We start from the raw sequence: 115343 nt of genomic DNA on the forward strand, positions 1-115343 counted from the left end.
GCGGTGGGCGGGTTAGTCGAGTCACCGGGCCAGCCGCACTAAAAATGGAACCAGGTTCCACCGATTGTCATGCGCACGTCTTACAGTCGGCAACGCATTCCCCGATCACAAGGAGCTGTCGATGAGGTTGCCGTCCCGTGCCCGTGTTTCCCCCTTGCGCTGGTCCCTGCGCTGCGCGCTTCCCCTGGCCTGTGCCTTCGCGCTGACCGCCCCTGCCGCCCACGCGGCGGTGTTCATCAACGAACTGCATTACGACGACGCGGGCGCCTCCGGCGACAGCGGCGAAGGCGTGGAGGTGGTGGCCACCGCCGGCGAATCGCTGAGCGGCTACCGCATCTATCTGTACAACGGCAGCACGCCGGGTGCGGCGACGGTCTACGCCAACACCGCGGTGCCGGCCGGCAGCCTGGTCAGCTGCGGCAGCCAGGTGCGCGTGGCCACGGTCGGCTACGCCAGCAACGGCGTGCAGAACGGGCCCAACGACGGGGTGGCGTTGGTCGATCCCAACGGGCAGCTGGTGCAGTTCCTCAGCTACGAGGGCACCATCACCGGCAGTGGCGGCCCCGCCGCGGGCGTGAGCAGCCAGACCCTGCCGGTCAGCGAGAGCAACAGCAGCGCGGTCGGCAGCTCGCTGCAACTGACCGGCACCGGCAGCAGCGCGGCCAACTTCAGCTGGGCCGGCTCGTCGGCGCAGACCTTCGGCGCGTGCAACCGCGGCCAGAGCTTCAACGGCAGCGGCGGTGGCGGCGAGACCGGCGCCGCACCGACGATCACCAGCACCACCCCGACCCAGGGCGCGACCGGCTTCCCCGCCGCGGGCGACCTGAGCGTGGGCTTCAGCGAGGCGGTGACGCTGGGCAGCGGCGCCTTCGCGCTCAGCTGCGCCAGTTCCGGCACGGTGGCGCTGAGCTACCCGACCAGCGGCACCCGCTTCAGCCTGTCCACCAACACCGCGCTGGTGGGTGGCGAGCGCTGCACCCTGGCGATCACCGCCAGCGCCATCCGCGATGCCAGCGGGCTGAGCCCGGCCGCCAACCAGTCCATCGCCTTCACCGTGGCCACCGCCAGCGGCGGCGGTACCGGCTATTACGGGCAGGTCAACACCGCCAATGCCAGCCAGTTGCGCTGCTCGCTGCACACCGTGATCAAGGGCCACACGGTCTATCCGTACAGCGGCTCGGGCACCAGCACCTGGACCATCCTGGAAATGGCCGACGAGGATCCCAACAACAGCGGCCGGATCCTGGACGCCTACCGCAACCGCAGCTACGCCAAGGGCAGCGACCGCGCCGGCACCGGCAGCGGGCTGACCTACAACCGCGAGCACACCTGGCCCAACTCGCTGGGCTTTGGCAGTGCCAGCGGCGACAAGGGCCTGCCGTATGCGCCCTACACCGATACCCACATGCTGTATCTGACCGACACCGCCTTCAACGCCGACCGCGGCAACAAGCCCTATGCGGCCTGCACCAGCAGCTGCGGCGAGCGGGTCACCGAGGTCAACGACGGCAGTGGCGGCGGCAGCGGTCGCTATCCGGGCAATTCCAACTGGGTGCGCACCCCCGACGGCAACGGCGGCACCTTCGAGGTGTGGGGCAAGCGCAAGGGCGACATGGCGCGTGCGGTGATGTACATGGCGATCCGCTATGAAGGTGGCACCGACGCAGCCACCGGGCAGTCCGAGCCGGACCTGGAGCTCACCGACGACCGCAGCAAGATCGTGCAGACCTCGGCCTCGCCGGCCTACATGGGCCTGCTGTCCACGCTGCTGGCCTGGCACCAGGCCGACCCGCCGGACGATGCCGAGCGCGCCCGCAACCAGGTGATCTTCAGCTTCCAGGGCAACCGCAATCCGTTCGTGGACCACCCCGAATGGGCGACGTCGAGCCTGTTCACCTCGGCCAAGCCGGCCAGCTGCCAGCTGGCCGAATGATCCAGCCCGGCCCGGCGCGCAAGGCGTCGGGCCGGTCGTCGGCCTGCGGCGGCAACCCACACCATCGCCCGCGCGGCGAACGTGCGCGGCCGCCGGCCCGCGACGTCCGACGTTGTGCCCTTCATCCGGCACATCGCCATCGCGTCCTTGCATGCGCGAGCCGCCGGCGCGCGGGCACCGCCACCCGGCCGCCAGGCCGCCAGGCCTGGCGAAGTTGACGCCCTGTTCCGGAATCTGCGGTCGATCCCCTGCGGACAGGGGATTACACTGCGCGGTCACATGAGCGCCGCTTCCCTCCATCTATTGTTCAGCACCTGCCCGGACGCCGACAGCGCCGAGCGCATTGCGCGCGCGCTGCTGGACGAACGCCTGGCCGCCTGCGTCACCCAGTTGCCCGGCGTGCAGTCGCTGTATCGCTGGGACGGGGCGATCGAGCGCAGCCAGGAAGTGCAGCTGTTGATCAAGACCTGGGAAGACCGCGTGCCGGACGCCATCGCGCGGCTGCGGGCGCTGCATCCGTATGAACTGCCGGAGGCGATCGCGGTCCAAGCCAGCGCCGGGCTGCCGGCGTATCTCGATTGGGTCCGGGCCGAAACCCGCAAGGAATCCTGACGTCCATGAAGTCTCTGTCCCGCTGGATCGCCCGCTGCGCACTGCTGGCCGTACCGTTGCTCGCCGCGCCGCTGGCGCTGGTGGCGCCCCTGCCCGCGCAGGCCGCGGTCAGCGAGGCCGACTTGCTGCCGGTGGACCAGGCCTTCACGCTCAGCGCCACCGCCGACAGCCGCGACAGCATCGCGCTGCGCTGGAAGATCGCGCCGGGCTACTACCTGTATCGCCACCGCATCAGCGTCAAATCCGGGCAAGGCTTTGCCGCCGGCGAGCTGGCGCTGCCGGAAGGCCAGAGCAAGCACGACGAGTTCTTTGGCCAGGTGCAGACCTACCGCAAGCAACTGCAGGCCAGGCTGGCCGGCAAGGCCGATGCCGGGCTGCGGACCGCGGTGCTGCAGGTGCAATACCAGGGCTGCGCCGATGCCGGCGTGTGCTACCCGCCGCAACGTCGCGAACTGCGCGTGAGCTTGCCCGAGGCCGCGACGGCCTCGGCGCCCGCCGCCACCGCCACCACCCAGCGCGAGAACCTGGGCGCACTGGTGCCGCGCGCACCGGCGGGCCCGCGCCTGTTCGGCAGCACCGGCCAGGCGGCCGGCGTGGACGCACTGCCGCTGCCGGCCGAGCAGGCCTTCCGCTTCGAGGCGATCGTTGGCGACGGCAACAGCCTGCTGCTGCGCTTCACCCCGGCGCCCGGCTACTACATCTATCGCGACCGCACCTCGCTGGCGCTGGAAGGCGCCGGCGGGGTGCGTCCCGGGCTGCCGCGCTGGCCGCAGGGCAGCGCGCACCGCGACGAGCATTTCGGCGACGTGGTGGTGTATTTCGACCAGGCCGAAGTCACCTTGCCGCTGCTGCGCGAGCACGCCGAACCGGTCAGGACGACGCTGGTGGCGACCTTCCAGGGCTGCCAGACCGACGGCATCTGCTACCCGCCGATGACCCGCCGCGTGGCGCTGGAGCTGCCCGCCGGCACCGTGTCGCCGCAGAACCAGGCGCAGGCGGCACCGCTGATGATTTCGCCGCTGCCCGCCGGGCAACTGCCTGCCGAGCCGGCGCCGGCACCGACGCCCGCGGCGACTGCGGCACCGGCCGCAGATGCCTCGGCCGACAATCCGCAACGCACCCAGCCGCCGCATACCGACAAGGGCCTGCTGGCGATGCTGGTGCTGGCCCTGCTCGGCGGGCTGGTGCTGAACCTGATGCCCTGCGTGCTGCCGATCCTGTCGCTGAAGGTGCTGGGCCTGGCCCACAGCGGCGAGAGCCGCAGCCACGCGCGCAGCCATGCGATCTGGTACTCGCTGGGCGTGCTGGTGTCGTTCGCGGCGATCGGCGCGCTGGTGATCGGCCTGCGTGCGGCCGGGCAGGCGGCCGGCTGGGGCTTCCAGCTGCAGCAGCCGTGGTTCGTCGCGGCGCTGGCGTATCTGATGTTTGCGGTGGGCCTGAGCCTGTCGGGCGTGTTCACGCTGGGCGGCAACCTGGGCGGCATCGGCCAGTCGCTGGCGTCGCGCAATGGTCCGCTGGGCGACTTCTTCACCGGCGTGCTGGCCTGCGTGGTGGCCAGCCCGTGCATCGCCCCGTTCATGGGCACCGCACTGGCATATGCGTTCACCGCCCCGGCGCTGCTGGCGATGCTGGTGTTCCTGGCGCTGGGCCTGGGCCTGGCGCTGCCGTTCCTGCTGATCGGCTTCATCCCCTCGCTGGCGCGGCGCCTGCCCACGCCCGGCGCGTGGATGGAGACCCTCAAGCAGGTGCTGGCGTTCCCGATGTATCTCACTGCGATCTGGCTGCTGTGGGTGCTGGGCAAGCAGCGCGGCGTGGACGCGCTGGCGCTGATGCTGGTCGGTGCCACCCTGCTGGCGCTGGGCCTGTTCTGCTTCGAGCGCAGCCGCTGGAAAAGCCACCGCATCGGCATGGGCCTGGCGGCGGTGATGCTGGTGCTGGCGATCGTGCCGGTGGTCGGGGTCACCCGCCTGCGCCTGCCGGCGGCCACCGCCGCCGAGGGTGTGGTGGCGTACTCACCGCAGCTGCTGGACCGCCTGCGCGCCGACAACCGCGTGGTGTTCGTCAACATGACCGCGGACTGGTGCGTGACCTGCAAGGCCAACGAAAAGAACGTGCTGAGCAGCGCCGACTTCCGCGACGCGCTGCGCCGCGTCGACGCGGTCTACATGAAAGGCGACTGGACCAACGTCGATCCCAGGATCAGCGCCTTCCTGGACCAGCATCAGGCCGTCGGCGTGCCGCTGTACGTGGTCTATGGCCCCGGTGCCCCGCCGGCGGTGCTGCCGACCGTGCTGACCAGTGCCATCACCGAGGATGCGTTGCTGCGCGCGGCGCGCTGAACCGGCCGGCCTGCCACGTCGGCCGTCGCCCCGGCGAGCATCGCGGCCTGATCCGGCAACGGCGCGGGCTGATGACATGGCAGCGCCAGCGCTGACACCGCTGGATATCGGTATTCAAGGGCAGGACGTCGCTGCCGGCCATGTTGATCGGCAGCGTGGCGAACACCAGGCGTGGATCGACATAACGCCCTCATCGTTGCGCCGGCAATCAGCCCCACTGCCGCGCGAGCGGACACGGCAAACGCCCCGGCGGCAATTCAGCGCGTGGTCGGCCTGCGATCGACCGACCGGCCGCGCCAGGGGCCGGCCGCGAAACGGCGGCCCCGCAAGGCTCCACGCAACAGCACGACTGCCCGCCACGCCCAAATTTAAAACAAACGTTTAAAACAAGCCTAACTTCGCCTATCTGGACAGCATCGGCCACATCGCGCAGACTTCCGGCCTTTCCGCTTTCCCGGATGTCATGGCCCACCTGCTGCTGTTGCATGGCCCCAACCTCAACCTGCTCGGTACCCGCGAGCCGGATGTCTACGGGCGCACCACGCTGGCGCAGATCGATGCGGCCCTGGTGGACCGCGCGCAGGCGGCCGGGCATACGCTGGCCTGCCTGCAGTCCAATGCCGAGCACGTGCTGGTGGAGCGCATCCACGCCGCGCGCGAGGACGGCACCGTCTACATCCTGATCAACCCGGCCGCCTTCACCCACACCTCGGTGGCGCTGCGCGACGCGCTGCTGGGCGTGGGGTTGCCGTTCGTGGAAATCCATCTGTCCAATCCGCATGCGCGCGAGCCGTTTCGCCACCACAGCCATCTCAGCGACAAGGCCGATGGCGTGATCTGCGGCTTTGGCGCCGACAGCTACCGGCTGGCGCTGGAAGCGGTGATCGCGCGGCTGGAGCGCGACGCATGACACCCGTATCGCCGGCGCCTGCGCCGGCCGCCTGACCCCATTCCGCCGGCAGCCGCCGGCAACCTCCACCGATTCACCTCATGAGGCCCGTATGGATCTCCGCAAAATCAAGAAACTGATCGACCTGCTCGAAGAATCCAATCTCGCCGAAATCGAGATCAAGGAAGGCGAGGAAAGCGTGCGTCTGGCGCGCGTGCCCAAGGGCACGACCGTGATGAGCGCGCCGGTGCAGCAGTACGCACCCGCCCCGCTCGCGCAGGCCCCGGCGGCGGCGCCCAGCATGCCGATGCAGTCGCCCACCGAGGCCTCCACCGGCGGTGCCAAGCAGGCTGCCGCCTTGCCGGACGGCCACGTGCTGCGCGCACCGATGGTCGGCACGTTCTACACCTCGCCCTCGCCGGACAAGCCGGCCTTCGTCACCGTCGGCCAGCAGGTCAAGGCCGGCGAAACGCTGGCGATCATCGAGGCGATGAAGATGTTCAACCCGATCGAAGCCGACGTCTCCGGCACCATCGTGGCCATCCTAGGCGAAACCGGCCAGCCAGTGGAATTCGATCAGCCGCTGTTTGTGATTGGCTGAAGCGCCGGGGAATCGGAAGTGGAGAATTGGGAATCGGCAAAGCGGCCTCATGAACGCCTGGAGGCGTGGCGCGATTCCATGGAGCTTGTGGAAATGATCTATCGGTTCACCGAACTCTTTCCCGAGCAGGAACGCTACGGCCTGACGGCGCAATTGCGCCGTGCAGCCGTCAGCGTCCCGTCGAACATCGCCGAAGGTGCGGCGCGGCGCTCAACTCCCGATTACGCGCGGTTTCTCTCGATTGCGCGCGGATCGCTCTCCGAACTGGATACACAGGTCCAGATCGCCGTCCGACTGGGCTACAGCAACACCGAAGACGAAGACATCGTCAGCCAGCAGGTCGACCAGGTCTTCGCCAAGCTCACCGCATTGATGAATGCCTTACGCAGACGTGGAGCCGCACCATGATGCCCGCATCTACCCATTCCCCATTCCCGACTCCCTATTCCCATGCTCGATAAAGTCGTCATCGCCAACCGAGGTGAAATCGCGCTGCGCATCCTGCGCGCGTGCCACACGCTCGGCATCCGCACGGTCGCGGTGCATTCCACGGTCGACCGCAACCTCAAGCACGTGGCCATGGCCGACGAGTCGGTGTGTATCGGCCCGGCCGCCTCCAGCGACAGTTACCTCAACATCCCTGCGTTGATCGCCGCGGCCGAGGTGACCGATGCGCAGGCCATCCATCCCGGCTACGGCTTTTTGTCGGAAAACGCCGACTTTGCCGAGCGCGTGGAGGAATCGGGCTTCATCTTCATCGGCCCCAGGGCCGACACCATCCGCCTGATGGGCGACAAGGTCGAGGCGATCCGCGCGATGAAGGCCGCCGGCGTGCCGTGCGTGCCCGGTTCGGGCGGCCCGCTGGGCGATGACATCGTCGCCAACACCAAGGTGGCGCGCGAAATCGGCTACCCGGTGATCATCAAGGCCGCCGGCGGCGGCGGTGGACGCGGCATGCGTGTGGTGCATTCGGAGGCGGCGCTGAAGGCCGCCATCGAAACCACCAAATCCGAAGCCAAGGCCGCTTTCAGCAACGACCAGGTCTACATGGAGAAGTTCCTGGAGAATCCGCGCCATGTGGAGATCCAGGTGCTGGCCGACGGCCAGGGTGGTGCGATCCATCTGGGCGAACGCGATTGCTCGATGCAGCGCCGCCACCAGAAGGTGGTGGAAGAAGCGCCGGCGCCGGGCATCACCGAAGAGCTGCGCAACGAGATCGGCAAGGTCTGCGTGGATGCCTGCATCCGCATCGGCTACCGCGGTGCCGGCACCTTCGAGTTCCTGTTCGAAAACGGGCGCTTCTACTTCATCGAAATGAACACGCGCATCCAGGTGGAGCATCCGGTCACCGAGCGCATCACCGGCATCGACCTGGTCTGCGAGCAGCTACGCATCGCCGCCGGCCGCAAGCTGACCATCAAGCAGAGCGACATCGTGCTGCGCGGGCATGCGATCGAGTGCCGCATCAATGCCGAGGACCCGGAAACCTTCATGCCCAATCCGGGCCTGATCACCGCCTTCCATCCGCCCGGCGGCCCGGGCGTGCGGGTGGATACGCACATCTATGCCGGCTACAAGGTGCCGCCGAACTACGACTCGATGATCGGCAAGCTGATCGTGCACGGCCCCGATCGCGAGACCGCGATCGCGCGCATGCGCGTGGCGCTGAGCGAGATGGTGGTGGACGGCATAAAGACCAACATCCCGCTGCAGCAGCGCATCATGCGCGACAAGGGCTTCCAGGCCGGTGGGCAGAACATCCACTACCTGGAAAAGCGCCTGGCCGAGCGCAAGAACAAGTCGATCGCGCTGACCTGATCGCAGCAGGCAGAACACAAAAAAGCCCGGGAAACCGGGCTTTTTTGCATTGTTCCCCGGTGCATCGCGCCGGCAGTGCCTCACGCAGGCCAGGCACGCAGGCCAGCCGACCCATGCGTAGGAGCGCACCCGGGCGCGACCGCGCCTTATCGGTGGAACCTCGTCGCGCCCGGGTGCGCTCCTACGGGATCCTGGGTGCGACCGGATCCGCTGCGCAGATCTTGTCGTCCGCGCGGATGCGCATCGCACCCGCATCGGAGCGCGATGCGCTGCATCGCTCAGCGCCGCGGCGCAGGCTGCTGGCTGCCCGGCACCGGCACGATGCCGCTGGAGGAGGCCGGGTCGACCACGGTCATGGTTTCGGTGGAGCCATCCGGCCATACCACCTGGAACGTGGAGCCGGCCGGCAAGGTCGAAAACGGCATCGCGCTGCTGGCGCGGTACACCGCGGCCACCTGGCTGGCGCCATGCCGTCGCTGCTGCTCGTCGGCGGTGACCGTGGTGGACTTGACCGACAGCGGCTGGTAGCGGTGATCGGCGGTGTCGATCATCACGATGCCCACGGCCGCGGCCGAATACGCCACGAACAACGCGACCCAGAACCAGAACTTGGCGCCGTGCGCCAGGCGACGGTAATTCATGACTGCGCTCCCGGCTCGGAGACCAAGGCATCGACCATCTCATCCACTCTGTCTGCTCCCTGCCGCGGCACCGCGGCATCGAATACGAACGACACGAAATCCTGTGCGCTGTCGCGCGAGCAGATGCCCGCGTTGGCGCAATAACTGGTGACCAGGGTGCTGTCTGCGCTGCAGTCCAGCCCCAGCCGGCACGCGGCCACCTGCCAGGCCAGCTCGGCGAACTGATCGCCGGCCACATAGCCGGCCAGGCTGTCATCGCCACTGGCGCGCGCGCCCATCGCCGGCGCCAGCGCCAGGTAGGCCTCCGGATCACGCGAGGCCAGCACGCGCTGCACCAGCGCGCGCCTGTAGCTGGGCGCGCGCTGCAGCGGCTCGCCCAGCGCCAGCAATGCCGCCTCGGCCGCCAGGTTGCCCGCACGCGCGGCTGCCTGGCGTTGCTGCGCCACCAGCCGTGGGCTCAGGCCATCGCTGGGCGCAAAGCCGGCGCAGCGTTGCGCCACGCGGGTGCGCGCGGCGTGCATCGCCACCACCCCCGGCGTGTGTTGGGCGGCGATCCATGCGCTGTCGGCGGCATAGCCGGCCGGGCTGGACGCATACGGCGCGCAGTAATCGTAGACGCGGCTCAGGCGCCACCCCGCCTGCGCATCACCGGCGCGCACCTGCTGCTGCAATTGCTGTGCATAGCGGTACAGGTCCGGCTGCGCGTCCACCGCATCGCGGTAGGGCAGCTGCAGGGCAGTGCCGCGTTCGGCAGGCGCGTGCGCCGTCGATACAAGCGCGCCTGCGCGGGCCGTGACTGCCGCCGCTGACGGCGCCGCAGCTGGCAGATCGTCCGGTTGCGCGCGCACATGCCACCACGCCGCCGCGAGCGCGACGGGAGCCAGCAACAGCCACAGATGGCGGGAACGAGCAAACGGCATGGACGGCGGCGACCCTGCTGCGGAAAGCCCCGCAGCGACGGCGCGGAGTCTAGCACCCGCATTCGCACGCGCTGGCGCGCAAGCGGACGCTGCCGGTGAAGGTTGCGAAAGAGGGAATGCATGGGGAGGCAGATCTGCGGGTGTGTGGTGTAAGTGGCGCGCAGCGGCAGTTTGGTTGCCGGCGCGTTCGCCTCAGCCGCCGGCAGCTGCCGGCCGCACTGCGCTGCGGCCGCAGTGCGGCGTCCGGCGTCCGGGCGTCGGCGTGATCGTGCGCTCGACGCATGCAGGCACCCAGGCACCGTTGCGCAAGGGTCGGCCCGCACGAAGGTCGGCCCGCACGAATGGTCTACGATGCACGCTTTCGAATTGCCCGACCGCCACGATGCCGTTTCTTGAACTGACCCTGCCCTGCTCCGATGCCACCCAGCCCCGTTACCAGAATGCGCTGGACGATATCGGCGCACTGGCGGTGACGCTGCTCGACGCCAATGCCGACACCAGCAACGAGCGCGCCATTCTCGAACCCGGCGTCGGCGAAACGCCGCTGTGGAACACGATGGTGCTGAATGCGCTGTTCGACGGCGACAGCGATGCGCTGGTGCTGCTCGCCGCGCTGGAGGCGTTCGATCCCGGGCTGGACTGGAGCCAGGTCGCGTTCCGCACGGTCGACGACAGCGACTGGGAACGCGCCTGGATGGATCAGTTCAAGCCGATGCAGTTCGGGGCGCGCACCTTCATCGTGCCGTGGAATCACGCGCTGCCCGAGGCCGCGCAAGCGCCCGACGCGGCGGTGATCCGCCTGGATCCGGGCCTGGCGTTCGGCTCGGGCACGCATCAGACCACCGCGCTGTGCCTGCGCTGGCTGGACAGCCTGGCCGGCAGCGGCGAGCTGCAGGGCCGCAGCGTGCTGGATTTCGGCTGCGGCTCGGGCATTCTCGCCGTCGCCGCGTTGAAGCTGGGCGCCGCCAGCGCGGTGGGCGTGGACAACGACCCGCAGGCGCTGCTGGCCACCGCCGACAATGCCGAGCGCAACGCCCTGCAGGCGCAGCTGGCGGTGTACCTGCCGCAGGACGAGCCGGTGCAGACCTATCCGGTGGTGGTTGCCAACATCCTGGCGTCGGCACTGGATGCGCTGGCCGACACCTTGTCCGCACGCGTGGCGCCGGGCGGGCGGATCGCCTTGTCGGGCATCCTGCACGGCCAGGAAGAGGAGTTGCTGCAACGCTACGCGCCCTGGTTCGAGCAACTGCGCTGCGAACGCGACGAAGACTGGATGCGCATCGACGGCGTGCGCCGCCACTGACGCCGCCTCGCGTCAGCGCGGCGGCCGGCCGGCGCGGATCTGCGCGGTGGTCACTGCATCGGCCACGCTGATGGCGCGCAGCCGGGTCACCGCCTGCCAGCCGGCGCGCTGCAGCGCCGCGCTGCGCCACGGCCCGGCCTGCCGGGCCACATGGACACGCAAGCCCAGCTCGGCCAGCAGCAACGCCGCCCAAGCCGGGAGCGACCACGCCTGCAGGCCCAGGCTCGCCACGCCGCCGGCCAGCGCCAGCAAGCCCATCCCCGTCGCCAGCAGCCGCCAGTGCCGCTGGCGCAGCGCCCACCACCGTGGCGCCAGCCCGGCCGACCACTGCGTGCCGTCGGCGACGGCGGTCCACGCGTCATGGCGCCGCCAGACCTGGTAGCACGGTGCGCCACGAAAGTGGTTGATCGCCGGATCCAGTGGCGAATGTGCCGGCCATGCGGCAGTTGGCGGAGCGGCTGGCGGCCTGGCTGGCGGCGTTGCCGGCATGCTGGGGCGGGCGGTGTCGGGAGCGGCTGGCTCGACCATGGACATCCTCCTTGAGTTCGCTGTGATCCCGTCATCATTGACGTGACGACAGTATCGCAAACATATCGGCATATGAAAGTTATACGAACTATCCCTGTTTGCTGCTAGGGCTATATCTCCCGGCCCGTTCCCACTCACGGTGCCGTGTGAGCAAGTTGTACGAACGCGTCCGCGAAGCCCGCGCGCTGACCAAGCTGACCCAGGAAGCGCTGGCCGGCGAACTGGGCGTGACCCGCAGCGCGGTGGCGCAGTGGGAGATGGCCGAAGGCACCGCGCCCTCGGTGGAAAACCTGATCGGCCTGGCCAGGCGCAGCGGCATGGCCTTCGAATATCTGGCCACCGGCCGCGGCGAGCGGACCTTCGGCCCGCCGGTGCCGGCGATCGCCGAAGAGCCGGCGCAGTACCGCCACCTGGACGACCAGCAACGCGTGCTGCTGAACCGCTTCGACACGCTGGCCCCGCGCCAGCGCAGCGGCCTGCTCGATCTGCTGCTGGCCGAGGGCAAGACGCGGCGCAGGCGTTGATTCGGGAATCGGGAATCGGGAATCGGGAATCGGGAATCGGGGGCAGGCTGCTCGGGGCGTCGTTCGGAAGGCAAGCTCGGAGTTGGCAGCTAGCCCAATCGGATGCGGATGATGTGGCGCCGGGACTTCCGCTTGTGGGCTGGAATACGGCCTTTGGCCGCAACTGCGTGGACACGCTCCGAGTTGGCAGCTAGCCCAATCGGATGCGGATGATGTGGCGCCGGCAATTCGGTTTGCATATTGGCTGGAATGCGGGCGTTGCTGGAATGCGGCCCTTGGCCGGGACAGGGCGGCAACAGCGGCGCGACGGTTGGCCACCGGGTGGATGCATCCCCGCTGTCGATTGGAGGCGGTATCGGTGCCTGTGGTGCGTGTCGCACGCACGCATGACGCACCCGGGTTCGCCCGCTGGCGTGCGCGTGGTTGAATAGAGCCCTTCCCGCTGCACGCCTGCCGATGTCCGAGACTCCGCCACCGCGCCGCCCCCTGGCCACGTTCCTGCGTGCGACGCCGGCGGCTCCATCGCTGCTGCCGACCCCGGTGGTGCCTGCTGCCGAACCGCCGCTGCCCGCGCCGCCGGTGCCGGCCAGCGAACTGGCGCCGGCGCCGTCAACCGAGCCGGTGGCCGCACCGGCGGCGCCGGGCGTGTCGCCGCCCTTCGAGCCGCTGGTGACCGCGCCGCGCAGCGAGCCCGCGCCGGTGGGCATCCCCCTGCCAGGCGGCGATGCCGGCCAGGCCGCAGCGGACGCCACCGCGCCGGACCGGCCTGCCTGGACCACGGCAACTGCGCACCCGCTGCCCGGCGATCCTGCCGAAGGCTCAGCGGCCGGCGCCAGCGACACCCGCACCGCGATCGCCGGCACTTCCGCTGCACAGCAGACCGCCGCACATCCGGGCGGCGTGGCGGCCGGCAGCATTGCCGGCGCAGACCAGCAGCGCGCGCACTCCGCTGCGTCCGGCGTTGCATCCGTGCCGGACGCCACGCCAGCGCCCGGCATCGACCCGGATATGGACGCCGAGCCAGGCGGCAGCGCCGCAGGCCCTGCCGGCGCAGCGGCACCTGACCGGTTCCAGCCCCTCGCGGCCCAGGCCGCGCCCGCCTTCGCTCGCCGCGGGCTGGCCCGGCCACGGCTGCGCGCCAGCGGCCGCCAGTGGGCCTTGCTGGTCGGGCTGGTCGGCCTGCTGGCGTTGCAGATCGTCATCGCCGACCGCGCGCAGCTGGCCGCCGATGCGCGCTGGCGTCCGCTTGCCAGCGCGGCCTGCGCGGTGGCGCGCTGCACGCTGCCGGCCTGGCGCGAGCCGGCCGCGCTGACCTTGCTCCATCGCGATGTGCGCCCGCTGCCCGGGGTGCCGGGCGTGCTGCAGGTCCAGGCCAGCTTCCGCAACGAGGCGCGCTGGGCGCAGGCCTGGCCGTGGCTGCAGCTGTCGTTGTCCGACGCCGACGGGCGGGTGATCGGCACGCGCGTGCTGGCGCCGCAGGAGTATCTGGGCCAGCCACCGGCCGCGCAGGACACGCTCGCGCCGGGCCAGGCGGTGCAGGTGGCGTTTGCCGTACGCGAGCCGGCCGCGAGCACCGCCGCCTTCAGTTTCGACTTCCGCTGAGCGGACGCGACCTGCGCCGATGGCCACACGGGCGTGGCGAGCGGTGAGGTCACGCGCTAGACTCACTCCCCCTCGCCGGCCACGCGTCCCGGCTTCGTGACACTGGGAACCCTCCTTTGAACGCAGCCCCCTCTCGCCCTGACCCCGGTCGTGGCGCCCCGAAGTCGCCGCTGCGCGAACACGTGGCCCAGTCCGTCCGCCGTTACCTGCGTGACCTGGACGGCAGCGACGCCGACGATGTGTACGAAATCGTATTGCGCGAGATGGAGATCCCGTTGTTCGTGGAAGTGCTCAACCACTGCGAAGGCAACCAGAGCCGCGCGGCGGCGATGCTGGGCATTCACCGTGCCACGCTGCGCAAGAAGCTCAAAGAGTACGGGCTGACGTAGGACGGGAATCGGGAATCGGGAATCAGGAGTGGGGAATCGTTGGCGCGTTGGTGTGCTGCAGGCTGGCAGTGCGCTGGCTGGCACGCTTGGCGGGGTGGCGCGGCCGTTGGTCGATCTTCGCAGCGTGTTGTGGAATGTTCTGAGTGTTGATGCCCGATAGGGCTGCCTGATTCGTCCCCCCTGCCACGCCTTGAGGCAGGACCTGCTGAGTCCCCGGCGTGGCCCCGCGTCGCGCGCCCTCTTCATCTGACTGGGCCAACCGCCGCGTCTTCGGCGGTTGGCCGCAGTGCTGGATCGGCAACGCCGATCGCCTGGTCGAAGGGATTGCTCAGTTCGGCAAGTGCGTCACCGCTGCATGGTCGCCTGCGGACGCCGGCCCGCTGCCCTGTTCCAGCACGATGGTGGCGATGGTATCGAACGGATCGTCGAACTTCTCGACCACGTTCTTGTCTTCGTCCACCTGGTAGGCGGTGTCGGCCTCGACGCCCTCTTCTCCGGTCTTGGCGATGATGTTGGTATAGCGCTTGCCGTCCCAGCAACGGAAGATCAGCACCGAGTCTTCGCCACCGGTCAGGGTGGAGCCCAGGCTGCCGATCAATCTGCTGTTGGCGCCGGCCGTCAGGATGCTGTTCTTTCCCGCGGTCAACTTGCTGCGGTCGCCCGCCATCAGCGTGCAGTCGTCGCCTGCGGTGAGCCTGCTGCGGTCCCCGGCGGTGAGGAAGCTGTTGCTGCCGGCCAGCAACTTGCTGCGGTCGCCGGCGATCTGGGTGCTGTCGGCGCCAGCGATCAGCTTGCTGCGGTCGCCCGCCGTCTGCACGCTGCCCATGCCGGCGATCAGCGTGCTGCGCGAACCGGCCGTCTGCGAGCTCAGCTTGCCGGCGATCAGCATGCTGCGATGGCCGGCAATCTGGGTGCTTTCGTGCCCTGCGATCAACGAGCTGCCATAGCTGGCGATCTGGTTGCTGCCGTAGCCGGCAGTCAGATAGCTGCGCACGCCGCTGGTCAAGCTGCTGCCATAGCCGGCAATCAGCGAACTGTCCTGCCCGGCGGTCTCGGTGCTGCCGTAGCCCGCGGTCAACGAGCTGTTGTCCTGCGCGATCAACGTGCTGCCGTAGCCAGCGGTCAGGGTACTGTCGCCACCGGCGGTCTGGCTGCTGCCGTAACCGGCGATCAGCGTGCTGGAAAACCCGGCGATTTCGGTGCTGCCGTAGCCGGCAGTGAGCGAGCTGTTTTCCAGCGCGGTCAGCGTGCTGCCATAACCGGCGGTCAGGGTGCTTTCGTAACCCGCGGTCTGGGTGCTGCCGTAGCCCGCGATCAGGGTACTTTCGTAACCTGCCGTGGAATTGCTGCCGTAACCGGCGGTCAGGATGCTGCCATGGCCGGCGGTTTGCGTGCTGCCGTAGCCGGTGGTGAGCCAGCTGATTTCCTGCGCGGTCTGGGTGCTGCCGTAGCCGGCGGTCAAGGTACTTTCGTAGCCGGCCGTCTGGGTGCTGCCATAGCCGGCAATCAACGAGCTCTGGAAGCTGGCGGTGGACGTGCTTCCGTAACCGGTGATCAACCAGCTGCTGCTCTGCGCGGTCTGGGTACTGCCGTAACCGGCCGTCAGGAAGCTGTCGTAACCGGCGGTCTGGGTGCTGCCATAGCCGGCGATCAGCGAGCTGTCCGGGCCGGCCATGGAGGAACTGCCGTAGCCGGCAATCAGCGAACTGCTTTCCTGCGCGGTCTGGGTACTGCCATAGCCAGTGGTGAGAATGCTCTTGTAACCGGCGGTCTGCGTACTGCCATAGCCGGCAATCAGCGTACTGTCATGCCCTGCCGTCGATGTGCTGCCGTAACCGGTGGTGAGCGAGCTGCGCTCCTGCGCGGTTTGCGTGCTGCCGTAGCCGGCAGTGAGGATGCTCTTGAAACCGGCGGTCTGCGTGCTGCCGTAGCCGGCAATCAGCGAGCTGTCCGAGCCGGCGGTGGAAGAACTGCCATAGCCGGCAGTGAGCATGCTGCCCTCTTGCGCGGTCTGGGTGCTGCCGTAACCGGTGGTCAGGATGCTTTTGAAGCCGGCGGTCTGCGTGCTGCCATAGCCGGCGATCAGTGAACTGTCCGAACCGGCAGTGGAAGTGCTCCCGTAACCGGCGGTGAGGTCACTGCCCTTGCGTGCGGTTTGCGTACTGCCATAGCCCGCAGTGAGCGAGCTGTCGCCACCGGAGGTCTGCGTGCTGCCATAACCGGCGATCAGCGTGCTGTCGGCACCGGCGGTGGACGTGCTGCCGTAGCCGGTGGTCAGGTCGCTGCCTTTGCGCGCGGTCTGCGTGCTGCCATAGCCGGCAGTGAGTGAACTGTCGCCGCCCGACGTCTGCGTGCTGCCATACCCGGCGATCAAGGTGCTGTCGGCACCGGCGGTGGAGGTACTGCCGTAGCCGGTGGTCAGGTCGCTGCCTTTGCGCGCGGTCTGCGTGCTGCCATAGCCGGCAGTGAGTGAACTGTCGCCGCCCGACGTCTGCGTGCTGCCATACCCGGCGATCAAGGTGCTGTCGGCACCGGCGGTGGAGGTACTGCCGTAGCCGGTGGTCAGGTCGCTGCCGCTGCGTGCGGTCTGCGTGCTGCCATAGCCGGCGGTCAGCGAGCTATCGCCGCCGGACGTTTGCGTGCTGCCATAGCCTGCAATCAGCGTGCTGTCGCCACCGGCGGTGGAGGTGCTGCCATAGCCGGTGGTCAGGTCGCTGCCTTTGCGGGCGGTTTGCGTGCTGCCGTAGCCGGCGGTCAGCGAGCTGTCGCCGCCCGACGTCTGGGTACTTCCGTAACCGGCGATCAAGGTGCTGTCGGCACCGGCGGTGGAGGTACTGCCGTAGCCGGTGGTCAGGTCGCTGCCGCTGCGTGCAGTCTGCGTACTGCCGTAGCCGGCAGTGAGTGAACTGTCGCCGCCGGACGTTTGCGTGCTGCCGTAGCCTGCAATCAGCGTGCTGTCGGCACCGGCGGTGGAGGTGCTGCCATAGCCGGTGGTGAGGTCGCTGCCTTTGCGTGCGGTCTGCGTGCTGCCGTAGCCGGCAGTGAGCGAACTTTCCCCACCGGACGTTTGCGTGCTGCCGTACCCGGCGATCAAGGTGCTGTCCGCGCCCGCGGTGGAAGTACTGCCATAACCGGTGGTGAGATCGCTACCCTTGCGCGCGGTCTGCGTGCTGCCATAGCCGGCAGTGAGCGAACTGTCCCCGCCCGAGGTCTGGGTGCTGCCATACCCGGCGATCAAGGTGCTGTCTGCACCGGCGGTTGCGGTGCTGCCATAGCCGGCAGTCAGGTCGCTGCCCTTGCGCGCGGTCTGGGTACTTCCGTAGCCGGCAGTGAGCGAGCTGTCGCCGCCGGAGGTTTGCGTGCTGCCGTAACCGGCGATCAAGGTGCTGTCCGCGCCGGCCGTGGAGGTACTGCCGTAACCGGCCGTGAGGTCGCTGCCGGTGCGGGCGGTCTGCGTGCTGCCGTAGCCCGCGGTCAGCGAGCTGTCGTTGCCGGAGGTCTGCGTACTGCCATAACCGGCAATCAGCGAGCTGTCGGCACCGGCGGTACCGGTGCTGCCATAGCCGGCGGTGAGGTCACTGCCGTCCTGCGCTGTCTGCGTGCTGCCGTAGCCGGCCGTCAGCGAGCTTTCCCCGCCGGAGGTCTGGGTGCTGCCGTAGCCGGCGATCAGCGAGCTGTCGGTGCCCGCCGTGCTGGTGCTGCCGTAGCCTGCAGTGAGATCGCTGCCGTTCTGCGCGGTCTGGGTGCTGCCGTAACCGGCCGTCAACGAGCTGTCGCCGCCGGAGGTTTGCGTACTGCCATAGCCTGCGATCAGCGAGCTGTCTGCCCCTGCGGTTTCCGTGCTGCCGTAACCGGCGGTCAGGTCGCTGCCATGCCGCGCGGTCTGGGTGCTGCCATAGCCGGCCGTCAGCGTGCTGCCCCCGCCTGCGGTCTGGGAACTGCCGTAGCCGGCAACGATGGTGCTGTCGGATCCGGCCACGCCGGTGCTGCCGTAGCCGGCGATCAACTCGCTGCCGTTACCGGCAGTCTCGGTACTTCCATAGCCGGCGATCAGCTGGCTCTGATCGGCGCCCGTGAGCGTGCTGCCATAGGTGGCGATTTCGCGGGTGCGCAAGATCGCATTCGAAGGCTGTGCGGCCTGTGGGTCGATGCCGCTGGCCGCCACTGGATGTGGCGCGGTGGAAGGCGCGCCGCTGTCGACGGCCGGCGCAGTGAACTGCGCCTGCGCTGCCTTGGGAATGAAGTCCGCGGCAACGACTGCAGGCGGCTCCGGCTGGGGCGGGGTGTGCTGCGCAATGCCCGCGGCAATGCACTGCATCGCGCCGGCACGGTTGCCGGCGTAGACCACCTCGGCGCGGGGGAACTTGATCATTCCCTCCTCGCCCAACCAGATGATGTCGGCGGTATCCACCATGCAGACCACCCAATGCGCATCGGCATGCATGTTCAGATGCGCATTGGTGCCCTGCCCCCACAACAGGCCGGTCAAACCGTTTTCCTGCTTGATGGTGGGTTGCCAATGCCGGCACTCGACACTGCCGGACTGCGGCCAGATCAGTCCGCAATGATCGGACATGTTGTTCGTGCAGGTGCGTAAGGCCAGGACTTTTTCGCGATTCATAGGCTTGCTCTCATGAGGATGTTCCGGGCAGCTGCGCAAACCGGCGTGCATGCCCTGGCCAATCGAGGGATGCGGGTCATCCCGCCGTCATGGCGAGACGGATCCGCCCATTGGCGAGGGCAGTCGCGGTACTGCGGCGGTTGGTCATCGACGAGCGCCACCAGGCGCACGCGCGCTGCGGTGTCTTGCTTGAATCGCAGGGTCATGGACGGCCGTGACGGCAAGACGCAGCGGGGAGTGACGGCAAGGCTGGCTCCTGCGCGACAGCCGTTGCAGCAATTAGCGACGGGACGCCTCGCCGAGAGCGTCGTTGCTGGTGAACCGGTTGAGCGAATCGGTCAGCGAGCACAGATCGTCGGTCAGCCCGGCGTGGCCACTGTCGCCGCAGCGGAAGACAGGTGCGCATTCCCGAAGAACAGCTGGGTGCGCCACGCACGGGGACCGGTTTTTTTGATCAATCTGCGACCGGCTCCGGATTGTGTTCGTCAGTGCACAAGCCGAATCAAGGAACGTGTCGCGCACTCACCGCATCGCGTCGCGAACGCATGCCGGCATCAGATGAAGCGCCATCGCCCGCGAAAACAGGCGTCCCCGCGTCACGCGGCAATGCCGTGCGGGGCTGCAACTGAGATGCAGTGTATTCAAGGTGCGTGATCCATTCGCGCCTGCAGGCGATGCACGGTTGGCAGTTTCATCGTGGCGATGACTGCCCGCAGCGGTGACGGGCGTCAGGCAACGCGTCAGCAACGCGCGCAGCAGGCACTGTTGCAACCGTCTACCTGGCCGATGCAACGTTCGCGCAGCGTCGAACGTATCGCCCGTTGCGACGCATCACCTGATGATCGAAGCCTGGCACGCCTGTGGCCGGAGCGCGTCGTCTGCGTCATCGGGTGCCCGGCATCGCTGCAAGCCGGGCACCGAGGTGCGCCACGCACTCGCGCCCCGCTGTCGCAGATCACAGGGAACGCCACCTTTGGCAGCGACGCAGACCGAGGCCAGCTGGTCGCGCACGCCGCCATGGCCTGCGCGACCGACCAGCGCGGCCACCAGCAACGACGCTGCAGCCGCAGCGGGCATCACCTGGCTGGCGCCGATGCCGCCGCGAGACAGCGTGCCCGGCATCGGCCGCAGCAGCGCCCGGAAGTGTCCTGCCAGCGCATGGATCGACGCCATCACGGGCGGTCGAGCCCATTCAAGCGCCGGTGCGGCCTACAATATCGGCTGCCCCGCCTTGATAGCCCCCACCAATGGCCTCTGATTTCCTGCCCGTGCGCCGGGCCCTGCTCTCCGTTTCCGACAAGACCGGCCTGGTCGATCTGGCCCGCGCGCTGGCAGCGCGCAACGTCGCGCTGCTGTCCACCGGCGGCACCGCCAAGGCGCTGCGCGAGGCGGGCCTGCCGGTCACCGACGTTGCCGAGCTGACCGGGTTTCCGGAGATGATGGACGGCCGCGTCAAGACCCTGCACCCGCTGGTGCACGGCGGCCTGCTCGGCCGCGCCGGCGTCGATGAAGCAGTGATGGCCGAACACGGCATCGTGCCGATCGACCTGCTGGTGCTGAACCTGTATCCGTTCGAGTCGGTGACCGCCAGGGCGGACTGCACGCTGGCCGATGCGGTGGAGAACATCGACATCGGCGGCCCGGCGATGCTGCGCAGCGCGGCGAAGAACTTCGCCCGCGTGGCGGTGGCCACCGACCCGGCGCAGTACGCCGAGCTGCTGGCCGAACTCGATGCCAACGACGGCCAGCTGTCGGCGGCCAAGCGCTTTGCGCTGTCGGTGGCCGCGTTCAACCGCGTGGCGCAGTACGACGCGGCGATCAGCAACTACTTGTCGGCCGTGGCCGACAGCGCCGAAGCGGTGCCCACGCGCAGCCCGTTCCCGGCGCAGATCAATTCCAACTTCGTCAAGGTGATGGACCTGCGCTACGGCGAGAACCCGCACCAGGCCGGCGCGTTCTACCGCGACCTGTATCCGGTGCCGGGCACGCTGGCCACCTTCCAGCAGTTGCAGGGCAAGGAGCTGAGCTACAACAACCTGGCCGATGCGGATGCGGCATGGGAATGCGTGCGCCAGTTCGATGCGCCCGCCTGCGTGATCGTCAAGCATGCCAACCCCTGCGGCGTGGCGGTGGGCGCGGCCTGCGGCGATGCCTACGAGCTGGCCTATGCGACCGACCCGACCAGCGCCTTCGGCGGCATCCTGGCCTTCAACAAGACCCTCGATGCGGCGACCGCGAAAGCCATCCTGGACCGCCAGTTCGTCGAGGTGTTGATCGCCCCGGACTACGAGCCCGGCGCGCTCGACTACGCGACCAAGAAGGCCAACGTGCGCGTGCTCAAGATCCCGCACGGCAACGGCCTCAACAACTACGACACCAAGCGGATCGGCTCGGGCCTGCTGATGCAGTCGTCCGACAACCGCGGCATGTCGCCGGGCGAGCTGAGCGTGGTCACCCAGCGCGCGCCCAGCGAGGCCGAACTGGGCGATCTGCTGTTCGCCTGGCGCGTGGCCAAGTACGTCAAATCCAACGCAATCGTCTACGCCAAGGACAGCCGCACGATTGGTGTCGGCGCCGGGCAGATGAGCCGCGTGGTCAGCGCCAAGATCGCCGCGCTCAAGGCCGAGGAAGCCAGGCTCACGGTGGCCGGCTCGGTGATGGCGTCGGACGCGTTCTTCCCGTTCCGCGACGGCATCGATGCCGCCGCCGCTGCCGGCATCCAGGCAGTGATCCAGCCTGGCGGGTCGATGCGCGACGGCGAAGTGATCGCCGCCGCCGACGAACACGGCATCGCAATGGTGTTCACCGGCGTACGGCATTTCAGGCACTGATAGAGCCGGGATTCGGGATTCGGGATTCGGGAGTGGCAACGTCGCTCTGGTCTCTCCTGTTCCGGTCTCCGCCTTGCTTCAACCAATCCCCAATCACGACTCCCCAATCTCGGCATTAAAATGAAAATCCTCGTCATCGGCTCCGGCGGCCGTGAACATGCCCTGGCCTGGAAGATCGCGCAGTCCGCACGCGTGAGCGAAGTGCTGGTGGCACCCGGCAATGCCGGCACCGCGACCGAAACCAAATGCCGCAATGTGGCGATCAAGGTCGATGACCTGGATGGCCTGCTCGCCCTGGCCCAGCGCGAAGCCGTGGCGCTGACCGTGGTCGGCCCGGAAGTGCCGCTGGTGCTGGGCGTGGTCGACCGCTTCCACGCCGCCGGCCTGCGCATCTTCGGGCCCACTGCCAAGGCCGCGCAGCTGGAGGGCAGCAAGGCCTTCGCCAAGGATTTTCTCGCCCGTCATGGCATCCCCACCGCGTACTACGCCGTGCACACTGACGTCGACGCGGCGCTGGCCTATGTGCGCGAGAAAGGCGCGCCGATCGTGGTCAAGGCCGATGGCCTGGCTGCCGGCAAGGGCGTGATCGTGGCGATGACGCTGGCCGAGGCCGAAGACGCGGTGCGCGACATGCTCTCGGGCAACGCGTTCGGCGATGCCGGCGCGCGCGTGGTGGTCGAGGAGTTTCTCGATGGCGAAGAAGCCAGCTTCATCTCCATGGTCGACGGCACCCACGCCTTGCCGATGGCCACCAGCCAGGACCACAAGCGCGTCGGCGACGGCGACACCGGCCCCAATACCGGCGGCATGGGCGCGTATTCGCCGGCCCCGGTGGTCACGCCCGAGGTGCATGCACGCGTCATGCGCGAGGTGGTCGAGCCGACTGTGCAGGGCATGATCGCCGACGGCGTGCCGTTCACCGGGTTCCTGTACGCCGGGCTGATGATCGATGCGCACGGCGCGCCCAAGGTGATCGAGTTCAACGTGCGCTTCGGCGACCCGGAGACCCAGCCGGTGATGCTGCGCCTGCAATCGGACCTGGTGGACCTGCTAGACGCGGCCATCGACGGCAAGCTCGACCAGGCGCAGGCGCACTGGGACCCGCGCCCATCGCTGGGCGTGGTCATCGCGGCCAAGCCCTATCCGGAAACCCCGGTCACCGGCGAGGTCATCAGCGGCCTGGACGCCGTGCCGGCCACCGCCAAGGTGTTTCATGCCGGCACTGCACTAAATGCCAACGGTGAGGTCGTCAGTGCCGGTGGCCGCGTGCTGTGCGTTGCCGCCCTGGGGGACAGCGTGCAGGAGGCGCAGCGCAACGCGCATGCCGGCCTGCAGCCGATCCACTGGACCAACGCCTTTCATCGCAGCGACATCGGCTGGCGTGCGATCGCCCGCGAGCGCGACGCACAGGGCTGAGCACTCGCAACCACACGTTGCAAGGTCGTCAAGCGCGATACATGCCCGTGCAGTTGGCCGGACGCGCAGCTCACGCGGCTGCGCGCAGGCACGTGCAACTGGGCTGCAGTGCAGGCACCGTCATCGCGCAATCGGCTCCAATCCGCACAAACGCTGCCCTACTGACAAAGAATTAGCCGCCCTCCACCCCGGCGGCGCGTGCCTGCGGCAATAATGCCCGGGCACCTTGCCTTGCAGAGACCGTGGCCACTCCCTCCTTCGAAACCCGCCTGAGCCGCCTGTGGGCCCATGAAAAGGCCAGCTATGGCCTGCGCGTGTTCATCGCGCTGGCAGTGGCGATGGGCGTGTGCTGGCACTGGCAGCAGCTCACCGCGGTGCCGGCGCTATTCCTGGGCGCCATCGCCAGCGCCATCGCCGAGACCGACGACAACTGGCTGGGCCGCATCAAGTCGGTGCTGCTGTCGCTGTTGTGTTTCGCCGCCGCCGCCGCGTCGGTGGTGCTGCTGTTTCCGTATCCGCTGGCGTTCGTGACCGGCATGGCGGTGGCGACGTTTTCGCTAACCCTGCTCGGCGCGCTGGGCGAGCGCTACGCCTCGATCGCGCAGGCCACCGTGGCCTTGTCGATCTACGCCATGATCGGCATGGACCAGCACGGCAGCCACGATCCGTCGATCGCCTGGCACGGCGCGGCCCTGCTGCTGATCGGCGCCACCTGGTACGGCGTGCTGTCGATCCTGTGGACGCTGCTGTTTGCCAACCGCCCGGTGCGCGAGCGACTGTCACGGCTGTTCTTCGAGCTGGGCCGTTATCTCAGGCTCAAGGCCGACCTGTTCGAACCGGTGCGGCAGAGCGACCTGCATGCACGCCGGCTGGCGCTGGCCGAGCAGAACGCCAAGGTGGTCGGCGCGCTCAACGCCGCCAAGACCGCGATCATGAGCCGCTTCGGCCGCTCGGGGCGGCCGGGCGTGCAGTCGGGCCTGTATTTCCGCCTGTACTACATGGCGCAGGAATTTCACGAGCGCGCCAGTTCCTCGCACTATCCCTACGAAGCGCTGACCGACGCGTTCTTCCACAGCGACGTGCTGTACCGCTGCCAGCGCCTGCTCGCGCTGCAGGGCAAGGCCTGCGCGGCCCTGGGCGAAGCGATCCGCCTGCGCCAGCCATTCGACTACGGCGACAACAGCCGCCTGGCCACCGAAGACCTGCGCCAGTCGCTGGACTACCTGCACGCGCGTGCCGACCCCGCCCTCGCACGTCTGCTCGGCGCGCTGGAATTGCTGGTGACCAACCTGCAGAGCATCGAACGCAAGCTGTCGGAAGCGGCGCAATCCGATTCCACCAGCGACAACCTCGACACCCGCCTGCGCGATTCCTCGCCGCATACCTTGCGCGAAATGGGCGCGCGCCTGATGCAGCAACTCACGCCCGGTTCGGTGCTGTTCCGCCACGGCCTGCGCATGGCCATCGCGCTGGTGGTCGGCTACGCCATCATGCAGTCCATCCATGCCGACAACGGCTACTGGATCCTGCTCACCACCGCCTTCGTGTGCCGGCCCAATTACGGCGCCACCCGCCTGCGGCTGGTGCAGCGCATCGCCGGCACCCTGATCGGCCTGGTCGCCACCTGGGCGTTGATGCAGCTGTTTCCCGGCACCGAAGTGCAACTGCTGCTGGCACTGGCCGCCGCACTGGTCTTCTTCATCACCCGCACCGATCGCTACATGCTGGCCACCGCCGGCATCACCGTGATGGCGCTGTTCTGCTTCAACCTGCTCGGCGATGGCTTCGTGCTGATCTGGCCGCGCCTGATCGATACGCTGATCGGTTGCGCGATCGCCGCGGCCGCCTCGTTCCTGATCCTGCCGGACTGGCAGGGCCGCCGCCTCAACCAGGTGATGGCCACGGTGCTGGCCAGCTGCGCGCGCTACCTGGCCCAGGTGCTGGAGCAATACGCCAGCGGCATGCGCGACGACCTGCCCTACCGCATCGCCCGGCGCGACATGCACAACGCCGATGCCGCGTTGTCGGTGGCCTTGTCCAACATGCTGCGCGAACCGGGCCGCTATCGGCGCAACCTGGACGCCGGCTTCCGCTTCCTGGCGCTGTCCAACACCCTGCTCGGCTATCTGTCCGCGCTTGGCGCCCATCGCGCCGCGCTCGATGGCGAACACGATCCCGCCATCGCGCAGGCCGGCGACTACCTGCAGCGCGCGCTGGGCGAAATCGCCACCGCCCTGCGCGAACGCCAGCCGCTGCCGGTGCACGACGAAAGCCAGGAAATCGCCACCGCCGAAGCGCTGGAACAGCACGCCGTGCAATTGCCGCCCAAGCAGCGCCTGGTACGCGACCAGCTGGCACTGACCCTGCGGCTGTTGCCCAAGCTGCGTGCCGCGGCCCTGGCGGTCACGACGGCACCCACAGAGACGCCAACGCGGCTGGCGGCCACCAAGGCCTAGCGCACCGTTGTCGGTGCGCCTGGACACCGCAGCAGGCACGCCTGCGTCCGCACGCAAGCGCGATGCCGGGCCATGCGATGCACGTCCGGGCCACGCCCGTCCAACGCCTGCGGCGTCGCTCCGTCCGCTGCGCCTACTTCCACTGCTTGCGCGCCACGCTCAGTCCCACCCAGCCCAGCGCGGCCACCGCCAGCACCGCCCCACCGATCACCACACCGTTCCAGCCGGCCTGCGCATAGGCCGCCGTGCCCAGCGTGGAGCCCACCGCACCGCCGATGAAGTAGCAGGTGATGTAGGCCGAGGTGATGCGATTGCGTGCGTTCGGATTGCGCTGGTAGATCACGCTCTGGTTGGCGATATGCACGCCTTGCACCGCGATATCCAGCAGCAGCACGCCGACGATCAGCAGCGCGATCGACTGCGGCGCAAACGCCAGCAATCCCCATGACAGCAGCAGCATCACCAGCCCGCCCCAGCTGACGCGGTCGCCATGGCCGTGGTCGGACCAGTGACCGGAACGGTTGGCCGCCAGTGCGCCGGCCGCACCGATCAGGCCGAACAGCCCGATCACCGCCGTGCCATAGCCATAGGCGGGCCCGGACAACAGGAACGCCAGCGTGGTCCAGAACATGCTGAAGCCGGCAAAGATCAACCCGCCCAGCACCGCGCGCGCGCGCAGCACCGCATCGTCGCGCAGCAGCGTCAGCACCGAGCCCACCAGCTGCGGATACGACAGCTGCGCATTGCCCGGGTGCCGCGGCAGCCCGCGCCACAGCAGCCAGGCGGTGACCAGCAACAGGCCGGAGGCGATCCAGTACACCGTATGCCAGCCACCAACACCGGCCAGCACCCCGGCCGCGGTGCGCGCCAGCAGGATGCCCAGCAACAGGCCGCTCATCACCGTGCCGATCACCCGCCCGCGCTCGTGCGGGGCGGCCAGGGTCGCGGCAAACGGCACCAGGATCTGCGCCGCCACCGAACTGGCACCGGTGACGATCGTGCCGGCCAGCAACATGCCGAAGCTGTGCGAGACGGCGCTCACCAGCAGGCCCAGCGCACTGAGCACGAACAGGCCGACGATCAGCCCGCGCCGCTCCAGCCGGTCGCCCAGCGGCACCAGCAACAGCAGCCCCGCCGCGTAGGCCAGCTGCGCGGCAGTCACCACCGCGCCGGCACTGCGCACCTGGATCCCGAACGCCTGCGCCAGCGTCTCCAGCAAGGGCTGCGCGTAGTAATTGCTCGCCACCGCCAGCCCGGTGGCGGCGGCCATCAGCAACACCAGCCGGCGCGGCAATGGCGGGTGGGCAATCGGTTCGACGGTCATGGCAGGTGCCTGCTGAAGGAGTGGGCGCAGTGTGGGCAGCGACGCGGCATCTTTCCAATGTATTGTTTTCACTGTGTCCATCGCGTTTTGAGATCGCATGCTGACCCTGCGCCAACTGGAGTTCGCCGTGGCCGTGGCCGAGGAAGGCGGCTTCACCGCCGCCGCGCGCCGTTGCAACACCGTGCAATCGGCGCTCAGCCACCAGGTCGCCAAGATCGAGCAGACCCTTGGCGCACGCCTGTTCGAGCGCGGCACCCGTCAGGTGCGGCCCACCGCCGCCGGCGAGGTATTCCTGCACAACGCCCGCGCCACCTTGCGCGCGGCCGAGCGCCTGCACGAGGAAATGGCCCAGGCCCTGGGCACGGTGCGTGGCCAGCTCACGCTGGGGCAGATTTCCTCGCTCACCACCGTGCAGCTGCCGGCGCTGCTGCGCGCGTTTCGCAACGCGCATGCGCGGGTGGACGTGCACCTGCGCACCGCCATGAGCGAGGCCCTGCTGCACGACCTGGGCGAAGGCCGGCTGGACGTGGCGCTGGTCGGCGTCGGCCCGCAGGTCGCAGTGCCCGACCAGCGGCTGCTGCTGCACGAGGAGGCCCTGGCCCTGATCGTGGCGCCCGGCCATCGCTTTGCCACGCGCAAGCGGGTGGCGCTGGCCGAGCTGGACGACGAACCGATGGCCGGGCTGATCGCCGGCGCCGGCGTGCGCGGCATCGTCGATGCGGCCTTCGCGCAGGCCGGTTTGCGGCAACGCCAGCAATACGAGGTCACCCACGCCGATCTGATGCGCGAACTGGTCGCCGCCGACCTGGGCGTGGGTATCGTGCCGCAGACCATGGCCGCGGCCATGCGCGGGGTGGTGACGGTTGCACTGAAGGAGCGCTTCGGCTTTTCGACCTATGCGGTGTGGCGGCCCGACCCCACCCCGGCCGCACGCGCCTTCGTGGCGCTGCTGCGCGCCCAGGCCGCGCGGCCCGCGCCATCGGCACGCACGCCGCGCCGCGCGTAGCGGCATGCACCAGCCCGCCGTGGAAGCCTGCTAGGCTGCGCGCGTTCGCAAAGGAAACTGCATGTCCGGTCACAGTCAGTTCGCCCTGCTCAGGCAGCGCCGCTTCTTGCCGTTCTTCGCCGTGCAGGCGTTGGGCGCCTTCAACGACAACGTCTACCGGCAGGCCATCATCGGCCTGTTGTTCTACCTGGGCATCGATGCGGCGCAGCGCACGCTGTACACCAATCTGGCGCCGGCACTGTTCATCCTGCCGTACTTCCTGTTCTCCGCGCTGGCCGGGCAGATCGCCGAGAAGCTGGAGAAGCAGAAGCTCATCGTGATCACCACCACGATGGAGATCGCGATCATGTCGCTGGCGGCGGTGGGCTTTCTCACCGAGAACATGGTGATCCTGCTGATTGCGCTGTTCTGCACCGGCCTGCAGTCCACGCTGTTCGGGCCGGTGAAGTATTCGATCCTGCCTTCGGTGCTCAAGCCCGAGGAACTCACCGGCGGCAACGGCCTGGTCGAGATGGGCACCTCGATCTCGATCCTGTGCGGCATGATCTTCGGCGGGCTGATCTTCCAGATCGCCGGCAGCCACGGCCCGGAGGCCGCAGCCACCGCGGTGATTGCCATTGCCGTCACCGGCAACCTGGTCGCGCGGCTGGTGCCCAAGGTCGACGCCGGCGCGCCCGAGCTGAAGATCAACTGGAACCCGATCCCCGAATCGCGCGCCATCATGCGCCTGACCCGGCGCACGCCGGCGGTACGCAACGCCGTGCTCGGGGTGTCGTGGTTCTGGTTCGTCGGCACCGTGCTGACCGCGCAGCTGCCCACCTATGCGCAGGTCAATCTTGGTGGGCAGCAGGATCTGTACGTGTTCGCGCTGGCGCTGTTTTCGATCGGCACCGGTGTCGGTTCGCTGCTGTGCGAGCGGCTGTCCGGGCGCACCGTCGAAATCGGCCTGGTACCGCTGGGCGCGTTCGGCATCAGCGCCTTCCTGCTGGACCTGTATTTCGCACGCCCGGGCGCTGCGCCCGCCACCGATCTGTCGATCGGCCAGTTCGTGCAGCAGGCCGGCAGCGTGCGCTTGATCGTGGATCTGGTCGGCATCGGCCTGTTCACCGGTCTGTTCGTGGTGCCGTTATTCGCGTTGATCCAGAGCCGCACGCCCAAGGCCGAACTCTCGCGCGTGATCGCCGGGCTCAACATCCAGAATTCGCTGTTCATCGTCACCGCCGCCATCATCGGCATCGCGCTGCAGTTGCCGCAGCTGGTGCTGTTGGGCGTGCGCATTCCGCTGCCGGGCCTGAGCATTCCGCAGGTTTTCCTGGCGTTGGCGCTGGCCAATACGCTGGTGGCGCTGTGGATCTTCACCCTGGTGCCCGAGTTCCTGATGCGCTTTCTCAGCTGGGTGCTGGTGAGCGTGCTGTACCGGCTGCGCGCACGCGAGATCGACCGCCATGTGCCCGAGGAAGGCGCCGCGCTGCTGGTGTGCAACCACGTCAGCTACATGGACGCGCTGATCCTGTCGGCGGTGATCCCGCGCCCGGTGCGCTTTGTCATGTACTACAAGATCTTCCGCATCCCGGTGATGCGCTGGATATTCCGCACCGCCAAGGCGATCCCGATCGCCGGCGCGCGTGAAGATCCCGCGCTGATGCAGCAGGCCTTCGACCGTATCGACGCGGCGCTGGCCGACGGCGAACTGGTGTGCATCTTCCCCGAAGGCGCCTTGACCCGGGATGGCGAGATCGCAGCGTTCAAATCGGGCGTGGAAAAGATCCTGCAGCGCCGCCAGGTGCCGGTGATTCCGATGGCACTGCGCGGCATGTGGTCGAGCATGTGGAGCCGCCGCGACACCCGCCTGGGCCGCATGCGCGTGCCGCGCCGGATCCGCGCGCATATCGAAGTGGCCGCCGGCCCAGCGGTTCCCGGCGACGCGGCGACCGCCGCGCTGCTCGAGCAGCAGGTCCGTGCACTGCGCCAGGATCAGCCATGAGTGCGGCCGGCGTGGGCTTTGCGTCCGTCGCGCGCCGCGAGTAGCCTGTGCGCCATTGCACGTATTGCCGCCGCGCTCGCCTAGCGGGCGCGACAAGAAGGACCGGGGGAAGTCGCCGTACGCCACATCACCGTGTCAGACGCGTTCGCCGTGACCGGCGGACGCTGCCTGCGCGGCCCATCGCTGCCTTCCCCACGCGCTGCAACATCTCGCTGTTGTTTACCACCCAAGGAGCTTCACCATGAGTGCCATCCCACCGCCGATCCATCCCTCGTCCAGCGCCGCACCCGGCCCGGTCCCCAATCACCTGATCTGGGCGATCGTCTCCACCGTGCTCGGTTTCTGCCTGTGCTGCCCGGCCCTGATCACCGGCATCGTGGCGATCGTGTTCTCCAGCAAGGTCAACGGCCTGCTCAACCAGGGCGACATCGACGGCGCACGGCGTGCCTCCAACACCGCCAAGACCTGGTGCATCGTGACCAGCGTGCTGGCCGTGATCGGCCTGCTGATCAACATCGGCGTGGTCGCCACCGGCGGCATGCAGGGCTACATGGACTACATGCAGCAGTTGCAGCACATGCAGTAATGGAATTGCGTCCACGCCATTGGCTTGGACTCGGGGCGGCCACCAGCGTGGCCGCTCTCGGCGTGTCGTTGCTGTATCGCTTTGATCCGAACGCGAGCAACAGCCCGTTCCCGCCCTGCGTGTTCCGTGCCGTGACCGGCTGCTATTGCCCCGGTTGCGGCATGACCCGCGCGCTGTATGCGCTGGTGCACTTCGATCTGCCCGGCGCCTTCGCCATGAACCCGGCCGCCGTACTCGGCCTGTGCACCCTGCCCGGCCTGATCGCCTGGAAGGCCGGTTGGCGCGCGCGCTGGTTCGCACCGGTGGTTGCCGTCATGTCCGAGCCGAAGTTCTGGTTATGGGCATTGCCGATGTATTGGATTGCCAGAAACTTGCCGTGGTACCCGTTTACCTTGCTGGCGCCGGGTTAGACCGCAAGGATCAAATCTGTGAACTTAGAGCAAGAATCCGAGCACGCCACTGAGCTACTAGTCGGAAAGATTGTTAAGTCTGTTAGACGTCACCGACCTGGCGAAGTCGTCATCCAGTTCGAAGATGGAAGCCGGCTCTTCGTGGACGTCAATGGCGATGCTCTTGAGCTTTCTATCACCGATTGCACAGGTGATTAACTGCCTCTAATCGGGCCTGGTGTTAACGCACCCACCCGGCGATCACCAGCAACGCCAGCACCACCATCCACAGCAGCAGCACGCGCCAGACCAGACTCATCGCATCGCGCACTTCCGGCAGGCGGCGCCACACCGGCACCAGCCCTGCATCGGTGTAGTCGTGCGCTTCTTCGCGCAGTTCGGCACTAACGCTGGCACGCGCCACCGCACCGAGAAAATGCGGCTCCAGCGACCACCGATTGCCATGCGCTTCACGCCAGGCACGGAACACCGTGTCGAAATTGCCCACCAGCGCCATCGACACGGTGATCAACTGCGCCACCGGCCATTCCAGCGCGGCCAGCAGCCAGCGCGCGCCGGCCAGGTTGCGCGGCGGCAGCAGCACCGACAGCGGGCTTTCCACCGCCAGTGCCGTCAGCCGGTACAGCACCGCACCGAACGGCCCCAGCAGCAAGAACCACCACAGCACTGCGAACCAGCGCCGCAGCCCGTTGACCACCACCGCTTCCACCAGCGACGGCGCATCTTCGTGCACGCTGCCGCCGGCGGCCTGCAGGTGCGAGATGGCCTCACGCCGCAACGCCGGCGCGTCGGCATCGATCACCGCTTCCACATCGCGGTCCAGATCGCGCGGTCCCCAGGTCCAGGCCAGCACCGCCACGCCGAACAGCAAGGCCCAGAACCCGCGCCACACATCGTCCAGCAGCCATTGCAGCAGCACCACTACCAGCAGGGCCGGCAACAGTGCCAGCAGCACGCCATAACGCCCCTGCCAGGCACCGCGCCCGGCCGCATGGCTGTCCAGCCGGCGTAGCCACTGGCCGAACCATTCGAAACGCCGCAGCCGCGCCACCTGGGCGGGCGCCAGGTGGCCCAGCGCAAGTGCGACGACGACAGCAACCAGGGTGGTGAACATGGGTGGGCCTCCTCAGCCGAGTCTAGCCGAGCCGCTGCACGCGCACCCGATCTGCGTGCGCTGCGCCGCTCGCCCCGGCTCAGCCATGGACGCGATGCCAATGCTCGATCAGCGCGCGCGCGATGGAAATACGCGGCGGCAACCCGATCTCGCCGTCGCCGGCCAGTGCCGCGGTGACCTCGGCATGGCTGACCCAGCGCGCGTCTTCCAGTTCGCCGGTGACCTGCGGCACTTCGCTTGCCGCAGCGCGCGCGCTGAAGCCCAGCATCAACGCGCCCGGGAACGGCCACGGCTGCGCGCCCAGGTAGCGGCAGTCCTGCACCTGCACACGGGTTTCCTCGAACACCTCGCGCGCCACGGTCTGCTCCAGCGACTCGCCGGGTTCGACAAAGCCGGCAATCACCGAGTAGCGCCCCGGCGCCCAACTCGCCTGTCGCCCCAGCAGCAAGCGCGCGCCATCGCTGACCGCCACGATGATGGCCGGATCCACGCGCGGGTAATGCTCGGTCTGGCATTGCGTGCAATGGGCGATGAAGCCGGCCCGCCGGAATGCAATCGCCCCGCCGCAGACACCGCAAAAGCGCGTGCGCGACTGCCAGTGCAGCATCGCGCGCGCGTAGGCGAACGCGGTGGAGACGTCTGCCGGCCAGTCGGCGGCGGCCTGGCGCAGGTCGATGCGCTGCGGCGCTTCCACACCCGGCACATCGGACGGCAGGCAGAACCAGCCGACCTCATCGCGCAGCCCCAGAAAGATCGCTCCGTCCGGCGCTTCGCCAAGCGCGGCGCCGTCCATCAGCAGCGGCTGGCCATCGGCATCGGCCAGCGCGGTGCCCTTGGCATCGAGCAGAAGCACGCGGCCTTGCGGCCACAGACGCGCCAGCGCAGCAGCATCGTCACGCAGCAGATCGCCGCGATCCAGCGGCGCGTGGGTGAAGGCAAAACCGGAGGCGGAAAAGGAAGGCTCTGACATCGGCGCAAGCCTGCCGATAATCGGCATCGCCTGCAACCGGCGCGCCACGGATGCAGGCCCGGCTGGCGGCGCGCGTTCAGACGTTGCCACGGGCCCGCGCTCGCCGACGGTGCTGACTGCGTCACATTGCGCGCTGCGCCGCACGGCAGGGCACGCGCGATCGGCACGGCGTTGCGGCAACCAGGTCGAATCCGGGCATGCTCAGCCTTGTCGCCTGCAACAGCGACAAGGCCTCGATCGGAGCGTGACGCGTCCAGGCGGACCCGGGACGCGACCGATCATCGGCGCTGGCAGCGCCTCACCATCCAGGCCTCAGCGCTGCTTGTCCAGCAGCTGATGCCGTACGGCGACGATGCACGGCTCATTGGTGGTCAGATGCACGAAAGCCGAGTTGTCGTTGGGGTCGCCACTGCCGATGTCCACCAGCGCTGCCTGGGTGCTGCCGCGGCGTTTGAAACCGGCAATGGCGGTCACCGCATTCTTCAGCGGGATGGTCGCGTCGTTGGACGAACCGCACAGCAGCGTCGGCGTCTGCGGCGCCCAGTCCAGCACGTCGTTGCGTGCCAGATCCTTGCGGAACGGATTGTCCGGGTTGCTGGCGAAGTCACGGTAGAAGCCGGGCTGGAAATACACCTTGAGCTGATCGATCCCGGGCAGCCTATCGCCCAGCACCAGATCGGTCAGGCCCAGCTTGCCGGGGAACAGCCCCTCGACCCTGGCCGCCCACGGATCCTGAAACACCTGCCCGGCCGCCAGATAGAGATTGCGATACGTGTGCTGCATCGCGACGATCGCGTAGCTGCCCAGAATGATGCCGAAGCTGCTTTCACCGACGGCGTTGCTCCCGCTCCAGCTGTCCACGAAGGTCTGCTCCAGCGCGTAGGGCCCGGAGATCGGCGCGCTGGCCACCAGATGGAACTCGCTGGACAGATGCGCCTCGATTTCCCGCTGGGTTGCCAGTGCGGCATGGCCGCCTTGCGAATACCCCGACAGCATCACCTTGCCGGACAACGGCGTCTTCAGCCGCTGCAACACGCTGCGTGCCGCGCGTAGCGCATCGATCGTCGCACTGGCCTCGGATGCGCTATGCAGGTAGGGATGGAAACCGTAGCTGGATTTGCCCAGCCCCAGGTAATCGCTGCTGACCACCACATAGCCCTGGCTGGCCAAACGGGTGACCAGCGGGTCGTTCCCCTTGGCATCACGGATGTCCTTGGCCTGTTCCTCGTTGCGGAGCGTCGCGGTCGACCGCCCCCAGCCCAGCAACGGATACGGACCGGTGCAACGCTCGCCACCCGGAATCAGCACCACGCCCGACGCCGTGGCCGGCTCGCCATCGACGCCGACGGTGGCATAGGTGAACTCGGCCACGCGCACGTTGCATCTGGGCTGTTCGGTCGCCGGCTCGGCGGTGAGCAATGCGGCAATCGCATCGCGGGTGTAGCTGGTTAGGAAATTGCTGCTGAGCAAGCTGCCGCGCGCGGGTGACGCCTGCGCACCGGGTGCAAGCACTGCGCTGGCGATGCCAAGCATGGCCAGCAGGCCAAACGCCGATCGGGTTCTGATCTGCAACATGGTGAGACGTTCTCTCATGGATGGATGCAAGGGGCGGGGGAGCCGGCGCGACAAAGGAGCGGGATCAGCTGCCCGATCCACGTACGCACGCGTGGCGATGCGCTTACTGCGCCATGGTGTGGAATCGGCATCGCGCGCGGCACGCTCGCTCAGCGCAGTGGCGAGGCCCGCGTGTGTCAGGCAAGACAAGACGCGATGCATGAATGAAGCGAGCATGTCCGGGCACCGGCGCTTGGGCGTGCGTGCAGTATGGCCATCGCCGCACGCGCTCCAGCTCACGCGCACGAAGCTTGCGCGCGCATGGCGAAACCCGCAGCACGCAAATGTTTACAGCGCGTTAGACATGCATATCGATGGCGCGTGGCGCCATACCACCCCGTGGCATTCGTCCCGGTGGCGATCGTCTGCGCGGTCCGTGGCGCACATCGCTCGGCGTTTGACTGCGCCCGGCAAACGGTATCGGTATCGGTGTTGGTGTCGCGCGACATGCATCGCGTCCAAGAGATCCGCAATGCACAGGCGACGTACCGCATGCGGCCCTGTCGCCGCACTTATGCCGCTACCGCACTCACCACGCCGCGCTGAACATGGAAACGCTGCACGCAGCAGATCGCCCGCGCCTCAAACACCGGCAACCGCGCCGATTCAGACGCTGAAGCTGCTGCCGCACCCGCAGGTGGTCTTGGCATTCGGATTGCGGATCACGAACTGCGCCCCGGTCAGGCTTTCGGTGTAGTCCACTTCCGCGCCCATCAGGTATTGCAGGCTCAGCGGGTCGACCAGCAGCGTCACCCCGTCGGTGGCCACGGCCAGGTCGTCCTCGGCGCGGTTCTCGTCGAACTCGAAGCCGTACTGGAAGCCGGAACAGCCGCCCCCCTGGATATAGACGCGCAACGCCAGCTCGGCGTTGCCTTCTTCCTGGATCAGCTCGCGCACCTTGCTGGCGGCGGCCACGGAAAAGTTCAGCGGCCGGTCGATGGACTGGTAGTCCGGGGCCGGGGCGGCGGTGGGAAGCGAAACGAGCGTGCTCATGGCGTCAGCATGGGGGCCAGGCGGCCCCACTTCAAGCGCTGCCTGCCAAACCCGACACCCCGCTTCAGCCGCAGGCCACGCACTCAGGCCTCGGCAGTCTCGGCCTGCAAGGCCTTGGCGGGCTCGGCACGACCGGCGTCCGGCGCCGGCAACGCGGCGGTCGCGCCGGCGGTGGCGGCATGGATCAGGCGCCCGGTGAGCTGCGCACCGGCGCTCATCTCCACCACCTGGTAATGCACATTGCCCTGCACCCGCGCGTTGGCGGCCAGTTCGACCCGCTCGGCCGCATGCACATCGCCGGTCAGCTGGCCGTTGATGATCACCACCGGCGCGCGTACCTCGCCCTCGATGCTGCCCTGCTCGGCCACCGTCAAGATGGCGCCGGCGCCGTCTTCGGCGATCACCTTGCCCAGGATGCGGCCTTCCACATACAGCCCGCCGCTGAACACCAGGTCGCCGCGGATGACCACCTGCGGCCCGATCAAGGTATCGACCACGGTCTGCGCACCACGGTTGGATTTGTTTCCGAACATGAGCTACTCCCCCGCGCCACTCCCGGCGACTTTCCAGTCGAATGTCTGATTGACCGGCGCCCCGTCGCCGCTCAGGGTGATTTTGACACGTTGCGGAGTGAAATCCTTCGGCAGGATCACGCTGCCGTCCAATTGCTGGAAATAGCGGAACGAGTAGGCCTGCCCGGCCGCATCCGGCTTCTGGTGCAGCTCGTTCCAGTTCACCGTGACCAGCTTGCCGGCGCGCACGCCTTCCACCGTAAAGCGCAGCTGGCCCTGGCTGATCGCGCCGCGGTTGAGGTTCTGGGTCAGCACCACGCTGTAGTTCCAGGTGCCGCCGGCCTCTGCGCTGAATTGCACCGAGTGTGCGTTGAGCCCCTTGCGTTGCGCGGTGGAGCCCACCAGGCGCTCGTAGAACGCCACATCCGCGCGCAGTGCGGCGATCTGCTCGTCACGCTCGGCCAGCGAGGCCTGCACTTCGGTGTTGGCGGCGCGGCTGATCTTGTCGGACATTTCCAGATTGACCTGGCGCTGCTGCAACTGCGCAATCTGCCGACGCTGCTGGGCCTGACTGCGTTGCGCCTGCTGCAACGCCGCCTCGGCCTCGACCAGGCGCGGCGCAGCGGTACGGCTGGCCATCCACCATGCCCCGCCCAGCGATGCCAGCCACACCAGCGCGATCACCAGCCACCGCCAGCGGCCGCCGGAACGGCCACCGCCGGAGTCACGTTGGACGATCTGAACGCGTGCGGCTGGTCGCATGGGCATCGGGTCCGGACGGGCCGGCGCAGTCATGGGCGGCGTAGTGTGCCAGAGCGTCGGCAACCATCGTGCTGGCGCTGGACCGCGGTTATCCGATAGTTCCGCATTGTTCGCAGGAAGCAACGCCATGAGCGAAGCCCATCTGTTCGTGATCGGCATCCTGCTGGCCTGGCTGGCCGGCATCCGTGTCTATCTCACCGTCTTCGGTGTCGGCCTGGCCGGCCTGCTCGGCTGGATCGAGCTGCCGCCGGCCCTGCATCCGGCGCAGTCGTGGTGGGTGCTGGGCACCTCCGGTGCACTGGCAGTGGCCGAGTTCTTCGCCGACAAGATCCCCGGCGTGGATTCGGGCTGGGACCTGCTGCAGACGCTGGCACGGGTGCCCGCCGGCGCCTTCCTGGCGGCGGCCACGCTGTCGCCGGACGGTGACCTGAGCACCGGCGTGCTGGCCGCAGGCGCCGGCGTGGCGCTGACCAGCCACACCCTCAAGGCCGGCACCCGCGCCTTGCTCAACACCTCGCCGGAACCGGCCAGCAACTGGGTCGCCTCGCTGGCCGAGGACACCATCGCCACCACTGCCCTGGCGCTGGCACTGGCGCACCCATGGCTGGCACTCAGTGTTGCGGTGGGCTCCAGCGTGCTCGCTACGCTGGTGGTCTGGTGGGTGTGGCGATTTCTGTGGCGGGGCATGCGGCGGCTGGTTGCGCCGATGCGCCCTGCCACCACGCCGGCTGCACGTCGCTCCCCGCTATCGTGAAGTTCATCGCATAATCATCGCGACTGCAGGGAGTATTGATGGCCGCCCGAGATCCGGTTCCTTTCACCCGTGACGACACCGCCACGCGTAATCGTCCACTGCGCGCCGAGACACCGCCGGCCGACTACTGGCGCCGCTGGGCCGACGAGGCCGCAGCGGCATCCAACCCGGCAGAGCCCGTGATTGCCGCCATCATTCCCGCGCCCGCTGCCGCACCCGCATCGATCCTGCCGATGGCACCAGCCCAGGCCGTCGCGCCAGGCGGCAGTGCGCCAGCGACGGCTGCAGCGCCGACGCTGGCGACTGTCTCGGCGTCGCGCGAGGGCGACGACACCATGGCCGCCGATGCACCGTACCGCGTGCTGATCGTCGAGGACGACCGCTCGCAGGCGCTGTTCGCGCAGAGCGTGCTGCACGGTGCCGGCATGCATGCGCAGGTGGAAATGACCGCCGCCAGCGTGCCGCAGGCGATCCAGGACTACCACCCGGATCTGATTTTGATGGATCTGCACATGCCCGAGCTGGACGGCATCCGCCTGACCACCCTGATCCGCCAGCAGCCCGGCCAGCAATTGCTGCCGATCGTCTTCCTCACTGGCGACCCGGATCCGGAGCGTCAGTTCGAAGTGCTCGACAGCGGCGCCGACGACTTCCTGACCAAGCCGATCCGCCCGCGTCACCTGATCGCCGCGGTGTCCAACCGCATCCGCCGCGCACGCCAGCAGGCACTGCAGCAGGTCGGTGAACAGGTCAACGTGCGCAGCAATCCGGAGACCGGCCTGCCGACACGTGCCCATGTGATGGAACTGCTCGCCGATGCGCTGGCGCGCAAGCAGACCGGCGGGTTGTTCTTCATCGAAATCGCCAGCGCGCTCGGCTTGCGCGAGCGCTATGGCTATGCCGCCTATGAGCGCCTGATGACCCAGGCCGGGCATCGCCTGGCCAGTGCCGCGCAGCCGTATCCGCTGGCGCGCCTGAACGACAACAGCTTCCTGCTGCTGGGCGTGGACATGCCCGAATCCAGCCTGGAACAGCAGGCGCTGGAAATCCGCCAGCGGTTGTCGGCCCATGCCTTCCCGGTGCGCGAGGAAGAATCGGTGCACGTGCGCTGCGCCATCGGCGTGGCACCGCTGGGCCTGGGCTTCGACGATACCGGCAGCGCGCTGGAAGCGGTCGAGCGCACCGCGCTGCAGGCACGCCTGCGCAGCGACGGCGTGCAGACCTACCTGGCCCCCAGCCAGGCCGAACAACAGGAGCAGCTGCGCCTGGTCGAAGGCCAGCTCGAACTGGCGTATCAACCGATCGTGGCGGTGGCCGGTGGCGACACGGCGCAATACCAGGTGCTGCTGCGGCTGCGCCAGGCCGACGGCACGCTGCTGTCGGCCGGCCAGGTGATTCCCGCCGCCGAAGCGGCCGGACGTATCGCCGACCTGGACCAGCAGGTCATGGACCACGCGCTCGGCCTGCTGCATCTGTACCAGCACGCCCACCCGCCGCTGCGGTTGTTCGTGTCGCAGTCGCCGCGCACGCTGGCGCGCGATGCCTTCGCCGACTGGTTGCTCAAGGCGCTGGTCGAGCGCGGCGTGGCCGGGCAATCGCTGATCGTCGACCTGCGCCTGGACGATGCCTTGATCCACGCAGTCACCGTGCAGCAGTTCTGCGCCAGATTGATGCAGGCGGGCGTGCAGTTCTGCCTGAGCCAGTTCGAGCCCGGCGACGAAGCCAACGCGCTGCTGAGCCAGCTGCCGCTGAGCTTCGTGCGCATGGCCAACCGCTTCGCCGATGCCCATGGCAATGCGGCAGTCCGCGACGAACTGCGCGGCGTGATCGATATCGCCCATCAGCGTGGCTTGCTGATCATCGGCCAACGCATCGAGGACCCGCAGTCGGCCGCGGCGATGTGGATGAGTGGCGTGGACTTCATCCAGGGCAACCTGGTGCAGACGGTCGGCAAGGAACTGGACTTCGACTTCACGAACGCGGTGCTCTGAGTGACAGCGCGGGCAGGAGGCCTCCGCGCCTGGAGCGGCCTGGCCGTGTTGGCTGCGCTGGTCGCAGCGCTGGGTGCGGGCCTGCAGTGGTCGGCCATCGACGGGCCGTGGCGCACGGTGACGGCCGCCGCTGCAGCGCTGGCAGTGGGGTTCGGCCTGTGTGCCGCAGCTGCCGGCTACCGCAGCGCGCGCGCCCAGCACGCCCTGACGCAACGCCTGGAAGAGGCCGACGTCGTCCGTGAGCGCCTGCAGCAGGAGCTGCAGCGCCACGGCGAGCTTGAACAGGAACTGCTGCGCGCCAAGCAGGCCGCCGAGGCCGCCACGCTGGCCAAGGGCGAATTCCTGGCCACCATGAGCCACGAGATCCGCACCCCGCTCAACGGCATCATCCCGATGCTGGAGCTCATTTCCAGCGGCCAGCTCAGCCTGGACCAGCGCGACATGCTGCAGACCGCCACCGGCAGCTCGCTGCAGTTGCTGCGCATCGTCGACGACATCCTCGACTACTCCAAACTCGAAGCCAACAAGCTCGAACTGGAGATCACCACCTTCAACCTGCGCGAGTTGCTCGACGGCGTCGTACAGCTGTTGCAGCGTACCGCCGAAGGCAAGCAGCTGCGCCTGGGGCTGGATATCGAGCCATCGGTGCGCCTGCTGGTGCGCGGCGACCCGATCCGCCTGCGCCAGGTGCTGGGCAACCTGATCGGCAATGCGATCAAGTTCACCGAGCGCGGCAGCGTCGACATCCAGTTGCGCCGCCTGGGCGAAACCCGCGCCCAGCACCTGCTGCGCTTCCAGGTGCGCGATACCGGCATCGGCATCGCCCCGGATCAGCAGGCGCGCCTGTTCCGCTCCTTCGCCCAGGCCGACGCCTCCACCACGCGCCTGTATGGCGGCACCGGCCTGGGACTGGCGATCTGCAAGCGCATCATCGACCTGATGGGCGGCCGCATCGGCGTGGAGTCCGAGCCCGGGCGCGGCGCCACGTTCTGGTTCGAGATTCCGCTGCTCAAGGTCATCGGCGACCTGCAGCAGAACAGCGGCGCCGATGCCGCCCGGGTGATGGTGATCAGCTCCGACACACGCCTGTCGCAACGTCTCAAGCGCCTGCTCGACGGCTGGGGGGTGTCGCATGTGCTGATGGAGACCACCCAGGAAGCGCTGGAACGGGTGCGTCGCCACAGCGACGGCGAAGGCTTCCGCTGCGTCATTGCCGACCACGACACGCTGCGCTACAGCGCGCGCGCCGTGCATCGCGCACTTGCGCGCCCGGACGACCTCGGTGGCGCGCGCCTGATCTGGTTGTATGGCGACGAGCCGGTGCCTGCCGAGCTGCAGGACCATGCCACCCTGGTGCCGCGCCAGAGCCCGGACGAGACCCTGCGCTCGCTGGTGCTGCCGCCCGATCCAACGCCGGCCCCCGCCACCACGCTGGCCGCGGCGATGATTCCCGAGCCGATGGCACCGGCGCTGGCCAATACGCGCGAAGTGCGCATCCTGCTGGTGGAAGACAACCCGGTGAACCTGCTGGTCGCGCAGAAGCTGCTGGCCGTGCTCGGCTTCGACGCCGACACCGCCACCGATGGCGACGCCGCGCTGAGCAGCATGGAGTCCACCCGCTACGACATGGTCTTCATGGATTGCCAGATGCCGGTGCTGGACGGCTATGCCGCCACCCGCCGCTGGCGCGCGATGGAGACCGAGAGCGGCGGCCGTCCGGTCCCGATCGTGGCGATGACCGCCAACGCCATGGCCGGCGATCGCGAGCGCTGCCTGGCTGCCGGCATGGACGACTACCTGTCCAAACCGGTGGCCCGCGAGCAGCTCGACGCCTGCCTGCAACGCTGGCTGCCGCGTCAACCGCTGCCAGCCGGCACGCCCCATGGCAGCCAGGCCGCAGCCGCCCCCGAAAGCGCCAGCAGCGCCGCGCAGGCGCGCGCCTTGCCGATCCTGGACAACAGCGTGATCGATGAGCTGTACGAGGTGGCGGGCGCGGACACCATCACCATCCTGCAGCTGTTCCTGGAAGATGCGCCGGGCATGATCGAACGCCTGGAAACCGCGGCCACCAACCGCGACAGCATGCAGCTGCGCGATCTGGCGCATACGCTCAAATCCTCCAGCGCCAACGTCGGCGCCCAGGCGCTGGCCAATGCCGCGCGCCGGATCGAACTGGCCGCGCGTACCGGCACCATTGAGCGCCCCTCGGTGATGGTGGCCCTGGTCATCGCCGAATACGCACGCGCCCGCCTGGCATTGCTCGGCCAGGTCGCCCGCCTGCAGACCAAGGCCCGCGCCGCCAACTGAGGGCGGCCAACAAACCGTGGCAGCGGCTGTCAGTCGGGTGCCAAGGACGCGCTCGCAGCAAGAGCGTGCGCGTGGTACATGCAGCTTCCGGGCAGCGACAGCCACGCCGACCGCTCATGACCTCATGCGCGCCGGCGTTGTTCTCGCGATGGAAGAGGCCGAAGGCCCGGCGGCAGAAAGAGCCAGGATGCAGTGAGCCGACGCCACCCATCAACGCGCCGCCTGCCGGCAGCGCTGCAGCCCGGTCAGCGGCCCTCAGTCGTCCAGCTTGGTCAGCAGGTAGTTCGGCTCGCCGATGCGCGCCACCAGATCCAGCTGGGTTTCCAGCCAGTCGATGTGCTCTTCTTCCGACTCCAGGATGTCCACCAGCAGCTGGCGGCTCACGTAGTCGTTGACGGTCTCCGCATAGGCCACGGCCTCGCGCAGCACGGCAACCGCCTCACGCTCCAGCGCCAGATCGCAGCGGAACATCTCGGTGGGGTTCTCGCCGATGCGCAGCTTGCCCAGCGCCTGGAAATTGGGAAGTCCTTCGAGAAACAGGATGCGGTCGGACAGCTTGTCCGCATGCTTCATCTCGTCGATGGATTCCTTGTACTCATGCTCGGCCAGTTCCTTCAGGCCCCAGTTCTTCAGCATCTTGGCGTGCAGGAAGTACTGGTTGATCGCAGTGAGTTCGTTGTAGAGCACCTTGTTGAGGTACTCGATGACCTTGGTATCGCCCTTCATGCGATGTCTCCGAGACAGTGAGCCGGCCGCACTGTAGCGCGTTGCCGCGGCGCATGAAGGAACGCGAATCGTGATCAGTTGCGGGACGCTTGCCCGCTCCCGGCTGGATCGTCGTACGGCCTGTCGCGGGAGCGGAGCTCTATCGATCTGCGTCGAGCAGTCGCTGCGGACTGCGGAGGGAACCAGCGGCGGACTGACCGATGACCGCAACGGTCCGGAGCGAGCGCATGGCCGGAGGCCAGCAAGGCGACCTGTCGACGCCAGTGGCGCGGGTGGCACCAGGAAGGCGTCAATGCACCCACCAGCCCCGTCAACCTGTCATCGACGACGCGCGGACGCGCCGGAGAATGCTCAGGCAGCGCTGGCAAGCCCCAGCATGGGCAAGGGCAGCGCGCGGCTCGCATGGGCCTGGCTCAATACATCGCCCGCCATCTCCAGGCACGACCCACAGTTTGAACCACAGCCGGTGCGCATGGTCAGCTCGGCCAGGCTGGCGCAGCCATTCTCGGCCGCTTCGCGGATCTGGTGGTCGGTGACCCCATTACAGATGCAGACGTACACGGTATCGGTCGGGTGCTGGCGATCCGGAGAGGACCGGCACTGATTCCACCGCAAACGAGAATAGGTGTCAATTCCAAACGTTAATCATTATTAATCCGAACCGCACGAGGCCCGCCCCGCTTGCGTGGACGCTTGCGCGGGCTGTCGTGCCCGGCCGCACTGCTGCCCGGCAACCAGGCCTCCAGCGCACGCTCGGGCATCACCCCGACCGCCGCCGAGCCGGCAATGGTCTGCGCCAGTGGAGCCAGATGACGCAGCGCGCGCGCATAGACCCCGCGCTTGAACATCACCACATGCTCGACCGGGTACCAGAAATCCACCCAGCGCCAGTGATCGAACTCGGGCGTGTCGGTGTGGTCGAGCTTGAGATGGGATTCGTGGCCGGTGAACTGCAGCAGGAACCACACCTGCTTCTGGCCGATGCAGACCTGACGCTCATTGCGCCGTACTGCCCGGCTCGGCAGGCGATAGCGCAGCCATCCAGGGGTGGCACCGAGCAATTCGACATGCTCGGGCAACAACCCGGTTTCTTCGCGCAACTCGCGGTACATGGCTTCCACGGGTGTCTCGTCGGTATTCATGCCACCTTGCGGGAACTGCCAGCCGTCCCTGCGCACACGTCGTGCCCAGAACACCTGACCATCCTCTCGCATCAGCACGATGCCGACGTTTGGCCGGAAACCGTCCGGATCGATCACGATGCGGACTCCTGAAAATCTACTGTCACCGACTCTGCCACGGCGACGGCCGGCTCACAAGCTGAAAACGAAATGCTTGACAACACGCGAGCGCTTGGTAAGAATTGCCGGCTCCCTAGGCTATGTAGCTCAGCCGGTTAGAGCACAGCACTCATAATGCTGGGGTCGGTGGTTCGAGTCCACCCATAGCCACCAAGGTGTTCATGCGCTCACAGGCATGCAATAATCTTGGCCCAACACGTTTTATTGCCCCGTCGCCAAGCGGTAAGGCACCTGACTCTGACTCAGGCATCGGTGGTTCGAATCCATCCGGGGCAGCCAAACACAGAAGGTCCGATCTGACGATCGGGCCTTTTTTGTTGCCCGATGATCCGCCCCGGCAGCCACCGGGAATAGCCCGCACCAACCACTGCCGCACCAAGGGCGCACAGGGATCGGCCGCAGGTGCCCCAAACTGCCGGAATGGGCGTGCTGCGTCGGCCAGGCAGACAGGCACCACTGCCGGAACCTGGCCACCCGCATGGCATCACCCCGGGCGGCCGTGCACAGACGCAGCGGCCGCCGCCAGGTTGTTGGCACGAGAAGAGGGCCATGCCGCCCCTGTGAAGCTGCCAGACCCGGCCCCGCAAAGACCTGCCCTGCGACCCAGCACACCCAGGCCGCCGAGCGCAGAGTCACGATGCGCACCCCCGAAACGACAAAAGCCCGGCATGGCCGGGCTTTTGAAGCGGGCGCCCCGGCGAACCGGGACGCAGCAAACGCGATGGATCAGCGCTTGGAGAACTGGGTCGCGCGACGGGCCTTGTGCAGACCGACCTTCTTACGCTCGACTTCGCGGGCGTCACGGGTCATGAAGCCAGCCTTGCGCAGCTCGGACTTCAGGGTTTCGTCGTACTCGACCAGTGCACGGGCGATGCCCAGACGGATCGCACCGGCCTGACCGGTGGTGCCGCCGCCGGAGGCGGTGACCAGGATGTCGAAGCTTTCGGTGTTCTTGGTGAGTTCCAGCGGCTGACGCACGATCATGCGTGCAGTCTCACGGCCAAAGAACTCGTCCAGCGGACGGTCGTTGACGGTGATGTTGCCGGTACCCTTGCGCAGGAACACGCGAGCGGTGGAGGACTTGCGGCGGCCAGTGCCGTAGTTTTGCGTGATAGCCATGATTAGATATCCAGAACTTGCGGCTGCTGGGCGGCGTGCGGATGCTCGGCACCCGAATAGACCTTGAGCTTGCGGTACATGGTGCGGCCCAGGGGGCCCTTCGGCAGCATGCCCTTGACGGCGATTTCGATCACGCGCTCCGGGTGGCGCTCCAGCGCCTGCTCCAGGCTCTCGGTCTTCAGGTTACCGATGTAGCCGGTGAAGCGGTGATACTTCTTGTCTTTCAGCTTGTTGCCCGTGACCACGATCTTCTCGGCATTGATCACCACGAGGTAATCGCCGGTATCGACGTGCGGGGTATAAACCGGCTTGTGCTTGCCGCGCAGGCGGCGGGCCAGTTCGGTGGACAGACGGCCGAGCGTCTTGCCGGCGGCGTCGACGAGATACCAGTCGCGCTGGACGGTCTCGGACTTGGCGGTGAACGTAGTCATGAGAAAACTCTTGAGTGGTCGGGCGGATTGCAGCGGCAATGACCGCTGGAACTTTGCCACGCGTTGTGAAGGCGAAACAGAAGAGGCGGGATTGTACGGGACAATACAAGGCCACGCAAGTCGCCGGCCGGCCGGAGTGCTGGCGGTTGGCAGCGGCTCGGTCGGGGGCCAGAATCGGCGCATGACCCAGACCTCCTCTTTCCGACTGCATGGCCCGCTCGACCGGCTGCTGGTCGAAGCCCAGCGCGCGCTGGACACGGTATTCGGCAATCCGCCCGCCGAGCGGCCCAACCCGGCCGCCGACACCCCCGACGTCGCACTGGAACCGGACCAGCGTCGCCACGCCGCCGGCTTGATGCGGATCAACCACGTCGGCGAGGTCTGCGCGCAAGGCCTGTATTTCGGCCAGGCCGCGGTCGCCCGCGACGCCCACACCCAGCAGCATCTGCTGGAGGCGGCGCAGGAAGAAACCGACCATCTGGCCTGGTGTGCCGACCGCCTGCACGAGCTGGACAGCCGCCCCAGCCTGTTCAACCCGCTCTGGTACGCCGGCAGCTACGCGCTCGGCGCCCTGGCCGGCTTGCGCGGCGACGACTGGAGCCTGGGCTTCGTGGTCGAGACCGAGCGCCAGGTCGAAGCCCATCTGGACGAACACCTGGAAACCCTGCCGGAGGTCGACCAGCGCAGCCGCGCGATCCTGCGCGTGATGAAGATCGACGAGGCACGCCACGCCGACCAGGCCGAACAGGCCGGCGCCCGCCCCCTCCCGCCACCGATCCCCAGCGCCATGGCCCTGGCCTCCAGACTCATGAAAGCCGTGGCGTACCGGCTGTAGCCGGCGGGATTGGGGATTGGGGATTGGGGATTGGCGACTTGCCGCTGGCCGCATCCGAGCAAATCAGGCTCCACACCTCGCAATACCCACCTAGAGCAGAGCCCCCTTTGTTAAGGGGGCGCGCCGAAGGCGCGGGGATAGGATGCTACGGAGTGGGGCCCGAGGTTTGCGTAGCAAACCTTGGGGGGGCAGACCCACGCAGTGGGACTGACCACCGGGGCTGACCACGCCTACCCCACCAACTTCAATCCGATCACCCCGGCCACGATCAGGCCGATGCAGGCCAGACGCGACCATGAGGCGCTGTCGCCGAACAGCGCGATGCCGGCGATGGTCACGCCCAGCGCGCCGATCCCGGTCCAGATCGCATAACCGGTGCCTACCGGGATGGTCTTCAGCGCCTGGGTCAGAAACCACAGGCTGATGCCTGCCAGACCGATGGTCAGCACCGTCGGCCACAAGCGCGTGAAGCCGTCGCTGTACTTCAGGCCCATGGCAAAGCCGATTTCGAACAGGCCGGCCAGCAGCAGGTAGATCCAGGGCATCGCAGTACTCCTCAGTTGAAAAACGCACAAAAAAAAAGCGACCCAGTGTTTGCACACTGGGCCGCCGTCGGCTGTGGAACGCGAGGTCATCGCGTGGCGGGCCGTCCCGCCTTGGTTCTTTCGCGCGCCTGCAGGCAGCCGCGCACCAGCTCGCTCGCTGCGCTTACTCGCTCAGGTTGCGCCCGTGGAACAGTTCTTCGATCTCGCGCTTGAGCAGCGTTTCGATCTTCATGCGCTCCTTGAACGAGAGGTTCTTGGCGCGTTCCTCGAACAGGTACTGGTCCAGGTCGAAGTCCTTCAGGTGCATCTTGGTGTGGAAGATGTTTTCCTGATAGACGTTCACGTCGAACATCTCGTAGCGCGACTTCACGTTCTTGGCAAGGAAGTGCTGGATCGAGTTGATCTTGTGATCGATGTAATGCTTCTTGCCCTTCACATCGCGGGTGAAGCCACGGACGCGGTAGTCCATGATCACGATGTCCGATTCCAGACTCTCGATCAGGTAGTTCAGCGCCTTCAGCGGCGAGATCACGCCACAGGTGGCCACGTCGATATCGGCACGGAACGTGGCGATACCCTCCTGCGGATGCGTCTCGGGGTATGTATGGACAGTGATATGACTCTTGTCCATATGAGCGACCACCGCATCGGAGATCAGCTCCTTGCCGGCCTGCTTCTTGTCGATGACGGGCTCTTCCGAGATCAGGATCGTGACCGATGCGCCCTGCGGATCGTAGTCCTGACGTGCGATATTGAGGATGTTGGCGCCAATGATCTCGGCAACATCGGTCAGGATCTGCGTCAGACGATCGGCGTCGTACTGCTCATCGATATATTCGATGTAGCGCTGACGCTCCTCTTCGGTACGCGCATAACAGACGTCGTAGATGTTGAAGCTCAACGCCTTGGTGAGGTTGTTGAACCCCTGTAGCCTCAGGCGAGGCAACGGCTTGACCACGTCGGTCTGTCCTTATGGAAGGCGGGAAAGGAAACAATTATGAGCCAAAGATCCCAGCAACGAAATGCCGACGTTAAGAATGGTTTACCTTGCATGACTCATGCCGTTAAGCTTCAGGAATTACACGCGGAACTACCATGAGCCCAGGAAACACGACGGTTGTGACTACGACGGTACGTAACGCTACCCCTTCTCTGGCGCTGGACGCGGGCACGATCGAGCGTTTCCTGGCGCACAGCCATCGCAGACGCTATCCGACCCGGACCGATGTGTTCCGGCCAGGAGACCCGGCTGGCACGCTCTACTATGTGATCAGTGGCTCGGTAAGCATCATTGCCGAGGAAGATGACGATCGTGAGTTGGTGCTGGGCTACTTCGGTAGCGGCGAGTTCGTCGGCGAGATGGGGTTGTTCATCGAATCCGATACCCGCGAGGTGATCTTGCGCACCCGCACCCAGTGCGAGCTGGCCGAGATCAGCTACGAGCGGCTGCAGCAGCTGTTCCAGACCAGTCTGTCGCCGGATGCGCCGCGCATCCTGTATGCGATTGGCGTCCAGCTGTCCAAGCGGTTGCTCGACACCACAAGGAAAGCCAGCCGCCTGGCGTTCCTGGACGTGACCGACCGCATCGTGCGCACCCTGCACGACCTGTCCAAGGAGCCGGAAGCGATGAGTCATCCGCAGGGCACCCAGCTGCGCGTGTCGCGGCAGGAACTGGCACGGCTGGTGGGCTGTTCGCGTGAAATGGCCGGGCGCGTGCTCAAGAAACTGCAGGCCGACGGCCTGTTGCATGCACGCGGCAAGACCGTCGTGCTCTACGGCACCCGCTAAGCGGTAGCGGTTGGTGCAGCCCTGCACCAACCGCAGCTCGAACCGCATGTCGCACGGCATGCGGGCTGATGTGGCCGGGTGCGCTCGGTCACCGACTGCCGGCCGTGTGCCGTGCATCGCCGACTGCTTGCCCGCCGACTCGATGGGCAAGGCCTGACCTCGTCGCAGCCGTGACCTGGCCGGAGCCGCTTACGGTACGCTTTCGGCACCAGGCGCTACAGCGCCTTGCCACCGCGATCGCGACATCCCCAGTTGAGGATCGGCGTGCCCGCCGGCAGCACCTGCCGGAACAGCGCTTCGCGATTGGCCTTCGGATTGACTACCACCGGCGCGCGCGCCGCCTTCAGCAGCGGCAGATCCGCGGTGCTGTCCGAGTAGGCAATGGCGATGTCGGCGTAGCCGCGCTCGCGCAGCATGCGCATCTTCTCTTCATTGTGGCAGTGGCGTCGCGCGGTGACCGCGCCCAGGCGTGGACCGACCAGGCTGCCGATCACCGGCACGTCCTGATGCGCGACAAAGCCAAGAATCGCGCGAGCAAGTTCCGGCGGCGCGCCGGTGGCCACCACCACACGGTCGCCGGCGGCGCGGTGGTCGGTGAACACCTTCAAGGCGTGCGGCAACAAGCGCTGCCGGATCTGCGCTTCATGCTTGAGCACGTACGCATCGATGAAGCGATTGAACTCGCGCGCGCGGTGCAGGCCGAAGGTGGCGATCCACACATAACCGGACACGCCGCGGCGGCGGGTCGGCAGCATCGCCACCATCGGGCCGAGGATCGGCGAGGCCAACAGCGCCACCAGCAGACGCAACGGGTTGCGCTTGATCAGCCAGGCGAACAGGTGGCTGCCGGAGTCACCGTCATACAGCGTGTGGTCGAAATCGAAGACCACCAGCGGTGCGTCGTCGCGCGGTACGGGATACGCCTCAGTCATGCGCGAAGAATAGCTGACGCAGCGACTCGCCGGGTTCGGGCGCGCGCATGAAGGTCTCGCCGACCAGAAACGCGTTCACGCCGTGGCCGCGCATCAACTGCACATCGGCCGGCGTCACGATGCCGCTTTCGGTCACCAGGATGCGGTCACGCGGCACGGCGGCGCGCATGTCCAGGGTGGTCTGCAGCGTCACTTCGAAGGTGCGCAGATTGCGGTTGTTGATGCCCACCAGCGGCACCGGCACCTGCACCGCGCGCTCGAGCTCGTCGATGTCATGCACTTCCACCAGCACGTCCAGGCCCAGCTGCATGGCCAGGCCGGAGAGCTCGGCCAGCTGCGCGTCCTCCAGTGCCGAGACGATCAGCAGGATGCAATCGGCGCCGAGCACGCGCGCTTCGTAGACCTGGTAGGGGTCGACGGTGAAATCCTTGCGCAGCACCGGCAGCGTGCAGGCCTCGCGCGCCTGGCGCAGATAGGCATCGGCGCCCTGGAAGAAGTCCACATCGGTCAGCACCGACAGGCAGCTGGCGCCGCCAAATTCGTAGCTCACCGCAATGTCGGCCGGGTGGAAGTCGGGGCGGATCACGCCCTTGGAGGGGCTGGCCTTCTTCACTTCGGCGATCACTGCCGGCTCGCCGGCGGCGATGCTGGCCTGCATGGCGGCGGCAAACCCACGCGTGAGCGGCAGGTCGGCGCTGCGCGCGATCAGCTCGGCCAGCGGCACGCGCGCACTGCGCTCGGCGATTTCTTCGGCCTTGCGGGCAAGGATGGTGTTGAGGATGTCGCTCATCGTATCGGGTCCTGGCGGGCGGGCATTATCGATCAAGACGGCCGCAACTGGCCGCGGCCACGCGCCGGCGCGCAGCATGCCAGCGGTGGCATGAGGGTGCCGACGCGTGCCTGCCGGTGCAGTGGCGGGGGTCAGCGCTGCGCGGCAGTCTGCCGGGTGAAGGCAACATAGGCATCCAGTCTTGCACGCGCCGAGCCATCGGCCAGGACCGCACGCGCACGCACGACGCCGTCGGCGATGCTGTCGGACACCCCTGCCACGTAAAGGGCCGCACCGGCATTGAGGGCGACGATGTCCAGCGCCGGGCCGGGCACGTTGTCCAGCACCTGCAGCAGCATCGTGCGCGACTGCGCGGCATCGGCCACCTTGAGGTTGCGGCTGGCCGACATGGCGATGCCGAAATCCTCCGGATGCACCTCGTACTCGCGCACCTGGCCATCGCGCAGCTCGCCGACCAGGGTGCCGGCACCGAGCGAGAGTTCGTCCATGCCATCGCGTCCCCACACCACCAGCGCGCGCTCGGCACCGAGTTCCTGCAGTACGCGCGCCTGGATGCCGACCAGATCCGGATGGAACACGCCCATCAGGATGTTCGGCGAGCCGGCCGGGTTGGTCAGCGGGCCGAGGATGTTGAAGATGGTGCGCACGCCCATTTCGCGGCGCACCGGCGCCACCACCTTCATGGCCGGATGATGCACCGGCGCATACATGAAGCCGATACCGGTCTGCGCCAGCGAGGCGGCGACCTGCTCGGGCTGCAACTCGATCGCCGCGCCCAGTGCCTCCAGCGCGTCGGCACTGCCGGACTTGGACGAGACGCTGCGGTTGCCGTGCTTGGCGACCTTGGCGCCGCCGGCGGCCGCCACGAACATCGCGCAGGTGGAGATGTTGAAGGTATGCGAACCATCGCCACCGGTGCCGACGATGTCGACCATGTGCCGGCGGTCGCCCACTTCCACGCGGCGCGAGAACTCGCGCATCACCGTGGCTGCGCCGGCGATCTCGCCAATGGTTTCCTTCTTGACCCGCAACCCGGTGAGGATGGCCGCGACCATCATGTCCGAGACCTCGCCACGCATGATCTGGCGCATCAGCTCGACCATTTCGTCGTGGAAGATTTCGCGGTGTTCGATGGTGCGCTGCAGGGCTTCTTGCGGGGTGATGGGCATGGACAAGGACCGTGGCAAAACGTGGGAAAGATATGCGGCAGTGAGCGTGATCGATCAATCCTGGCGATGCAGTCGCGCCTGGCGGCAACGCCACGCAGCACTGCGATGCGCAGCGCTCATTGGCCCGGACGCCGCATGCGGAAGCGCGCCTGCGCCTGCACTTCGAAATAATCGGCGGCGCCGCCCGCACGCAGAATCGTCTGTACGGCAGCAGGATCGTAGATACCGTCCTGCAGCGCCGCGTGCGCCAGATGCACACCGACCACCTCGCCCAGGACCAGCCAGGTTTCGATGGCCTGCCCGCTTGCGCTCTGCAGCGGCAGCAGCTGGCTGAGCCGGCATTCGAAACTGACCGGGCTGGCCGCCACACGCGGGGCAGCGATCAGCCGCGACGGCGCCATTTCCAGGTCGGCCAATGCGAACTCGTCGACCTCCGCCGGCACCATCGCGGCGCTGGCATTCATCGCCTCGGCCAAGGGGCGCGTGGCCAGGTTCCAGGTGAATTCGCCGGTGGCTTCGATGTTGCGCAGGCTGTCCTTGCGGCCGATGCTGGCAAAGCCGACGATCGGCGGCACGTAGTTGAACGCGTTGAAGAAGCTGTAAGGCGCCAGATTGGCGATGCCCCCGGCGCTGCGCGAGCCGATCCAGCCGATCGGTCGCGGACCGACGATGGCATTGAACGGATCGTGCGGCAGCCCGTGGCCCTGGCCTGGTTCGTAGAAGTGGAAACTGTCGCTGGCGGTGCTCATCGGGATCCGGATGCAGGTGTGGACGAAGCGAGGCGGGAAACCCGCTGCACGCTGGCGGCGCGCAGCCGATTGCGGGCAGTGCGCGCATGGGTCGCCGATGCATCGATGGTGCCGAAGACTGCATCACGACTGACGCAGGTTGCAGCGGCCCTTGCGACGCACGCGGTACGCATTGCGATCAACGCTGCAGGAAGTTCTTCAGCAGGGCGTGACCATGCTGGGTCAGGATCGACTCGGGATGGAACTGCACGCCTTCGACCGGGAACTGGCGATGACGCAGGCCCATGATCTCTTCGATCGAGCCATCCGGATGCTCGGTCCAGGCAGTGACTTCCAGCGCGTCGGGCAAGGTGGCCTTGTCCACCACCAGCGAGTGGTAGCGGGTGGCCTCGTAGCTGTCCGGCAGGCCGGCGAACACGCCCTTGCCCTGGTGGCGGATCGGCGAGGTCTTGCCATGCATGATGTTGTCGGCGCGGATCACATCGCCGCCGTAGACCTGACCGATGCTTTGATGCCCAAGACACACGCCCAGGATCGGCGTGGTCTGACCCAGCTGTTCGATCAGCTGCAGCGAGATGCCGGCCTCGTTCGGGGTGCACGGGCCGGGCGAGATCACGATGCGCTCGGGCCTGAGCGCGGCGATCTGATCCACGCTCATCGCGTCGTTGCGCACCACCGTGACCTCGGCGCCCAGCGCCTGCAGGTACTGCACGAGGTTGTAGGTGAAGCTGTCGTAGTTATCGAGCATCAGTAGCATTTCAGGCCTATCTCTTTGTTTTTAAAGGGCAATAGCCCAAAACAACTCACCGATACCCGCTTTGACACCTGTCAACCTGTCTGATACCCAAGTGGCCGGTGAGCGAGCAACACTGGAGCATATCTTCGCACGGGCTCGCTCAGCGCTCCTGTACCGAATCACCGCGATCAGCCATGCAGATGCGCGATCCATTCTGCCCCTCTCACGAACCACAGTGTTCCGACAGGTCCGGACCGGCTAGACAACTTGCACCCCTCGCGCGGAACGCCCGCTGTCTCCAGCTTGGATCCAATGTGCGCCGTCATGTGCCCTAACGATGCGTTCGGCGTGACGGCAGTTCGCATCCTCCGCTCCGGGCAAACTTGAAAGACGTGATGCTTCGAGAAATTCGCAGGCGTGGAGGTGTTTCTAGACAACCGCGCTCAGCTGAACTCCATCACGCAAAGGCTTCCCATGGCTCTGTCGTTTCGTTCGCCGTCCCCCATGCTCATCGCTCTTTCCGCGTTGCTGGCAGCGCTGACGGCCTGCGAGAGATCAACGCCGTCGGCGGCATCGGCGCCGCCCGCGGCAGCAACGCGGCCTGCAACGGCGCCCGCGATAAACTGGCATGAGGGAAATGTAGAGAAAGCCCTGGAAGAGGCCAGGAACACCGGCAAACCACTCCTGTTGTACTGGGGCGCCATCTGGTGCCCACCGTGCAACCGGCTCAAGGCCACCACGTTCAAGGACCCGGGTTTCATCGCGCAGACGCGGCAATTCGTGGCAGTGCATCTGGACGCAGACCTGCAAGAAGCCCAAACCTGGGCCGAACGCTTCGGCGTCAGGGGGTATCCCACGGTCATCCTGCTACGCCCGGATCGCAGCGAAATCACCCGGCTGGTGGGCGACAGCAGTACCGCCCAGCTTGTCGATAGCCTGCGCGTTGCAGCTCAATCCACCGCGAGTACAAAGCAGATCCTGGAGCGGGCGCTCAACGCTCCACAAACGCTAAAGCCGGACGAGTGGACTCTTCTCGGCAATTACAGCTGGTTGCAGGACGACCAACTGGTCGATGCAAAGGCTGCGCCCGACACCCTGGCTGCACTGGCGAAGGCGGCACCACAGCCGGCCTTGCAGCGTCGCTTCCAGCTGCTGGCAGTAGCTGTCACCAGGCAGAAGCCCGTCGCAAGCCCGGCGACGTACACGTTGCTGCAAACCGTGTTTTCCAATCCGTCGGAGGTGCGCAACAATCTTGATGTGCTGGTGCGTGGTGCTGCCACGCTGGTTGCTTCCGCGACCGACGATCCGGGCAAACGTGCCGCATTGTCAGGGGAGTTCAATCAGGCGTTGGCAAAGGCCTATGCCGATCCCACCTTACCCATCGTTGATCGTTTGCGGACCGGGTATGCCGAGATCGACCTTGCTCGCCTGGCACAGGGACAGCCGACCAGAGCGGAAATGAATAAGCCGCAACCTCCGCTGCCCGCAGACGTGGTCAAGACGGTGCACCAGCGCGTGCAGTGGGCGGTGACGGAAGCCAAGACCGATGAAGAGCGTCAGTCCACGATCACAAGTGCTGCCGGCTTGTTGGCGCTGGTGGGCGATAACAAGGGATCTGCGCAATTGATGCAGGCCGAGTTGACGCGTAGCAAGACACCGTCCTACTACATGCCCTACCTGGGTATCCTGGCCGAACAGCGCGGTGACACCAAGGCTGCGCTGTCATGGTTCAAGAAGGCCTACGATTCGAATGGTAGCCAGGGGACCGTGGTTGAGCGGGGCATGACCTATCTGGATGCGCTGGTCCGGCTCAGCCCGGAGGACGGTACAGGTATCGAGACGCTTGCAAGCCGAGTGATCGGCGATCTGGCGCGTCAATCCGATGGCTATCTCAAAGATAATCGCCAGCACTTCGAGGAAGTCGGCGCATCACTGAAGACGTGGAGCAAGCAGAACCCGGCAGGCAGCGCAGTCCTGGCCCGCCTGCGCCAGAAGGCGCAGACACGTTGCGCCGACGAGAACAAGCCGGCCGCCTGCGCCGACTGGCTGGGGTGAGGCGGGGCGTAGTCCTGATGCGCCTGCGAAGGTCGGCACAGGCACGCCCCGCGCAGGTGGTTCGCCCATCAGAAACGCAGCCAATGCCATCCCGTCCTATTCGGCCAGCTCACGCATGACCTTGATCAGGTCGGACTTGCCCTCGAAGCCGATACCCGGCAACTCCGGCATCACGATGTATCCGTCCTGGACCTTGACGCCATCCGGAAACCCGCCATATGGCTGGAACAGGTCCGGGTAACTCTCATTGCCGCCCAGACCCAGGCCTGCGGCGATGTTGAGCGACATCTGATGACCACCGTGCGGGATGCAACGTGCGGGCGACCAGCCGAACTGCTCCAGCACCTCCAGCGTGCGCAGATACTCGACCAGGCCATACGACAGCGCGCAGTCGAACTGCAGGTAATCGCGGTCCGGGCTCATGCCGCCGTAGCGCAGCAGGTTGCGGGCATCCTGGTGCGAGAACAGGTTTTCGCCGGTTGCCATCGGCCCCGGATAGAATTCGCTCAGGGCGGCTTGCAGCGCATAGTCGAGCGGATCGCCGACTTCCTCATACCAGAACAGCGGATAGTCGCGCAGCATCTTGGCGTAGGCGATGCCAGTCTCCAGGTCGAAGCGCCCATTTGCATCCACCGCCAGGCGGGCCTGGCTGCCGATTTCCTCCAGCACCGACTCGATCCGGCCGCGATCCTCCTCGATGGACGCGCCACCGATCTTCATCTTGACCACGGTGTAACCACGGTCCAGATAGCCGCGCATCTCTTTGCGCAAGGCACTGTTGTCCTTGCCCGGGTAATAGTAGCCACCGGCTGCATAAACGAAGACGCGGGGATTGGCTTGCCGGCCTTTCATCTGCGCCAGATAGCGGAACAGCGGCATGCCGGCGATCTTGGCGGTCGCATCCCAGATCGCCATATCCAGCGTGCCCACTGCGACGGAACGCTCGCCGTGACCACCCGGCTTTTCGTTGGACATCATCGCCTTCCAGATCCTGGACGGATCCAGATTGTCGCCGGCGTCGTTGCACAGCGATGCACTGTCTGCCTCCAGGATGCGATCGCGAAAGCGCTCGCGTATCAGCCCTCCCTGTCCATAGCGCCCATTGGAGTTGAATCCGTAGCCGACGACCCGGCGACCGTCGCGCACCTGATCGGTGACCACCGCCACCAGACTGGCGGTCATCTTCGAAAAATCGATGTAGGCGTTACGGATCGGCGAGGAGATCGGCTTGGTGATTTCAACGACATCGATGATACGCATTGGGTGGTCTCCCGCAGGTTGGTGTGAGTTATGGATCGGTTGAGGAGGCTGCGACAGGCATGGGCTCGCCCGCTTGTTGACGACGCATGATTTCCCGGGTCTTGGACAGATCCAGCGCGCCATCCCACTTGGCAATGGCAAGCGTGGCGACACTGTTGCCGATCAGGTTGACCACTGCCCTGGCCTCGTTCATGAAGCGGTCGACGCCCAGCAGAAGCACCAGCCCTGCAACAGGCACCGTGTCGATGGTGGAAAGCGTTGCGGCCAACGCAACGAAACCCGCACCAGCGACACCAGCCGATCCTTTTGAGGTCAGCAACAACACCCCAAGCAAGGCAATCTGTTGGTAGACCGGCAGCGGCGTGTTGGTCGCTTGCGCCACAAAGATGGCTGCCATGGTCAGATAGATACAGGTGCCGTCCGCATTGAAGGTGTATCCCGTGGGCAGAACCAGGCCAACCGTCGACTTGCGCACGCCGGCCAGTTCAAGCTTCATCATCATGCGCGGCAGGACAGCTTTGGTCGAACAGGTGCCGAACGTGACAAGGAGTTCATCCTTGATGAACCGGAGAAGTCGCAGCAACGGAAAGCCGGTCCACCGTGCGATCGCTCCCAGCACTACAAACACGAACAGTGCCGACGTCACGTAAACCGCCAACATCAAGTGCCCGAGCGACCACAGGGTGGCAAGACCATATTTGCCGATCGTGAAAGCGATGCCCGCACCGGCGCCCAGTGGCGCGAGCCGCATCACCATGTTGATCATCTTGAACAGCGCCTGCAGCCCGTTATCGATGAGATCGACCAGGGGCTTGCCGCGCTCGCCCAGCTGTAACAGCCCTACCGCAAACAACACCGACACCAGGATGACCTGCAGCATGTTGCCTTTGGCAAAGGCATCCACCAACGTGGTGGGAATGATGTTCAGCACGAAATCCACCATGCCCGCGTCGTCTCTTGCGCGATCGACATACTGCCCGATCGCGCTGCTGTCGATCGATGTGGCATCGATGTTCATGCCATCCCCCGGCCGGATGATGTTCACCACGACAAGACCGATCGCCAGCGCCAGTGTCGACACGATCTCGAAGTAGACCAGCGCCTTGATGCCGGTTTTTCCGACCTCTCTGATGCTTCCCATCTTGGCGATCCCGACCACGACCGTCCCAAAAATGATCGGCGCCAATAACATCTTGATGAGTTTGATGAAACCCTCTGCAACAGGTTGCATGACCACGCCCAGATGCGGCCAGACATAGCCCACCAGGCCGCCAATGACGATGGCGATCAGCACCTGCACGTAAAGCTGGCCAAGCACCTGTCTTATGCCACCTCGTTTCTGCATGATCGCCCGCTCCCGTCGACATGCGAACCCACCGGAATTGCCGCTTGCTGGACAACCTGCCTGTGGAGGCGTTGCAAGCTCGAGTCGGAGCGTAAGTGCCAGCGCCCAAGCGCTGCCAATGCCTTTTTTATCCGCTTGATGCACAATCGGCATCATGGAACTGACATGGCTCGAAGACTGCTTGGCGCTGGCTGAGACCCTGAATTTCTCGCGCGCCGCACAACGTCGCTTTGTCACCCAGCCGGCCTTCAGTCGGCGCATTCATGCCCTCGAAGAATGGTTGGGCACGCCGCTGTTCACGCGCTCGCGCAAGGAAGTGCTGATGACGCCGGCGGGCGAAGCGTTCGTTCGCAAAGCATCCGGGTTGGTCTCGGGCATTTACGCTGCGCGGCAGGAAACACTGGAAGTGGCCGGGCGACACCGGCCTGCGTTGGCGTTCCTCGCCACCCATGTTCTTTCTTTCACGTTCTTTCCGGCATTTGTCAGGCGCATCGAATCAAACACAGGTATCGGTGCGTTTCAGCTGGTCTCGGACACGCTCAGGGCGTGCGAAAAATTGATGCTGCAAGGGGCAGCGCAATTCCTGCTCTGCCACCATCATCCGCGGATGCGTCTTGGGCTGGACACGGAACAGTTCGAGCGGGTTGTGGTCGGCAACGATGTGCTTCAGCCCTTCAGTGCGCCGAAGGAAACTGGCGACGGCAGCCCGCGTTGGTCGCTCGCCTCAACCGATGCAATGCCCTTGCTGTCCTACAGTGCAGATTCCGGCCTGGGCCGCATCATCGCCGGGCATCCAGCGTTCAAGGATGTGGAACCGCGCCTGACACCTGCGCTCACTTCCGATCTTGCAGCGACCTTGCTGGCCATGTGCCGTTCCGGCGCCGGGATCGCGTGGCTGCCGCGCACACTGGTGGAAGAGGACCTCGCCAAAGGGCTGCTGGCCCATGCAGCGCCCGGCGACACGCACTGGGATATCGGCATGGAGATCTGCCTGCTACGTCACACCGGCGGCTTACCCCAGCAAGCCGAAGACATGTGGGAAAAGCTCAAGCAAGGCAAGCTGGAGACCTAGCGGGTGCGGCATGCGCGCTGCTGCGCGCTTGGAATCCGGGCGCTTGCCGCCGCTATCCGCCTGCGGGCCGTCCTGGCGCTCCCGCGCACAATCCTTCCATCACCGTCTCCATGAGCCAGGCCAGGCGTGGCTGCCAGTTCTCTGTGGCGTCGATCTGCCAGATCCCTGCGATCGCCAGGAAAAACTTGTCCGTGGTGATCCCTGGACGAATCGTTCCGGCATTCTCGTTGGCATCCAGCAGCAGTTGGGCGGCAGCGATCACGGGGGCATAGCCTGCGTTGCCTGCGCACTCTTTCGCGTTGGCGACAACCCGAAGCGCATCCGCCAGGCCCGCCTTGGTAATGGCGTATTCGGCCAGACGGTTCATCCACTCGCGTAGCGCCTGCTCCGGCGGACGCGTCTTCAGCAACTGCTCGGCGAACCCGGTCACCTGCAGCATTTCATGGCGATAGACCTCTACCACCAAGGCCTCCCGCGTCGGGAAGTGGCGGTAGAAGGTCCCTTGCCCGACGCCCGCCTTCTTGGCGATCGCGCTCAGTGGCACATCGGCCGAGCGCACCAGCTCCGCAAGCGCCACGGACAGGATGCGCTCGCGATTTTGCAGTGCATCGGATCGCGTTGGCTTTTCCATACCCTGTTCCTCACTGAATTATTGACAAACGGACAGTTGTCCGCCAACGTCTCAGGGCAAGCGGACTGTTGTCCGTTTGGATTCTACCCCTTCCGTACCCAGGAAACATCCATGAAGAACAGCGGCAACATCATCCTCATTACCGGCTCGACCTCTGGCATCGGCCTCGGACTGGCGCTGCGGCTCCAGCAGGCTGGCAACATGGTCATCGTGTCAGGGCGAAAGAAAGCGCTGCTGGATCAGATCACTGCCGAGCATCCAGGCATCGAGGCAATCGAAATCGACGTTGCGGACGCAGACTCTATCGTCCAGGCCAGCCGCGTGGCGGCCGAGCGCTACCCCGCCTTGAATGTGGTGATCAACAATGCCGGCATCATGCCGAGCGAGAACGTCTTCAAGCCAGAGTCCTTGCAGGCTGCCGAAGAGGCGATTGCCATCAACCTACTCGGCACCATCCGCATGACCTATGCATTCTTGCCGCAACTTGCCGGCAACAACGACAGCGTCATCATCAATGTCAGTTCCGCGCTGGGCTTTGTGCCGTTCCCGGCTGCAATGACCTACAGCGCCAGCAAGGCAGCAGTGCACTCATTCACCGAAGCCTTGCGTGTGCAGCTGGCCGACAGCAACGTACAAGTCATCGAGCTGGTGCCTCCGGGCGTTCGCACCAAACTGTACGGCCAAGGCAACGACGAACATGCCATGCCCCTGGAGGAATTCCTCGACGAAGCACTGGCGCTGCTGCATGCAGAAAACACCCCGAAGGAGATTGTCGTGGAACGCGCCAGGTTCCTTCGCGATGCGGCGGCCAATGGCAGCTACGACGAGATGCTGGGAATGCTTTCTACCGTCAAGTTCTAGGGCTGGCGCAGAACATCCAACTCGTCAGCACGGCGCCACTGCCGTGCTGACGCCGGTCATTCACCCGTGGGCGCATTAATGGCTGCAAGGCCGCGACCGCGAGATGCGCAGGCATGTTCGCCGCGCGCATCCAGTGCTTACAGGTGAGCGCCTTCGACACCTTTGCAGCGCGCAGACCATCCCGGTGCGATGTGCAACCGGCTGGATCCATTCGGTTTGGCACCCGCTCCTCACGAAGGTTCTTCCGATCCCCTGGAATCGGATCTCAGCGGGGCGCGGTCACTGCCCGGTTGCGCGTAACGATCGTCTCGTGACTTGGCGGTGCGTCGGCCCCAAGGAACTCGGCCATCAGTGCATCGCGATGACCCGGTGCATCACCCTTCACTGCGGCCTTGAGCGCTGACGCCAGCTCAGCGGTCGGAAGCTCGGTGCAATACGCAGGCGTGCCTGGCTGCTGCCGCCATGAATCTGCAAGATTTCCCGCGTCGACCGAGTCGAACCCGGCAGCGTCGAGCAGTTGCTGCGCGATCGCCTTGCCGGCCGGACTGTCGCCTGCCACCGGGATGGCGATCCGGTTCTGCGTGCCTGCGGGCTTGCCGCGCTCAGCCAGTGTCCTGGCGAGCACGGCGTTGAATGCCTTGATGATGGGCCGGCCAAGCTGCTCGCTGGACCAGACACTTTCCAGCTTGCCGCCGTCGACTTCCGGGATCCTGGTGCCGAGCTGCGGGTAGTAGTTCGAGGTATCGATCACCGCCACCTCCGCAGGCACGGTCGAAAACAAGCCGGCAACCTCGGGAATCCTGGCGAACGGGATCGACAGCACGATCACCTCCACCCCCGTGACCGCTTGTTCCGCCGTGACAGGCTCGGCGCCGATCTTGTCGGCCAGTTCGCGAATGCTGTCGGGTCCTCTGGATCCGGCCAGTTTGACGAAGTGTCCGGCTGCGACGAATTTGCGCGCCAACACGCCACCGATATTGCCTGCGCCAATAATGCCGATGTTCATATTCACTCCTTTCCAGGACATGTGAGCCGTGTTGCTCAGGCCCGCGTGCCGTTGCCCGGTACGCGGCTCACATGAAAATCGCGCGATTGATGCGCACCAGATAATTGCCATCCGGGGAGCCGGCCTGGCCGATCCGTTCGGCCAAAACGTCCAGGACCAGGTCCCTGCGTTTCGGAAGGCGAGCCTTCTCAGCCGCGGCCAACGCCTGCAGGATCTCCTGGCGAGTCAAGTCGGTGCAATAGACCGGACTGCCAGGCTGCTGCCGCCAGGACTCGGATAGGCTGCCGGCGTCGACCGCGTCCAGGCCGGTGTCGTTGACGAGCGCCATGGTGACGCGCAGGTCTTCTTGACGATCGGCAGCAACCGGGATCGCAATGCGTTGCGGATCGCCGGCCGGCTTATCCCTGTCTGCAAAGGACGCCGCGCCGATTGCATTCCAGGCCTTGGCGATCGGACGGCCAAGCTGCGCTGCAACCCAGAGACTTTCCACCTTTCCTTGATCGATGTCCTGGATCAAGCCGTCCCGTGTGGGGTAATAGTTGGAGGTGTCGATCACCACCGTCTCGGCGGGGATGGAGGAAAGCAGCGGGCTTGCTGCCGGAATACGGTTCAACGGGATGGAAAGGATGACAACCTCAACATCGACTATCGCCTCTTGCGCGGTGACTGCATGGCCGCCGTTGACGAACGTGTCGCGCTGAATCGTGTCGGGCCCGCGCGAGTTGGCGACCTTCACGTCATGCCCTACCGCAGCAAGCCTGCGGACGAGTGTCTTGCCAATGTGGCCAGTGCCCAAGATGCCGATCTTCAATGTAACTCCTCGCAATTTTTGTGAGGAAACAAGCTAGTAGTGAACGGTAAGATCAGCAAGAACCCACCAAATGGTGGGGTACTCACCAGAGGTAAGCCAATGGCTCAGGACCCGCCTTGTCAGGATCCCAAACAGCAGCGTGCGTGGGCCGCCACTGCAGCCCGCGCTCTTCGCGTTTTCGAGGGCAAATGGAAGATTGTCATCATCGTCCATCTTCTCGCGGCGGACGGGCCGTTGCGCTTCTCAGAATTGGAACGTCGGATACCGGACGTCACCCAGAAAATGCTTATCCAGCAACTTAAAGCATTGGAAGAGGATGGGATCGTCATCCGCACGCTTTATCCCCAGGTACCCCCCAAGGTGGAATACACCCTAAGCGCACTGGGACGTGCGCTCGGCCCGTCATTCGAGGCGCTAGTGCAATGGGCCGAATTGACAGAAAGCCGTCTTGCTACGGCCGACGACGTGCGTCGGGGAGTCTAAACCCAACCTTGCCGAGCCCACTACGCGTCCGCGCATCAGCGCTGCGCGCGATGGCAGCAGTTCCTATGAGCTTGTGCTGTCGCGGGACGTTGGACCGGCCGGAGGCATCAGGCATCAGGTCGAGCCCGTCATTACACAGAGTCGCATCCAGTCCATCGAGATAGCTTTGCTGCCCTGTTGCTATCAGACAATCAAAATATCTCTTATGTGTTGCGACATCGATTCGCTGCGGCTTTCGCTGCATCAAGGTTTTGTGATGACCGCCGCTAAGGAAGGACAGGGCAAGCAATCTCTACCGATCTGAACAGGTCCGCTGCCAGGGCGTCGCGTCAGGCTCCCTTGCCGTCCCGCCCATCCCATCGGTTTCCTCACCCCCCTCAGCTGCATCACCAGGCCCGTCATGCTAACTACGATCAAGAGCAAATTTTTATTGGCATTGTTGGGAACGCTGATCCCGAGCATCCTGCTCTGCCTGTTTCTACTGAACAGCCTGCACACCTCCAAGAACAATGTCGGCACGCTCTACAACCGGGACTCCATCGGCTCCGCGCTTGCCAGCAGCATCGACGGCCAGCTGACGCGCGTCGACATCAACATCTTGCGCATGATTGCCATCGGCACGCCGGAGCTGATCACGCAGTGGAAACAGGAAAACGAGAAGCGATTCACCCAGGCGGCCGCCAGCATCGTGGAACTGGAGCAGATGCTGCACAACGAAAAGCAGCACGCGGCCCAGTTGCAGAAGATCAAGACGAGCTACGCGGCCATGCAGGCCGGCATGCAGCGCCAGATCGAGTTGATCGAGGCAGGAGATATCGCGGGCGGCGCGGAAGTCAACCGCACCCAGGTCAAGGACAACGCGAACGCCACATTCGCCGGGCTGGCCACCTTGCGCGATGAGCTGGCCAGCTCCGCCAAGCTGCGTTACCAGCAGCAGCAAGCCACCAACACGCGCGCGATGACCCTGTCGGCGATCGCCCTGGGCCTGATTGCACTGGCCGGCGTCAGCCTCGCACTGATCCTGGGCAACGCGATCTCCGCCTCGATTCGGCGGGCGGTGGCCGCCGTTGAGCAGCTGTCGCGCGGCGTGCTGGATGTCGATATCAAGGTCAGCGGCAAGGACGAAACCGTACAACTTGCCAGCGCGGTCTACCGCATCCGCGATCGTCTGCAAGGGGTCATCGCGGCGCAGCTGGAAATGGCCCGTCGACACGACGCTGGCGAAATGAGCTACCGCATGGACGAAGGCGCATTTCCCGGAGAGTATGGCCACATGGTGCGCGATGCCAACGCGCTGGTGAGTTCGCACATCGCGGTGACGATGCGCCTGACCCAGATCATCGGGCGCTACGCGATTGGCGATCTCTCCGACGAGATGGACCGCCTGCCGGGCGAAAAGGCCGTGCTTACCCGGACCATGGACGAGGTCAGGGCCAATCTGACCGCGATGAATGACCAGATCAAGCAGCTCGCGCAGGCCGCCGCCAGTGGCGATTTCACCGCGCGCGGCGACGCCGACCGTTTCCAGTACGATTTCCACGTGATGGTCGACAGCCTGAACCAGCTGATGGCCACCGCCGATGGCAACCTGCAGTCGCTGTCGTCGCTGCTGCAATCCATCGCCGCCGGCGACCTGACCGCGCGCATGCGCGGCGACTTCAATGGCGTGTTCGCGCAGATGCGCGACGACGCCAACACCACCGCCGCGCAGCTTGCAGACATCGTCGGACGCATCCAGCATTCGGCGATCTCCATCAACTCGGCCGCCAGCGAGATCGCCGCCGGCAACCAGGACCTGTCGCAGCGCACCGAACAGCAGGCCGCCAACCTGGAAGAAACCGCCGCCTCGATGGAAGAGCTGACGTCCACGGTCAGGCAGAATGCCGAGCACGCGCGTCAGGCCAACCAACTGGCGATCGGCGCGGCAAGCGTGGCATCGCAGGGCGGGGAGATCGTCAGCAAGGTCGTCGGCACCATGGCCGGCATCGAAGCCTCGTCCAGGAAGATCGCCGACATCATTTCGGTCATCGACGGCATCTCGTTCCAGACCAATATCCTGGCGCTCAATGCCGCCGTGGAAGCGGCGCGTGCCGGCGAACAGGGCCGTGGCTTCGCGGTGGTCGCCTCGGAAGTGCGCACCCTGGCCCAGCGCTCCACCGCGGCGGCCAAGGAGATCAAGGGATTGATCGACGACTCGGTGCAGCGCGTTGCCGAAGGCTCGACGCTGGTGCATACCGCGGGCTCCACGATGGCCGAGATCGTGGCCAGCGTGCAGCGCGTGACCGACATCATGGGCGAGATATCCGCCGCCTCGCAGGAACAGTCCGCAGGCATCGAGCAGGTCAACCTCACCGTGACCCAGATGGACGAAACCACCCAGCAGAACGCCGCGCTGGTGGAAGAAGCCACCGCCGCGGCGCGTTCGATGGAAGAACAGGCCGGGCAACTCACGCAGGCGGTCGCGGTGTTCAAGATAGAAGAGGCCAAGGTCCGCACCGCGCACGCCCCGGCGCGTGCAACAGCAGCCCATAACGTCGCCCAGGGGAAAAACCCGGCACCTGGCAAGACGCCGACACGCCGGGCGGTTGCGCCACAAAAGCCGACCGCTCCCACCGCCATGGATGCCGCCAACTGGCGGGAATTTTAGTCCTCAGGCAACCGGAGGGCCCGGTGATCCGGGCTCTCTTGCGAGTGAGGTTGCTGGCTGAAGCAACAAGCCCTGCCGCCGGGCCGGCGATGCCATGCGCATCGCTGGTGCGTTGACCGTCCATGACTGGATGGTGACAACACGATCGCGGCTATCCGGAGACGGTCAACACACCTGCAGCACCAGGCCTATCGATGTATCCGCCGCCCTCCACGCAGGCGATGCCGAGCGCTGCAATGCACCGGCACCTGCCGGCGAAGGAGCGCGCAATGCTGGGCGATCGTACCCGTTTTCATTTCCGTTGATCGGACCTTCGCGCACGACGGGCGCCATGCCCCGTGCGTCGTCGAGACCTTGACTCACATCACTGCGCTGGCGCCAACGCCACTTCGCATCCAGTGACGCTGCCGGATTGCCGGCGGCGCTAAATAGGGCGTGACGTCATCGAGCGCAGGCGCAATGCCGCGCGCTCAGTCATTCGATCCTCCCCGCTCTCACTGGTGATTTCTCATGCTGCTGTCATTCCAGCGCCCTTGGCCCCTATCGATCGCGCTGTTGGCGGTGCTGGCAAGCCTGACCGGCTGCGGCAAGCCGGACACACCAGCACCGCCGGCGCAGACCCGGACCGCTGCCCCACCTGCCGCCAGCGCCGGCATCGCCTGGCGCGAAGGGGACGTCGAGGGTGCCTTTGCCGAGGCCAGGCAGAGCGGCAAGCCACTGATGCTTTATTGGGGCGCCATCTGGTGCCCACCGTGCAACCGGCTGCAGGCCACCTTGTTCAAGGATCCTGCCTTCATCGCATTGACGCGTAAATTCGTGGTGGTGCATCTGAATGCGGACCTTGCAGATGCCCAGAAGTGGGGCGATCACTTTAGCGTCAAGGCATATCCCACCATCATCGTGCTGCGCCCGGATCGCAGCCAGATCACGCGCCTGGCTGGTTATAGCGACAATGCCCGCCTGACCGACGCGCTGCGGGTGGCTGCCACACGGACCACGACCTCGGAGCAATTGCTCGAGCGGGCGTTGCAGACGCCGAAGGACCTGAGCGCCGACGACTGGACCTTGCTGGCCGGCTACGAGTGGTGGGGCATGGCGCGCGAGCCGGCAAGAACGCACAGTGCAAGCGAGGTGCTTGAGCATTTGGCCGCCTCCGCGCCGCAGCCCGCATTGCAGCGCAGGTTCGCGCTGCTGGCGCTGTCCATTGCACCAACGCCGCCGGTGACCAGCCCGGCGCATCTGGCGTTGTTGAAGGCGGTGCTGGCCGACCCGGCGGAAGTGCGCGCCAATCGCAGTGAGCTGAGCCGCTTTGCGCCGCGCCTGGTGGTGGCGTCCACCAATGATCCTGGCGAGCGCGCTGCCCTCTCCCTGGCGTTGAATCAGGCGCTGGACACGGTCTACGCCGACGCCACGCTTCCGATCGCGGACAGGATGATCACGGCCTCCACACGGGTCGATCTCGCTCGCCTGGCACAAGGTCAAACATCCGACAGCGCGCCGCAGAAGCCGCAACCACCGCTGCCGGCAGCGGTGCTCGACACCGTTCGCCAGCGCGTGCAATGGGCTGTGCAGGCGGCAAAGACCGACGAAGAACGTGAGTCCGTCATCGCCGGAGCCGCCGAACTGCTGGACGCAACAGGCGACAACGCCGGTGCAGAACAACTGCTGCTGGGCGAACTGACGCGTAGCAAGACGCCTTATCACTACATGCAGTTCCTGGCCTATCTCGCCGAAGAACGCAACGATCCGAAGACGGCGGTGACGTGGCTGAAAAAGTCCTACGAAGGTTCACAAGGCCCTGCAACGCGTGTGGAGTCGGCGTTGCGGTATGCCGATGGAGTGCTCCGGCTCACCCCGCAGGACACCGCTGCCGTCGAATCCGCCGGCGCGCAGGTGATCGCGGAAGTGGCAGGCCAACCGGATCGCTACGGTCGGCGTAACCGTCAGGGCATCCAGGCGCTGGGCAGCGCGCTCAAGACCTGGAGCAGGCAGCATCGCCAGGAAGGCGGCGCGGTGCTGGCGCGCCTGCAGCAGAAGATGCAGGCCAGCTGCGACGGCAAGACCACCAGCACCTGCAGCAGCTGGCTGAGCTGAGCGGGGACGCACCGGCAGGCAGCTGCAGGGCGGCGATGGCGCTGTCTCCGGTGCCTGCGGCCGCCCTCACCGCCCGCGCACCCGATTCCGGCGCCATGATTCGGTAGGGATCCTCCTGCGCCAACGATGGAACGTGGCCCGGCGACATCATGCTCCGGCAGATATCCCCGGCTGCGATTCTCAACCACGTCTGCCTGGGTGCGCAGGCAATACCGCACGCCGGTTCACTCCACCAATTCGAAGCTCGCCGTCACGCCTGCAGCTTCGGCCGATGGCGCCACCCACACATCGAACACCCCCGGCTCCACCGTCGGTTTCAACGCCTGGCCGATGAACAACAGGTCCGCACGCCGCAGCATGAACTCCACCGGCGCACTGCCGCCTGCAGGCACCGTGAGCTTGCGGAAATCCTTCAGCTCGCGCACCGGCCGGGTGACGCTGGCACTGCGGTCGCGGACATACAGTTGCACCACTTCGTCCGCATCGCGCGTGCCGTGGTTGTAGATGCGTGCGCTGATGCGCAGGCTGCCGTTGGCTGGCAGGCGCGCATCGCTCAAGCTCAGCTCGGCATAGGCGATGCGCCCATAGGTGAGTCCGTGGCCAAACGGAAACAGCGCCGCATTGGGCGCCGTCCGGTAATGCGTGGTGTAAGGCTCCAGGTCGTCCGGCTGCGGAGTGGGACGGCCGGTGGGTGGGTGGGCATAGGTGTACGGCACCTGCCCGAGCGCATGCGGGAAACTCACCGGCAAACGGCCGGACGGTGCCTGTGCACCAAGCAGGATGTCGGCCAGTGCAACGCCGGCGGCAGAGCCCAGAAACCAGGTCACCAGGATCGCCGCGCAGCCAAGCACCGGCCCCTCCAGCGCAAGCGCGCGACCGGTGCTCAGCAGGACCACGACAGGCGTGCCGGTGGCGACGACTGCCGCCAGCAACTGTCGCTGCGGCTCGGGGATGCAGATCTCACTGCGCGATTGCGCTTCGCCCGAGTAGCTCAACGGTTCGCCGATCGCCAGCAGCGCGACATCGGCACCGCGCGCGGCCGCCACCGCGGCCTGCACGCCGCCCGGCAGTGCCTGGTCAAAGTCGCAGCCGTCCACCACCTGCAGTAACTGCGGATCCTGCAACGCATTCGCCAGTGCGGCGGCCAGCGTGTTGCGCCTGTCCTCCTCGTCGAACAGGCTCCATGGCCCGGCGTGGTTGACCCAGTCGCGCGCCATCGGCCCGATCAAGGCAATGCGCTCCCCGCTGCGGCGCAATGGCAGCAGCTCGCCATCGTTCTTCAGCAATACCACCGATTTGCAGGCGGCTTCGCGGGCCAGTGCCAAGGTGTCGGTGGTGCGCTGCGATGACTGCGCCCGTGCGGGCCGGATGCGCCGGAACGGGTCGTCGAACAGCCCCAGCGCCGCCTTGAACGCCAGCACGCGTCTTACCGACGCATCCAGCCGTGCCATCGGCACATCACCTGCGGCAACCAGGGCCGGCAGGTGCTGCAGATACAGGCCGCTTTCCATGCTGATATCCACCCCGGCCAGGAAGGCCAGCCTTGCCGCGTCACGCCCATCGACCGCAACGCCGTGCGCAATCAGTTCCTGGTCGGCCTGGAAGTCGGACACCACCAGGCCGGGATAGCCCCATTCCTGGCGCAACGTCGTATCCAGCAGCCATGCGTTGGCCGTGGCGGGAATGCCCGACAGTTCGTTGAAGGCGGCCATGGTCGTGACCGCGCCGGCGGCAAACGCTGCCTGGAACGGCGGGAAATACACCTCGCGCAGGGTCCGTTCGGACACATCCACGCGGTTGTAATCCAGCCCACCCTCGGCCGCACCATAGGCGGCGAAGTGTTTGGGGCAGGCAGCCATCGCCTCGGGATGGGCCAGCCCCGCATCGCCCTGAAAGCCGCGTACCCGTGCCTGCGCAAACAGCCGTGCCAGCAGCACGTCTTCGCCGGCGCCTTCCACGCCACGGCCCCAGCGTGCATCGCGGGCGATATCCACCATGGGCGCGAAGGTCCAGTCCAAACCGACCGCACTGGCCTCCCTCGCCGCGGCACGCGCAGTGCGCTGTGCCAGCGCCGGCTCGAAGCTGGCTGCTTCGGCCAACGGCACCGGGAACACGGTGGTGTAGCCGTGGATCACATCGGCGGCGAACAACAGCGGAATCCGCAACCGGCTCTGCAGCGCGGCCTGCTGCAGTTGCTGATGCCAGCGTACGTTGGAACCGTTGAACACTCCGGTCAGCCGTCCGGCGCGGGCGGCAGCCAGTTGCGCGCTCCCGTCGGCAGTGCGCGTGAGTGGATTGGCGACGATCGCCTTGCCGTCCTGCTGCGCCGAACTGAACAGGCTGAGCTGGCCCGCTTTTTCCTCCACGCTCATGCGTGCGACCAATGCATCGATGAAGCCGGGCGGCCGTGCCGGACCGGCCGGCAATGCCCAGCCGGCGGGAATGCGCGCGAGCAAGGCAAGTGTGCCCGCGCCACGCAGCAGCTGGCGTCGAGTGGTGCATACGGACATAAGGATGAAGCTCGGCGGCGTCAGCCAACGCTACAGGAGCGGCAAGCCCGGGCGCAGATCCCACGTTCGCATTTGCGGCGCGTCCTTCGGGATATCTCCATCCTGCTGATTTGAATAACCAACTGGAGAACATGCAGGAGCAACCCCATCAGTCGCCGCACTCCTGCAGTGAGCATTCAAGATATCTGCCGCACTACCGAGCCATCCGCACCGATGGGTATGGGCGCGAAGGCCCATCATTGGCGTCTTACCAACATGCGTGACACTGCAGGAGCGGCGATCCAAATCGCGCCGGCCTTTTTCTGGAGAGTTCAATTCGACGGTGGTCGTCGCTGCGAGCACGACGATGTGCTCGGGTAGGCGAAGGCACGGCCAACGGCAGACACATTTCATCGGCACAAGGAATGCTTTATTCCGTTGCGGAATGATCATTTCGCAGTTGAAGCGTCCCCGATCTTCGGCTTGATGTCATTTTCGAGTCACTGACGACGATGACGCATGCCACACACGGTGGCCGTGGATGCCGGGGCGCGTCCAAGCACTGCGATTGCACACTGGAAAGTTCGCACTGTCGTTGACCGGATCGTTGATGACGGCACGTGCGCCAGACCGTGTCTGCGTGCCGCGCGTTTGCCGGGCGACACCTCGATCGACGCGTCGCCGGCCACCGGCGCCGCCTGCGCTGCAACCGAGGCCGGCACCGCCATGCGTCCGTCGAATGATGTGCTGGCTGTCAACGCCGCACGTCGGCAGCCCAGCAAGCCCGGCGGCAGCGCGCCGCCCTTCCCCCCACAGCGAGGACATGCCGTGATGAAGATCCCCTCAGCCAGTGCTTCCCAGCCGCCGCAATCGACGCATAAAGACGTTGTGATTGACATGCCGCCGCTGCAACAGCGCAACCAGACGCCAGCAACAACGGCAGACCCTGCACTGGCGGGCCTGCCTCGCAGGCCGTCTGGACGACGCAGCAACTCTCAACGCAGCACCGGATCTGGCAGGGCTGCGGACGGAACCCAGCACACCGGCAAGAGCCCGCTGCTGCATGCCGCTAGCGCATCGATACTGCATGGCGAAGAAAGCACCAGCGAGCACTTCTTCGACGCCGACGACTCCTTTGCACCACCAGACCCGTCCTCCATCCCCCACCAACAGGCTGCACCACACGATCCGCCGGAGCACACATCCGCAGCCACCGCCGCAACAACACGCAGCGAGCGCCTGGGTGCGCTGGCTGCATCGATCGGGACCGGTGCAGTGCGTGGCGCAAGCACCGTCCTTGGACCGACCGCCACCGCGGTGGCGGCGGCAGCGCGCGGCATACTCCCGATCAAATTCGACGGACAATACCTGGGTGCTGCGCTGGGGCATCTGGTGCACCAGGCCAGCTCCGTAGGACCGACCACATTTGCGCGTGAGTTGCTGGGCGAGGGATTGTTTGCCGCTCTTCGCCAGCTTCCACCCGAGGCGGTGGTCGCCATGCAGGCCGTCGCCGGCACGCTGCAGATGGCGCTGCATACGCTGCGGAGCAACCGCGAGAAGCGCAACCCCGACGCGGCTGCGCGAGGCTTCCACAATCTCAGTCTCGAACAGTGGGATGCCTTATCCAGCGACGAACAGGAGAACAAGAGAACCGAGCAGCAACATTACTCGGATCTGGTCACCCGGCTCGCGCTGGGCGGCATCCTGAGCAACATCGCCGTGGGTGCGGCCGGCAAGGCATCCGGCCAACCGGAGATGGCGGCCAGGCTGCTGGCCAGCGACCTGAAGATCGCCGCGTATGCCGCAGCCCGCGACACCATCCAGGCCACCTTCAAGATGGTGGGAATGCAGCACCCGGCCCGCTCCAATGGTGGCATCAGCGATCCGCACATCACCAGCGCCGGCAGGTTCTACGGCATGGCCAACGTGCTGGCCAACCTGGCATCGAACGAGCTGGCGTCGCCGGACTTTGCAGCGGCCCGGCAACGCTGGGCCGGCCTGAACTCGCCTTTCACCCAAGGCGAGGCGACCAGCATCATCTTGCGTCAATCGGCGATGACGGCGGCCCTGAATGTCGGCCTGGAAACGGCGGACTGGATCAATGTCACCCAGCACGAAGCCGACCAGGCCGGGACGAAGCAGATCTGGGAGCCCGAATGGAAAGGCAAGCGCGAGGATTATGAGCGGGTCATGGATCACTCGGTCGCACGCACGGCCGCCATCAATTCCAATATCGCGCTTGGTACCGCCATCAACATGATTGGCGCCTGGGTCGGGCTGTCGCCCGCACGCAGCGGCCTGCTCTCCAATACGGTGTCCGGCGTGGCAGCCGGCATGCAGTACAAGACCATCGGCGCCACCTGGCAGGCCGATGGGGCCGTTCGCGCAGCCGAAGCGACTCGCTCGCAGGCCGGGTAAGCACGGCGATCAAACCACCTCGCTCGCCATTCGGCGGGCGTGGTGTGTATGCCCACGGCACTTCCTTTTGGGCACGCAATGCGGGCAGACCAGCAACGCAGTGCGCCACCGCCGCGTGCAATAGCGTTACTCGGCAACCACCCCGCGCCTGGTCAGAATCGCGTGAATGGCATGCGCATACTTGTCGCGCTCCGCGGGCGTTTCGGAATGATAGGCGCCGACGGCAGCCCAGGTATTTCCATATTTATTGGTCATCTCGCGCAGCCGCCAGGCCGCCACATACACGCTGACGCACGGCTGCATCAACGCATCCCTGGAGATGCCGTAGCTGGAAAGACGCCGCAGATGGATCGAATTGATCTGCATTTTTCCATAATCAATGGTGCCGTTGTTGTTGCGGTGGATCGCGTCGGCACGGCCCCGGGATTCCTGCCACGCAATGGCGCGCAACACCCAGGGATTGACGTGTTGATAACCGGCGGCTTCTTCAAAACAGTCTGCGCGTGCGAGCGGCGCGGCGCACAGCAACGCCGCCGCAAGCCACGCGCATCGCCGAGGCGCGACAGCACGGCTGGCCTGGAGCGCGCACCATCGCTCGTCTGCGGGCATGTTGCTGGAGAGCGTGGCCCAATGCCGTGGATGCCACATCCCCGTGCCGTGCGCAGACGCACACGTGGTCGGCGTATCGGTCTCTGTCATCTCTGTCACCTGATCGTCGTTGATTCCAGCAACGCGGCGGAGTGGATACGCATCCCCGGTTGATCCAACGTCCCCCGCTCGATCGCGCCACCATAACGGTGCTGTGCACACGCCGGCACATGCTGGACGAAGCGTCTATGACATAAGCGAAAGCACCGCGTGCAGCGTTGCAACGCAGCTGTTTTCCAGCGGTTTCCCAAGATTTGGCTGCCATCACGTTCGCAAGCAAAAGCGCGCTTTCGCGTCCTGGCAGATGCATCGCGCTTGCCTCTTCTACCTTGCCGACGGGGCAACACAGCGTCCCTGTTGCGAGCTTGCCGTTGCAGCTTTCCGGCAACCGCGATGTACCCAGTCAACCACATGAGACGGGAACCACCATGGACTCATCTATCGGAACCAACTTTTCGAATTTCAGCAACGTGCAGACGATGGGCGTCGGGCCCCAGCAAACGCAGAACTCCGGTCAGCGCGCGTCCTCGGCTGGCTCCGAGCAGCAGCTGGATCAATTGCTCGCCATGTTCATCATGATGATGCTTCAACAGAGCCAGGGCAGCGATGCCAATCAGGAATGCGGAAACGACCAGCCGCAGGACGGTCAGCAGGGCCTGAGTCCGTTGACGCAGATGCTGATGCAGATCGTGATGCAGCTGATGCAGAACCAGGGCGGCGCCGGCATGGGCGGTGGCGGTTCGCTAGGCAGCAACCTGGGCGGCAACAGTCTGGGTGGCGGTTTCAATGCCAACCTGTCGAGCATTACCGGCCAGGCCTGATGGGCAATGCGTGCAGGCTGCCGGTCCACGCGGCAGCCTGCACGTTTCAACAGCATCGGCGGCCCCTCGGGGCGCTGCTCAGGGCGAGACGATATGCGGGGTCAGCAGGAACAAGCGCTGCAGCCGCGACCCGCTCTGCTGGCGATGCTTGAACAGGTTGCCGACCAGTGGAATCCTGGACAGCCCGGGCACCTTGTTCAGATCGGTCTGGTCGCTATCGGAAGCATAACCGGCGATCAGCAGGCTCTGCCCCTCGTTGACGAATGCCTGCGTGGTGATCTCGCTGGAGGTGATGACGGGAATGCCATCGACGGTGTTGGCGCCCAGCTGCCCGTCTTCGATGCGCACATCCAGGCGCATCTGTCCGTTGGCCGAGCCCGGCACCACACTTGGCAGAACGCGTAGCGACACGCCGGCGGACAGGTTGTAGAGGTCCGCGGATGCGTAGCCGCTGACACGCACGAATGCCTGCTGCTTGTGATCCATCACCGCTTCCACGTTGTCCAGCGTCGCCACCTGCGGGGTAGAGACGATCTTGGCCTTGTTGGTCTGCTCCAGCGCCGACACACGCGTCATCAGGTAACGTCCCGCATCTCCCAGGACCGCCGTCAAGGTGCCGCCCAACGGAGCGCTTGCCCCTGCCGCCGCCGCACCGCTCAGGGTGCCATCGTAGCCAAGCTGGCCGCCACGCCCGTCGCCGGTCTGCACGTCGACACGCCGGCTGTGAAAACGCCAGTCCACGCCCAGATCCTGCATGGCGCCATCGCGGATCTCGATGATGGTGGCATCGATCTGCAGCAGCTTGGGGCGGTTGTCGAGCTGCTGGATCAACGTGCCATAGGCCGCCATCCGCTCGGGGCGGTCGCGAATCAGAATGGCGTTGGTGCGCGGGTCGGCCTCGATCACCGGCGCGTCGGAGGCCAGCTCGCCGCCGCTGCCTGCATCCACCGCCAGCGGCGTGTCGCGCCGGGCCTGGCTCATCTCCGGCCAGACGCTAGCCGGCGCATTGGTGCCAGTGCCCGGCAACGGCGGGCTGACCGGCACCCGATCGGACGGAGAGCCACCGCCGAACCACGACGCAGGCAAGCCGAGAATGCCGTTGTTACCACTGCCGCCGCCATTCTGGCCCTGAGCACTGATGCCGAACGTATTGGACGAGCCGCCGCCGATCGGTTGCACCCGCCCGAAATTGGCGCCCGGCCCGGGCAGCGCCGCGGTAGGAGCGCCACGCACGCCGTACATGCTGCGCAACAGGCTGGCCATGCCCGGCACCTGGACATCCTGCCCACCGATGCGGGTGCTGTGATCGGCGGCCTGCGCATAATGCAGCTGGAACACCTGCACCTCGGTGGCGTCGCGTTGGCGTGCGCCCTGCTCGACCTGTTTGGCGATCGCGGCGACGGTATCCACATACCCCGGCGGGCCGGACACCACCGCCACGTGCGCCGCCTCGTCGTAACGGACCGGAAAGCGCGGATCGTCCAGGCGCATGCGCGCAAGCGCATCGCGCAAGGCACTGGTCGATGCAGCGCCCAGATTCAAGGTTGCGTTCTTGGTTTCATTGGCGCCCCAGATCCTGAGCACCGCACCGTCGTAATACCAGACGAAGCCGAATGTCGCAGACAAATCGTCGAGGAATTTCTGCGGGCTGGCCTCGAACTTGCCACTGAGCGTGCCGGTCACTTCCGGTGAAATCCAGGTGGTGATGGATTGGCTGGCGGACAGGTCGCGCAGCACTTCCTTGAGATCCTTGTGGTCGGCGACGTATTTGAAGCTGCGCGAATGCCACGGCACCTGCGCGGCATCGGCATGCGGCGGCAGCAGCGGCAGCAGGCTGAGCAACAACGCGGCGGCCAATGGCGCACGTCGATGGCGGTGAACTGGAGGACAGGCATATGCCATGGCGTTCCCTCTGCGAGGCAAGTGAAAGAAGTCGATGGGGTGGCGCCCGGCAGGCAGGCGTCGGCCGGGATTGCGTGCCGCGTGCAGCCGGGCTGCAGACACGGCGTCGGGCAGTGCATCGGTGGCGCGTGCGGTCAGTGTAGGCAGCGCACGGCAGTGGATGTCTCAACAATGATCAATTCGCGGCGCCCCCTTTGCCGCCGATGTTGGCGGCATCGTGCAACTGCTGCTGGAAATGGAGGAAGCCGAGTGCGTCACCGGATTGCGTAATGAACACGCTGGTCAGCAATGCGAGCAGCAGCAATGCCAGTACCCCACGGATCGGCTGGCTCAGGTTCGATGGTTCCAGCTTGTCGGCGGCGCGGGCCACAAAGCCGATGGCCAGATCCACCAGCACCAGCACCAACATCACCGGCGCAGACAGCTTGACCATTGCGGTCATCATGTCGTCGGTCTGCTGGATGACGAAGGACTCGGCGACCGCTCCCATGTCCGGCGTGAGCTGGCTCAGCGGCCACCAACGGAACGATTCGAACAGCGCACCGAGCAGCATCAGCATGCCGCCCAGCGCGTAGAAGGACACGATCGCCAGCTGCATCAACACCGTGGACACCGGCGTACTCTGCTCGCCGCTCAGCGGGTTGGTCATCTGGACGTTGTTGTAGCCGGACACATCGTCGATGAGCAGGCCCACGCTCTCGGCAACCCAGAACACCGTGGATGCGGCAAACCCGATCAGCAGGCCGATGAAGGCTTCCTTGAATACCAGGCCCACCAGGCCGGTCGCTTCGATCCTGGCCAGCGCATCGGCCGGCTGTCCGTAGGCGATGAAGGAACTGAGCACATAGATTACGCCGTTGCGCGCCATCCCCGGAAGGCTGTCCTGCGCCGTGGCCGGCAGCACGAAGAACATCACGAACACGCGCACTCCGCACAACGCCAGCAGGGTCAGCAGCGACACGCCCTGGGATGACAGCGCCAGCAGCGCGGTGGCGGTGTCGTTCATTGCCCCACTCCGCGCGCGGCACGATGCAAGCGCAGCCCGACCAACGCCTCGATCGCGTCTTCCTCCTCGGCCGCTTCGCGTTGGGCTTGCCAGGCACGCTGCGCGCTGGCGGCGTTTTCCGCATACATCTGCGCCTGCGCCTGCAGCTTGCTCACGGCCTGTTGCACCGCTGCGGCCTCGTCGCGTGCGTTCTGTAACGCCTGCGCCGCTGCGACCAGCGCCTGCTCTGCGGCGCGGCAGCGCTCTTCCAGCACGGCGCGAAAGCGCTGGTGCTGCAGGATCGCCTCGATGCCGATCGGCTCACCCGCGCCGGCCCTGTCGGCCAGCGTGGCATCGAATGCGGCCAGACGCGCGGTGCAGGCGCTGGCCTCCTGACTGCAACTGGCGCATTCGCGGTCGCACTGCGCCAGCGCGCGCCTGCAGTCGCCCAGACGGTCCTGCATCCGTTCATGACGGCGCGTCTTCAGCTGCTGCAACGTGGTCCAGGTGCCGGCATGCTCACGCATCGTCGATCACGCTGGCAAGCTGCTCCAGGGTGGTGTTGTAGTCGCTGAGCTGGTCGGTGGGCTGGCTGAGGAAGTCGCGAATGGCATCGATCCTGGCGATCGCCTCGTCGGCGACAGCGTCGCTGCCCTGGCGGTATTCGCCGACCTGCAGCAAGGTTTCCACTTCGTTGTACTTGGCCAGCAGACGCCGCAGCTGTCCTGCGTACTGGCGTTGCTCGGCAGACACGATCTGGCTCATCACCCGGCTCAGGCTTCCCAGCACATCGATGGCCGGGTACTGGTTCGTGGCGGCGATCTCACGCGACAGAATCAGATGGCCATCCAGGATGCCGCGCACTTCTTCGGCGATCGGATCGCTGCCGGTGTCGTCCTCGGCCAGCACGGTGTAGAACGCGGTGATCGAGCCGGTCTCGCCCATGCCGGCACGTTCGAGCAGGCGGGGCAGCTCGGCGAACACCGATGGCGGAAATCCACGACGCGTGGGCGGCTCGCCGGCGGCCAGACCGATCTCGCGTTGCGCGCGGGCAAAGCGCGTCAGCGAGTCCATCATCAGCAGAACGCGCATGCCCTGATCGCGAAAATATTCGGCGATGGCGGTGCCGACATAAGCGGCCTTGGCGCGCTCGATGGAGGAGCGATCGGAGGTGGCGCACACCACCACGCTGCGCGCCAGACCGTCCTGGCCAAGAATCATCTCGATGAACTCACGCACTTCGCGTCCGCGTTCGCCGATCAGCACGATCACGTTGACATCGCACTGCGTGCCGCGCGCGAACATGCCCATCAAGGTGCTCTTGCCGACGCCGGCGGCGGCGAAGATGCCCATGCGCTGGCCTTCGCCCAGCGTCATCAGGCCATCGACGATGCGCACGCCGGTCGACATCGGTTGTTCGATCAGGCGCCGGCGCATCGGATCCGGCGCCTGCGCCTGGATCCGGACCCAGCCGTCGCCGGCGAGCGGCCCCTGGCCGTCCGCCGGCTCGCCCAGGCCATCGAGCACGCGTCCCAGCAACGCCGACCCGACCGGCACCGCCAATGGGTGGCCCGATCCGATCACGCGTGTCTCGCGCGACAAGCCCACCAGTTCGCCAAACGGCGCCAGCAAGGCAAGATTGCGGCTGAAGCCCACCACCTCGGCACGCTGCAGCAGCGTGCCGTCGCGCTGGCGCAACTCGCACACCTCGCCCAGGCTGACCTGCACCCCGGCGACCTTGAGCATGGTGCCGATCACCTCGACCACCTTGCCGTAGCGACGACCGAAGGCCAGCGCAGCCAATTCGCGCTCGAGCGTTGCCTCCAGCACCGGCAACTCAGCAGTCATCCGGCACCGCCTGCGGCGCGGCCAGGACGCGGCGGATCACCCGCTGGATGCTGCGTAGCTGATCGTGCAGATCGGCCTCGAACACGCCGGTATCCCATTCGCACACGCAGGCGCCCAGGGCGAGACCCGCGTCGCCGCACAGTTCCACCGGCATGGGCCAGCCTGCGGCCGCCGCGGCCGTATCGAAGGCGCGCCGCGCGTCGTCCAGCGCATCCGGATGCACGCTCACCCTTAAGGCCCTGGCCTCGTCCAGGGCGCCGTCCAGCGCCTGGGCGGCGCGTGCGTACAGCGCAGCGGGATCGTGCCCGTGCAGCACCTGTGCGCAGGCATGCGCGACGATCCCGGCCAGACGCTCGCGGGCGCGCCGTGCGGCGTCCTCGGCCGCGAAGGCATGCCGCACGCCGCGCTCGTTCCACGTGTCGAGCTGACGGCGCAGGCCGGCGGCATAGCCCAACCGTGCGCTGCGCTCGGCCTTGTCCCGGGCATCGTTGAGGATCGCCTCGGCTTGCTGCCGGGCGTCGTCGATCAGCGCCTGCGCACGCGCCTGGGCGTCCGTCAGCGTCTGCGCGCACCGCGCGTGCACCTGTGCAGCCGCGGCGTCCAGTTCCAGCACACGGGCCAATGCCTCACGGGGGATGACGTCGCCGTCCAGGCCGACCGCCTCCGGTGTGGACCTCAGCCACAGGCGCATGGCAGCTCCGGCAACAAGGTGGGAAGCGCCTGCAGGAATGCATCGCTCGCGCCATCTGCAGCGATGGGCGCCACCTGGGCAGCGCCCAGCGGCAAGGACAGCGCGATCACCTTGGCGATGCACGGGTCGGGCCAGGCGCCATCGGCCGCAAGGCGACGCCAGCCATCGCCGACCCATGCCGCCTGGTCGGCGTCGCGCGGCAACAGTGGCGCTGTCATGCCGGTGACCGCGCGATGGCGCACATGCTCAAGTACCGCCGGCCCCACCCGCTGCTCGAACCAGCTCAGGCGCTCGCGCTCGATGCAGCGGCGCAGCGCCAGTGCGCGCGAAAACAACGCGCGGCTCATCAATACCTTGGCGAGCAGGTCGGGCGCCAGCACCACCAGCTGGTTGGCCGGCGAATCCAGCGCAGAGACCTGCATGCGCAAGCATCCCGACCAGGCCTGGATCACGCGCACACGGCGCTGCGCAGGCGCGCGTTCCCAGCCCGATGCAGCGACCGGACCCAGCCAGTGCGCCACCCGCTCTGCCTCCAGCGATTGCGCCAGGGCACACACTGCCGCCGTCCATCGTTGAAGCCACCGTGCCGCGTTGTCGATGCGTGCCTTGTCCATCGGCCGGCCTCACCCAGCAGGTTTTCTGGACAACGCGCGCAGACGCTGCCAGCCGCCCCAGCGGCGTGCATCGGCGCTCGGCCACCAGTACAGCGCTGCTGCACCAACTGCCACGCACAGCGCCAGCGCGCATCCGGCCAGCCATGGCCACGCCCAGGCACGTGGGGGCGCCGGTGTGGAGAGCTGCGCGTCGCTTTCCGCCCCGCCTGGCACCAGCGTGACGCTGACGTTCTCGTAGGTCAGTCCTTCCACGCTGTGCATCACCAGCGTCTTGATGCTCGGCACCAGGCTGGTCAGATCGCTACCGACGCGAAACTTGATGAACACCGCGGCGCTGGAGGGTTTGACCGAGGTGGACAGCGGGTCGTTGTTGGGAAGCACGATCTCCACGTCGGCCGCGATCACCCCATCGATATTCGACAGGGTCTGCGACAGCTGCTGCGACACGCCGTAGATGAAGCGCACGCGTTCTTCGGTGGGTGTGGAGATCAGGCCGTCCTTCTTGAACATCTCGCCGAGATTGGCGTGCTGCGCGTGCGGCATGCCATGCGCGCGCAGCACCTGCAACGCGTATGCCAACTGGTCATGCGGTGCGTTGATCGCCCAGGTCTTGCCGTCGTCGGGCGTGCGCTTTTCCGCATCCACATCGGCGGTCAGCAGCACGGCGAGCATCTCGTTGGCGTCGTTCTCGGTCAGCCCGGAATACAGCTGCTGGTCGCAGCCAGACAGCAGCAGTGCCAGCAGCAACACCACCAGATATCTGAGCGCTCGCATGCTATTGGTTCTTGAACAAAGTCTGCACGGCGTTCTTGCCCGACTGCGCCACGCCGACGCTGACATTGAGGTTGAAGCCGACCATGGTCAGCTCGTGCATCAGCTTCATTTGTTGCGAGGCCATTTCCTGCAGGTCCATGGTCGGCGCCCGCATGCTGAAGGCATCGATATGCTCGGCGATGGTGCGCACGCCATCGTTCTGCACGTCGACCATCCGACTCACCATGCTGGGCTCTCCCACGCGCTGCATGGCAGGCGGCAGCGGGCTGGAGGATTGCATCAGCGCCTGGAAGCGGTTGACGAGCGCCTGGTTCGGCGCTGCCGTCGGCGATATCGCGGGCGTGGACAGGCCGGAACTGGCAGTGATCGGGGCAACAGGAGGAATGAGCGTCATGGCATGTTCCGCAGGCTGGGTAACGTCCGGGTCAGGCGCGCAGATACTGCGCGTTGGGAACCTCCATCGGCGCGGCGGATTCGGTCGCCGATTCCGCCTGCATGGGGGCCGGCGTGTAGCGTCCTGAGAGCGCCTTGACCAGGCCAACGGCGTCGGCATCGGCGTCCTCTTCGATCAGGCTGTCTGCAATGCCATGCCACGAGGCGTCGCCCACCGCAAACAGGCAGCACGCGTACAAGGCCTTGCACAGTGGCTTGGAGCCGGCATCGGCCTCCAGCTCACGCAACAGGCGCGCACCCTCCAGATAACTGCCACGCTTGATCGCGATCCAGGCATCGAAGGTATCCAGCGCCTTCAGCTCCGGCCGCAGCACCCGCACGGCGGCCAGTACCGCTGCGGCCTCTTCGAGTTTCTCGTGCGTCAGCCCCACCGTGATCAGTTCGATCAGCCCACTCACGACCGAACCGGGACATTCCATCTTTTCCATACCGCACCTCGTCATTCAATGGCTGTGGACAGCATGCGTGCGTAACGTACGCGTCGGCGCCAACCAAGGCTCTTCAGAAGCGAACATCGGAATACCATCGCGAACAAACACATCGTGCTTCGTCCACCCATGCACACGTTCGCCCTGGAAGCGGATCGCCTGGCGATGGCTCAACCAGAATCGGCGTGCAGCAACCGCGGCCGGAGATCGCCATGTCGGATGAGAAGACCGAGAAGCCGACAGAAAAAAAACTGCAGGATGCGCGCAGGGATGGGGAAGTGCCGCTCAGCCCGGACGTCACTGCCGCCGCCGTGCTGCTGGCCGCGTTGTTGGTGATGAAACTGGCGGGCAGTTATTTCGTCGAACACCTGCGCGCCTTGATGTCGATCGGCTTCGATTTCAGCGCCAATACACGCGATGCCACCGCCTTGCACCGCGCACTCGGTCGCATCGGCGTCCAGGGCGTGTGGCTGACGCTGCCCTTCGTGGTCGCATGCCTGGCCGCAGGATTGATCGGCAGCTTTCTGCAGACCGGGCTCAATGCCTCGCTCAAACCGGTCACGCCCAAGTTCGATTCGCTCAATCCCGTGAACGGGGTCAAAAAACTCTTTTCGTTGCGAAGTCTCATCAACCTGCTGAAATTGGGCATCAAGGCCGCGGTGATCGGCGTGGTGCTGTGGTACGGCCTGCGCGCACTGATGCCTACGATCATCGGGCTCGCCTACCAGCCAACGGCCGACATCGCCCAGATCGGCTGGCGTGCGCTGGGCATCCTGTGCGCCCTGGCGGTGCTGGTATTCGTGCTGGTCGGCGCGGCGGACTGGAGCGTGCAGCACTGGCTGTTCATTCGCGACAAACGCATGAGCAAGGACGAGCAGAAACGCGAACACAAGGATAGCGAAGGCGATCCGGAATTGAAGGGAAAGCGCAAGGAATTCGCTAAGGAACTGGTCTTCGGCGACCCGCGCGAGCGCCTCGCCAAGGCCAAGGTGATGGTGGTCAACCCGACCCATTACGCCGTCGCGCTGGCCTACGAACCGGACGGCTTCGGTCTGCCGCAAGTGGTGGCCAAGGGAGTGGACGACGGTGCGCTGGAACTGCGTGCCTACGCGCACAACCAGGGCATTCCGATCGTGGCGAACCCGCCATTGGCGCGTGCGCTGCATCAAGTCGAACTGGGCGAGGCGGTTCCCGAATCACTGTTCGAAACGGTGGCGGTGGTGCTGCGCTGGGTCGACGAGCTGGGCCGCGACAACGATGACGGCAGCGGTCCGCTGCCCTGCTAGGAGATCGCATGCGCCTGACACGGTATTTCGCATACACCGGTGAAGTGGCGATCGCCGCCTTGGTGGTGGCGGTCATCGGCTTGATGATCCTGCCGCTGCCCACCCCGCTCATCGACACGCTGCTGGGCATCAACATCACCCTGAGCGTGGTGTTGCTGATGGTCACGATGTACGTGCCCGACTCGATCTCGCTGTCGTCGTTTCCCTCGTTGCTGCTGTTCACCACGCTGCTGCGGCTGTCGTTGAACATCGCGTCGACAAAATCGATCCTGCTGCATGCCGAGGCCGGCCACATCATCGAGAGCTTTGGCGAGCTGGTGGTCGGCGGCAACCTGGTGGTGGGCCTGGTGGTGTTCCTGATCATCACCACGGTGCAGTTCATCGTGATCGCCAAGGGTTCCGAGCGCGTGGCAGAAGTCGGTGCGCGCTTCACCCTGGACGCGATGCCCGGCAAGCAGATGAGCATCGATGCCGACCTGCGCGGCGGCAACCTGAGCGCAGACGAGGCACGCAGCAAACGCGCGCGGCTGGCGATCGAGAGTCAACTGCACGGTGGCATGGATGGCGCCATGAAATTCGTCAAGGGCGACGCCATCGCCGGCCTGGTGATCACCATGGTGAACATCCTGGCCGGCATCGTGGTGGGCGTGACCTATCACGGCATGAGCGCAGGCGAGGCGGCCAACCGCTTTGCGATCCTGTCGGTGGGCGATGCGATGGTCTCGCAGATCGCCTCGCTGCTGATCTCGGTGGCGGCCGGCGTCATGATCACCCGCGTGGCCAACGAGAACGAGGCCAAGATCAGCTCGCTCGGGCTCGAGATCGGCCGCCAGCTCACCGGCAATGCGCGCGCCTTGATGGCGGCGAGCGTGCTGCTGGCCTGCTTTGCGTTCGTTCCGGGATTTCCTGCGGTGCTGTTCCTGCTGCTGGCGGCGGCAGTGGGCGCAGGCGGCTATACGATCTGGCGCAAGCAACGCGATGTCAGCGGCAGCGATCAGCCCGCACTGCCATCCACCAGCCGCAAGGGCGCCAAGGGCGATGCACCGCACATTCGCAAGAGCGCGCCGGATTTCGCCTCGCCCCTGTCGATGCGGCTGTCGCCGCAACTGGCTGCGCGGCTCGACCCGGCACTGCTGGACCAGGCGATCGAGTGCGAACGCCGGCAGTTGGTGGAACTGCTGGGCCTGCCGTTTCCGGGTATTGCGATCTGGCAAAGCGACGCCCTGCAGGACCTGCAGTACGAAGTACTGATCCACGACGTCCCGGAAACCCGCAGTGCCTTGAGCGATACCGCAAACCTGCAGAAGGCGCTGGCCCAACAGGCGATCGCACCGCTGCGTGCACGCGCGCATCTGTTCGTCGGCATCCAGGAAACACAGTGGATGCTGGAACAGGTGAGCGCGGACTATCCCGGGCTGGTTGCAGAGGTCAACAAGGCCATGCCCGCCCAGCGCATCGCCGATGTGTTGCGGCGGCTGCTGGAAGAACGCATCCCGGTGCGCAACATCAAGAGCATCCTGGAGAGCCTGGTGGTGTGGGGACCGAAGGAAAAGGACCTGCTGATGCTGACCGAGTATGTGCGCTGCGATCTCGGCCGCTATCTTGCGCACACTGCGACCGCAGGCACCGGGCAGCTGCCTGCGGTGATGCTCGACCACGCGGTGGAACAGTTGATCCGGCAGTCGATTCGCGCCACGCCGGCAGGCAATTTCCTGGCCCTGCCACCGGAGCAGGCCAACCAGCTGGTCGAGCAGGTGGAGCGCATCGTCGCAGATCAGGCACAGCATCCACTGGCGGTGGTCGCATCGATGGACGTGCGGCGTTATGTGCGCCGCATGATCGAGGCGCGCCTGAACTGGCTGGAGGTCTATTCGTTCCAGGAACTGGGCGCAGAGGTGCAGCTGCAGCCGATCGGCAGAGTGGTGGCCTGATGCGCAAGCCACCGGTCCGCCACGTGCGCATCCTGCCGATCGCCGGTGCACCGTTGCCGCCGCACGCAGCGCCCACTCCGGTGCGTGCGACGCAGCGTGTCAGCTTCATGCAACTGCGCCGACGCCTGAGCAGCGTGCTGCGCGGATTGCCGGACATGGTGGTGCCGGAGGATGGCGACGACGCTCCGCCGCTGCCAGGCGATGCGGATGCTGCCAGCGACGGTCACGACGCTGCGCCGCTGCCAGGCGCGCCCCCCTGCCTGGATGACGGCAATCGTGGACAGATCGCCCGAGGCAACGACAGCGACGCCTTGGGTCGGCAGATCGCCGCCGAGTGGATCCGCACCCAACGCGCGCAGATGGCCATCCACCACATCGCGCTGCGGGTGGCCGAATTCTGCAATGCCACGCCGGTGCGCGGCGCAGGGATCTGGGAGGCGTGGCTGGAGATCAACCACGACATCCTGCCGCAGACCACGCTGTTCTTGCGGCTTTCGCCAGACCAGCTATCGCTTCGCTTCGACAGCGGCTCGCCCGAGACGCGCGAGGTACTTTGCAATGGAAGAAAGCGTCTGGATACCGCATTGAAGGCCGCGCTCAGCGACACGCTGCAGATCAGCATCGAGGTCGCCTAGCGCCGCACATGCAGAACAGCCATATCGAGGGACCCCGCTTTGTCAACCGAGCCGAGCCCGACGCCAACGGCACGCGACTTGTCGCAAGCGCTGACCCACGTGCCTGCTGCGCGCGCGCAGCTCGGCAGAATCCTGTGCGACCCGCGTACCGCACGCCGCTGCGGCTTTACCGCGCAACGCCGCGGCATCCGGGCCGCGGAAGCGGCGCGCCTGCAGCTGCAGTTCGATAGCGGCACCCTGGAGTTGCGGATCGCCGCACGCGACGGACTGGCGCCGCTGTTGAACGAAGCCGATGCCGCCCTGCGCACCGCGATCGCCGATGTGCTGTTGAGCGATGCGCTGCGCGCCTTCGCACCACTCGGACTGGGCGCTGCCGAGGTCGTCGCCTTCGAGCGCTGCGCGGACGCGGCCAATTGCCGCGACATCGGCATCGCCCTCGGCGACATCGACGCGATCGCGGAGACCGCCAGCCCATTGCTGCTTGCCGCGCTGCAAACCGCTACCGCTGCGCTGGCGACACCATCGCCACTGCCGGCCTGGCTGAGCGCACTGCGGCTGAGCACGCGCCTGCGCATTGGCCAGCGCACGGCAGCGGCGACGCTGCTGCAGTCGCTACGCCCGGGCGATGTGCTGCTGCACGCGCTTGGCCCGGCTCCGGTGCGCAGCGGCGAGTTGCTCTGGGGCCTCCCCGGAGGTGCGGTGTTGCGCGCACCGGTACGCCTGAACCCGCAACAGATGATTCTGGAGACCGCCCCCGCCATGCAGCACGATACGCCCGAGTCCGATCCCTCGCAGTCCACCACCGATGTGGCGGCACTGGAGCTGCCTGTCCAACTGGAAGTGGACCAACTTGCGCTGTCGCTGTCGGTACTGTCGGGCCTGCAGCCCGGCCAGATCCTCGAACTGTCGGTGCCGGTGGATCAGGCCGACATCCGTCTTGTCGTCTATGGCCAGACCATCGGCATCGGCAGGCTGCTGGCGGTGGGCGAACATCTCGGCGTGCAGATCCTCAGCATGTCGGAGACTCCACATGCAGATGCCTGATGTCGGCTCGCTGCTGCTGGTGGTCATCATGCTGGGATTGCTGCCCTTCGCAGCGATGGTGGTCACCTCCTACACCAAGATCGTGGTCGTGCTCGGCTTGCTGCGCAATGCCATCGGTGTGCAGCAGGTGCCGCCCAACATGGTGCTCAACGGCGTCGCGTTGCTGGTGTCGTGCTTTGTGATGGCGCCGGTGGGCATGGAGGCGTTCAAGGCCGCGCAGAACTACAGTCCCGGTGCCGACAACAGCCGCGTGGTGGTGCTGCTCGACGCCTGCCGCGAACCGTTTCGGCAGTTCCTGCTCAAACACACGCGCGAGCGCGAAAAGGCTTTTTTCATGCGCTCGGCGCAGCAGATCTGGCCCAAGGACAAGGCCGACACGCTCAAGCCGGACGATCTGCTCGTGCTGGCGCCGGCGTTCACGCTCAGCGAGCTGACCGAGGCGTTCCGCATCGGATTTCTGCTGTACCTGGTCTTCATCGTGATCGATCTGGTGGTGGCCAATGCGTTGATGGCAATGGGTCTTTCGCAGGTGACGCCGACCAACGTGGCCATTCCGTTCAAATTGCTGCTGTTCGTGGCGCTGGATGGCTGGTCCATGCTGATCCACGGCCTGGTCTTGAGTTATCGGTGACGCCATGGACCATGACGATCTGGTGCGGTTCACCTCCGAAGCCTTGTTGCTGTGCCTCAAGGTGTCGTTGCCCGTGGTCGGCGTCGCCGCGCTTGCCGGCTTGCTGATTGCCTTCATCCAGGCAGTGATGTCGTTGCAGGATGCGTCAATTTCGTTTGCGCTCAAGCTGGTGGTGGTGGTGGCTGCCATTGCGGTCACCGCGCCCTGGGGCGCATCGGCGATCATGCAGTTCGGCCAGGCGCTGATGCAGGCGGCCTTTCCATGATCCGGCGCATTTCCCCAGGCGCTGTGCCGCCGTCGCTGCCGACCACGCCCGGCGCCTCGCATCACCATGCCGATGCGCCGGGAGCTGGCGCGCAGCCGCTGGCGGACACGCCCCATCATGCCCCCCGTCTGCGCCCCGCTCCGCCACGCAGGCGGCGACGCGGCATGCGGTCGCTGGATGGCATGGACGACGAGCTCGACGCCACCGACCAGGAAGATGCCGAAGCGGCGCGCGTGTCGGCGCTACGCGGCCGCGTCAGCATCGCAGTCGCTCAACCCCAGGAGCAGGGACAACGTCAGGACGATCAGCATGGCGCCGGTGGTCGCGCACATGCCGGCGATCCGCACGCAGGGACGTGGCCAAGCGCCTCGCCGGTACACTGGGACGAGGATGTGCGTGCGGGTGTCCAGGCAGTCATCGATCGCTATGCGGCAACGCGCGCCGCCGACCAGACGGTCAGACGGCACGCCCTCACCACCGCGTTCGTGGAGTTGCGTGACATCGGCATTGCCCATCCGGTCGCCGCATCGCTGACCACCATGGTCTGGATGTTGATGCGCGAGCACCTGCAATCGGTCCAGGCGAGCACCTTGTCCGAAAGCATCGACACCTTGCGCAAACGCCTGGCGGAGATGGTGCGCGCGCAACCGGAGCCCACACCGGCGCTGCGCAGCTACAACCTGCTGCTGCCGCTGATGCTGATCAGCGCGGGAAAGCCGCGCAGACCCGCTGATTGTGCGCGTGGCGTCACATGTTTGAACACGCTACTGATGGAACACCAAGACGGGGCCGCTCAGGGGATTCGTGCATGATCATGCAACTTCGCATACTGACGGGAATACACGCCGGCGCGCGATTAGATTTGCAGCCAGGCAGCTACACGTTAGGCGCCGATCCCCAGGCCGAGATCCGGATCGAAGACTGGCCTGATGGCCCGCTCATCATCGAGGTGGATGCAGATGGTCAAGTTCGTTATCGCAGCGACGCGTTGCCAACGACACCGTTTGTTGCGCTGCATCCAGTGCGTTTTGGTCCGTTGGTGCTGTGCGTCGGCGAGGCTGCAGCGGAGTGGCCGGACGATGTGGCGCTGCTGGAGCGGTTGCTGTCTCCAGCCGCGACGCCGGCAACACCCCCACCACGCAAGTCCAGGCGCACTGCGCTGCGCGCAGTGGTGGGCGCCATGCTAGCGCTGGCCGCCGCAGCGCTGCTGCCCTCCCTGCTACCGGCCTTTCTCTCCGATGCCGCTCCCGCGCGCAGCCAGGACAACCAGCTCAACCAGGTCCGGTCCGTGCTGAAACGGCTGGGCTTGCGCGAAGCGCGCGTGGAACAGGTCGGTACGCGCGTGCGCGTCGAGGGTTTGGTGGCGAGCAGCGCGGATGCGGCACGCCTGCGCGTACAACTGCACCGGTACCAACATGCGGTCACGGTCGATGTGCTGGTGGTGGATGAGGTGCTGGCAACCCTGCGCGATACCTTGGCCGACCGCGATCTGAACGTTCGCTACGACGGCCAAGGCGTGTTCTCCATCGCCGGCAGCAGCGACAACGCAGAGCGTGCAATCCGAAGGATCGCCGATCTACGCAGCGATCTGGGCCCGGAGGTCCGCAAGCTGCATGTGGACATCACCCAGCAGGACCCGTCGGTAAAACCGCCCGCCAATTACGACGCCGCGCTGCTCGCCGACGGGTTGCATTACGTCGAGACCCCGGACGGCACCAAGCACCTGACTTCCCTGCCGCAGCACGCGGCGCCATGAGAACCGCACCATGTTCGACGCCATGACCCATACGGTCACCCAGGATATGAGCAAGATCTTGCAGACCAAGGCGGAGGATCTCTCCGGTGAGCGACTGCGCAACATCGATGCAGCGCTGCACACGACCGCGCAACAACTCCGTGTGCGTTGGTCTGCAGCGAGCGATCAGGCTGCGCGCAACAATTTCACCGTCTTGCACGACGGCATCAACGCCGCACGCGACATCGTCGCGCACATTGCCAGCATGCCTTGATCATCGAGTTCCTTGGCCACGTTGGTCAAGCAAAACGCGCCGGCAGGCGCTCCACGTTACTTCATCTTTAGCTGAGGAGTATTTATATGTCGGATTTACAATCGATTGGGCCGCGATTGGGCCAGGGCGGGGATCTGTTTAAATCGGACTTTTCAAGCAGATACGACAATCATATGAGCAGCCAGACTTCAGACAATCAGATGGATAGTCTGATGGGTGGCATTGGCCATTCAGCCTCCGCACAGGAGCGCATGAACAACTACCTGACCGAGAAGAAGAACGAACTTGACTTCAACGTAGCGCTCAACAAATTCATCGGCAAGGCTGGCGACAACGCGAAGCAGCTGGTTGGCCAGTAATGGGCCCTGACATGACGCAGGGCCGGTGCATGGCCCTGCGCATGTCGTACGACAGATGAGCAGCACCCGATTCGAAGCGATCGTCCAGCAGATGTGCGAAGCACTGGACCTGCCGGATGTGCAGACGGTGCTCAGCAAACGCGTGCTGTGGGTGGACGGGTTTGAGGTCTATCTGCACATGCCTGCAGCCCAGACCGACGATGAAGCACAGCAAGCGCCGGAAGAAGAAGCGCTGTATCTACGCATCTGCTACGGCCTTGCTCCTGCGGGACGCAGCTTGACGGTCTTCCGGCTATTGCTGGAAGCCAACCTCTCGGTGTACGCGCAGGACCAGGCGCAACTGGGATTGAACGACGCCGGCGTGATCGTGCTGATCGTGCGCGTTCCGCTGGACGACGACGTCGACGGCGCATGGATCTGCGATCTGCTCGTCCACTACGCCGAGCATGGCCGTTACTGGAACAACAATATCTTCATTGCACACGACGAAATGTTTGAAGGAATCGCGACAGGGAATTATCTATGGCTACGCGCCTGAGGTGTTCAGCCGTGCATGCAAGCTGATGCCTGCAGCGAGGCAGGCACGACTCAGCAGCACGCTGATCGGAGCCTTGCGCATCCACTGCACCGTGTCACATCGCCACGCTGTCGCGCCGTGATTCCCCCTTCGCAGGATTTCTTACGCCATTCATCACTCGCAAGGACACTCGCCAATGAATCTCGCCATCCCCTCACACACCACTGCGAGCTTGCAGCCGTCCTCGTTCTCCCTGTCGCAGCAACAAGCCCTCACCGCGGTGATCATGAGCATGCTGGCGTACTGCATGCAACGCGTGCTCAGCGACATGCTGCAGTCACAGGATCAGCCATCCAGTGCCGGTCAGTCACCGACCACCCCCAATCCGACGCCCTCGATGCCGCCATCGAACCCGCCGAGTTCCACCAACCCCGGCGGACAACACGGCAGCGGGACTGGCAATGGCAGCGGCGGCGATGGCAGCAACACCAACAAGGGCAACGGAAGCACCAACGGAACAGGAGCCGGCAACGGCACATCCCACAGCAACCCGGGTCAACCGGCAACGCCGCCTGGCACCGGCCAGCCGGTAACGCCCAGCCCCAACGGCACGCAAGCATCCCTGCCTCCCGGCAAGGTCGTCACCGCACCGCCCGGCGTACAGAACAAGCCCATCGTGGTGCATAAGGGCGAGGTGTTCGACGGCAAGAATCAGAGCTATATCGGCGGCCCCTGCCTGGGCAAAGGCGATCAGGACGAGCACCAGCAACCGTTGTTCGTCGTCGAGGACGGCGGCTGCCTCTGCAACGTCAACATGACGGGCGGCGGCGACGGGGTGCATTTCATGGGCAGCGGCAAGATGGTCAACTGCGTCAACGAAGATGTCAGCGAGGATGCGGTCACCATCGATGGCCAGGGCAACCGCGAGCATGATGCGGGAATTGCAGGTTGTAGCGCTGAGGTCAGCGGCCGGCCGAAGGTCGAGATCATCAATTGCACGTTCAAGAATGCCGCAGACAAGGTCGTGCAGGACAACGGTGCTGCCGACGTGGTGATGTCGGGTGACACCGTCGAGGGTGCCAGCAAGGTCTTCCGCACCAATGGTGGGCATGCCGATATCAATACGAGCCTTCAGGTGGAAAACTGCGAGTTCAATCAGGTCAAGGAAGCAGTGTTCCGCACCGACGCGCCAGGCGCGACGGTGGCGTTGGCAAACCTGAAGACCGATGCGCCCGACGAGGTGATTGCTCCCAACGCGTCCCAGGTCATCGGCGCGACACGCATCGGCCATAAGGCCTACAGCGGCTGATCACACTCTGCACCGTTGCTGTGCGTCGATCGCGCCCGGCAGATGCATTGCGTTGACGCATCTGCCGGGTATCGGCGCCCGGTGGTGTCGAGGTCCACATGCGAGGAGTCGAGCGTGACCCGTATCCGCCCTTCCACCCTGACATTCGGGCTGCCTGGCAACAGCCATGGCGCGGCGCATGCGGGTACGCCGTCGCCGCACAAGCAGGCCCATCACCGACTGCATCAACTGGATGGGCCAGCGGCCGAGTCCGAAGCACGCGCTGCAGAACTGGATGTGGCCGCACGGGTGTATCGCTACACCGCAGCTGCTGCCGACACCGGACAGGGCACGCCTGCGCCACGCGAGACAGGCAGGCTGCGGGGCGTGCGGAAGTCGTTGCAGAAGCTCGCCCGGCTCGCCGGCACGGCGGTGGGCATCGCCCGGCAGGCCACTCCCGACCATACGCGCCTGCTGCGCTACCAGGGCACATCTGCGCAGCCTGCACCGCCCACTCGGGCAGAGCCGGGCCACTGGCACACACTCGCTCCTTTGCAGACAGCGACATTCGCCGCCTCGCAACGGCTAAGCGACGCCCGGATCGCCGTGCGCAAGGCCGCCGCGCTGGAGCGCCTGGTGGTGCTGCATATCGATCGCCTGGAGCAGGACACAAGCCTGCAGGCCAGACGCGCGCCGCGCCTGGCCGACCGTGCCAACGCCACCCGCAAACGCCAACAGGTGCTGGCCACCTGGAATACGCTGCTCCGCAAGCACATCGCCAGTTGCAGCGAGCGCCTGGCGCGCACCGAGCACCAGCTGCAGCAGCAACTGGACCAGCTCACGGCCATGCCCGCGCCTGCTGCAAACGAGCGCCGACCGCGCTTGCGTGACCTGCTCAAGCACGAAGCCGAGCTGGAGCGCATCCGCCAGCAGCACCAGCACGCGCAGCACCTGTCCGCCCTGCGCGAGAAACAGCAGGCCTTGCTGCAGCGCCTGGAAGCGCGCGCCGCCAACCTCGACACCACACTGGCACAGGCGCTGCAGTCAGCACTCATCGTGGCCGGCGACCTGTTCGAGACCGCTGCGCGCGCCGACGCGTTGCGTGCACTGCTGCCGGCGCTGGCGGATCTCACGCAATCGCTCGAGGAGGAGGTTGACCGCGCAGCGGCCGACGATCTGCGCGCCAGCCAGGCGCTGCGGGCCGCATCGGACGCACTGATTGCCGCGCAGATCGCGCAGACCGCCTCCAGCACAACCGATGCCGCCGCGGCCACCGCATTGCGCAACCGCTTGTCGTCCTGGGCGAGCGGGCTGTCCACCGCGCGTTTTGCAGACCAGGCCGTGCCTGCAGCGGGGATCGTGGCCATCGCGCTCGGCGCGCTGCGCGCGGCAGTGGCCGGTGTGCTCGGCGACAACCGCGCTGACGCCGCGGCGCTGCTGTTGGCCACCTTCGACCGTGTCCACGACAGCACCTGGAGCGCGCTGATCCCCGCCGATCCGGAACGGCCCGAAGACCCGCCGGGCATGACGATGGGCGAGCACTCCGCCATTGCCCGCGCAGCGATCGAGGCGGCGACAACGCATTGGCTGGAGACCCTGGGACGTGTGCCACGCGGCCGTCAGGTACTGGGACAGTTGATCCAGGCACGCCACGAGCGTGCCGCCGACCCCGGCCGCCAGGACATCGCGCGCATTGCGTTGCGGGCCGATGCGCTGCTGCGCGCCGCACCTGTGGACGATGCCGCCACGCGGTGCTGGCTGAGCGGTGCGCGGCGCGCCGCCGGTGTCGCCCTGCACGCGGCCGACCCGGCAGACGCGTTGCGCACCTGCAGCAGCGACGAACGCGCGGCCTACCATGCGCTGCGCAACGGCTACGAGTCGCGTGCTCCCGATTCGGCGTATGCGCGCGCAAACGCCCACCTGCAGGCGTTCGGCGAGGCGGTGCGTACTGCCACCTCGCCGCATCCTGCCGGCGCACACGCGAGCGCTCCCAATCCACTGCAGGCCTTGTCGGAGGGGCTTGAGGTCGCATCGGCCACCGCACTGCCGACACCGCGTCGACGCACCAACCTGACCCTGGAGCACGCCGCGGCTGCCTTGGCCGGCTACCTGGGCGCATTGCATGCGGCCCGACCGCAGGGCAGTGTTCCATCGCAGGCCGAGCTGCACTGGCAGGCGGCGGCCGAGCTGCTGCAATGGGTCGATGAGGACGTGGACCGCAGTTGCGTGGTCTTCGATGCCGCCACCCTTGCACGCATCGCCGAACGTGCCGCAGCGCTGCACAACCACCATCAGGCGCAGGCATCCCGAACCCCGGGCGGTGCAGCGGTGCAGGCAGCGCCACCGGAAGGATTGCGGCGTGCCTGGGAGCAGGTGCGGAGCGGTCGCTGCACCGCGCCAGCCGCGTTCGATCTGCTGCGCACCTGCCTGTCTACGGTGCGGGCGGAGCACGCAGAGCAAGCGGCGGAGCCGCAAGCAGGCGATCCCTCGCCACAGGCCACGTTGTGGCTCGCACATGCGCAGGACTGCCTGGCGCATTTCGACGCCGCCGTCGACAAGACCTTGCAGTTGATGAAGCAGACCGGTGCCGGCGCCCTGGCTCACCCCGAGGCATTGCTGGACCTGCTGCGCGACATGCTCTCGCACCTGGAATGGCGCGACCGCTGGCGGATGACCTGCCAACAGACCTGGGGCGCCAATCTCGCACCGCTTTCGGCGGCAGCTGCGATTGCAGGGTCTGCGTTCGGCCTGGGTACACGACTGATCGCCAGCATGCAGTGCAATCGCGATGCCTCGCTGGAGTTCTACATGGGACGTACCGGCCTGTACCTGCAGATCAGCCGCCAATCCGCGACGCAGTGCCAGCTCGGTGCGGGTCTGACTGTCGGCTATGGCATCGATGTGGAAAGCGACTACGCGGCAGCCGGGGTGTCGGCCGCCGTGGACTGGCGCTATCGGCGCGAGGCCGGCGTGGAAGACGGCCTGCAGCTCCGTATCCCCCGGCTGGGCAAGGGACGCGAGCCGGAGCTGCTGCAGGCATTTTTGCGCATGCTGGAGCATCTGGTACGCCGCGCAACGCCCGATCCTTCCGCACAACCCCCCGACGCGGACTGGATGCAGGCATTGCTGGCCGAGCATCCGGACGCCAGCGTCGGGCTGATCGACCAGGCCGCACGCGTCAGCCAGGGCACCGAATGCGGCGCCAGCGTCAGCGCCGGCCTGCGTGCAGGCGATGCGCACGGCCGCCGCGCGGGCGGTGCGCTGGGGCTCGGCGTCAAGTCGCGCCAGGACCTCGGCTGGACATCGACGACCGTGGCCGGCTACATGACCACGCACTACTGCGACGCCACCGCCGCACGCCGGGTGGAAGCGGCCGCACGCCTGACGGCCGGCGTGCAACTGGCGCTTGCCCAGCATCGACACGGAGGCGCATCGGCAACGCCTGCGGCCAGCACCACGCTCTCGGCACTCGATGCCGGCTATGTCGCCGAAGTGAGCGCGGACGTGGCCACCGCGTTCTGCACGCTGTTCCAGTTCGGTGGTGAAATCGATGCGGTCCGCAGCGACCGCGCAACCGACTTCGCGCAATTCGCCGCGTTCGAGCGCCTGGTCCGCACCCAGTGGGAGCGCTGGGCCGACTACGGCCTGGTCAAGCTGGGCACCGATGTCGACCAGACCCTGCAGCCGGTGCTGGCAGAGCTGCAACTGGAGCATTTCATGCAGCAGGCCAGGCGCTTTGCCGATGGCAACGCGCTGGCTGCGCTGTTCGCCGACGAGGCGTTACGCAGCGAAGCTGCACCGCTGCTGGACGTGCACCGCGCACTTGCACTGGTGGCGCAGGATGCAGGTGACGACACGGCTGCACTCGCCGAGCGCACCGCCTTCGACGCGTTGCTGCAGCAGCCCGCCGTGTGGGAGCCGACGTTGCTGCTGGTCCGCGAGAAGACAAAACTGACCGAAGAACGTGGCGTGGACTTCATCGTCAAGCGCCAGCGCAACCGCATCGCCGAGGCCATGCGCACGGTCGGTCAATGGCCAGCGTACGAAGCGGTGCCGCGCGCCGTATCGCCCCGCTCCACCACCACTACTCGCACGTAAGCCGCGCACCGGGCTGGCCCCGGGACCGCCAACAAACGACAGACGCAACGGCGGTTGCGTCTGTCGTGGCGGCGTGCGCGACGCAGTGGATCAGCTGCAGGATCGACCGCTCACGGCCTGCCGTTTTCCCACTGGCGAAGTTCCTCACTTTCGTGCAGTGCCTGCCTGAGCTTCTGTAGCTCGGTCTTGAGTGTCTTGGTCAGGTCGTTGCGTGGCACGCCGCTGAACATCGCCGCCTGCCCGGCGTGCAGGCGGTCGAGCACAGTGTCGATGGTCGCCATCGAGACCGATTGCGTGCCGACCTCCGTGCGCAATTCCTCCAGGGCTTCACGCAATCTCCCCGCCAGCGGCCCAGTTGCAGGCGCAAGCGGCTGCCCCTCCTCCAGGGCGCGCGCAATCTCTGCCGATGTCGGCGCCGACAACAGCGCGATCGCCGCCTCGACGGGTTCGGCCAGCGCCTGAAGCGTGCCTGCGATGGTGCGTTGATGACCGGCGGCGCTGGCGGCGCGTTCCTGGTCCAGGCGCGTGGCCTGGGTGGTGTTGGCGCCGTTCTTGGCCTTGAGCGCATTCCAGATCGTATCGTTGAACAGGGTCTGCGCTGCCTGTTGCACGACCGTGGCGGTGGAATTGGCGGCTTCGCCCGCAACGCTGCCGTTTGCGTTACCGCCACGCAAGGGCGCAGCGATGAGGCGGCCGGCCCCGAGCGAGGCGAAATTGGCCAGCACGTTGCTGAGCATGTGACGGCCCAGCACATCGCGTACCGCAGTGGTGATCGCGTTGGTGGTGCTCAAGGCCTGCCTGGCCAACGCCAGGCCTTCCATCCCGGTTTCCAGCAGGTAGTTGGGGAAATGCACGGCGTCGGACCATTGCGCGGGCCGACGGGTCTTGTCCGGCAATGCCAGCGCAAACAGATTCAGCCGCTGCTGTCCGCCAAGCAGGTCGGGCACGCGCATCTGGCCGGTACGCGCAACCGCCTTGCCGGTTTCGAGCATCGCCTTCTGCACCACCCCTGCCCCGCCAATGGCGAGCGCGCTCAAGCCCAGTTGGCCGGCCGGCGTGCGCGTGCCCGGGTCGGCGGAGGTCCGCCGCGCCGCGTTGAATCCCGCGTTGATCGTCGGCTTGAGCAGCAAGGTGTCAAGGGACTTGTCGTCCAGGGTCGATTGCCACTGGGTGATTCCCTGGCGGAGGTCGTAGGTCTGCGCCTTGAGCTCGGGAAGCGTTTCGGTGTTGCCTTCGCCGGGACGCGTGAAGCGTTTGCCCTCGGCAGTGATTTCCAGCAGGGCCGGCGGCGGATCGGGCACCAGGATCTTGGGGTCGATGGCTTGGAACCGCGGCAGGTTGGCAACACGCGCGCGCCGGTCCATCGCCGGGATCAGCAACGTATCGCTGGTATAGGACATCAGGCCCGCCACTGTGCCGGACAGCGTCGTCGTACTCAGCGTCTCCGATCCGGGCGCACGCGCGCCATCGTAGGCTGCACCGGCGGCGAGACCGAACGGGGTCCGCATCGAGCCGATGACGAAGGCCCTGAGGCACTCGTAAGCGATCGGCCACGCTGCTTTTGCGCCTGCCGTCTTCATATCGCCGACGATCTGGTATCCGGCATCCGGCCCGAACGCGGCGATGCGTTCGTCCACGCGCGCGTCCGCCCATTCCAGATACGCGGCCTGCAGTGCCTCCTGCTCCTCCGAGGGCGCTGCAAAGCGCAGAGTGCCCAGGCGAGTCCGTAGCTGCGCCTTCAACTCAGCGGCCGCCGCCGCGCTGCGCTGCGCATAGCTCGCTGCAACGGCAGGCGCATGCGGCTCATCGACGACCGAGGACGCGGGGCTTACATACGGAGTGTAAAACGCTGCGTCCGTCGACTCGGAAGAATGCGATGACTGCGAGGACTCCGAGCGATGTGATGCACCATGCGAGGACTCGGCATGACTTGCGTCGGTGGTCACGCGACGTGCAACCGGTGCGCGGCGACCGCGCAATACCGGGCCCGAAGAGGGCAGGCCGGCGAGCGGCCCGGTTGGCACTCGCGCCTGTGGCAGGGCGACGGCCTCCTCGGCATGCGTCGGGCGTGTGGGTGCAGGAGCCGTTGCGCGGCCGCTGGAAGAGGTCCCGATGTTGCTGGAGAGCTTCATGAGGCCACCTCGGCCGTGCTGCCGGCCTGCGTCACCAGCGCGTCCAGCACCACACGTGCGGTCACCTGCCCGCGCTCCAGCGCAGTGGCCACGGCATCGGGCGTGCGTTCGACCAACAGCGGGCAGACACAGAGCAGGCCAAGGTCCGAGAGCGTGAGCCGCCAGCCGTATTGGGTCAGCAATTGTTCCTGCAGCGCCAGCAGCGTCACCACCTCCTCGCCGCCGAGCTCGCGTGCGGCCAATGGCAGGATCACTTCCGGAAACGCCGTCATCTCGCCCTGCTGCATCTGCGCGTGGACACGACACAGCATGCCCGCAGGACCAAGGATGGTTTCGCCTTGGCCAAGTCGCTGCGCAAGCTCCTCAGGCAACCCAAGACGGACTCCCAGGCTGGTGAAGAATGTGTCGTTCACTGTGTGGAGATTTCCCAATTCCGACATTGTCCGAAATCCTCGAGAAAGTATGCGATGGGTACCGATACACCATTCCGGTAGGAGAAAGTCTCCATTACCGGATGCATAGCCGGGCAACCCCCTGCGAAAGACTCTTGCCGCGCGCGAAGATGTCCTGCTGAAAAATGTGCAACCGAGACCTGGATCATGTGCCTTGCACTCCGGAGCACGACAGGATCATGTTGCACAACCCGGATGCGGGATTAACGCCATTGCACCCCGGACATTCGATTCGCATCGCTATGCCCGACTTCGCGATGCAGGTCGCAAAAAATGGTCAGCGTGCTGCATTGTTGCCGCCCATAGCGGCCACCCCAAATATCAGGCGTGGATTCGCTATCGCGCGTTGCGTTTCACTCTATTTCATCAATACAAGCGAGTGGTATTCATGAAGGTTTCTTCCGCACCCCAGACAGCACGCTCCTACACTAACCCCGTAGTGAATTCACCCAGCGCCGAAAGGCAAAGCAGGCCGACCACAAAAAGCGATGGGCCGCTTGCACAGCTCCAGGGACGTTCCGCTCCGAAAAGATATCGCACCGCCCCCAAGCCTGCTCAGTCGAACGCACAGGCTCAGCAGATGCGGCCACTTGGCATGCCGCCATTCCATGCAGGCACCAGTAACGACTGCGGTCTTCATACGATTGCGGCACTGACCGGGCTCGCCGAGGCGGATGTTGTCAACGGGCTTGGCCTGACACCGGACAACATTCAATACATCAGCCAGCATGGCATGACGCCAGACCAGTTTACCTGGGCGATTAGTAAATTCGAAAATGGCAGTGTCAAACACCAGCGCGGATCGCCGCAAGACCTTGCAAGTGCGCTTCATCAGCTTCCAAACTACGAAAAGATTGCGATCGGCATGGAGCGTCATTCAGGCATCGGACACCTCGTTGCTGCGATGCGCCAAGGTGAAAAACTGGTCATCTGGGATCGCCAGGTCAGCCATGTAACAGAAGTGCGAACGAGAGAGGAGTTATTGAATTATTTCAATAGCAATAATGTGTCAAGTGTTCAAACGTGGTCCCGTCAGTGATTCCCGGTAGCCCGCAGCTATCCGCAGGCAACTGAAAAAACCTCTGCAACATCCTTCTGCAATTGCTGCAGGGCTGCAGCCCAAGCGCTCAGCCCTGCATTGGTCCGGCCGCTCACCTTTTCCGGGCAGGCCAGGATAATGCGCTTCGGGCAGGCGATAGCAGAGAGAGTCCCCCAGCGCGCTGGCCTCTCACGTTTCGATGCAGCGTCATTGCTCCGCTCGCCACTTCCACAGCTCTCGCGAACCCCCCCGGTCCGGGGGCCGGTGCAGGAATGCTTGCCGGTCGCAGATAACAGCCGGCAAGGGACATTGGCGTGCAAGGTAGCAAGATGGTGGCCGCCAACCTTTGTCAGGCGGCTGTGGGTAACCCTTGCGCTGCGCGCTGCCGGTCGATAAGACTGCGTTCGTTCGGCACTCGGGAGGTGCAAGACGACCCAATGCAGCGTCCAGCTGGGCTGGCAATCTCGCTTATACGGATACGCTCACTCGCAGTGGTGAACAGGTATGTGCGGCAAAATTTATTGCAGCCCCCGTCTATCGAACCGCGAGAGCGTGCGCCTGAAATCAGTTAATCGGCACGCCAATGCATCAGGCGATCGTGGTGATCGCCCTGCACTGCTCTCACAGCAAACGCCGAACGAAGGCGAGCATTACCTGCGCCGCCCACCCCTCAAGCTCCTGAGATTCTCCTTCGTATCCGCCTCGAAATTGTCTGCAATGGGCTTGGGAATAGTCTGTTTACCCAGTGGCACCCCGCCCGCGTCTTCCAGATTCTGGCGAATCTCGCCTTTCTTCTTCTCCTTGTCCAATCGCATCTCTTCGTAATGCAAACCTGCCAACACGGGCACTTTGAGCATCTCAGTCGATTTGCTGATGCTGCTACCTACTAAATAACCTTTAACCGCATCAGTTGGCTGTTGCCGCTCGGCTGCCCCCTTGCCTGCTCCCTTGGCTGCGCCCTCGGCTGTCCCCTTGGCCGCGCCTTCGCCTGCGCCCTTGCTCGCCCCCTTGGCTGCGCCCTCACTTGCCGCCTTGGCAGCGCCCTCGGCGACCCCTTTGGCGGCCCCCTTGGCTGCGAGCCTGGCCGTAGGTCCGCCGACAGCGCCAACCACCGCCCCAGCCATGTTGATGCCGGCGAGTTTCCACGCGAGCGACATGTCGCCGCCTTGCAGTGCGGTGTCGAGGACCTGTGCTGCCTGCGCTTCGCTCTCCAGTGCCAGCGCTGCTGCATCGGCAAACTCGCCGATGACGGGGATGCCGTTCAGTGCACTCAGTCCGACCGAGGCCCAGTCCAGGATCTTGCTGTCCCATTTCAGGAACTCATGCAATCCCTTGCCGACGGTACCGATGTCCTTTTTCTTCTTCTTGATCTCGGGTTGATCGGCCTTGCCCATCAACATGTCCGCGACGGCCTTCTGCTGGTCGGGTGATGTGGCTGCGTGCGTGGGCGATTTCTCCACGGTCTTGTTGGCCGCCGTCATATGTTCGTAGAACTGCTGAAAGTCCTTGTTGCTGATCTTGCCCGAGTCGACGACATGGCCGCCGCCGAAGAAGCTGTGGGGCTTCTTGTAGCCGGTGATCGAGTTGTTCAACACGCCGAACAGCAGCGGGTCGCCCAACAGCTGTTTGGCGGCATCGCGAACTGCGGGGTCGGCCTTGTCGTCTTTGGCGATCGTGTCGAGCTTGTCGCGCGTCACCTCCTTGCCGTCGCCGAAAAACGCGTCCTGGTGGCTGTTGATGGTATCCAGCGTTTTCAGTTCTGGCGCGGTCAGGTGCATCTGCGATGCGGATTTCTGCAGAAAATCCGGGGTACTCATCGTACCCGAGTCTCCCGCCAGCGCCTTCCACTGATCGGGGTGCTCACGGAAATACTGCGCGGCAGCGATGACCTGCGGTGGGCGCTTCTGGGTCTTGTCGTCGCCTTCGACCAGGTGCTTGAACGCGTCCTGGTTCAGATCCTTCGGCAGATAGTCCGAATAACGATAGAACTCGCGCATCGCGTCGCTCTCGGTCATGACCGTGGGCTCGGTCTTGTCCGGGCTGTCCGACGCCACATAGTTTTGCGTGTAGCCCTTGGCTTGCTTGGTGGCGTACTCCGCTACCTGCGCGTGGCCGGCCGAGAACTTGCCGAGATCGCCGGCGGTGATCTTGCCGCCACATTTGCCATCGCCCTGCGAGCCGATAGCGAAGAACAGCCGCGGGTCCTTTTGCAGTTCCGTCAATGCCTTCTTCAGATCCGGCGGTGTCGCCGGGTCGTTGATCTTCGCATCGAGATCGGCCCACGCGAGCGGCAGCTTGTCTTTGTGGCGATCGAGCGTGGTGACGATCTCCAACTCGTTCTGGGTGAGCGTCCCGCCATCCCACGTGACCGAAGAGCCGTCCACCGGCGGCGGCAGGTCGCGCCCTTTCATTTTTTCGGGATTGTAGGTCGCGTTCTTCCCACCCATGGCAGTGACTTGCGGATGGCGATCGGCAAAGTCGTAGAGGTTGGCCGCAATCAGCTTGCCATTGCACTTGCCCTGGTCGTCGTGGTGGTGCTTGCCGTGTCCCTGGGATGCCATTGCGAAGAACAGGCCGGGATCCTGCTGCAGGCCTTGCAGGGCTTTTTTCAGGTCAGGCGGCGTGGCCGGATCGTTGACCTTTTCATCGAGCTTGGCGAACTCGATCGGCGTCATGTCGCGATGCTGATTGAGCGTTGAAACGATCTCCAGCTGGGATTGCGTGAGCGTGCCGCCGTCCCAGGTGACCGTGGAGCCCTCTGCTGCCGGCGGCGGCGTGTCTCCCTTGATATTTTTGGGATTGAACTCGGCGTTCTTCCCGCCCAGATCGGTCACCTGTTGATGGTGGTCTGCAAAATCCCACAAATCGGCGGCCTTGATCTTGCCGCCGCATTTGCCATCGCCCTGCGAGCCGATGGCAAAGAACAGACGCGGGTCTTTCTGCAGGCCTTGCAGCGCGCTCTTCAGATCGGGGGGTGTGGATGGGTCGTTGATCCTGTCGTCGAGTTTTGCGAACTCAAGCGGCATCTTGTCCTTATGCTGATTGAGTGTCGAAACAATCTGGAGCTCCGATGCGGTGAGCGTGCCGCCGTCCCAGGTCACCGACGATCCATCCACCGCAGGCGGCAGCTTGGATCCCTTGATGTCCTTGGCATCGAAGGGGGTCGCTAGCGTCGGCCAGGAGGTGCGCTTCTCGATCGGCTGGCTGGCCTGCATGTCGTCAGCCGAAGGCGTGGACAACCCAGCAATGCCGCTGCCTGATCCATCGTTTGGCGCATTGCCATAGATGGCGGCAAGCAGCTGGTAGATCTGCTGCAGGAACAGGTTATCCATCGCCAGCAACAGATCGGAGTCGTTCATGGCCGAATCGGATCCGGGCGCCTCCGGAGACGAGGCGTCATCCGTGAGAGGGAGAAACAGACCGGCAGCACTCCCGGTCGATAGCGTGTTGAGCGACATGTGCGGCCTCGCAGTGACAGAGCAGTGACAGAGCAGCTGCATATGAGTACATGCTCATACGGTCACACGGGCATGTCTCATGCGGCGAGCACAAATGTTGCCACCGCCGGTACGGGGCGCATGCACCGATGAACTATTTTGGCGAAAAAAGCGCAAGAAACCGCGCGCAGACGACGAGCCTGCAAACCGGCGTAGAGGTAAGACACCCCCGCGCCACGATGGTGTCGCTGCCTGTGCCGATATCGGTCATGTCGGTCTCGATGGTCACCGTGCCGGTACGATCCGGCGCGCACGCACCCGCCTTGGACATCGGCGCGCCGCACACGGCAGCGGCCATGCCAATCCCGATCAGCCATTGCCCGTCGCGCACGCTGGCGTGCGCCGCCTGTTTTAACAGCGCGCGCGCCTTGTCATGCTCGGCGCGTGCAGTGGCCAGCGATATCTCCGGATACTTGCCCGTGGCATGGACGTTTTCCTTGCAGGCGATCCGGATGGCAGCGGCTCACTGCGCGATCAGGAACACCGCATAGATGTTTTCGGTGTAGGTGATCGTGCCGGTCAGCAGGCTTTCGCCGATGCCCTGGGCTCCGGCGCTTGGCGCAGGCGGCGGCGGTGGGGCCGGTGGCGAAGGCGGCGACACCACCGAGCCTGGCTTTGGCGCTGCGGGGGCCGACCAGGTGCCCGCCTCGACGCCATAGGCAAAATTGGGGGCGACATCGGAGATGCTGTAGATCCCGCCGAGCCGCACGCCGTAAGCAGCGGCCAGCCCTTGGGCCGATTCGCGCGACTGCGTGGCGGCTTCGCGCTTGAGGTCTGCACGCAAGGCAGCGGCATCGGCGTAGGCGGTCTGCATCGACAGCACCTGGACATGCTCATTGGCCTCCAAGCCGCCGAGAAAGGCACGCACATCCTTCAAGGACGTAAAGGTGCCGCGGATCTTGCGCTCCACGCGAGTGCCTTCGAAGACCGATTTACCCGCCTCGTAACGCGATTGCGGCGCAATCGACAACGCAGAGGCATACAGCGAGTCCTTGAGCACGCGGTTGCGCTGCAACCCATCCAGGACCACACGGGCGCGCTCTTCGACGAACGTGCGTGCCAGGTCGGGCTGCAGATTGGTGTTGCTGACCTTCAGATCGACGATGAACCGGTCCGGGTCCACGGTCCGATAGGCCTGCCCCTTCACCAGCAAGTGCGGCTGCGAGGGCAGCGTATTGATCTGCGCTGTGCCCACGGCAGGTAGCATGAGGGCGGTGGCAAGCATCCAGCCGGCGAATCTGTTCATTGTCGTCTTCCTTGATGGCGAGTGATGCCCCTACAGCGCGGGGTCCTGCAGAAGCGCCGCCACGTCCGCACACAGCCGATCGACCGCCGCCGGCGTGGTGGCCCATGAGGTCACGAAGCGAATGACCAGGCGGCCATCGCTGCGGGTTTCCCAGCGTTCGAAATCGTAGCGCCGGGCGAGCTGTTCGGCCTGCGCTGCGCTGACAACGATGAACTGCTGGTTGGTCGGCGAGTCGCTGGTGAACTGCACGCCAGCGGCCAGCAAGCCGGCGCGCAAGCGCTGCGCCATGGCATTGGCATGCGCGGCCAGCTCGAGGAACAGGCCGTCTTCGAACAAGGTGGCGAACTGCGACCCCAGCAGCATGCCCTTGGCCAGCAGTGCGCCGCGTTGCTTGATCAGATAACGGAAGTCCGCCTGCAATGCCGGAGTGACGATGACCAGCGCTTCGCCGAGCAAGGCGCCGTTCTTGGTGCCGCCGATGTAGAACGCATCGGTCAGCGCGGCGATCGTCGGCAGGTCCAGATCGTTGCCATCCGCTGTCAGCGCGGCGCCCAGGCGTGCGCCATCCAGGTACAGCAGCAGGTCGTGTGCGCGGCAGAAACGCGACAGCGCCTGGAGTTCGGCACGCGTGTAGATGGTGCCGCTCTCGGTGCTGTTGGAAATGTAGACCAGACGTGGTTGCACCATGTGCTCGTTGCCATGCACGTCCAGCAACGGCTGGATCAGCGCCGGCGTCAGCTTGTCGTGCAACGCGGGCACGGCCAGCACCTTGTGGCCGGTGGCTTCGATGGCGCCGGTTTCGTGCGTGGCGATGTGCCCGGCCTCCACCGCGATCACCGCCTGGTGCGGGCGCAGGAACGCCGCGATCGCGGTCAGGTTGGTCTGGGTGCCGCCGACCAGCAGATGCACGTCGGCCTGTGCCTGCGCGACTGCATTGCGAATCAATGCAGCCGCACGCGCGGTGTGGCGATCGGTACCATAGCCGGCGTTCTGTTCGGCGCTGGCCTGTGCCAGGGCCTGCAGCAGGCGCGGATGCGCGCCCTCGCTGTAGTCGTTGCGGAAGCTGATGCGCATCGCGTTGCCCTGCCCGTCCATCACAACCCCTTGGCCGCCTGCGCAACCGCACGGAACAGCGCACGCCCCTTGTTCATGGTCTCCTGCCATTCCAGGTCCGGGTCGGAGTCGTAGACCACGCCGCCGCCGGCCTGCACGTACAGATACCCGTCCTGGATCACGGCGGTGCGGATCGCAATGGCGGTGTCGGCATCGCCATGCCAGCCGATATAGCCGACTGCGCCGGAATAGACGTTGCGCTTGACCGGCTCCAGCTCGCGGATGATCTCCAGCGCGCGAATCTTCGGCGCGCCGCTGACGGTGCCGGCCGGGAAGGTGGCGCGCAGCACGTCGCTGTAATTCAGGCCGGCCTTGAGCGTGCCGGTGACCTCGCTGACGATATGCATCACGTGGCTATAGCGTTCGATCACGAACTGCTCGCCCACCTTGACCGTACCCGGTTCGGCCACGCGGCCGACATCGTTACGACCCAGGTCGATCAGCATCACGTGCTCGGCGCGCTCTTTCGGGTCGGCCAGCAACTCTTCTTCCAGCGCCTTGTCCAGCTCCGGTGTTGCGCCGCGTGGGCGGGTACCGGCGATCGGACGCACGGTGACCACGCCATCGCGCAGGCGCGCCAGGATTTCCGGCGAGGAGCCGACCACCTGGGTACCGCCGACATCGAGAAAATACATGTACGGCGATGGATTGAGCGCACGCAGCGCGCGATACACATCCACCGGACGCGCGCGGAACGGCACGCGCAAGCGTTGCGACGGCACCACCTGGAAGATGTCGCCGGCACGCACGTATTCCTGCGCCTTGCGCACCACCGCGTGGTATTCCTCGCGGGTAAACGAGGAGCGGAAATCCGACTCGTCGATCGCATCGGAAATCTGCGCCTGCGGATACCCCGCGCCGCCCTGACGCAGGCGGTGCGCCAGTTCGTCCAGGCGTCGGTTGGCGCGCACATAGGCCTGCGGCTGGCGCGGGTCGGCGTGCACGATCAGGTACAGCCGGCCCTTGAGGTTGTCGAACACCGCCAGCTCTTCGGACAGCATCAGCAGGATGTCCGGCGTGCCCAGCTCATCGGGTTTGTCGCCGGTGCCCAGGCGCGGCTCGATGTACTGGATGCACTCGAAACCGAACCAGCCGACCAGGCCACCGGTGAAACCGGGCAGGCCGTCGAGCTGCGGCACCGAGTGCTCGGCGCGCAAGGCGTCGACTTCGGCCAGCGGGTCGGCGACCTCGCGGGTTTCCAGCACTTCGCCGTGCTCGCTGATTTCCAGCGTGTGCCCGCGGAAGCTGTACACGCGCCGCGCCGGCAGGCCGATGATGGAATAGCGCCCGAAGCGTTCGCCACCTTCGACCGATTCGAACAGATAGGTGTAGGCGCCGTCGGCGAGCTTCAGATAGACCGACAGCGGCGTGTCCAGGTCGGACAGCACTTGCCGGACAACGGGGATACGGGTGTGACCTTCAGCGGCCTGGCGCTGGAACTGCTCTGCAGTGATCAAGACGACTTTCCTTCCGGGACTCTGTGGCGGGGCGGACGACGGCAACGGGCCACCATCGCCACCAGCGGCGAGCGGAAGAGAAGGAGCGTGGAGTCGTCAGGCGGGACACGCCGCTACTGTAGCGCAACTGCCGCGCAAGGGCAGCAGGCGCGAGACCAAAGCCGCGCAAACCGCGAAGCCGAGCCAGTCCGGCCTGGGTGTCTTACAGCCCGTGACACCAACACGCCGCAACACCCGATCTATCGCTCTATCGCTTTTCCGATTCCCCAATCCCGATTCCCGATTCCCAGCCCTCAAACGCTCCGCAACGGGCACTCCACCGGCAAATGCATCCGCAACCGCGCCGGCACGCATTCGATGCGGAAATGCAGCGAGGTCTCCGGCTCGCCATCCAGGTTCAAGGTCAGCGGCTGGTGCGAGACGATCTCCAGCCACGGCAGCCGCGCGCGCACGGCCACGCGCTCCAGCGCGGCCTGTTTGCCGCCGGTGACCAGGGTACCGAGGGTGGCGGCCACTTCGCCGTTGAGCGCAGGCACGATGGTGACGTCGAGCAGGCCGTCGTCGATCAGGGCCTCCGGGCACAGCGCCTGGCCGCCACCGGCCTGGCGTCCGTTGCCCAGGCCAAGTGCAATGAACTCGCCTTCCCAACGGAAGTCCGGGCCGCTGAAGCGGGCGCTGATCGGGTCGATCCGGCCCAGCCGCGACATGCCGGTGATCAGATACGCCAGGCCACCGAGCATCTTCTTCAGGCCTTCGTCGGTTTCGACGGTGACCTGGGTGCCGAACCCGCCGCTGGCGACGTTGGCGCACCAGTGCGGGCCGTGCTCGGCGTCGATGCGCAGCAGGTCGATCGGCTCGGCCGCACGCTCGGCGATCAACGTCAACGCGGCGAGCGGCTCGATCGGCAGATTGGCGGCGGTGGCGAAGTCGTTGGCGGTCCCCAGCGGCACCAGGCCCAGCGACGGCAGCGTGGCGGCGTCGGCCGTGTGATGCGCCAGCGCGGCGGCCACTTCGCTCAAGGTACCGTCGCCCCCGGCCGCGATCACGGTGTGGGCGCCGTCGGCAACCGCTTCGCCGACATAGCGCTCGGCATCGCCGTCTTCCCAGGTGACCCGCACCTCGAGCTGGATGCCGCGCTTGCGCAGCGTTCCCACAGCCTCACGCAGGTCCAGGTTGTCGGTGGACTTGCCGTTGAGGATCAGACGCCAGTGGGACGCGGCCATGCACGCTGCCAATGCTGTGAGGGTGGTGGCCGCAGGCTAGCAGCGGCCCGCTGCGTGCCTCGTGAATACGCAGCGTCGCCCGGCTGTCATCGGCATGTCACCGATGACCCGGAGAGTGGAAGGCCATAGCAGGGACGACGGGCGGAGGCAGGATCAGCCTCCAATTTTCCTGAAGGCCGCTCCGGTGGGGCGGCCTTCTTCTTGCGTGCCACGGCGGCGCGGCAGGCCGCGCTCAGGTACCGGCGGCGAAGGCGGCCAGGCGCTCGCCGTCGAGCCGGTAGACCGTCCAGCCGTCCATCGGGCGCGCACCGGCCGCCTGGTAGAAGTCGATGGCCGGCTGGTTCCAGTCCAGCACCGACCATTCGAAACGCCCGCAGCCACGCTGCACGGCCAACCGGGCCAGATGCCGCAACAAGGCCAGGCCGGCGCCCTGCCCGCGCGCCTGCGGACGCACGAACAGGTCTTCCAGATACAGACCGTTGCGGCCGAGCCAGGTCGAGTAGTTGAAGAAATACACCGCAAATCCCAGCGCCTGGCCATCCTGCTCGCAGATCAGTGCATGCGCGGTGGCCCCGTCGCCGAACAGGCTGGTGCGCAGGTCCTCCGGGCTGGCCTTGACCGCATCGGGCTCGCGCTCGTACACCGCCAGTGCGGTGATCAGCTCGTGCAGCAGCTGCGCATCGTTCGGCGTGGCAGCGCGGATCTGCAGCGTGGGCGCGCTCATCGCACCGCGTCCACCGCTGCGCGCATCTGCGCGATCACCTGCGCATAGTCGGGCGCGTTGAAGATCGCCGAGCCGGCGACGAAGGTGTCGGCACCGGCCGCAGCGATCGCGCCGATGTTGTCGGCCTTGACCCCGCCGTCGATCTCCAGCCGGACCGGCTTGCCCAGCGCGTCGATCTTCTTGCGGATGGCGCGCAATTTATCCAGCGCCGAGGGAATGAAGGCCTGCCCGCCGAAGCCGGGGTTGACCGACATCACCAGCACCAGATCCAGCTCGGGCAGCACCCAGTCCAGGATGTCCACCGGGGTGGCCGGGTTGAGCACCAGGCCGGCCTGGCAGCCGTGCGACTTGATCAGCTGGATCGTGCGGTGCACATGGCGGCTGGCTTCGGGATGGAAGCTGATGGTGGTGGCGCCGGCCTCGGCGAAGTCCGGCACGATGCGGTCCACCGGCTCGACCATCAGGTGCACGTCGATCGGCGCGACGATGCCGTGCTTGCGCAGCGCCTGGCACACCATCGGGCCGATGGTGAGGTTGGGCACGTAGTGGTTGTCCATCACGTCGAAGTGCACCCAATCGGCGCCGGCCTTCAGGACGTTGCTCACTTCCTCGCCCAGGCGGGCGAAATCGGCGGACAGGATGGACGGGGCAATCGCCGTCGGTTGCATGGGCAGCTCGTCAAGGAACGGGACACGCATTGTCGCAGGCACGCAACGCCAGTGCATCCGCGCCGGTCCCGCCTGCGTATGCACCTGACCGGCGCACCGCGCCCTTTCGCCAAGGACACCGCATGAAGACCACCCCGCTCGCCTCCGCTGCGCTTGTTTTGATGGCCCTGGCCCCATCCGCCTGGGCACAGACCGGCCCGGCCGACTGGTCAGGTTTCTCGATCGGCGCCAATGTCGGCGGTGCCGACGTCAGCGGCGTTTCCGGCGGCCGCTTCGGCTTCGACACCAACCTGGACGGCCGCGATGGCGACCAGGTCAGCACCCCGACCGGCGCCGATGCCTTCTCGCCCGGATTCTGCGGCGGCGCGGCGGCCGGGCGCACCCCGGCCAGCGGCTGCAGCAAGGACAAGGGCGGCGCCGAATACGGCGCGCGGCTGGGCTACGACTGGCAGGCCGGCAACTGGGTCTACGGCGTGGTCGCCGAATACACCCGCAACGACCTGCGCGACAGCGTCAGCGCCTTCAGCACCACCCCGGCGTTCTACACCTTCACCCGCCAGCTCAACCGCACTGCCGCCCTGCGCGGCCGCATCGGCTATGCCTTCGGCGCACAGGGTGACTATCTGGCCTATGTCACCGCCGGCGTGGCACGCGGCGAGTTCGACCACAGCTTCTCCAGCAGCAACACCGCCAACAGCTTCACCAGCAGCGGCGGCGACAGCGCCGACGGCTACCAGGCCGGCCTGGGCCTGCAGCGCCGCTTGAGCGACAACGTCTCGGTCGGCGTGGAGTACCTGTTCACCCGCCTGCAGGACGAAGACACCCGCGTGCGTGTCGGCCCGGGCACCGCGCCGGCCACCAACCCGTTCCTGCGCGTCAACCCGGCCGGTACCAATCTGCGCCGCACCGATACGGACTTCTCGTCGAATGCGGTGCGCCTGACGGCGACCTACCGCTTCTGAGTTCTGGAGCTTGCGTGACCACGCCCGACCTGCAAGGGGTCGGGCGTGTTTGATGGTGGCGCCAATGCCGATGCCGGAACGCGGCGGCTGGATCAGCGTTTACGCAGGCGCTGGATCCGGTCGTAGGCCGCATTGATCTGGCTGGCTTTCCGCTCGGCCTGGCGGCGTGCTTCCGGCTCGGCGTTGGCCACCTTGTCCGGGTGGTAGCGCGACATCAGCCGGCGATAGGCCAGGTCGATCTCGGCAGTGGTGGCGTCCGGCTCCAGTCCCAGCGCCTCGTACGGGTTTTCGGCGCGGCGCTTGAACCAGCCGGCGTCCACCGCATGCCCGATCGCCAGGCCGATCATCAGCCCGACCACCGGCGCGCCGCGGAACAGCAGGGCGCCGGCCAGTGCGCCGAGCAGTTTTCCATACCAGGACATGGGCGATCGGGGGGGCGGGAAGGCGGGCTGGCGATCTTACCCGAACGCCCGCCCGGCCTGGCTGACGCGGCCTGCACGCCGGCCCGCAGGCGGGCTCCAATAAATACAGCGGCGCGCACCGAAGCGCCGTACACTACGCGGCCCGCTGCCCACCCGCGGGCCCGCCGGGTCCCGGGGACAGCGTCATTGCGACGTCCTTAGGAGTGCCTGTGTCGACCACGCTGTTGCAATCCGATCTGCCCGGCCTGCCGTTGCGTCACCGTGGCAAGGTCCGCGATGTCTTCGACATTCCCCGCGAGCGCCTGCCCGCCGATGCGCCCCCGGGCGATTATCTGTTGATGGTGGCGACCGACCGCCTGTCCGCGTTCGACGTGGTGCTGCCCGACCCGATCCCCGGCAAGGGCGAGATGCTGTGCCAGGTGTCCAACTTCTGGTTCCACAAGACCGAGCACCTGATGCCCAACCACCTGGTCGACATCACCGTGGAGCAGGTGCTGCCCGAAGGTGTGGACGCGGCGCTGTATGCCAGGCGCGCGGTCGTCACGCGCAAGCTCAAGCCGGTGCCGGTGGAAGCGATCGCACGCGGCTATCTGATCGGCAGCGGCTGGAAGGATTACCAGCGCACCGGCAAGATCAGCGGCATCGAACTGCCCGACGGCCTGCGCCAGGCCGAGAAACTGCCCGAGCCGATCTTTACCCCGTCGACCAAGGCCGCGGTCGGCGACCATGACGAAAACATCGACTTCGACGCGATGGTCATGACCGTCGGCGCCGAGCTTGCCGAACGCGTCCGCGATGCCACCTTGCGCATCTACCGTTTCGCCGCCGATTTCGCCGCCGAACGCGGCATCCTGCTGGCCGATACCAAGTTCGAATTCGGCACCGATGCCGATGGCCGCCTGTACATCATGGACGAGATGCTGACCCCGGACTCGTCGCGTTACTGGCCCGCCGACCAGTACGAACTCGGCACCAGCCCGCCCAGCTACGACAAGCAGTTCGTGCGCGATTACCTGGAAACCCTGGACTGGGGCAAGACCGCCCCCGGCCCCAGCCTGCCGGCAGACGTGATCGAACGCACGCGCGCAAAATATGCCGAGGCATTGCAGCGGTTGGCGGGTATTTCGGTCGATTGATCTCCAAGGCCCCGCTCCTGGGGCTTTGAGGCCGTATTAAAGCAACAATGGCAGGCAGCGCTCTTTATTGGGCGCTGAAGGACGCACCTGACGCGGTCTGTTGCCCAAGGAAGTCGCAATGGCACTCTCTTATTGTTCGTTCCGCAGATTGCCGGGGTTACGTAACGCACTGCTGCCCGGGCTGCTTGCAGTAAGCGCGTGCAGCGCCGGCGAATCAGCAGCTCCTGTCGCGCCACCAGTCACATCCACGGCGTCTGCAGCAGCACATGCCGCCTCTCCTGGTGGCGCTTCCCGCAATGACCGGCTCGCTGCCTTACTGCAGGCAGCCGGCGTGCAGTGCGCCGATGCGAACATGGCAAAAGGCTGTACGGCCGGAAATGTCGATGCCGGCGATTTCTATGACGTAGAGCTCTCACCTGCATGTGGCAATACGGGCTTCTTTGCCGGCGTGGCGCAAGCAAACGGGGTGGATGTACTCGACGCGGTGCCAACCACTGGAAGTAATGCGATCGCAAGAGCCAGGCTGGCGCAGGGCCAGCTCGTCTGCATCCAGGCGATCGGCCGCGCTGGGCAGACCCCGCTGTATTACTACGTAATCGCGATCCCTGCAGACACTGTCGCCCAATGCAAGAACAACCCGGCATGCGGAACATACGGCGACAGGCCGATCCAACGCTCGAGCACCGCCACTGGTGACAGCTGCCACGCCGCCGCACCGGGCCAGTACGTCGGCGAGTGCGCGCAGGGATGGGTGGGTGCGGATGCACTCGATGTGTTTTCAAACGGGATAGAGTCACCCGCGCCGGCCTGATCAATCCGCAGGTAACCCCTAATCAAATCATCATGATTTTTGCGAAGGCGGGATTTGCGTTAGCCTGGCGCGTGTTGGCGGCAATCACCGGCAATGGAACGACCCGAGCGCCGGGGCACGGATCGTCGGGCGGGTGGCTCTCCTGGGGTGTTGGCCTGCCGCCTGCCGGCCGGTTTGGGTCACCCTCGGTACCGCAAGCCTTCACACATTTGCAGGTAGCGCGCGGATAGCATCCCGCCCGCGCACCCGTTGCCCACCATGATCAGGAGGATCCCTTGGCCCTTTTCCGCACGTCCCTGCACGCGCTCGCACTGAGCCTGGCGCTGGTTGCCTGCAAACCGCAAGCAGAGCCAGCCGGCGCTGCGATGCCTGCTGCGGCTGCCGCGCCTGCCGCCTCGCCACCTGCTGCCGCTGCAGCAACGCCTGCCCAGCCGGCAACCTGCCCCAACGCCGACTTCGCTACGTTTCTGAAAAGCTTCAGTGCGGACATCGCGGTACAGGAAAAGGCCACGGCCAATCCGCTGACGATGATTCAACTCGACCCGGACGCACAGCCCGAGCCGGCGCCGGTCACCCGTACGGTTGCGCTGGCCGACGTTGAATGGCCCGTCATCCCGAACCTGGAGGCGGCCCGCAACGGCGGCCGCGAAGTCACGATTTCCGAAGAAGCCGATGGCCGCCAGGTGCTGGTCCGCACACCGGACACCGGCGATCAGCAGGTCTACCACTTCGCCCAGCGCCCTTGCTGGATGCTGGTCAAGGTGGACGACCAATCCCTGTAATCTGCGCGCCAGCGGCCGCGCCGTTCATCGCATACCTGCCATCGTTCCAGGAGATAACCTTGCGCCCTTTCCGATTGATCGGCCCTGCATTGGCAGTTGTCCTTGCGGCCTGTAACGGCCCCCAGGCCGGCGGTGCAACCGAGCAGCCGACGGCTGCTGCCGACACTGCGGCGACGCAGTCGTCCGCACCTGCCGCAACACCCCCCGCATCACCGACACAAGGGACTGTACCTATGGGCACGATAGACTCCTTCATTCCGGCAGGATCGAAGGCCCTGGAGACCATCCGTGGCGATCTGACTGGCGCGGGGCGCTCCGATGCGCTGGTGGTGATTTCCCCGCCAGCCACTGGTGCGGAAAAGCTCGGTGAAGGGCAGCCGCGTACGGTCCTGTTGCTGACACAGACTGCCGACGGCGCGCTGAAAAAGGCTGCCGAAAACAGCAAGATCGTCCCATGCGCCCGGTGTGGCGGCCTGGCAGGCGACCCCTATGCGTTTTCGCGCATCCAGCCCGGGCAATTCACCATTTCCATTTCCGGCGGATCGCGTGAGCGCTGGGCAGACGACTTTACATTCAAGTACTCGGCAGACAAGCAGAGCTGGTTGCTGGACAAGGTGGTGCGTGACCTGTCCGATACCGAGACCGAGCAGCACAACACCCTGGAATTGACCACCAAGGATTTCGGCACGGTGGCATTCGCGGAATTTGATCCCTCCACATTGAAGAAAGCTGCGGCATTGGACGACGCCGCAGCCGAGAAGGCGAATTAAACGGAAGTAATGGTTTGCACGGACAAGGAAGGAGTCCGTTATTTCATGTTGCTGAGAAATGAGGAGTTACACCCATGGCAACCGATCGCGAAACAGGGCTGCTCCAATCAGCCTATGCAGCAGGCATTACCCAGCCGAAGGAGCTGGCAAACTTCATGGCCCAGGTGGGTCATGAGTCGATGGGCCTCAACCGCCTGGAAGAAGGGTTCCGCTATACGCATGGATCCTCGCAGGTGAGTTCGAAGGTGCGATCCGCACTGCGTGAGGGGCCCGAGGCCCTGGAGCAGGCGCGTCTGGATGCCCTGCGCGGGCAACCGGAAAAACTGGCCGAATTGATGTATGGCGGGCGCATGGGCAATAACGAGCCCGGCGATGGCTACCTGTACCGTGGCCGCGGTTACATGCAGCTCACCGGCAAGGATCAATATCGTGCGGCCGGCGAAGCGTTGAACCTGGACCTGGTGGCGCACCCCGATCTGGCGGCACAACCTGAGAACGCATCCCGCATCGCGACCTGGTACTGGCAGAACAACGTGCCACAGGCCGCCAGGCAGGACGCGCATGCGGCAGGCGTTGCGATCAACGGCGGCGATCCGCCGAATGGATTGGCCGACCGCGAGAACCGGTTTGCCCGCTGGCAGCGCGATATCACTCCAGAGCTGATGAACAACCTGGCACACGGCCAGCTCGGACAGCCGGTGCAGCCCGCTGCGCCAGCACCTGCGCAGCCGCAGCATGGCGGTTCCAGCACGTTTCAGCACACGATGGAACGGATGCTCCCGCCGCAGAACGGGACGGCGCCGCACATCACCGGCCATTACGGCGAGCATCGCAGTGCCCGCGATCACGGCGGTACCGACTTCAACTACCAGGGTGGCCAGACAGGCCGCAACCTGCAGCACCCGACGGTGCATTCGCCGGTCTCCGGAACCGTGACGTTTGCGGGCGGCAACTACGGCACTGTCAAGATTCGCGATGCACAGGGTAACTCGCACGAGATCCTGCACCTGGACGCACTCAAGGTGAAAGAAGGTCAGGCGCTGTCCGCGGGCGATGCCATCGGCACGATGGGTGGACGCGGCCCGAACGGCAACAGCCAGTACGCACAGCATGTGCATTACCAACTGCGCGATGCCAGCGGCAAGTTGACCAGCCCGGAGACGTTCTGGAATCAGGGTCATCAGCAGGAGTCGGGCGCGCGCCACTCCCAGCCAGCGACACCGGCGGGCAATGGCACGCTGCGGCATGGCGAGCAGGGCGGCGATGTCGGCAAGCTGCAGCAGGACCTCAACCGGCTTGGCGTGCGCGATGCGCAGGGCAACCGGCTTGCCGAGGATGGTCGCTTTGGCGACAACACGCGGGAGGCAGTGATTGCGTTCCAGAAGCAGCACGGACTGCAGCCCGATGGCGTGGTGGGGCGCAACACGCAGGCCGCGTTGTCCGCACAACCGGCACAGGCACAGGCACAGGCAGCACAGACGCCTGTCGCTGCGCCCAAGGGCCCGTCGCTCGACGATGCCTCGCACCCGGACCATGCCTTGCACACCGCGATCCGCAGCAGGCTGCCCAGCATGATCTCCAACGAGACGGCGGCCCACGTCACGCTGCAGGCCAAGCAGAACGGGATCGATTCGGCAGA

General features: G+C 66.1%; 101 protein-coding genes, 2 tRNA genes and 1 pseudogene (1 of these 104 running past the window's edge). 54 read left to right on the forward strand and 50 right to left on the reverse strand.

Going from position 1 to position 115343, the window contains the following annotated elements; genetic code table 11:
- Positions 1 to 121 precede the first annotated feature (121 nt).
- From EO139_RS01920 to accC, 7 genes are all read left to right on the forward strand, one after another.
- Positions 122 to 1933, forward strand: a complete 1812-nt coding sequence (locus tag EO139_RS01920) for an endonuclease (RefSeq protein ID WP_126969164.1) — start codon at positions 122 to 124, stop codon at positions 1931 to 1933.
- Between the two features lie 279 nt (positions 1934 to 2212).
- The gene (gene cutA, locus EO139_RS01925; RefSeq protein ID WP_126969165.1) at positions 2213 to 2545 is read left to right on the forward strand and encodes a divalent-cation tolerance protein CutA; all 333 of its coding nucleotides are present in this window, start codon (positions 2213 to 2215) and stop codon (positions 2543 to 2545) included.
- A gap of 5 nt (positions 2546 to 2550) precedes the next feature.
- Positions 2551 to 4884 carry a protein-disulfide reductase DsbD gene (locus EO139_RS01930; RefSeq protein WP_126969166.1) on the forward strand — a complete coding sequence of 778 codons (2334 nt, stop codon included), beginning with the start codon at positions 2551 to 2553 and terminating at the stop codon, positions 4882 to 4884.
- Between the two features lie 463 nt (positions 4885 to 5347).
- Positions 5348 to 5794: a type II 3-dehydroquinate dehydratase gene (gene aroQ / locus EO139_RS01935; protein ID WP_104583549.1), complete on the forward strand. Its 447-nt coding sequence runs from the start codon at positions 5348 to 5350 to the stop codon at positions 5792 to 5794.
- A 91-nt stretch (positions 5795 to 5885) separates the two neighbouring features.
- Positions 5886 to 6374 (forward strand): acetyl-CoA carboxylase biotin carboxyl carrier protein, encoded by a 489-nt coding sequence (gene accB, locus EO139_RS01940; protein ID WP_104649183.1) that lies wholly within the window; start codon positions 5886 to 5888, stop codon positions 6372 to 6374.
- Positions 6375 to 6452: 78 nt separating this feature from the next.
- Positions 6453 to 6782, forward strand: a complete 330-nt coding sequence (locus EO139_RS01945) for a four helix bundle protein (RefSeq protein ID WP_221202722.1) — start codon at positions 6453 to 6455, stop codon at positions 6780 to 6782.
- Between the two features lie 42 nt (positions 6783 to 6824).
- Complete coding sequence (gene accC, locus EO139_RS01950) at positions 6825 to 8192, forward strand: acetyl-CoA carboxylase biotin carboxylase subunit (RefSeq protein ID WP_104583546.1); 1368 nt, start codon at positions 6825 to 6827, stop codon at positions 8190 to 8192.
- A gap of 278 nt (positions 8193 to 8470) precedes the next feature.
- Here the strand turns inward: accC and EO139_RS01955 are convergent, their stop codons facing one another.
- Positions 8471 to 8833: a hypothetical protein gene (locus tag EO139_RS01955; RefSeq protein ID WP_104534522.1), complete on the reverse strand. Its 363-nt coding sequence runs from the start codon at positions 8831 to 8833 to the stop codon at positions 8471 to 8473.
- Positions 8830 to 9753 carry a hypothetical protein gene (locus EO139_RS01960; RefSeq protein WP_115675837.1) on the reverse strand — a complete coding sequence of 308 codons (924 nt, stop codon included), beginning with the start codon at positions 9751 to 9753 and terminating at the stop codon, positions 8830 to 8832. Before EO139_RS01960 ends, EO139_RS01955 begins: the two co-directional genes overlap by 4 nt.
- A gap of 382 nt (positions 9754 to 10135) precedes the next feature.
- On the opposite strand from EO139_RS01960, the gene prmA reads away from it, so the two are divergent.
- On the forward strand, positions 10136 to 11056 hold the full coding sequence (prmA, locus tag EO139_RS01965) for a 50S ribosomal protein L11 methyltransferase (protein ID WP_039509979.1): 921 nt from the start codon (positions 10136 to 10138) through the stop codon (positions 11054 to 11056).
- A 12-nt stretch (positions 11057 to 11068) separates the two neighbouring features.
- Here the strand turns inward: prmA and EO139_RS01970 are convergent, their stop codons facing one another.
- Positions 11069 to 11545, reverse strand: a complete 477-nt coding sequence (locus EO139_RS01970) for a hypothetical protein (RefSeq protein ID WP_232099319.1) — start codon at positions 11543 to 11545, stop codon at positions 11069 to 11071.
- Between the two features lie 185 nt (positions 11546 to 11730).
- Between EO139_RS01970 and EO139_RS01975 the strand changes: the two genes are divergently transcribed.
- The 3 genes from EO139_RS01975 to fis all read left to right on the forward strand — a co-directional run bounded on the left by EO139_RS01975 (position 11731) and on the right by fis (position 14099).
- Positions 11731 to 12108, forward strand: a complete 378-nt coding sequence (locus tag EO139_RS01975) for a helix-turn-helix transcriptional regulator (RefSeq protein WP_104583543.1) — start codon at positions 11731 to 11733, stop codon at positions 12106 to 12108.
- Between the two features lie 456 nt (positions 12109 to 12564).
- On the forward strand, positions 12565 to 13710 hold the full coding sequence (locus tag EO139_RS01980; RefSeq protein WP_126969168.1) for a DUF3426 domain-containing protein: 1146 nt from the start codon (positions 12565 to 12567) through the stop codon (positions 13708 to 13710).
- A 116-nt stretch (positions 13711 to 13826) separates the two neighbouring features.
- Complete coding sequence (gene fis / locus EO139_RS01985; protein WP_104583541.1) at positions 13827 to 14099, forward strand: DNA-binding transcriptional regulator Fis; 273 nt, start codon at positions 13827 to 13829, stop codon at positions 14097 to 14099.
- A gap of 328 nt (positions 14100 to 14427) precedes the next feature.
- On the opposite strand, the gene EO139_RS01990 is transcribed toward fis, so the two are convergent.
- Together EO139_RS01990 and EO139_RS21610 are read right to left on the reverse strand one after the other, a co-directional pair.
- Complete coding sequence (locus EO139_RS01990) at positions 14428 to 18720, reverse strand: Ice nucleation protein (protein WP_126969169.1); 4293 nt, start codon at positions 18718 to 18720, stop codon at positions 14428 to 14430.
- Between the two features lie 1020 nt (positions 18721 to 19740).
- Positions 19741 to 19893 (reverse strand): annotated as a pseudogene (locus EO139_RS21610) (CDP-alcohol phosphatidyltransferase family protein); the annotation flags it as partial.
- Between the two features lie 74 nt (positions 19894 to 19967).
- Between EO139_RS21610 and purH the strand changes: the two are divergent.
- The 3 genes from purH to yccS all read left to right on the forward strand — a co-directional run bounded on the left by purH (position 19968) and on the right by yccS (position 25423).
- Positions 19968 to 21551, forward strand: coding sequence for a bifunctional phosphoribosylaminoimidazolecarboxamide formyltransferase/IMP cyclohydrolase (purH, locus tag EO139_RS02000; protein WP_126969170.1), 1584 nt, complete (start codon positions 19968 to 19970; stop codon positions 21549 to 21551).
- Positions 21552 to 21671: 120 nt separating this feature from the next.
- Positions 21672 to 22967, forward strand: a complete 1296-nt coding sequence (gene purD, locus EO139_RS02005) for a phosphoribosylamine--glycine ligase (protein WP_126969171.1) — start codon at positions 21672 to 21674, stop codon at positions 22965 to 22967.
- Between the two features lie 242 nt (positions 22968 to 23209).
- Positions 23210 to 25423, forward strand: a complete 2214-nt coding sequence (yccS, locus tag EO139_RS02010) for a YccS family putative transporter (protein WP_126969172.1) — start codon at positions 23210 to 23212, stop codon at positions 25421 to 25423.
- A gap of 133 nt (positions 25424 to 25556) precedes the next feature.
- Here the strand turns inward: yccS and EO139_RS02015 are convergent, their stop codons facing one another.
- Positions 25557 to 26747 (reverse strand): MFS transporter, encoded by a 1191-nt coding sequence (locus EO139_RS02015; protein WP_104649175.1) that lies wholly within the window; start codon positions 26745 to 26747, stop codon positions 25557 to 25559.
- 97 nt (positions 26748 to 26844) lie between these two features.
- Here EO139_RS02015 and EO139_RS02020 point away from each other — a divergent pair, with 97 nt between their 5' ends.
- From EO139_RS02020 to EO139_RS02035, 4 genes are all read left to right on the forward strand, one after another.
- The gene (locus EO139_RS02020) at positions 26845 to 27753 is read left to right on the forward strand and encodes a LysR family transcriptional regulator (protein ID WP_126969173.1); all 909 of its coding nucleotides are present in this window, start codon (positions 26845 to 26847) and stop codon (positions 27751 to 27753) included.
- Between the two features lie 61 nt (positions 27754 to 27814).
- Positions 27815 to 29737 (forward strand): MFS transporter, encoded by a 1923-nt coding sequence (locus tag EO139_RS02025; RefSeq protein ID WP_115675822.1) that lies wholly within the window; start codon positions 27815 to 27817, stop codon positions 29735 to 29737.
- A gap of 241 nt (positions 29738 to 29978) precedes the next feature.
- Complete coding sequence (locus EO139_RS02030) at positions 29979 to 30323, forward strand: CD225/dispanin family protein (protein ID WP_104583533.1); 345 nt, start codon at positions 29979 to 29981, stop codon at positions 30321 to 30323.
- Positions 30323 to 30733: a DUF2752 domain-containing protein gene (locus EO139_RS02035; protein WP_126944613.1), complete on the forward strand. Its 411-nt coding sequence runs from the start codon at positions 30323 to 30325 to the stop codon at positions 30731 to 30733. Before EO139_RS02030 ends, EO139_RS02035 begins: the two co-directional genes overlap by 1 nt.
- Positions 30734 to 30953: 220 nt before the next feature.
- Here EO139_RS02035 and EO139_RS02045 read toward each other — a convergent pair whose 3' ends face one another.
- From EO139_RS02045 to EO139_RS02070, 6 genes are all read right to left on the reverse strand, one after another.
- Positions 30954 to 31847: a hypothetical protein gene (locus EO139_RS02045; protein WP_126969174.1), complete on the reverse strand. Its 894-nt coding sequence runs from the start codon at positions 31845 to 31847 to the stop codon at positions 30954 to 30956.
- 79 nt (positions 31848 to 31926) lie between these two features.
- Positions 31927 to 32817, reverse strand: coding sequence for an NAD(+) diphosphatase (gene nudC, locus EO139_RS02050; protein ID WP_126944622.1), 891 nt, complete (start codon positions 32815 to 32817; stop codon positions 31927 to 31929).
- 312 nt (positions 32818 to 33129) lie between these two features.
- A complete protein-coding gene (locus EO139_RS02055) occupies positions 33130 to 34392 on the reverse strand; it encodes a lipase family protein (RefSeq protein ID WP_126969253.1) in 1263 nt (420 codons plus the stop codon).
- Positions 34393 to 35037: 645 nt separating this feature from the next.
- The gene (erpA, locus tag EO139_RS02060; protein WP_024938186.1) at positions 35038 to 35424 is read right to left on the reverse strand and encodes an iron-sulfur cluster insertion protein ErpA; all 387 of its coding nucleotides are present in this window, start codon (positions 35422 to 35424) and stop codon (positions 35038 to 35040) included.
- 83 nt (positions 35425 to 35507) lie between these two features.
- Complete coding sequence (locus EO139_RS02065) at positions 35508 to 35957, reverse strand: polymer-forming cytoskeletal protein (protein ID WP_104583528.1); 450 nt, start codon at positions 35955 to 35957, stop codon at positions 35508 to 35510.
- 3 nt (positions 35958 to 35960) lie between these two features.
- Entirely contained in the window at positions 35961 to 36698 is a 738-nt protein-coding gene (locus EO139_RS02070) for a DUF6776 family protein (protein WP_104583527.1), read from the reverse strand.
- 127 nt (positions 36699 to 36825) lie between these two features.
- Between EO139_RS02070 and EO139_RS02075 the strand changes: the two genes are divergently transcribed.
- From EO139_RS02075 to EO139_RS02085, 3 genes are read left to right on the forward strand one after another with little or no spacing between them, the layout of a single operon-like run.
- Positions 36826 to 37452: a DUF4126 domain-containing protein gene (locus EO139_RS02075; RefSeq protein WP_126969175.1), complete on the forward strand. Its 627-nt coding sequence runs from the start codon at positions 36826 to 36828 to the stop codon at positions 37450 to 37452.
- Between the two features lie 38 nt (positions 37453 to 37490).
- Positions 37491 to 39443 (forward strand): EAL domain-containing response regulator, encoded by a 1953-nt coding sequence (locus EO139_RS02080; RefSeq protein WP_164739679.1) that lies wholly within the window; start codon positions 37491 to 37493, stop codon positions 39441 to 39443.
- A gap of 39 nt (positions 39444 to 39482) precedes the next feature.
- Positions 39483 to 41750 (forward strand): ATP-binding protein, encoded by a 2268-nt coding sequence (locus tag EO139_RS02085; RefSeq protein ID WP_164739693.1) that lies wholly within the window; start codon positions 39483 to 39485, stop codon positions 41748 to 41750.
- A gap of 255 nt (positions 41751 to 42005) precedes the next feature.
- On the opposite strand, the gene bfr is transcribed toward EO139_RS02085, so the two are convergent.
- The 3 genes from bfr to EO139_RS02100 form a co-directional block, all read right to left on the reverse strand.
- Positions 42006 to 42476: a bacterioferritin gene (gene bfr, locus EO139_RS02090; RefSeq protein WP_005990707.1), complete on the reverse strand. Its 471-nt coding sequence runs from the start codon at positions 42474 to 42476 to the stop codon at positions 42006 to 42008.
- Between the two features lie 351 nt (positions 42477 to 42827).
- Positions 42828 to 43037 carry a (2Fe-2S)-binding protein gene (locus EO139_RS02095; protein ID WP_024938191.1) on the reverse strand — a complete coding sequence of 70 codons (210 nt, stop codon included), beginning with the start codon at positions 43035 to 43037 and terminating at the stop codon, positions 42828 to 42830.
- Positions 43038 to 43117: 80 nt separating this feature from the next.
- Positions 43118 to 43735 carry an RNA pyrophosphohydrolase gene (locus tag EO139_RS02100; protein ID WP_024938192.1) on the reverse strand — a complete coding sequence of 206 codons (618 nt, stop codon included), beginning with the start codon at positions 43733 to 43735 and terminating at the stop codon, positions 43118 to 43120.
- A 118-nt stretch (positions 43736 to 43853) separates the two neighbouring features.
- Between EO139_RS02100 and EO139_RS02105 the strand changes: the two genes are divergently transcribed.
- A tRNA-Met gene (locus EO139_RS02105) sits at positions 43854 to 43930 on the forward strand.
- Positions 43931 to 43982: 52 nt separating this feature from the next.
- A tRNA-Gln gene (locus EO139_RS02110) sits at positions 43983 to 44056 on the forward strand.
- Positions 44057 to 44503: 447 nt separating this feature from the next.
- Here EO139_RS02110 and rpsI read toward each other — a convergent pair.
- Together rpsI and rplM are read right to left on the reverse strand one after the other, a co-directional pair.
- Positions 44504 to 44896: a 30S ribosomal protein S9 gene (gene rpsI, locus EO139_RS02115; protein ID WP_016902423.1), complete on the reverse strand. Its 393-nt coding sequence runs from the start codon at positions 44894 to 44896 to the stop codon at positions 44504 to 44506.
- A 2-nt stretch (positions 44897 to 44898) separates the two neighbouring features.
- Complete coding sequence (rplM, locus tag EO139_RS02120; protein ID WP_016902424.1) at positions 44899 to 45327, reverse strand: 50S ribosomal protein L13; 429 nt, start codon at positions 45325 to 45327, stop codon at positions 44899 to 44901.
- 181 nt (positions 45328 to 45508) lie between these two features.
- Between rplM and coq7 the strand changes: the two genes are divergently transcribed.
- The gene (gene coq7 / locus EO139_RS02125) at positions 45509 to 46162 is read left to right on the forward strand and encodes a 2-polyprenyl-3-methyl-6-methoxy-1,4-benzoquinone monooxygenase (protein ID WP_115675816.1); all 654 of its coding nucleotides are present in this window, start codon (positions 45509 to 45511) and stop codon (positions 46160 to 46162) included.
- Positions 46163 to 46392: 230 nt separating this feature from the next.
- On the opposite strand, the gene EO139_RS02130 is transcribed toward coq7, so the two are convergent.
- Both EO139_RS02130 and speD read right to left on the reverse strand, forming a co-directional pair.
- Entirely contained in the window at positions 46393 to 46707 is a 315-nt protein-coding gene (locus EO139_RS02130; RefSeq protein ID WP_003483069.1) for a multidrug efflux SMR transporter, read from the reverse strand.
- Between the two features lie 163 nt (positions 46708 to 46870).
- Positions 46871 to 47665 (reverse strand): adenosylmethionine decarboxylase, encoded by a 795-nt coding sequence (gene speD, locus EO139_RS02135; RefSeq protein ID WP_005990692.1) that lies wholly within the window; start codon positions 47663 to 47665, stop codon positions 46871 to 46873.
- 137 nt (positions 47666 to 47802) lie between these two features.
- On the opposite strand from speD, the gene crp reads away from it, so the two are divergent.
- Positions 47803 to 48495: a cAMP-activated global transcriptional regulator CRP gene (crp, locus tag EO139_RS02140; protein WP_024938194.1), complete on the forward strand. Its 693-nt coding sequence runs from the start codon at positions 47803 to 47805 to the stop codon at positions 48493 to 48495.
- Positions 48496 to 48710: 215 nt separating this feature from the next.
- Here crp and EO139_RS02145 read toward each other — a convergent pair whose 3' ends face one another.
- The 5 genes from EO139_RS02145 to EO139_RS02165 form a co-directional block, all read right to left on the reverse strand.
- Positions 48711 to 49427 carry a haloacid dehalogenase-like hydrolase gene (locus tag EO139_RS02145; RefSeq protein ID WP_104583522.1) on the reverse strand — a complete coding sequence of 239 codons (717 nt, stop codon included), beginning with the start codon at positions 49425 to 49427 and terminating at the stop codon, positions 48711 to 48713.
- On the reverse strand, positions 49420 to 50217 hold the full coding sequence (gene trpC, locus EO139_RS02150; RefSeq protein WP_104583521.1) for an indole-3-glycerol phosphate synthase TrpC: 798 nt from the start codon (positions 50215 to 50217) through the stop codon (positions 49420 to 49422). Before trpC ends, EO139_RS02145 begins: the two co-directional genes overlap by 8 nt.
- Before the next feature lie 131 nt (positions 50218 to 50348).
- The gene (trpD, locus tag EO139_RS02155) at positions 50349 to 51386 is read right to left on the reverse strand and encodes an anthranilate phosphoribosyltransferase (protein ID WP_115675815.1); all 1038 of its coding nucleotides are present in this window, start codon (positions 51384 to 51386) and stop codon (positions 50349 to 50351) included.
- Between the two features lie 116 nt (positions 51387 to 51502).
- The gene (locus EO139_RS02160) at positions 51503 to 52135 is read right to left on the reverse strand and encodes a flavin reductase family protein (protein ID WP_126944811.1); all 633 of its coding nucleotides are present in this window, start codon (positions 52133 to 52135) and stop codon (positions 51503 to 51505) included.
- Between the two features lie 178 nt (positions 52136 to 52313).
- Entirely contained in the window at positions 52314 to 52892 is a 579-nt protein-coding gene (locus tag EO139_RS02165; protein ID WP_104583518.1) for an aminodeoxychorismate/anthranilate synthase component II, read from the reverse strand.
- A 453-nt stretch (positions 52893 to 53345) separates the two neighbouring features.
- Between EO139_RS02165 and EO139_RS02170 the strand changes: the two genes are divergently transcribed.
- Positions 53346 to 54926 carry a thioredoxin family protein gene (locus tag EO139_RS02170; RefSeq protein WP_126944809.1) on the forward strand — a complete coding sequence of 527 codons (1581 nt, stop codon included), beginning with the start codon at positions 53346 to 53348 and terminating at the stop codon, positions 54924 to 54926.
- Positions 54927 to 55022: 96 nt separating this feature from the next.
- Here the strand turns inward: EO139_RS02170 and EO139_RS02175 are convergent, their stop codons facing one another.
- Positions 55023 to 56186 (reverse strand): mandelate racemase/muconate lactonizing enzyme family protein, encoded by a 1164-nt coding sequence (locus EO139_RS02175; RefSeq protein ID WP_126969177.1) that lies wholly within the window; start codon positions 56184 to 56186, stop codon positions 55023 to 55025.
- 28 nt (positions 56187 to 56214) lie between these two features.
- Positions 56215 to 57687, reverse strand: coding sequence for a C4-dicarboxylate transporter DctA (gene dctA, locus EO139_RS02180; RefSeq protein ID WP_241235891.1), 1473 nt, complete (start codon positions 57685 to 57687; stop codon positions 56215 to 56217).
- Between dctA and EO139_RS02185 the strand changes: the two genes are divergently transcribed.
- Complete coding sequence (locus EO139_RS02185) at positions 57686 to 58603, forward strand: LysR family transcriptional regulator (RefSeq protein ID WP_104583516.1); 918 nt, start codon at positions 57686 to 57688, stop codon at positions 58601 to 58603. The genes dctA and EO139_RS02185 overlap by 2 nt on opposite strands.
- A 52-nt stretch (positions 58604 to 58655) precedes the next feature.
- On the opposite strand, the gene EO139_RS02190 is transcribed toward EO139_RS02185, so the two are convergent.
- A complete protein-coding gene (locus EO139_RS02190; RefSeq protein WP_126944806.1) occupies positions 58656 to 59234 on the reverse strand; it encodes a TetR/AcrR family transcriptional regulator in 579 nt (192 codons plus the stop codon).
- A 111-nt stretch (positions 59235 to 59345) separates the two neighbouring features.
- On the opposite strand from EO139_RS02190, the gene EO139_RS02195 reads away from it, so the two are divergent.
- Positions 59346 to 60095, forward strand: a complete 750-nt coding sequence (locus EO139_RS02195; protein ID WP_126944803.1) for an SDR family NAD(P)-dependent oxidoreductase — start codon at positions 59346 to 59348, stop codon at positions 60093 to 60095.
- 265 nt (positions 60096 to 60360) lie between these two features.
- Here the strand turns inward: EO139_RS02195 and EO139_RS02200 are convergent, their stop codons facing one another.
- On the reverse strand, positions 60361 to 61101 hold the full coding sequence (locus tag EO139_RS02200) for an NAD(P)-binding domain-containing protein (RefSeq protein ID WP_126969178.1): 741 nt from the start codon (positions 61099 to 61101) through the stop codon (positions 60361 to 60363).
- 67 nt (positions 61102 to 61168) lie between these two features.
- Complete coding sequence (locus EO139_RS02205) at positions 61169 to 61912, reverse strand: NAD(P)-binding domain-containing protein (protein ID WP_104583513.1); 744 nt, start codon at positions 61910 to 61912, stop codon at positions 61169 to 61171.
- 39 nt (positions 61913 to 61951) lie between these two features.
- On the opposite strand from EO139_RS02205, the gene EO139_RS02210 reads away from it, so the two are divergent.
- The 3 genes from EO139_RS02210 to EO139_RS02220 all read left to right on the forward strand — a co-directional run bounded on the left by EO139_RS02210 (position 61952) and on the right by EO139_RS02220 (position 67136).
- Entirely contained in the window at positions 61952 to 62395 is a 444-nt protein-coding gene (locus EO139_RS02210; protein ID WP_241235892.1) for a helix-turn-helix domain-containing protein, read from the forward strand.
- Between the two features lie 400 nt (positions 62396 to 62795).
- Complete coding sequence (locus tag EO139_RS02215) at positions 62796 to 65042, forward strand: methyl-accepting chemotaxis protein (protein WP_126969179.1); 2247 nt, start codon at positions 62796 to 62798, stop codon at positions 65040 to 65042.
- A gap of 510 nt (positions 65043 to 65552) precedes the next feature.
- The gene (locus EO139_RS02220) at positions 65553 to 67136 is read left to right on the forward strand and encodes a thioredoxin family protein (RefSeq protein ID WP_126969180.1); all 1584 of its coding nucleotides are present in this window, start codon (positions 65553 to 65555) and stop codon (positions 67134 to 67136) included.
- 224 nt (positions 67137 to 67360) lie between these two features.
- On the opposite strand, the gene EO139_RS02225 is transcribed toward EO139_RS02220, so the two are convergent.
- Positions 67361 to 69646: a glycoside hydrolase family 3 N-terminal domain-containing protein gene (locus EO139_RS02225; RefSeq protein WP_119129428.1), complete on the reverse strand. Its 2286-nt coding sequence runs from the start codon at positions 69644 to 69646 to the stop codon at positions 67361 to 67363.
- A gap of 807 nt (positions 69647 to 70453) precedes the next feature.
- Here EO139_RS02225 and EO139_RS21355 point away from each other — a divergent pair.
- Positions 70454 to 72043, forward strand: coding sequence for a hypothetical protein (locus tag EO139_RS21355; RefSeq protein WP_206515111.1), 1590 nt, complete (start codon positions 70454 to 70456; stop codon positions 72041 to 72043).
- Positions 72044 to 72169: 126 nt separating this feature from the next.
- On the opposite strand, the gene EO139_RS02245 is transcribed toward EO139_RS21355, so the two are convergent.
- A complete protein-coding gene (locus EO139_RS02245; protein ID WP_241235895.1) occupies positions 72170 to 72652 on the reverse strand; it encodes a lytic transglycosylase domain-containing protein in 483 nt (160 codons plus the stop codon).
- A 467-nt stretch (positions 72653 to 73119) separates the two neighbouring features.
- Here EO139_RS02245 and xopA point away from each other — a divergent pair, with 467 nt between their 5' ends.
- The gene (gene xopA, locus EO139_RS02250; RefSeq protein ID WP_126945453.1) at positions 73120 to 73512 is read left to right on the forward strand and encodes a XopA/Hpa1 family type III secretion system protein; all 393 of its coding nucleotides are present in this window, start codon (positions 73120 to 73122) and stop codon (positions 73510 to 73512) included.
- A gap of 78 nt (positions 73513 to 73590) precedes the next feature.
- Here the strand turns inward: xopA and sctC are convergent, their stop codons facing one another.
- The 9 genes from sctC to EO139_RS02295 all read right to left on the reverse strand — a co-directional run bounded on the left by sctC (position 73591) and on the right by EO139_RS02295 (position 81207).
- Entirely contained in the window at positions 73591 to 75414 is a 1824-nt protein-coding gene (gene sctC, locus EO139_RS02255; RefSeq protein ID WP_126969182.1) for a type III secretion system outer membrane ring subunit SctC, read from the reverse strand.
- 175 nt (positions 75415 to 75589) lie between these two features.
- The gene (gene sctT / locus EO139_RS02260; protein WP_104583505.1) at positions 75590 to 76420 is read right to left on the reverse strand and encodes a type III secretion system export apparatus subunit SctT; all 831 of its coding nucleotides are present in this window, start codon (positions 76418 to 76420) and stop codon (positions 75590 to 75592) included.
- Entirely contained in the window at positions 76417 to 76926 is a 510-nt protein-coding gene (locus EO139_RS02265; protein ID WP_126969183.1) for a type III secretion protein HrpB7, read from the reverse strand. Before EO139_RS02265 ends, sctT begins: the two co-directional genes overlap by 4 nt.
- Entirely contained in the window at positions 76919 to 78247 is a 1329-nt protein-coding gene (sctN, locus tag EO139_RS02270) for a type III secretion system ATPase SctN (protein ID WP_126969184.1), read from the reverse strand. The genes EO139_RS02265 and sctN overlap by 8 nt, the downstream gene beginning before the upstream one ends.
- A complete protein-coding gene (gene sctL, locus EO139_RS02275) occupies positions 78237 to 78938 on the reverse strand; it encodes a type III secretion system stator protein SctL (protein WP_126969185.1) in 702 nt (233 codons plus the stop codon). The genes sctN and sctL overlap by 11 nt, the downstream gene beginning before the upstream one ends.
- Complete coding sequence (locus EO139_RS02280) at positions 78923 to 79552, reverse strand: type III secretion protein HrpB4 (RefSeq protein WP_126969186.1); 630 nt, start codon at positions 79550 to 79552, stop codon at positions 78923 to 78925. Before EO139_RS02280 ends, sctL begins: the two co-directional genes overlap by 16 nt.
- 9 nt (positions 79553 to 79561) lie before the next feature.
- The gene (gene sctJ, locus EO139_RS02285) at positions 79562 to 80326 is read right to left on the reverse strand and encodes a type III secretion inner membrane ring lipoprotein SctJ (protein WP_126969187.1); all 765 of its coding nucleotides are present in this window, start codon (positions 80324 to 80326) and stop codon (positions 79562 to 79564) included.
- Position 80327: 1 nt separating this feature from the next.
- Positions 80328 to 80720, reverse strand: a complete 393-nt coding sequence (locus tag EO139_RS02290; RefSeq protein ID WP_126969188.1) for a type III secretion protein HrpB2 — start codon at positions 80718 to 80720, stop codon at positions 80328 to 80330.
- Positions 80721 to 80751: 31 nt separating this feature from the next.
- Entirely contained in the window at positions 80752 to 81207 is a 456-nt protein-coding gene (locus EO139_RS02295; RefSeq protein ID WP_126944772.1) for an HrpB1 family type III secretion system apparatus protein, read from the reverse strand.
- Between the two features lie 212 nt (positions 81208 to 81419).
- Between EO139_RS02295 and sctU the strand changes: the two genes are divergently transcribed.
- The 13 genes from sctU (at position 81420) to xopZ (ending at position 95270) form a co-directional block, all read left to right on the forward strand.
- The gene (gene sctU / locus EO139_RS02300) at positions 81420 to 82493 is read left to right on the forward strand and encodes a type III secretion system export apparatus subunit SctU (RefSeq protein WP_126969189.1); all 1074 of its coding nucleotides are present in this window, start codon (positions 81420 to 81422) and stop codon (positions 82491 to 82493) included.
- An 8-nt stretch (positions 82494 to 82501) separates the two neighbouring features.
- A complete protein-coding gene (locus EO139_RS02305; RefSeq protein ID WP_126969190.1) occupies positions 82502 to 84424 on the forward strand; it encodes an FHIPEP family type III secretion protein in 1923 nt (640 codons plus the stop codon).
- Entirely contained in the window at positions 84424 to 85059 is a 636-nt protein-coding gene (gene sctP, locus EO139_RS02310) for a type III secretion system protein SctP (RefSeq protein ID WP_164739680.1), read from the forward strand. Before EO139_RS02305 ends, sctP begins: the two co-directional genes overlap by 1 nt.
- Positions 85060 to 85149: 90 nt before the next feature.
- Entirely contained in the window at positions 85150 to 86103 is a 954-nt protein-coding gene (gene sctQ, locus EO139_RS02315) for a type III secretion system cytoplasmic ring protein SctQ (protein ID WP_164739696.1), read from the forward strand.
- Positions 86090 to 86734 carry a type III secretion system export apparatus subunit SctR gene (gene sctR / locus EO139_RS02320; protein ID WP_104583496.1) on the forward strand — a complete coding sequence of 215 codons (645 nt, stop codon included), beginning with the start codon at positions 86090 to 86092 and terminating at the stop codon, positions 86732 to 86734. Before sctQ ends, sctR begins: the two co-directional genes overlap by 14 nt.
- 4 nt (positions 86735 to 86738) lie before the next feature.
- On the forward strand, positions 86739 to 86999 hold the full coding sequence (sctS, locus tag EO139_RS02325; protein WP_002802878.1) for a type III secretion system export apparatus subunit SctS: 261 nt from the start codon (positions 86739 to 86741) through the stop codon (positions 86997 to 86999).
- Complete coding sequence (locus tag EO139_RS02330; protein ID WP_126969191.1) at positions 86996 to 87811, forward strand: 4-hydroxyphenylacetate catabolism regulator HpaA; 816 nt, start codon at positions 86996 to 86998, stop codon at positions 87809 to 87811. Before sctS ends, EO139_RS02330 begins: the two co-directional genes overlap by 4 nt.
- On the forward strand, positions 87808 to 88755 hold the full coding sequence (gene hrpD5, locus EO139_RS02335; protein WP_126969192.1) for an HrpD5 family protein: 948 nt from the start codon (positions 87808 to 87810) through the stop codon (positions 88753 to 88755). Before EO139_RS02330 ends, hrpD5 begins: the two co-directional genes overlap by 4 nt.
- 10 nt (positions 88756 to 88765) lie before the next feature.
- Positions 88766 to 89008 carry an HrpD6 family protein gene (gene hrpD6 / locus EO139_RS02340; RefSeq protein ID WP_126969193.1) on the forward strand — a complete coding sequence of 81 codons (243 nt, stop codon included), beginning with the start codon at positions 88766 to 88768 and terminating at the stop codon, positions 89006 to 89008.
- Between the two features lie 86 nt (positions 89009 to 89094).
- Positions 89095 to 89367 (forward strand): HrpE family protein, encoded by a 273-nt coding sequence (gene hrpE / locus EO139_RS02345; RefSeq protein ID WP_104583492.1) that lies wholly within the window; start codon positions 89095 to 89097, stop codon positions 89365 to 89367.
- 55 nt (positions 89368 to 89422) lie between these two features.
- A complete protein-coding gene (locus EO139_RS02350) occupies positions 89423 to 89905 on the forward strand; it encodes a CesT family type III secretion system chaperone (protein ID WP_126969194.1) in 483 nt (160 codons plus the stop codon).
- 175 nt (positions 89906 to 90080) lie between these two features.
- Positions 90081 to 91193: a pectate lyase gene (locus tag EO139_RS02355; RefSeq protein WP_164739681.1), complete on the forward strand. Its 1113-nt coding sequence runs from the start codon at positions 90081 to 90083 to the stop codon at positions 91191 to 91193.
- Positions 91194 to 91307: 114 nt separating this feature from the next.
- On the forward strand, positions 91308 to 95270 hold the full coding sequence (gene xopZ / locus EO139_RS02360) for a XopZ family type III secretion system effector (RefSeq protein ID WP_126969195.1): 3963 nt from the start codon (positions 91308 to 91310) through the stop codon (positions 95268 to 95270).
- A gap of 110 nt (positions 95271 to 95380) precedes the next feature.
- On the opposite strand, the gene xopF1 is transcribed toward xopZ, so the two are convergent.
- Both xopF1 and hap3 read right to left on the reverse strand, forming a co-directional pair.
- Complete coding sequence (gene xopF1, locus EO139_RS21360) at positions 95381 to 97402, reverse strand: type III secretion system effector XopF1 (protein WP_164739682.1); 2022 nt, start codon at positions 97400 to 97402, stop codon at positions 95381 to 95383.
- On the reverse strand, positions 97399 to 97842 hold the full coding sequence (hap3, locus tag EO139_RS02370) for an Hpa3 family type III secretion system protein (RefSeq protein ID WP_126969196.1): 444 nt from the start codon (positions 97840 to 97842) through the stop codon (positions 97399 to 97401). Before hap3 ends, xopF1 begins: the two co-directional genes overlap by 4 nt.
- Positions 97843 to 98242: 400 nt before the next feature.
- Between hap3 and EO139_RS02375 the strand changes: the two genes are divergently transcribed.
- Positions 98243 to 98893: a hypothetical protein gene (locus EO139_RS02375; protein WP_126944944.1), complete on the forward strand. Its 651-nt coding sequence runs from the start codon at positions 98243 to 98245 to the stop codon at positions 98891 to 98893.
- 650 nt (positions 98894 to 99543) lie between these two features.
- Here EO139_RS02375 and EO139_RS02380 read toward each other — a convergent pair.
- Positions 99544 to 102351 (reverse strand): HrpF/NolX family T3SS translocon protein, encoded by a 2808-nt coding sequence (locus EO139_RS02380; protein WP_126969197.1) that lies wholly within the window; start codon positions 102349 to 102351, stop codon positions 99544 to 99546.
- 128 nt (positions 102352 to 102479) lie between these two features.
- Here EO139_RS02380 and EO139_RS21805 point away from each other — a divergent pair, with 128 nt between their 5' ends.
- Positions 102480 to 102881, forward strand: coding sequence for a hypothetical protein (locus tag EO139_RS21805; RefSeq protein WP_343136461.1), 402 nt, complete (start codon positions 102480 to 102482; stop codon positions 102879 to 102881).
- Here EO139_RS21805 and EO139_RS02390 read toward each other — a convergent pair.
- From EO139_RS02390 to rpe, 6 genes are all read right to left on the reverse strand, one after another.
- Positions 102854 to 103636: an SIMPL domain-containing protein gene (locus EO139_RS02390; RefSeq protein ID WP_104627356.1), complete on the reverse strand. Its 783-nt coding sequence runs from the start codon at positions 103634 to 103636 to the stop codon at positions 102854 to 102856. The genes EO139_RS21805 and EO139_RS02390 overlap by 28 nt on opposite strands.
- A 30-nt stretch (positions 103637 to 103666) precedes the next feature.
- Positions 103667 to 104731 (reverse strand): aminotransferase class I/II-fold pyridoxal phosphate-dependent enzyme, encoded by a 1065-nt coding sequence (locus EO139_RS02395; protein WP_126969198.1) that lies wholly within the window; start codon positions 104729 to 104731, stop codon positions 103667 to 103669.
- The gene (trpE, locus tag EO139_RS02400; RefSeq protein ID WP_104583485.1) at positions 104731 to 106206 is read right to left on the reverse strand and encodes an anthranilate synthase component I; all 1476 of its coding nucleotides are present in this window, start codon (positions 106204 to 106206) and stop codon (positions 104731 to 104733) included. Before trpE ends, EO139_RS02395 begins: the two co-directional genes overlap by 1 nt.
- A gap of 293 nt (positions 106207 to 106499) precedes the next feature.
- Positions 106500 to 107429 (reverse strand): lipid kinase YegS, encoded by a 930-nt coding sequence (gene yegS, locus EO139_RS02405; protein ID WP_119129426.1) that lies wholly within the window; start codon positions 107427 to 107429, stop codon positions 106500 to 106502.
- Positions 107430 to 107661: 232 nt separating this feature from the next.
- Positions 107662 to 108153, reverse strand: coding sequence for a GNAT family N-acetyltransferase (locus EO139_RS02410; RefSeq protein WP_104583483.1), 492 nt, complete (start codon positions 108151 to 108153; stop codon positions 107662 to 107664).
- Positions 108150 to 108821: a ribulose-phosphate 3-epimerase gene (gene rpe, locus EO139_RS02415; RefSeq protein ID WP_126969199.1), complete on the reverse strand. Its 672-nt coding sequence runs from the start codon at positions 108819 to 108821 to the stop codon at positions 108150 to 108152. The genes EO139_RS02410 and rpe overlap by 4 nt, the downstream gene beginning before the upstream one ends.
- Positions 108822 to 108943: 122 nt before the next feature.
- Between rpe and EO139_RS02420 the strand changes: the two genes are divergently transcribed.
- Complete coding sequence (locus EO139_RS02420) at positions 108944 to 109783, forward strand: outer membrane beta-barrel protein (RefSeq protein WP_126969200.1); 840 nt, start codon at positions 108944 to 108946, stop codon at positions 109781 to 109783.
- Between the two features lie 92 nt (positions 109784 to 109875).
- On the opposite strand, the gene EO139_RS02425 is transcribed toward EO139_RS02420, so the two are convergent.
- Entirely contained in the window at positions 109876 to 110205 is a 330-nt protein-coding gene (locus EO139_RS02425; RefSeq protein WP_047126203.1) for a DnaJ domain-containing protein, read from the reverse strand.
- A gap of 209 nt (positions 110206 to 110414) precedes the next feature.
- On the opposite strand from EO139_RS02425, the gene EO139_RS02430 reads away from it, so the two are divergent.
- The 5 genes from EO139_RS02430 to EO139_RS02450 all read left to right on the forward strand — a co-directional run.
- Positions 110415 to 111341, forward strand: coding sequence for a phosphoribosylaminoimidazolesuccinocarboxamide synthase (locus EO139_RS02430; protein ID WP_164739684.1), 927 nt, complete (start codon positions 110415 to 110417; stop codon positions 111339 to 111341).
- A 118-nt stretch (positions 111342 to 111459) separates the two neighbouring features.
- Positions 111460 to 112152: a hypothetical protein gene (locus EO139_RS02435; RefSeq protein ID WP_164739685.1), complete on the forward strand. Its 693-nt coding sequence runs from the start codon at positions 111460 to 111462 to the stop codon at positions 112150 to 112152.
- Between the two features lie 275 nt (positions 112153 to 112427).
- A complete protein-coding gene (locus EO139_RS02440; RefSeq protein ID WP_104649146.1) occupies positions 112428 to 112934 on the forward strand; it encodes a hypothetical protein in 507 nt (168 codons plus the stop codon).
- 233 nt (positions 112935 to 113167) lie between these two features.
- A complete protein-coding gene (locus tag EO139_RS02445; protein ID WP_104583479.1) occupies positions 113168 to 113704 on the forward strand; it encodes a hypothetical protein in 537 nt (178 codons plus the stop codon).
- 74 nt (positions 113705 to 113778) lie between these two features.
- A protein-coding gene (locus EO139_RS02450) for a peptidoglycan-binding protein (RefSeq protein ID WP_119129422.1) crosses the window boundary here: on the forward strand, positions 113779 to 115343 show its 5' portion. Its footprint extends 193 nt past the window's final position; only the first 1565 of its 1758 coding nucleotides appear in the window; it begins with the start codon at positions 113779 to 113781; the stop codon falls past the right edge of the window.

The sequence above is a fragment of the Xanthomonas sp. BRIP62411 genome (assembly GCF_003993525.1).
Lineage (GTDB): Bacteria > Pseudomonadota > Gammaproteobacteria > Xanthomonadales > Xanthomonadaceae > Xanthomonas > Xanthomonas euroxanthea.

Coding starts and splice junctions, on each gene's coding strand:
- EO139_RS01920 (WP_126969164.1), top strand. CDS start 122: ATGAGGTTGCCGTCCCGTGCCCGTGTTTCCCCCTTGCGCTGGTCCCTG.
- cutA (WP_126969165.1), top strand. CDS start 2,213: ATGAGCGCCGCTTCCCTCCATCTATTGTTCAGCACCTGCCCGGACGCC.
- EO139_RS01930 (WP_126969166.1), top strand. CDS start 2,551: ATGAAGTCTCTGTCCCGCTGGATCGCCCGCTGCGCACTGCTGGCCGTA.
- aroQ (WP_104583549.1), top strand. CDS start 5,348: ATGGCCCACCTGCTGCTGTTGCATGGCCCCAACCTCAACCTGCTCGGT.
- accB (WP_104649183.1), top strand. CDS start 5,886: ATGGATCTCCGCAAAATCAAGAAACTGATCGACCTGCTCGAAGAATCC.
- EO139_RS01945 (WP_221202722.1), top strand. CDS start 6,453: ATGGAGCTTGTGGAAATGATCTATCGGTTCACCGAACTCTTTCCCGAG.
- accC (WP_104583546.1), top strand. CDS start 6,825: ATGCTCGATAAAGTCGTCATCGCCAACCGAGGTGAAATCGCGCTGCGC.
- EO139_RS01955 (WP_104534522.1), bottom strand. CDS start 8,833: ATGAATTACCGTCGCCTGGCGCACGGCGCCAAGTTCTGGTTCTGGGTC.
- EO139_RS01960 (WP_115675837.1), bottom strand. CDS start 9,753: ATGCCGTTTGCTCGTTCCCGCCATCTGTGGCTGTTGCTGGCTCCCGTC.
- prmA (WP_039509979.1), top strand. CDS start 10,136: ATGCCGTTTCTTGAACTGACCCTGCCCTGCTCCGATGCCACCCAGCCC.
- EO139_RS01970 (WP_232099319.1), bottom strand. CDS start 11,545: ATGCCGGCAACGCCGCCAGCCAGGCCGCCAGCCGCTCCGCCAACTGCC.
- EO139_RS01980 (WP_126969168.1), top strand. CDS start 12,565: ATGTCCGAGACTCCGCCACCGCGCCGCCCCCTGGCCACGTTCCTGCGT.
- EO139_RS01990 (WP_126969169.1), bottom strand. CDS start 18,720: ATGAATCGCGAAAAAGTCCTGGCCTTACGCACCTGCACGAACAACATG.
- purH (WP_126969170.1), top strand. CDS start 19,968: ATGGCCTCTGATTTCCTGCCCGTGCGCCGGGCCCTGCTCTCCGTTTCC.
- purD (WP_126969171.1), top strand. CDS start 21,672: ATGAAAATCCTCGTCATCGGCTCCGGCGGCCGTGAACATGCCCTGGCC.
- EO139_RS02015 (WP_104649175.1), bottom strand. CDS start 26,747: ATGACCGTCGAACCGATTGCCCACCCGCCATTGCCGCGCCGGCTGGTG.
- EO139_RS02020 (WP_126969173.1), top strand. CDS start 26,845: ATGCTGACCCTGCGCCAACTGGAGTTCGCCGTGGCCGTGGCCGAGGAA.
- EO139_RS02025 (WP_115675822.1), top strand. CDS start 27,815: ATGTCCGGTCACAGTCAGTTCGCCCTGCTCAGGCAGCGCCGCTTCTTG.
- EO139_RS02030 (WP_104583533.1), top strand. CDS start 29,979: ATGAGTGCCATCCCACCGCCGATCCATCCCTCGTCCAGCGCCGCACCC.
- EO139_RS02035 (WP_126944613.1), top strand. CDS start 30,323: ATGGAATTGCGTCCACGCCATTGGCTTGGACTCGGGGCGGCCACCAGC.
- EO139_RS02045 (WP_126969174.1), bottom strand. CDS start 31,847: ATGTTCACCACCCTGGTTGCTGTCGTCGTCGCACTTGCGCTGGGCCAC.
- nudC (WP_126944622.1), bottom strand. CDS start 32,817: ATGTCAGAGCCTTCCTTTTCCGCCTCCGGTTTTGCCTTCACCCACGCG.
- EO139_RS02055 (WP_126969253.1), bottom strand. CDS start 34,392: ATGTTGCAGATCAGAACCCGATCGGCGTTTGGCCTGCTGGCCATGCTT.
- erpA (WP_024938186.1), bottom strand. CDS start 35,424: ATGAGCACGCTCGTTTCGCTTCCCACCGCCGCCCCGGCCCCGGACTAC.
- EO139_RS02065 (WP_104583528.1), bottom strand. CDS start 35,957: ATGTTCGGAAACAAATCCAACCGTGGTGCGCAGACCGTGGTCGATACC.
- EO139_RS02070 (WP_104583527.1), bottom strand. CDS start 36,698: ATGCGACCAGCCGCACGCGTTCAGATCGTCCAACGTGACTCCGGCGGT.
- EO139_RS02075 (WP_126969175.1), top strand. CDS start 36,826: ATGAGCGAAGCCCATCTGTTCGTGATCGGCATCCTGCTGGCCTGGCTG.
- EO139_RS02080 (WP_164739679.1), top strand. CDS start 37,491: ATGGCCGCCCGAGATCCGGTTCCTTTCACCCGTGACGACACCGCCACG.
- bfr (WP_005990707.1), bottom strand. CDS start 42,476: ATGAAGGGCGATACCAAGGTCATCGAGTACCTCAACAAGGTGCTCTAC.
- rpsI (WP_016902423.1), bottom strand. CDS start 44,896: ATGGCTATCACGCAAAACTACGGCACTGGCCGCCGCAAGTCCTCCACC.
- rplM (WP_016902424.1), bottom strand. CDS start 45,327: ATGACTACGTTCACCGCCAAGTCCGAGACCGTCCAGCGCGACTGGTAT.
- coq7 (WP_115675816.1), top strand. CDS start 45,509: ATGACCCAGACCTCCTCTTTCCGACTGCATGGCCCGCTCGACCGGCTG.
- EO139_RS02130 (WP_003483069.1), bottom strand. CDS start 46,707: ATGCCCTGGATCTACCTGCTGCTGGCCGGCCTGTTCGAAATCGGCTTT.
- crp (WP_024938194.1), top strand. CDS start 47,803: ATGAGCCCAGGAAACACGACGGTTGTGACTACGACGGTACGTAACGCT.
- EO139_RS02145 (WP_104583522.1), bottom strand. CDS start 49,427: ATGACTGAGGCGTATCCCGTACCGCGCGACGACGCACCGCTGGTGGTC.
- trpC (WP_104583521.1), bottom strand. CDS start 50,217: ATGAGCGACATCCTCAACACCATCCTTGCCCGCAAGGCCGAAGAAATC.
- trpD (WP_115675815.1), bottom strand. CDS start 51,386: ATGCCCATCACCCCGCAAGAAGCCCTGCAGCGCACCATCGAACACCGC.
- EO139_RS02160 (WP_126944811.1), bottom strand. CDS start 52,135: ATGAGCACCGCCAGCGACAGTTTCCACTTCTACGAACCAGGCCAGGGC.
- EO139_RS02165 (WP_104583518.1), bottom strand. CDS start 52,892: ATGCTACTGATGCTCGATAACTACGACAGCTTCACCTACAACCTCGTG.
- EO139_RS02170 (WP_126944809.1), top strand. CDS start 53,346: ATGGCTCTGTCGTTTCGTTCGCCGTCCCCCATGCTCATCGCTCTTTCC.
- EO139_RS02175 (WP_126969177.1), bottom strand. CDS start 56,186: ATGCGTATCATCGATGTCGTTGAAATCACCAAGCCGATCTCCTCGCCG.
- EO139_RS02185 (WP_104583516.1), top strand. CDS start 57,686: ATGGAACTGACATGGCTCGAAGACTGCTTGGCGCTGGCTGAGACCCTG.
- dctA (WP_241235891.1), bottom strand. CDS start 57,687: ATGATGCCGATTGTGCATCAAGCGGATAAAAAAGGCATTGGCAGCGCT.
- EO139_RS02190 (WP_126944806.1), bottom strand. CDS start 59,234: ATGGAAAAGCCAACGCGATCCGATGCACTGCAAAATCGCGAGCGCATC.
- EO139_RS02195 (WP_126944803.1), top strand. CDS start 59,346: ATGAAGAACAGCGGCAACATCATCCTCATTACCGGCTCGACCTCTGGC.
- EO139_RS02200 (WP_126969178.1), bottom strand. CDS start 61,101: ATGAACATCGGCATTATTGGCGCAGGCAATATCGGTGGCGTGTTGGCG.
- EO139_RS02215 (WP_126969179.1), top strand. CDS start 62,796: ATGCTAACTACGATCAAGAGCAAATTTTTATTGGCATTGTTGGGAACG.
- EO139_RS02220 (WP_126969180.1), top strand. CDS start 65,553: ATGCTGCTGTCATTCCAGCGCCCTTGGCCCCTATCGATCGCGCTGTTG.
- EO139_RS02225 (WP_119129428.1), bottom strand. CDS start 69,646: ATGTCCGTATGCACCACTCGACGCCAGCTGCTGCGTGGCGCGGGCACA.
- EO139_RS02245 (WP_241235895.1), bottom strand. CDS start 72,652: ATGCCCGCAGACGAGCGATGGTGCGCGCTCCAGGCCAGCCGTGCTGTC.
- xopA (WP_126945453.1), top strand. CDS start 73,120: ATGGACTCATCTATCGGAACCAACTTTTCGAATTTCAGCAACGTGCAG.
- sctC (WP_126969182.1), bottom strand. CDS start 75,414: ATGGCATATGCCTGTCCTCCAGTTCACCGCCATCGACGTGCGCCATTG.
- sctT (WP_104583505.1), bottom strand. CDS start 76,420: ATGAACGACACCGCCACCGCGCTGCTGGCGCTGTCATCCCAGGGCGTG.
- EO139_RS02265 (WP_126969183.1), bottom strand. CDS start 76,926: ATGCGTGAGCATGCCGGCACCTGGACCACGTTGCAGCAGCTGAAGACG.
- sctN (WP_126969184.1), bottom strand. CDS start 78,247: ATGACTGCTGAGTTGCCGGTGCTGGAGGCAACGCTCGAGCGCGAATTG.
- sctL (WP_126969185.1), bottom strand. CDS start 78,938: ATGCGCCTGTGGCTGAGGTCCACACCGGAGGCGGTCGGCCTGGACGGC.
- EO139_RS02280 (WP_126969186.1), bottom strand. CDS start 79,552: ATGGACAAGGCACGCATCGACAACGCGGCACGGTGGCTTCAACGATGG.
- sctJ (WP_126969187.1), bottom strand. CDS start 80,326: ATGCGAGCGCTCAGATATCTGGTGGTGTTGCTGCTGGCACTGCTGCTG.
- EO139_RS02290 (WP_126969188.1), bottom strand. CDS start 80,720: ATGACGCTCATTCCTCCTGTTGCCCCGATCACTGCCAGTTCCGGCCTG.
- EO139_RS02295 (WP_126944772.1), bottom strand. CDS start 81,207: ATGGAAAAGATGGAATGTCCCGGTTCGGTCGTGAGTGGGCTGATCGAA.
- sctU (WP_126969189.1), top strand. CDS start 81,420: ATGTCGGATGAGAAGACCGAGAAGCCGACAGAAAAAAAACTGCAGGAT.
- EO139_RS02305 (WP_126969190.1), top strand. CDS start 82,502: ATGCGCCTGACACGGTATTTCGCATACACCGGTGAAGTGGCGATCGCC.
- sctP (WP_164739680.1), top strand. CDS start 84,424: ATGCGCAAGCCACCGGTCCGCCACGTGCGCATCCTGCCGATCGCCGGT.
- sctR (WP_104583496.1), top strand. CDS start 86,090: ATGCAGATGCCTGATGTCGGCTCGCTGCTGCTGGTGGTCATCATGCTG.
- sctS (WP_002802878.1), top strand. CDS start 86,739: ATGGACCATGACGATCTGGTGCGGTTCACCTCCGAAGCCTTGTTGCTG.
- EO139_RS02330 (WP_126969191.1), top strand. CDS start 86,996: ATGATCCGGCGCATTTCCCCAGGCGCTGTGCCGCCGTCGCTGCCGACC.
- hrpD5 (WP_126969192.1), top strand. CDS start 87,808: ATGATCATGCAACTTCGCATACTGACGGGAATACACGCCGGCGCGCGA.
- hrpD6 (WP_126969193.1), top strand. CDS start 88,766: ATGTTCGACGCCATGACCCATACGGTCACCCAGGATATGAGCAAGATC.
- hrpE (WP_104583492.1), top strand. CDS start 89,095: ATGTCGGATTTACAATCGATTGGGCCGCGATTGGGCCAGGGCGGGGAT.
- EO139_RS02350 (WP_126969194.1), top strand. CDS start 89,423: ATGAGCAGCACCCGATTCGAAGCGATCGTCCAGCAGATGTGCGAAGCA.
- EO139_RS02355 (WP_164739681.1), top strand. CDS start 90,081: ATGAATCTCGCCATCCCCTCACACACCACTGCGAGCTTGCAGCCGTCC.
- xopF1 (WP_164739682.1), bottom strand. CDS start 97,402: ATGAAGCTCTCCAGCAACATCGGGACCTCTTCCAGCGGCCGCGCAACG.
- hap3 (WP_126969196.1), bottom strand. CDS start 97,842: ATGTCGGAATTGGGAAATCTCCACACAGTGAACGACACATTCTTCACC.
- EO139_RS02375 (WP_126944944.1), top strand. CDS start 98,243: ATGAAGGTTTCTTCCGCACCCCAGACAGCACGCTCCTACACTAACCCC.
- EO139_RS02380 (WP_126969197.1), bottom strand. CDS start 102,351: ATGTCGCTCAACACGCTATCGACCGGGAGTGCTGCCGGTCTGTTTCTC.
- EO139_RS21805 (WP_343136461.1), top strand. CDS start 102,480: ATGAACTATTTTGGCGAAAAAAGCGCAAGAAACCGCGCGCAGACGACG.
- EO139_RS02390 (WP_104627356.1), bottom strand. CDS start 103,636: ATGAACAGATTCGCCGGCTGGATGCTTGCCACCGCCCTCATGCTACCT.
- EO139_RS02395 (WP_126969198.1), bottom strand. CDS start 104,731: ATGGACGGGCAGGGCAACGCGATGCGCATCAGCTTCCGCAACGACTAC.
- yegS (WP_119129426.1), bottom strand. CDS start 107,429: ATGGCCGCGTCCCACTGGCGTCTGATCCTCAACGGCAAGTCCACCGAC.
- EO139_RS02410 (WP_104583483.1), bottom strand. CDS start 108,153: ATGAGCGCGCCCACGCTGCAGATCCGCGCTGCCACGCCGAACGATGCG.
- rpe (WP_126969199.1), bottom strand. CDS start 108,821: ATGCAACCGACGGCGATTGCCCCGTCCATCCTGTCCGCCGATTTCGCC.
- EO139_RS02420 (WP_126969200.1), top strand. CDS start 108,944: ATGAAGACCACCCCGCTCGCCTCCGCTGCGCTTGTTTTGATGGCCCTG.
- EO139_RS02425 (WP_047126203.1), bottom strand. CDS start 110,205: ATGTCCTGGTATGGAAAACTGCTCGGCGCACTGGCCGGCGCCCTGCTG.
- EO139_RS02435 (WP_164739685.1), top strand. CDS start 111,460: ATGGCACTCTCTTATTGTTCGTTCCGCAGATTGCCGGGGTTACGTAAC.
- EO139_RS02445 (WP_104583479.1), top strand. CDS start 113,168: ATGGGCACGATAGACTCCTTCATTCCGGCAGGATCGAAGGCCCTGGAG.